We start from the raw sequence: 114252 nt of genomic DNA on the forward strand, positions 1-114252 counted from the left end.
GTTGCACACCGATCCTCGCTTGCTGGTGGCGTCCACCCTGGCGGCGGTGCCCTCGCTGATCCCGACCTCGATGTTTCCCGAATGGTTCGACAGCTCCGCCTGGCCGTGGGTCAACCGGCCGATCCGGATGGCGCCGTCGCCCGTCCTGGCGGTGACGCTGCCGTCGGCGCGGTCGATGTCGAAACCGCCGCTGCCGCTGCTGAGGTCGAGGTCGGACGAGGCGTGGCCGATCCAGATCTGCCCGCCCGAGTTCGACAGCTTGACGACGTCCTCGACCTCGCTGATCCGCATCGCGAACGCCGCGCCGTCGATGGTGGCGCGCTCGGCGATGTGGCCGATCGTGACCTCACCGGCCGAGATGTTCGCCTGGAGCGCGTCGATGCGGTCGAGCTGGACCCGACCCGACGCCATGTGCAGCTCGCACTCGCCGAACGAGCCGTCAGCGTGGACATCCGAGTACGCCAGGTACGAGATCAGGCTGGAGCCGGTGGGCAGGTCGATCGCGATGGCGACCGAGCCGTTCCTGTCCCCGGAGGTGGTGGTGTTGACCGACAGCTGACCGCCGGTGAAGTCGACCCTGGTCCGGTCGGCCACCCTGACGTCGGACTTGCTCGCCTTGTCGATCGGTTCGACCAGCACCACGGTGTCGGTCCGGTCGCTCGCGGTGACCCGTACCCGAGCACCGGCGACGACAACGGTGGCGACGATGGGTCCTGGCGTGGCGTAGGTAGGCATGCCATCTCTCCTTCAGTCTCGTACCTGGTCTGGTGGTCGGCGGCTCAGCGTGTGCCGCACCGGTCCGGACGCCTGCGGCGCGCGCTCGTTGGCGAGCGCGCGCCGGATCAGTTCGTCGTTGACGGCTCGGGGCAGCCCGATCAGGCTTTTCGGAAGGCCGTAGCCCGGGAGGTCAGGCGCGCTTCTGGAAGGTGGAACCCGCCCACAGGTACCCGACGAGGGCGATGCCGACGCACCAGGCGATGGCGGTGATCGCGGCGGTGGAGGACGGTGCGCCGTTGAGCAACCCGCGCAGGGTCTCGATGATCGGCGTGAAGGGCTGGTACTCCGCGAACTGCCGCAGGCCGGGTCCCATCTTCTCGGCCGGTACGATCGCGCTGCTGAAGAACGGCAGCATGACCAGCGGCACCGAGGCCAGACCCGCCGTCTCCGGAGACTTCGCCGCCAGCCCCAGGGCGACCGTGAACCAGCCGGTCGCGAAGCCGAGCAGCACGACGACGCCGACCACGCCGAGCCAGTCGAGGGAACTCGCCGACGGGCTGAATCCCAGCAGGAAGGCCACCCCGATCAGGGCCGCGATGGCGATCAGGTTGGTCAGCACACTGGCGACGACGTGACCGGCCAGCACCGCGCCACGGGAGACGTCCATGACCTTGAACCGGTTGATGATGCCCTTCGTCATGTCCGAGTTCACCGAGGTCGCGGTGGCCCCCAGCCCGTAACAGACCGCCAACAGCATCAGTCCCGGCGTCGCGTAGTCGATGTAGTCGACACCGACGTTGAAGGCGTCACCGAACATGTAGACGAACATCAACATGATCACGATCGGCATCAGGACCGCGTTGAACACCGAGGTCGGGTTCCGGGCGATGTGCTTGAAGTTGCGACGCAACATCACCATCGAGTGGGACTTGGCGCTCATTTCGCGTCCACCTCCGTGCTGTGGCCCGTCAGGGCGAGGAATACGTCGTCGAGGTCTGGGGTGTGCACGGAGAACTCCTCGGCACTGAGCGAGTGCTCATCGAGCCGGTCCAGCAGGGCCCGCAGGGTCTTCGTCCCACCGTCGCCGGGAACCCGCAGGGCCAGTGCCTCGTCGTCCCGGGTCGAGCCGGCCAGGACCCGCGCGGCCGCGTCGAGTTGGACGGCGTCGGTGAACCGGAGCCGGACATGGCTGCCGGGGACCTGGCGCTTGAGGTCGTCGGGAGTGCCCTGGGCAACCAGGCGGCCCTGGTTGAGCACCGCGACCCGGTCGGCTAGCTGGTCGGCTTCCTCGAGGTACTGGGTGGTGAGGAAGATGGTCACGCCATCGGCCACCAGCTCGCGGACGATCTCCCACATCGTGCGGCGGCTGCGCGGATCCAACCCTGTCGTCGGCTCGTCCAGGAAGATGATCCGTGGCTTGCCGACCAGCGTCATCGCCAGGTCCAGCTTCCGGCGCATACCCCCGGAGTACGTCGACGCCGACTTCTGCGCCGACTCCACCAGATCGAACCGCTCCAGCAGCTCCGTGACGACCCGCCTACCCTCGGCGGAACCCATCCGCTTCAGATCCGCCATCAGCTGCAGGTTCTCCTGCCCCGACAGCAGTTCGTCCACCGCCGCGAACTGACCGGTGACCCCGACCGCCGCGCGTACGGCCTTGGCCTCGGTCGCGACGTCATGCCCGGCGACGCGTACCGTCCCGCCGTCGGCCTTCATCAGCGTGGTCAGCACGTTCACCGTCGTCGTCTTGCCCGCCCCGTTCGGGCCGAGCAGGGAGAAGACCGTACCCGCGGGAACATCCAGATCGATGCCGTCGAGCACGATCTTGTTCCCGAAAGCCTTGCGTAGCCCGGAAACTTCAATCGCTGAACTTCTCATGCCGACTACGATCGGCGGCCGGCCTGACACCCCCCTGTCATGCCCCTGACACGCCCACTGTCACGGTGTTCGCCCTCGTCACACCTGCACACCACCCGGGCTCACACGGGACCGGCCGCCGTCCGTACGCCTCGGAGCGAGGCGACGGACGACGGCCGGGAAGCTGCCGGTTGGCTCTCTCAGTACGTGTCGCCGAGCTGGCCGCGGAGTTTGGTGAGGGCGCGGGTGAGGAGTCGGCTGATGTGCATCTGGGAGACGCCGATCTGCTCGGCGATCTGGGACTGGGTGAGGTTGCCGTAGAAGCGGAGGGTGAGGATCTTCTGCTCGCGCTCGTCGAGGGTGGCCAGGGCGGGGCCGAGGGCGACCCGGAGTTCGGCGAGTTCGTATTCGCCGTCCTCGCCGCCGAGCATGTCGCCGAGTTCGGTGGCGCGTTCGCCGTCGCCGGTCGGGGTGGACAGGGAGACGGCGTTGTAGGCGCGGGCGCCTTCGAGGCCTTCGAGGACCTCTTCCTCGGTGAGGTTGAGGTGGCGGGCGATGTCGGTGACGGTCGGGGAGCGGCCGAGGGTCTGGAGCAGGTTGCTGTTGGCTTCGCTGATGGCGAGGCGGAGTTCCTGGAGTCGGCGGGGTACGCGGATGTCCCAGGTGCGGTCGCGGAAGTGTCGTTTGAGTTCGCCGATGATGGTCGGGATGGCGTAGCCGGCGAAGTCGACGCCGCGGGTGGGGTCGAATTTGTCGATGGCTTTGATGAGTCCGACGGCGGCGGTCTGGATGAGGTCGTCGGTGGGTTCGCCGCGTCCGCTGTAGCGGTGGGCGAGGTGGTTGGCCAGGGGGATCCAGGCTTCGATGGCCTTGGCGCGCAGGGCGGGTCGGGAGGGGTGCTGCGCGGGTAGTGCGGTCATGGCCAGGAGCAGGTCGGTGGCGCTGTCGGCGAGGGCGCCGGACTTGGCGGGGAACCGGGTGCGGGTCTCGACGGCGACGGTGGCCGGAGCCTCGGACTCGGTGGTGGTGGCCCGGGTGGTGGTCGGTGCGGTCATGGTGGTCCTCCCTGCACCTCTCAGCGACCTGCGCCTGGTGGCGCTCAGTGGTGGTGGTCGTAGTGGTCCGCTGTGGTGGTGTTCGTGGTGGTGGTAATCCGTTCAGACATCACCTTAGCCCGATCGTCCTGCCGAAAGCTAGCCGAACGGCTGATGGATTAAAGGGGTAAAAGCCTCGACTTTCCCCCATAACAGCGACAGCTCCGCCAACTTCCGCCACCACCGGCCGCCGGATTTGTTGAATCACATCGCCGCGCCCCCCGCCACGAGATGATTACCGCCTGTGAACTGGCGGCGGAACGGCGCGGGTGACCGGGTACGCCCGGGCGACGACGGGGACGTGGCGTGATCCGGCTGCCCCGGATAACCACCCGCTGGGGGCTGGAGCCGTCCGCGCTGCCGGGTGACGAGGTCCGGCACGCCAGTTGGCTGGAACTCTTCTTCGACCTGGTGTTCGTGCTCGCCCTCGCCGCCGTACAGAACCGGCTCACCAATGAAGTGCCCAACGCGGGCGAGATCCTCCGCAGCGCCGGACTCTTCGTCATCGTCTACTGGGCCTGGGTCGGGCAGGCGTTCTACGACACCCGGTTCGACCCCGACGACTTCGCCCACCGGATCTCCGTACTCATCGGCATGCTCGGAGCCGGCGCCATGGCGGTCGGTGTCCGGGACGCCCCGGACACCATGCTTCTGCCGATCGGCTACCTCGTGGTCCGCGCGACGCTGCTGGCCCTCTACCTCCGGGTCCGGGGCACCAGCCCGACCGCACGGCGACTGACCGGCGTCTACCTCAGCGGCTTCAGCGTCGGATGGCTGGTCTGGGCCGCCTCGCTCGCCGTATCGGGGAACCTGAGGCCACTGCTGTGGCTCATCGGACTGGCCATCGAACTGCTGACGCCCTGGCTCGGCCGACGCTGGCTGAAACAGCATCCGGTCCACCCGTCCCACCTGCCCGAACGGATCGGACAGTTCACGATCATCCTGCTCGGGGTGAGCCTGTCCGACCTGATCGGCGCGGTGCCGACCCAGCCGTCGGTCGCGGTCAGCGTGACGGCGATCACGGCGTTCATCATCCCGACATCGGTCTGGTGGGTCTACACCACCTACGTGACCATGGGCCTGACCCAGTCCCGGCTCAGCGCCGGGCTCGGTTACGCCAACACGCAGGGGGTGCTGGGTGCCGCTCTGCTGCTGCTCGGCTGGTGCCTGGGGCAGACCGTCCGCGAGGTGGCCGCCGGTACGCCGGAGCTACCGGGAATGCTGCGCTTCCTCCTGGTGGTGTCGCTCGGCATCTGGATCCTCGGCGGCCTGGCCCTACAGTGGCTCGCCCTCGGCACCGTACCGCTGCCGAGGATCCTCTTCGCGCCCATCGCCATCGGGGTGATCGTCGCCGTCGCCCTCGTGCCGGAGGCGACCGTGATGGTGCCGCTGCTCGGCGTCGTACTGATCGGCTACGCCACCGTGGTCAGCCGGCTCATCATCCGGTTCAGTCCGGTACAGGGCGACAGCTGATGGTGGCTGGCCGCCCCGGTCAACCGGCGAACGGGACGACCGGTACGCCGCCCACCCCGGGCGTGGCCCGGAACAGCGCCCCGGCGGCGGGCTCCGGCTCGGACAGGCCCAGCCGGGAGGTGGTGATGTAGAGGTCGCGCAGGTCCTCCCCGCCGAAGGCGCAGGCGGTGACCTGCCCGACCGGCAGCGGTATCCGGACGTCGAGCCGGCCGGTCGGCGTGTAGCGGCGCACCTCGCCACCGCCCCAGAGCGCGACCCACACCCCGCCCTCCGCGTCCAGCGTCAGGCCGTCCGGAGCACCGTCCGCCGGGTCGATCCGGGCGAACGGGCGGCGGCCGGTCAGCGCGGCGGTGTCCGGGTCGTAGTCGAAGACGTCGACGCGCTGGGTCGGCGTGTCGACGTAGTACACCGACCCGCCATCGAGGGACCAGGCGATCCCGTTGGAGATGGTGACGTCGTCGAGCACCCGCCGGGGGACGAGGTCGGCGTCCAGCCGGTAGAGCTCGCCGGCACCGGGGCGCATGTCGTACGCCATCGACCCGCAGTAGAACCGGCCGGCCGGGTCGCAGCCACCCTCGTTCATCCGCCGCCCCGGGTCGGACCAGAGTTCGGCAAGGCGGCTCGTCGGACGCAACTCCGAATCGGTGAGGAGAAACCCGCGCTCGACCGCGACCAGGTAACCACCGGCCGCGCGGGGCCGGACCACCGCCGCGACGGTGTCGAGGTGGTGCCGGACCACCCGGTCCGGGCCGGGCGTCAATCCGAGTACGTCACCGGCGAGCATGTCCACCCAGAGCAGCCGACCGGCCCGTGCATCCCAGACCGGTCCCTCACCGTGCTCGCAGCATGGATCCGTCACCTGTACCGCGTCCAGCATGCCGCGCTCCTTCAGACCCGGCGGTACGCCAGCCCGCCCCGGCCGTCGAGCATCGCACGGGCACACCCTTCCCGGGTACGACGAAAGGGCCAGCCCCTGGATGGGGCTGGCCCTTCGTTGTCGTGTCCTGCTGGTGGCGTGTCGTGCTTACCGGTTATGCGGAGTAGCCACGTTCGGCGGCCCAGTTGGCGAGCGTGATGGTGCTCATCCAGTACTCGCTCTGGTTCGGGTTGGCCGGGTCGGCGATCTTGACCTTGCGGCCGTGGTCGTCGTACCCGACGACGGTCAGGTAGTGCCCACCCTCGTACGAGTGCGCCGTACCGGCCTCGTCGACCGCCGTGCCCCTGATGTTCATCACCACCGCACGCTTGGCGTCGATCGCGTGCACCACGTCGACCTGGAGCCGGTCCATCTGCTCCGGCTTGGCGGTCTCGTCCGGGATCGCCACGGTCCGGTAGTCCTTACCACCGGTGCTGTTCAGCACCCGGGTGGTGTCCTCGGCCGAGTTCGTACCGGCCTCGGTCGTACCCAGCCGCTTGGCCACGTCGTCCTGCGCCGGGGTGTGCCCCTGGGTCGACAGCGCGATCCGGGTCGCGGCCGGCGCACAGTAGTAGCCGTTCTCCTGCGCCTTGTACTGGTAGTCCAGAACCTTCGACGGCTGACCCTTGTCGACATCCCGGACACTGACCGCCGCGGCGGTCGGCGTCATCGCCGCCTGCGGGGCCGTCATGCTCAACGCCGGTCCGGCGAACGCACCGCCGACGACGGCGAGTCCCGCGATACCGAGCGCGGTCTTACGAATCGGGGTTTCGGTGATGGCCGGTAGCCACCGCTTGACTGTAGTCATGATGGTTGCCTTCCATTCCGGGGGTAAGACGACCGTGATCTCGGGCGACGCGCGGGGGGTGCGCGGCACCGTCAACGGCTCGTCAGAAAGGAAAAACAGCAACAGCGGAAGAATTCGCGCTGCGCGCCCGAGCGAAACAGCACTACTGTGCGTGCTCCAGGCGTACGGGGGATGTAACCGTGGGCCGGCGGCCGGCATTCCCGGGTACCCGGCCACCCGACCGTGTCTGACCACGGGCGGATCACCGGACCCGGGGCCCGAACCGGGCCCCAACCCGACAGACAGTCCCGAACCCCCGACCTGGGCCGAGGGGCGGGCTGCTGCGGACTTACGCTGGGTATAACCGCGGCCGGCCGCCGGATGTTCCCGCCAATCGGCCCAGCCGCCGATCTGATCATGCATAGATTCGGACACCAATCCCAAACCACGCAATCAACGCCGTACGTACGGCTCCAGCAGGCGCGCCACCGACGTCGGGTCCTCGACGTGGGCGTTGTGTCCCAGTCCGGGCATCGTCGTCCCCGGTACCCCGAGCCGGGCGAGATCGTCGTCGCTGACCAGCGCGTCCCGCTCTCCCCTGGCCAGCACCGTCCGAGCCGGTTCGGCGGCCGACAGCAGGCGGGCCATCTCCGGTGCCCCGACGCCGAAGGCCCGGGGATCCATGGCCAGCCGCCACCGCCCGTCCGCTGCCGCCACCAGCCCGGCGTCCACTTCGGAGTCGTCGACGTCGAGCAGACCGGTCAGCCCGGAAATCCGCAGGTACCGCTGCGCCGCCTCGGCCCGGGAGTCGTACCAGGCCACCGGCCGGCCGGCCAGCGCGTCGGCCCTGGCCAGCTCGTCCGGGGTCCAGGCGACCTTCACGCCGAGCCCGACGACGGCCTCCACCGACCAGCCGAGCCCGGGATCCGCTTCCACCGACCGGCCGAGCCCGGGGTCCGCCGTGGGCTGCGTGCCGACCATGGCGGCCAGGGCCAGCCCGACCGCACCGCCCAGCGACTGCCCCAGCACCACCACCCGGTCGCCGGGATCCAGCAACCCGGCGATCGCAGCGGCGAAGGACTCGAACGTGTACCGGTCGAGCCGTGCCGAGCCGCCGTGTCCGGGCAGGTCCGGCGCCAGCCACCGCCCCGGCCACTGCTTGCCGAGCAGGTCGTACCAGCCACGCCAGACGTCACCGGTCGCACCCATGCCGTGCAACAGCAGCAGTACGGGCTGCCCGGCACCGCCCTCGGCCACCCGTACGCCGTTCCGGGTCGCTGCGCCGTCGGTCATGCCGAGCAGTCTGCCACCGGGCGGCGTCGTACCGGCTCCGTAGCATGCCGGCATGCCGACCACGTACCCCGCCGAGATCCGGGCCGGCAGCGTTGCCGCGATACCCCTGCCGCTCGGCGGGTACGGCGCCTGCCAGGTCGTCAGCGTCGCGCCGGACAGTGTGCTGGTGCACCTGCTGGACTGGTATTCGGCGGAGGTTCCCACGTTGGCGCAGCTCGCCGGGGCCGGGCCGATGCGTCTCGACCACCACGCGCACAACGGGCGGCCGGACGGCGTCGGCGTGTTCGCGCACCACCCCGTGCCGCCCGACTTCGCCTGGCTGGGCGCTCAACCGCTGCGCCCCGAGGTGCCGCCGACGTCGAACGGGTACACCGGATGGTCGTACCTGCCGAACCAGGTCGTACTGCAGCGACGCTGGGCGCGACTGCCGGCGGCGACGAAGGCGGCGTACCGGGCGGGGGCCAGCCGTGGCCCGGTTCGGGTGGACCTCGGCGGGCAGCCGGCGGAGCTGGGTGCGGCCGTCGGGCGGCTCGACCTGACCAGGTCGCCCCTGGTGCCGGCATCGGGCGAGGTCCGGTGGGCCGGGCTGGACGCGCTGCCCCGGTGCACCACCCTCGTCTGGTCGGGACCGGACCGGGGCCTGTCCGATTTCCTCGCGACCCGACCGATGTTCTCCTGTCTGAGCTGGCGGAACGCGCCGCCCGAGGTGGACCTCGGCGACTCCGGGCTGACGGACCTGACGTTGTCCGGCTCCGATCTCCGAGCCGTACGGCTGCCACCCGGCCTGCTCGGTCTCACCCTGATCGGCGACCTCCCGGGCAGCGTGCTGGCGGCCGAGCAGGGTCACTGGCTCAACCTCACCGTCGAGGTTCCGCCGGTGCCGGTCCCGATGCCGGACGGACTGCGTGGGGTACGACGCCTCGTGCTGCGCGGCGACGGGGAGATCCTTGCGGCGCCCCTTGCGATGCTCAGCGCACTCGAAACGCTCAGCATCGGGTGGCAGAAGCCGCCGGGCCGGCTCGTCGAGCCGGACGCGTTGACATCGCTGCACCGGTTGCACAGTCTCCAGCTCGACGACGGGTACGGCTACGACGCGGCGACTCTGCCCGACCTGCCGGGGCTGCGCCGCCTGGAGGTCGACGGGCTTCCCCGCTCGGTCGTGGCCCCGCTCAAGGCCCGCTACCGGAACACCGAAGTCAGCCTCACCGTGCGCGGCGCGAAGTCCGACACATGGCTGGCCGCCAACATCGGCAACCCGTTCCGCGACTGGGTCGACGACGACCCGCGCGGCGGGGCCGCCGCCTGCAAGGCGTACGCCGCCGCGCTGCGCGCCGTCGACCGACTGCCCGCCGACGCCCCGGGCCGGTCCGAAACGGTTAAGCAGATCCTGAAGACCTTGATCGACGCGCTGAACCGGATCGACGAGAAATACGAATTCATCGACACCGTCGACCGGGAACAGGCCGGTGACGCCTTCGCCGACCTGGCCCGGAGGGCCGGCGTACCCGCCGACCAGGCCGAGAACTGGTTCGACAGGTGGCGGGACTTCTGAGCGACGGCGGTCGGCTCAGCGCAGTGCGACGGCCATCCGGCGTACGGCCTCGGTGACCAGTTCCTCGGAGGTGCCGAAGTTGAACCGGACGTGTCCGGTCCCGCCGGTGCCGAAGACCGCTCCCGGCACCACGGCGACCCGCCCACGTTGCAGGAACACCTCGGCCGGATCCGCGCGCCGATCGTCGGTCCGGTCGTCGGTCAGCTCCAACTCCCGGCAGTCCAGCCAGGCCAGATAGGTGCCGTCCGGAATCCGGTACCGGATCTGCGGCAGTTGATCGGCGAGCAGGGTGCCCAGCAGTCGACGGTTGTGGTCCAGGCCGGCCAGCAGGGCGTCGAGCCACGGCGTGCCGTACCGGAGCGCGGCCACGTGCGCGATCACGCCGAGGTGGCTCGCCCCGTCGCCGGCCACCGTCGGCATCCGGGCCAGGTCAGCCGCGGCCTCCGGGCCGGCGACCGCCACCGCGGCCTTCACCCCGGCCAGGTTCCACGCCTTCGACGCGGAGAGCAGCGCGAAGCCGCGTTCACTGCCGGGCAACGAGAGGTACGGCAGGAACGTCGCCCCGGGATGGACCAGCGGGGCGTGGATCTCGTCCACCACCACGCGTACGCCGTGCCGGTCGGCCAGCTCGGTCACCATCGCGAGTTCGTCGGCGGTGTGCACGGTGCCGGTCGGGTTGTGCGGGCTGCACAGCAGGAAGGCCGCCCGTCGACCGCCGGCGACGGCTTCGGTGAACGCCCGGTCCAGCGCCTCCGGGTCCAGCCGGTGCTCCGCACTCAGCGGCGCCTCGACGACCCGTCGGTCCATTCCGGCGATGAAGTCGAAGAACGGCGCGTACACCGGTGGGTTGATCACCACCGCGTCGCCGTACCCGGTGACCAGCTTCAGCACCTCGACGATGCCCAGCATCACGTCCGGCACAAGCGCGGTGTGCTCGGTGTTCGGCGTCCAGCCCCAACGCGTGGCGGCGAACTCGGCGAGCGCCTCGGCGTAGTCCGTACCCATCGGGTAGCCGGTGTCGCTGAGCGCGATCGCGTCGGTCAGCGCCTCGGCGACCGGCTCGGCGAGCGGTACGTCCATCTCGGCGACCCAGGCCGGAAGGACGTCCGGCGGGTACCGCCGCCACTTCTCACTCGTACGGCGGCGGAGGTCCTCCAACGACAGCATCTGCAAGGGGTTGCCCACACCATCACGCTATAACCGGTGTACGTCGGCGCCGGAACGGGCACCTTCGCCGTCCTGGAAGCGCCCGAACTGCTCGTCGACGACATCGGGCCCTTCCTCCGCCCGCCGCGTCAGCCGGTGCCGAAGACCCGGTCCCGGTCGAACGGACTGTCGGAGGCATCGTCGCCGAACAGCTCGGCGACGATGCCTCTGGCGCTCGGATCCCGGGTCGGCATCCGGTTCCCCCGACGCCACTCGGTGTCCCAGGCCCCGTCGCTGTGGATCGCGAAGCCGTCCGGAAGCAGCCGGTGGCAGCGGAGCAGGATCGCGGTCACCGCGAGATCGTACGGGTGCCGACCGGTCTTGCAGAACCCGACCACCCGACCGTCGCTGGTCAACTGTCGGTTGCCCGGCCAGCGCGGCGCCAACACCAGCGGCTCGCAGTACTCCTCGTCGTCCACGCTGCCGTTGACGGCGATCACCTCGTACTCGGGCGGCAGCGTCCCCTCGAACGGGTCCCGGCAGAGCCGTACGCCGGCCGCCTCCACCTGGTCGAGGATCAGCGCCGCGTCCGTCCGCATCCGGGGCCAGGCCTGACGGAACGGCGCGCTTTCCGGTGCGTACGAGAAGTAGTGGGTGTAGCCCATGCCAAGGATTGTCGCGCCGCGCGGCCCTGGAGTTTGCCCCTGGATGGAGGAGACTGATGCGATGGTCAAGACGCTGCATCCACGGAGCTACGACGATGTGACCCACGTCGGCCACTACTTCTGCCACGGTTTCGCAGTGGTGATGGACCTGACGGGCCTGACGGACGCGGACGCGATGCCACTGGTCGACTTCGCCGCCGGTCTGGTCGTCGGGCGCGACGGCGCCATGGAACGGGTGGCTCCGAAGGTGTTCCTGCTCCGGCCCCGGGAGACGTTCCGGTCGGTGGCGCAGCGTCCGGCCTAGCTCCCCGCCACGAGGAGTTCGCAGTGCAACGGCCAGAGTTGATCGCCGCCCTTCGGCGCGGAACGCTGCTCGTCGCGCCCCGCCCGGCCGTACAGCCGACCTGGCGCGCCTGGGTGTCCGTGGCCGGACCCGCCAGCAACGACACCGGACCCGGCTGGCGCAACCGCGACCTCACGCTCTACTGGCAGGTGCGCGAGTGGGATCCCCTCTACCTCGCCGAGGATCTGTGCTGGGCCGAGAACGACGGCATGCGCGCCCTCGAACGGCACACCTCGGACGGTGAGGAACAGCTCTGGGCGATGGTCGACCGGTTCGGTGGCAGCACCGCCTTCACCTACCCGTGGTACACGGACTTTCCCGGCTGACGAACGCCCGCCACGCCCCCGGAGCGAAGACCAGCACCGGACCGGACGGATCCTTGCTGTCCCGCACCCCCACCACACCAGGCACGTTGAGTACCACCTCCACACACGCCCCCTGGGCGTTGCTGCGAACGCTCTTGCGCCAGCAGGCACCAGTCAGATCCATCTCTTGGCCACCTCCGCTACAAACCTGTCAACACCGAATTTCCCGGCCCACGAAGGCCCGCCACGCCCCCGGAGCGAAAACGAGCACCGGGCCGGACGGATCCTTACTGTCCCGCACCCCCACCAACCCAGGCAGGTCGAGCGCCACCTCCACACACGCGGCCTGGTTGGATCCGCTACGGCTGCTCTTGCGCCAGCCGGCGCCAGTCAAATCCATGTCTTGGCCACCTTCGCTATCAACTCGGTCGGCACCGACTGTTCTGGGCCACGAACGCCCGCCACGCCCCCGGGGCGAAGACCAGCACCGGGCCGGACGGCTCCTTGCTGTCCCGCACCCCCACCACACCAGGCAGGTCGAGCGCCACCTCCACACACGCGCCCTGCGAACTGCTTCGGATGCTCTTGCGCCAGCGCGCGTCGCTCAGATCCATGTCTTGGCCACCTTCGCTATCAACTCGGTCGACTGCGGCAGGGTAAGGGCCTCGGCGAGGATGTCTTCCCAGTGCTCCCGTACCTCGGCCACATCGTCTGGTCGTGCTACCACCTGACCCCGGAGCCGGTCTTCGAGGTACAGGACCTCTTCACGCTCCGGCAGCGTCGCGATGATGAACGGCCCGGTAAGGCCAGCGTACGCACCGACGCTCGATGGAACGATGTGGATCCGTGTCCGGCAACGTTCCTCGTTGAGCCCTGCCAGGTGGAAGAGTTGCTCCCGCATCACCGCAGCTCCCCCGACAGCCCGATGCAGCACAGCCTCGTCCAGCACAACCATGAGCTGCGGCGAATCGTCACTCGACAGGCGCTTTTGTCGTTCCGCACGAGCCAGGACCCGGGCCTCGATCGCCTCGTCCGTCAGCCGACCATCGCTGCTGATGATTGCCCGGCCGTACGCCTCGGTCTGAAGTAGACCGGGCACGAAAGCCAGCTCGAACCAGCGCAGGAAGATTGCCCGCTGCTCGTTCGCAACCCATTCCGTGAGCCACGGTGGCGCAGTGTCGGACTTGATCACCTTTTTGAGCAGCCGGACGAAGATGCCGCCGGTGTTGAAGCGCTTGTCGATCGCGGCGAGATAGTCCTCCTTCGGGGACCGGTTGCCAAGTTCCACCGCGCTCACGTGTGAGCCCGAAAAGTTGATCAGTTTCCCGAAGTCGTCCTGGTTCAGTTTCGCGCTCAGCCGTACGTGCCGTAGTTCGTCGAGCAGAAACTCCGCCGCCGAGGTCCCCACGCTCCCCACACCCTTCCCCCAACTCGTCCAGCCCACGCCACAGCGCTTCTACCAGGCTAAACAGGCAGGCTCTCAGAAGGCTACGGCTGTCGATTCCAGCTATCGATCGTAGTGGTGTCCATAGCAGAGTGTCAGCAGCGGAACCGTTCGGATCCATACCGATCAAGGACGGGCGGAACCGCGCGGGGGCCGTACCGGAAATCGCCCTTCCGCCCGTACGCCCCCGCTTCCAATTCGGAGGGAGTCCGGATCGTGAAATGGCTACGACGTACCCCGAAAGAACATCGGCGGGACTGGCGCCGGTTGTGGCGCTACTGCCGTTGCGGCGGACGCCGGGGTTGCCGCAAGGCGAAATCCCCGCCGAACCCGGGCCACTTCCGCCCACCCACCGCACAACCCCGATGACCGCCCCGGGTGCCGGGCGGGCCCATGTGGCGCAGCGGCCGATCTGGCTCTGCCGGGCGTGTGGCGCGGAATGGCCGTGCCTGACCGCCCGCAGCCTGCTGCCGATCGACTACTACGCCGACCCGCTCGCGCTGCGCGTCCACCTCGCCACCCTGCTCCAAGATGCGGTCGAGGACCTTCGACGCCTCAACCCGGAGCCGGGACCGGACCTGGCCCGGATGTACGCCCGCTTCCTCGGCTGGATCGAACCACGCCGGCGCATCATCCGGGCCCGTCGGCTACGGCAACTGCACGGGATATGACCCGGGCCCGTACGGCATCGAGCTGGGCTGCACCGGGTAGGTCTCCCGGCGCTCGGCCTGGGCGAATCCGGCGGACCGGCTGTCCACCTGTGGCCAGCCACCGGCCTCGTGGAACAGCCGCATCGCGGTCGCCACGACCTCGGCCAGCGACTCGTTGGCCTCGATCTCGACGCTGGCGCCGGGGGTGTCGATCCGGACCTTGGTCGGGTGCGATGAACCGCCGCTGGCCGAGGCCGGCCGTTCCGACTTTCCCGGTTCCGGATCGGGCGTTGACGACGCCGAGTTCGAGGTCGCCGGTGCCGGGTGCGACGGATCGACGGCAGCCGGTGGGGCTGGAGGCTCGGGCAACGGTGGCGGTTCCGGCATGGTCTCTGGGGGCGGCGACGTCTCCGGGGGCGGCAGCTGCTCCGGCACGGACGGGGTCTCCGGCACGGGCGCGGTCTCCGGTGGCGACGGCTGGGCGGGAACCGACGCGCTGGGCGACGGCAGGGCGGGGAGCGACGCGGCAGGCGGCGGCTCGGAACGGGGTGGCTCACTCGTCACGGGGTCATTGTCCGGCCGAACCTCGCCGGCCCGCCACGGCGGTCCCGGTACCTTCCCGACTCGATCCTCGACCAGCTCAACCGGGCACCAGTTCGCTCCGGTCGGCGTCGACCCGGTCGCCCTGGTCGAACTGGGTCCGGTACAGCTCCTCGTACCGGCCACCGGTGGCGAGCAGTTCGTCGTGGGTGCCGCGTTCCAGGATCCGCCCGTCCTCGATCACCAGGATCTGGTCGGCGGCCCGTACGGTCGACAGCCGGTGCGCGATCACCAGGGCGGTACGGTCGGCCAGCGCCTCGCCGAGCGCCGCCTGCACCGCCGCCTCCGAGGTCGAGTCCAGGTGTGCGGTCGCCTCGTCCAGGATCACCACCCGGGGGCGGGCCAGCAGCAGCCGGGCGATGGTCAGCCGTTGCCGTTCGCCGCCGGAGAGCCGGTACCCGCGCTCGCCGACCACGGTGTCGAGTCCGTCCGGAAGCCCGGCGATCAGGTCGGCGAGCCGGGCCCGGCGCAGCGCGTCCCAGATCTCGTCATCGGTCGCCTCGGGCCGGGCCAGCAGCAGGTTCGCCCGGATCGACTCGTGGAACAGGTGCCCGTCCTGGGTGACCAGGCCGAGGGTGTCCCGGATCGAGTCGGCGGAGAGATCCCGGACGTCCTGCCCGGCGAGGCGTACGGCTCCGGAGTCGACGTCGTAGAGCCGGGGTACCAGCTGAGCGATGGTGGACTTGCCGGCACCGGAGGAGCCGACCAGCGCCACCAGTTGGCCCGGTTCGACCTTGAACGACACCTCGTGCAGTACGTCGACCCCGCCCCGGGTGTCCAGGTTCGCCACCTCCTCCAGCGAGGCCAGCGACACCTTGTCGGCGGACGGGTAGCCGAACCGCACCCCGTCCAGCTCGACCGAGACCGGCCCGTCCGGGACCTGCCCGGCGTCCGGCTTCTCGGTGATCAACGGCTTCAGGTCGAGCACCTCGAAGACCCGTTCGAAGCTCACGAGTGCGCTCATCACCTCGACCCGGGCGCTGGCCAGGGCGGTCAGCGGGGCGTAGAGGCGGGTGAGCAGCAGGGCGAGCGCGACGACGGCACCGGGCTCCAACTGCCCGCGCAGGGCGTAGAAGCCACCGAGGCCGTACACCAGGGCGAGCGCCAGCGCCGAGACCAGGGTGAGCGCGGTGATGAAGACCGACTGGACCATCGCGGTGCGTACCCCGATGTCCCGGACCCGGCGGGCGCGCTCGGCGAACTCGGCCGACTCGGCCGCCGGCCGGCCGAAAAGCTTGATCAGCGTCGCACCGGGTGCGGAGAACCGCTCGGTCATCTGGGTGCTCATCGTCGCGTTGTGGTTGGCCGCCTCCCGCTCCAACCGGGCCAGCCGGGTGCCCATCCGGCGGGCCGGCAGCACGAAGACCGGCAGCAGCACCAGCGCGAGCAGGGTGATCCGCCACGAGATCCCGATCATCACCACCAGGGTGAGGAGCAGCGTGACCAGGTTGCCGACCATGCCGGAGAGGGTGTCGCTGAACGCCCGCTGCGCGCCGATGACGTCGTTGTTCAGCCGACTCACCAGGGCCCCGGTACGGGTCCGGGTGAAGAACGCGACCGGCATCTTCTGCACGTGGTCGAAGACGGTGGTACGCAGGTCGAGGATCAGGCCCTCACCGATGCTCGCCGACATGAACCGGGTGAGCAGCCCGAGGCCGGCCTCGGCCAGCGCGACGACCGCGATCAGCACGGCGAGCCCGATCACCAGGTCGGTTTCGGCGCCGTTGACGATCGCGTCCACCACCCGGCCGGCGAGCACCGGGGTGGCCACCGCCAGCACCGCCATCACCACGCTGAGCAGCAGATAGTTCGTCAGTCGCCGACGATGTCGCTGGGCGAAGCCGCCGATGCGCCGCAGCGTCGCCATCGAGAACGGCCGCTTGTCCTGCTGGGCGTGCATCGAGTTGTACATCGACATCCACGCCGTGACTTCCATGTCCATCGCATGCCCCCCACCGGTCGGACACGCGAACCGTACCGACAGCCACCGACAGTAGGACCTCAAGCATCGTTCAGGTCAACGTATTTAGCCGGGAAGTCGGGAGCTGGACAGCCGGCGGCCGGGGGGATGGACAGCCCGAAGGGGCGCCCTCCGGATGGAGGACGCCCCTTCGGGTACCGCTTCGGCTCAGGCCGCGGCGAGCGCCGGGCCGTCGACGGTGCCGAGTACGCCCGGGTCCTCGGCCGGCCGCAGGGCCAGTGCGAGTACGTCGGCGACGTCGGCGAGGGTGTGCACGGTCAGTTGCTCCCGCACCTCGGTCGGCAGGTCGTCGAGGTCCGGCTCGTTCCGGGCCGGGATGATCACCTCGGTCAGACCGGCCCGGTGCGCGGCGAGCAGCTTCTGCTTCACCCCACCGATCGGCAGTACCCGACCGGAGAGGGTGACCTCACCGGTCATCCCGAACTCCGGGCGTACCGGCCGGCCGCTGGCCAGCGAGGCCAGCGCGGTGACCATCGTGATGCCCGCGCTCGGGCCGTCCTTGGGCACCGCACCCGCCGGAACGTGCAGGTGGATCCGCCGCCCGGCCAGCGCGTTCGGGTCCAGCCCCAGCGCCCGGCCGTTCGACCTGAGGTAGGAGAGCGCGATGTGCGCCGACTCCTTCATCACGTCGCCGAGCTGTCCGGTCAGGGTCAGCCCCGGCTCGCCCTCCATGCTGGTCGCCTCGATGAACAGCACGTCACCGCCGGCTCCGGTCACCGCCAGCCCGGTCGCCACCCCGGGCACCGCCGTACGCTCCGCCGACTCCGGCGTGAACTTCGGCCGTCCCAGGTAGCTGGCCAGGTTGTCGGTGTCGACCCGGACCGGTCCCTCGGCTCCGGCCAGTGCCACCGCGACCTTGCGGAGGATCTTCGCCAGCGCCCGTTCGAGCTGCCGTACCCCTGCCTCGCGGGTGTGCTCGGCCGCGATCCGGCCCAGCGCCTCGTCGGCGATGCTCACCTCGTCGGCGGTCAGTCCGGCCCGCTCCAACTGCCTCGGCAGCAGGTGGTCCCGGGCGATCGCAACCTTCTCGTCCTCGGTGTAGCCGTCGAGGGTGACCAGCTCCATCCGGTCCAGCAGCGGACCGGGGATCGCGTCCACCACGTTGGCGGTGGCCAGGAAGAGCACGTCCGACAGGTCGAGGTCGACCTCCAGGTAGTGGTCCCGGAACGTGTGGTTCTGCGCCGGGTCCAGCACCTCCAGCAGGGCGGCGGCCGGGTCACCGGCGTACCCCGCCGAGATCTTGTCGACCTCGTCGAGCAGCACGACCGGGTTCATCGAGCCCGCCTCGCGCAGCGCCCGGACGATCCGGCCGGGCAGCGCGCCGACGTACGTCCGGCGGTGGCCACGGATCTCGGCCTCGTCGCGGATGCCGCCGAGCGAGACCCGGACGAACTTCCGGCCGAGCGCCCGGGCGACCGACTCGCCGAGGCTGGTCTTGCCGACCCCGGGCGGGCCGCCGAGGGCCAGCACCGCGCCCGAGCCACGGCCGCCGACAACCTGGAGGTTGCGGGCCGCGCGCCGGTTGCGCACCGCCAGGTACTCCAGGATCCGGTCCTTCACGTCGGCCAGGCCGGCGTGGTCGGCGTCCAGCACCTCCCGGGCCTGGACCAGGTCGGTGTTGTCCTCGGTACGCGTGCTCCACGGCATCTCCAGCACCGTGTCCAGCCAGGTACGGATCCAGCCCGCCTCCGGAGACGCGTCGCTGGCCCGCTCCAGCTTGCCGACCTCGCGCAGTGCCGCCTCGCGTACCTTCTCGGGCAGTTCCGCGGCCTCGACCCGGGACCGGTAGTCGGCCGAGCCGTCCGGCTCGTCCTCGCCCAGCTCCTTGCGGATCGCGGCGAGCTGCTGACGGAGCAGGAACTCGCGCTGGGACTTCTCCAGCCCCTCCCGCACGTCAGAGTTGATCTGCTCGGTGACCTCCTGCTCGGCCAGGTAGTCCCGAACCCAGTTGACCAGCAGTTCGAGCCGGCTCGTCACGTCCGGGGCGGTGAGCAGTTCGATCTTCTGTTCCAGGGTGAGCCACGGCGCGTAGCCGGCCGAGTCGGCCAGCTCGGAGAGGTCGGTCATCCGCTCCACGGCGTCGATGACCTGCCATGCGCCACGGTCCTGGAGCAGTGACGTCACCAGTGCCCGGTACTCCCGGGCGAGTTCCTTGGCCCGGCCGGCGGGCGCGGGCTCGTCGATCTCGACCGTCCCGACCCAGAGCGCGGCACCGGGACCCGGCACGCCGGACCCGACCCGGGCCCGGGACAGGCCACGGACCACCGCGGCGGGTTCACCGCTGGGCAGCCGGCCGACCTTCTCGATCGCGGCGACGACGCCGACGGAGCCGTACTCGCCATCGACCCGGGGCACGGCCAGAAGCTTCTTGTCGCCCGTCGCCCGGGCGGCGTCGACGGCGGACTGGGTGGTCGCGTCGAGGGTCACCGGAATGACCATGCCGGGCAGAAGGACAGCGTCGGTCAGAGGAAGAACCGGAAGAGTTGCCATCAAACACCTGCCATCGATTAGTTGAGCTTGTACGACTCAAGTAACAAATGGTGCTCCGTGTTCCGGCATGTGACCCAGGCCACGTCCCGAGCTGGTCGACTGCGCCGAATGCCCAGTTCAGGACGCTCGACCCCGTCGACTGACAAGATCAGTCCGGGGTCCATTCCACGAAGAGCGCGGTCGCGTCGTCCTGGAGCCGGTCGTTCTGGTGCCGCAGGATGGCGCCGACCAGCCGGCGCATGCTCTCCGGCGTCGGCAGGCCGTCGGCGAGCGCCCGGGTGACCAGGTCGACCAGCCGATCAATGCCGAACATCTCGCCGGTCTCGGAGCGCGCCTCGATGACCCCGTCGGTGTAGAGCAGCAACTGGTCACCCGGATGCAGCATCTCCTCGACCACCCGGGGCCCGTCGGCGGACAGGTAGTTCAGCCCGAGCGGCAGCGCCGTCGGTGCCGGCAGTTCCCGAACCAACCGGCCGCCCCGGAGCAGCAGCGGCGCCGGGTGCCCGGCGACGACCAGCCCGAGCGCCCCGGTCGCGCAGTCCAGTTCGGCGAGTACCGCACTGGCGAAAGTGCCCGGTCGGTGCGCATGGATCAGCTTGTCCACGCTGCGCGCCGTGTCCCGGAGGTCGAGCCCGCAGCGCCGGGCGTTGCGGTACGCCGACAGGCAGAGCGTGGCCAGCAGACTGGCCTCCGTCCCGTGTCCGACGGCGTCGAAAAGCGCCACCGAGAGCAGGTCACCGTTGAGGGCGTAGTCGAACACGTCCCCGCCGATGTCGTAACAGGGCTCCAGGATGCCGGTGACCATCGCCCGACCGGCGGTGAAGCTGAGCGGCGGCAGCTGGCTCCAGACGATCTCGGCGGCGAGCTGCATCGGCTCGCGCCGCCGGATCCGCTCGATCTTGTCGCCGTACGCCCGGCGGCTGATCAGGAGCTGCGCCACCACGGCCGCCAACTCGTCCGCGACGTCCCGTAGCTCCCCGGGTGCCCCGGTCGTGGCGATCTCCAACACGCCGAGCCGATGGCAGCCGTCCACCAGCGGCACCCACAACCGACCCACCCGGCCGGCACGGCGGTGCGTACGGCCGGCGGTGAAGGCCCGCCCGGCCAGGCTCCCCTCCACCGGCAGCGGTCGGCGGCGCGGCACGCCGGGCTCGTCCAGGGGCACGAGGAACGTCTGGTTGTAGTCGATCACGTAGACGACGATCTCGGTGGCGCCCAGCGCCGGGGCGACCGCCATCACCGACCGGGGCAGGTCGTCCAGCCCGGCACACGGCACGTCGGCGAGCAGCCGGCGCAGCTCGGCGAACGGCTCCACGAAGCCACCTCCCCCGCGCCCGGGGTGGGCACGCGCCCGCCAACGGTACGGTGGTCACCGGCCGACCAGCAGCCCGGTGCCGATCGGGGCAGGTGCCGGGGTCAGGTCGATGGCGCGGTGTGATCAGGGCGACGGCGCGGCTTGGTCAGGGCGACGGCGCGGTGAGCCGGTGCGGAATGAACCATCCCCAGCGGGCCGCCCGCAGCAGCGCCGAGTGCAGGTCAGGCGCACCGAGCCGGGCGGTGATCCGGTCGGTCATCTCGGCGACGACCCGCGCCGGAAGATCCATGGCGACCGCGATCCGCTGGTCGAGCCAGCCGTCGAGCAGCATGCCCAGGATCCTCAGCTCGCTGCGGGACAGAACGGGCCGGTCGCCGGGCGGAGCGGACAGCACCACCACGGCGACCAGTTGCGACCGTCCCGGAGGGCAGTTCAGCACGGCAACCCGGACGAAGTCGTCCCGTTCGTCGGCCTCCGGGTACGGCCGGACCGGCCAGAGGAACGATCCGCAGCCATCGGTCAGGGCCTGCTGCCGGACGGCCACCGGCAGCAACGCCGAGTCCGGCGCGAGCAGGACATGCTCCGGCAGACCGGGTAGCGGCAGGGCCGCGCCGCCCCGGGTCAGCACGACACCGCCCACCGCGTCGCGGACGATCCGGGCCAGCACCGCCACCGACCGGATCGGATCGACCACGGTGGCGAGCCGGGGCGCCAGGGCGCCGATCAGATCCCGCTCGCCGTCGGTCGGATGGTCCCGGTCCTCGGTGTTGAGGACGAGCAACCCGAGATGCCGACGGTCCTGGGCGAACAGGCCTACCGCCAACCCGCCACGGAACCCGGCCGGCCGGTAGTACTCCGGCCACACCGGTAGTTCGTCGAGCGGTACCGGCGAGTCCCGGGCGGACTGCGGAGCGGGCGTCGTACTCAGCCCGCAGAGGTCGACCTGATCCGCGATCTCCGGGGTACCGAGGTAGCGACGGGTGCGGTCGTCGTACCCGGTGGTCGCGAGTCTGACGTACCGGCGACGTTCGTCGTCGAGCAGCCCGAGCCAGGCGGCCTGGAACGGGATCACCTGGCGGAGCAGGGCCAGCAACTCCTCCGGCTGGTCGCCGTGTACCGGAGCGGCGGCGATCTCCGCCACCGCACGGGTGACAGCCCGCACGGACCGGGGAAGACCGCTCATGACGTAACTCCGTAACGAGAAACACCGGTACGGGTCGCAGGGGTCATCGGCGGATCCGGGCCAGAGGCCGTGGGACGTACAGACCCAGGCGCAGCGCCCGGACGGCCGCGAGGGTACGACTCGGGGCGTTCAGCTTGATCAGGATGTGTTCGATGTGCGCGGCCACGGTGCGCTGGGCGATCACCAACCGGTTGGCCATCCGCTGGTTCGACCAACCGTCGACGAGGAGCCCGAGGATCTCCAACTCCCGCCGGGTCAATCCGCGCAGGTCGCCGACGGGAGAGGTCAGCACCACCGCACACAGGTGGGGCGGCGCCGAGGTGGGACAGGACAGTACGGTGATCCGGACGTGCCCCTCGACGCCGTCGGGCGGTCGGTACGGGCACAGGAACGCGCTGTGCACATCGCCCTCGGCCAGGCCCGACGCCGCCACCTCGAGCACCACCGACCCGGACCGCAGCAACGGATGCCCCGCCAGCCCGGGCAGCGGCAGCACGTTGCCGGCCCGGGTCAGCACGACTCCGGCATCCGCGTCGCCGACGATGTTCGACAGGGCCACGATGGAGCGCATCGGGTCCACGGCGTCGGAGATCAACGGCGCGAGCAGGCCCAGAAAGTCCCGGGCCTCGTCGGTCGGGTGCGCCGGATCGTCGGTGTGCAGGGTGAGAAGTCCGAGATGCCGGCCGTCCGGGCTGAACAGTGTGATGCCGACACCCTCGCGGAAGCCCGCCGGAGCCAGGTGCTCCGCCCAGGACGGCAGTTCCTCCGGCGGAAACGGAGTGTCGCGGACGCACATCGGCGGGCGATCCCGATCCATTCCGAGCAGCTCCATCTCGTGGTAGTGCTCCGAACTGCGCATGTACGCGAGGGTGGGCTCGGCGTAGCCGGACTCGCCCAGGAGCGCGAACTCCCGGAGTTCCGGATTGAGGACGTACATCATGGAGCCCGCGTACGGCACGAGCCGGTGCAGCACGGTCAGGAGTTCCGACGCCCGGTCGGCCGCCCCACCGGGCAGTGCCGTGATCCGTTCCACCTCGACGGCGATCTCTGCCGCACCGGGTGGCAGGTCAGCCATCCCCTGTTCCGGTACGCCGAAGATCCGACATTGCGATCCACTCCCTCGCCGTATCGGTAGTCCTGTCAATCGACAGAAACGCGCTGGTGCGGTTACCTAGGAGAACGGCGAGTGATGCCCCAGGACTCGGCGACCCGTACGAAAGGAACCCGGTTCCGACCGGTCGGGTGGCGGAGGGGCAGCCAACGTGGAGGGCGCGCACGCTCCGGCGCGCCCTCCGCCCCTTTCCGGGTCGTCGCCTCGAACAGAAGTCCGAGAAACCGGCTAACCGGCCTGGCACCTCCTGCTGTTCAGCCAGTAGTCGGTCGGCGTCACGGACATCGACGTGACGTAGCCGAGCGTGGCGGTGCCGCCCGGTCGGATCGTGGCGTTGTGCCGGGCGTTCTGCACCGTGATGGTGCCGTCGCCCCGGCCGATCAGCACCGCGCCCCGGAGGGCGTGCAACCGTTGCTCGGCCGGGAAGTTCCAGGTCAGCGTCCAACCATCGACCGCCGTCGTGGCGTGGTTCACGATCAGCAACTCGACCTGCGTACCGCCGGGCCACTGGCCGCCGACGCGGTACCGGACGGTGCAGATCGGGTCCGGCTCGCTCGCCGGCAAGGTGGTCACCGTGACCGGCTCGGAGAACGCCGAGTAGTTGTCGGCCTCGTCCCGGGCCCGCACCACGAAGGTGTACGTCGTAGCCGGGGTCAGACCGCCGACAACGGTTTCGCTCGGGCCCCTCGGAATCTGGTTCACGTCGCGGACGAGGGTGTTGCCGGCGTCGGTGACCTGGAAGATCTGGTAGATGTCGAGTTGGATGTTCTCGACCGAATGGACCCAGCTCAGCTTCACGGTCCGGTCGGTGATCTCCGAGGCGACCGGTCGGCCCGGAGTGGTCGGCGGCTGATCGTCGCCGGGCGGCATGGTCACCAGCCGAGCCGGCGGAGACGGGGACCGGTTGCCGGCCGCGTCGACCGCCGTGACCCTGAAGGTGTAGCTGCCCGAGGGCCGGAGGTTGTCGAACCGGATGCTGTTGGTGCTGGTGAACGCCGATCCTCCGGTGTCGAGGTAGAGGTACGAGACCGCGTACTGGACGACGCCGATGTTGTCGGTGGAGGCGGCCCAGGTGAGGACGACCGAGGTGTTGCTGATCTCGGCGATGGTGATCGGGCCGGGGGCGCTCGGTGGCTCGGTGTCCTCGACCCCGGCCGAGGCGGCGTACCCCGAGGCGGGTACGGAGGCGGACGCGGGTACGGAGGCGGACGCGGCGATCAGGGCGCCGGCAAGGACGGGCACGCTCAGGCACCGGGCCCACCAGCGGACCGGCCGGGACGGACGATTTCCCACGATGGATCCCTCGCTCTCGGCTGCTGCGCCGGGAGGCCCCCGACACCCAGGGATTCATGATGACCGATGGGTACGGAACCGACCACCGCGGATCGGACCAGCTCGCGGAAGCTGGCCCGATCGGAGTACGCGGCTGGCCGAGGTGACGTCGGGCGGGCGGCGGGCTATCCGGCCCGACAGGATTGACCGTTGAGGGCGAACGCGGTCGGCACGGCGGACCCGCGGGCGACGTATCCGATGGCCACCGTGCCGCCCGGTCGGATCGTCGCGTTGTGCCGGACGTCCCGGACCGTGACCGTGCCCTCGGTCTGGCTGACCAGCGCCGCTCCCCAGATCGAGACGATCCGCTGCGAGCTCGGGAAGGACCAGACCAGCGTCCAGCCGCTGATCGCCGCCGGGCCGGTGTTCGTGATCACCAGCTCGACCTGCGACCCACCGGGCCACTGCGAGACGGTCCGGTACCGAGCGGTGCAGGCGGGCGTCGGCTCGGGCGCCCGGCCGGTGGTCACCGTGACCGGATCGGACAACGCCGAGTAGTTGCCGGCCTCGTCGAGGGCACGCACCGCGAAGGTGTACGTGGTACCCGGGGTCAGCCCGGCGACCGACGCCGACGTCGAGGGGTAGGCGGGCGGAAGCAGCGGCACCCGGGCCACCACGGTGTTGCCGGCCGGGGCGATCGAGAGCACCTCGTACTGGGCGAGCAGGACGTTGTCGGTCGACGGGCTCCAGCCGAGGCTGACACTGGTCTCCCCGACCAGACGTACGGCCAGCGCGGCGGGTGCGGTCGGCGGCTGGCTGTCGCCCGGCGGCATGGTGAAGCGGAGCGACGGCGGCGCGGTCGAACGGTTACCGGCCGCGTCCACGGCCCACACACCGAAGGTGTACGTCCGGGACGGCAGCACTCCGGTGATCAGAATGCTGTTGGTGGGAGTGCTCCGCATGATGCCGATGTCCGTGAAGATCTGCGAGACCTGGTACGAGGCCACCGCGACGTTGTCGGTGGAGGCGGCCCAGGTGAGCAGCACCGAGTTGGCGGTGGTGTCGACGACGGTGATCGGACCGGGAGTGCTCGGCGGCTCGGTGTCCTCGGCCGCGGCGTACGCCGCAGTGCCGCTCCCGGCGATCAGGGCGGCGGCAACGACGGGCAGGATCAGGGTACGGGCCCACCATCGGGCCGGTCGGGACGGACGACTGTGCACAGTGGACCCCTCGCTCTCGACTGCCGGCGCAGGGGACACTCCCCCTGGGCGCCAAGACATTCATCGTGAACGATGGGCGATGGACCAGGAACCACCGCCCGGCCATTACTTCACCGAGCGGCACGCTAGACGCGGCGCAGTTCTCCGGTCTCGTCGAGTTCCCGTACCCCAGCTCGGCCGAACTCGGGCTCGACCGACTCCCGGAACACCTCCGGGATCGGCCGGCCGGTCGCCGCGTACAGGCGTTTGATCGCCGCGCCGGGTCGGCGGATGTCGTCCAGCATGCCCGGGTTGATCCGGTCGAACTCGGCCTCGATCAGCCGGGTGACCGTCTCCTCCGCGCTCTCGCTCCGGTTGACGGCGAGCATGACCAGCAGCTCGTGCAGTTCACCTTCGATCACCACAGCGCGCTCCGCTTCCATGGCATCACGCTAAGCCGGCCCGCCCGCGTCCGGGTCGGGATCACCCCAGCTAGCGACGCCCGGTGCCAGCGGTGTCGAAGCGACGGCTGATCAGGTTGCGGATCGGCGTGCTGCATGATGCTCGGGTGACGGCACGGCAGGCACCGACCGCGGAGCAGCGCCCCACCGACCGGCCCCCGGGAGCGGTGCTGGAGGCGGTGCTGGAGCGGATCACGTACGCCAACGAGGAGACCGGCTACACCATCGCCCGGTTCGCCACCGACCGGTCCGGCTCCGACCTGCTCACCGTGGTCGGATCGCTGCTCGGAGTGCAGCCCGGCGAGAGCGTACGGCTGGTCGGCCGGTGGGGATCACATCCGAAGTACGGGCGCCAGTTCGAGGTGCAGTCGTACACGACCGTGTTGCCGGCGACGATCCAGGGCATCGAGCGGTACCTCGGCTCGGGGCTGATCAAGGGGATCGGCCCGAAGATGGCCACCCGGATCGTCGAGCACTTCGGCGTCGACACCCTGCGGATCATCGAGGAGGAGTCCGGCCGGCTGATCGAGGTGCCGGGACTGGGACCGAAGCGTACGAAGATGATCGCCACCGCCTGGGCCGAGCAACAGTCCATCAAGGAGGTGATGGTCTTCCTCCAGGGCGTCGGGGTCTCCACCTCACTGGCCGTACGGATCTTCAAGAAGTACGGCGACGGCTCCATCTCGATCGTCCGGAACGAGCCGTACCGGCTGGCCGCCGACGTCTGGGGAATCGGCTTCAAGACCGCCGACACGATCGCCCAGGCGGTCGGCATCCCGCACGACAGCCCGCAGCGGGTCCAGGCCGGCATCCAGTACACCCTCTCCGAGGCGGCCGACGGCGGGCACTGCTACCTGCCCGAGCCGAACCTGGTGGCGGACGCCGCCGAGATCCTCGGGGTGCCGGTGGAGCTGGTCCGGAGCTGCCTGACCGACCTCGCCGCCGACGAGGGAGTGGTCTCCGAGCAGGTACCCAATCCGAGCACCGAGGGCGGCACGATCCCGGCGGTCTACCTGGTGCCGTTCCACCGGGCCGAGTCCGCGCTCGCGGCCAGCCTGCTCCGGCTGCTGCACCACAGGAGCGACCGGATGCCGGCGTTCGGCACGGTGGACTGGACGAAGGCGCTGGCCTGGCTGCGTACCCGGAGCGGAGCGGAACTCGCGCCCGAGCAGGAGGCGGCGGTCCGGCTCGCCCTGACCTCGAAGGTCGCGGTGCTCACCGGCGGCCCCGGCTGCGGCAAGTCGTTCACCGTCTCCTCGGTGATCCAGCTCGCCGCCGCCAAGGGGGCGAAGATCGTGCTCGCCGCGCCGACCGGGCGGGCGGCGAAGCGGTTGACGGAGCTCACCGGCCATCCGGCGGCAACCGTGCACCGGCTGCTGCAACTGCGTCCCGGTGGTGATCCGACCCATGACCGGGACAATCCGATCGACGCGGACCTGATCGTCGTCGACGAGGCGTCGATGCTCGACCTGATCCTGGCGAACAAGCTCATCAAGGCCGTGGCCCCCGGCGCCCACCTGCTGCTGGTCGGCGACGTCGACCAGCTTCCCTCGGTCGGTGCCGGCGAGGTGCTCCGGGACGTGCTGAACGCCGAGCCGGTTCCCCGGGTCCGGCTGACGAAGATCTTCCGGCAGGCCCAGGAGTCCGGGGTGGTGGTCAACGCGCACCGGATCAACGCCGGCCAGTCGCCGGTCCTCGGCGAGTTCCCCGACTTCTTCCTGTTTCCGGTGGACGAGCCGGAGGCGACCGCCGAACTCGTGGTGGACATCGTGGCCCGCCGGGTACCCCGGAAGTTCGGGCTGCGCTCGCAGGACATCCAGGTTCTCACCCCGATGCACCGGGGCCCGGCCGGCGCCGGCAACCTGAACACCGCGCTACAGCAGGCGCTCGCCCCGTACCGGGAGGGTCGACCGGAACGCCGGCACGGCGCCCGGGTCTTCCGGGTCGGCGACAAGGTGATCCAGATCAGGAACAACTACGACAAGGGCGCCGCCGGGGTCTTCAACGGCACCGTCGGGGTCGTCACCGACCTCTCCCTGGAGAACCGCCAACTCACCGTCCGCACCGACGAGGCCGAGGAGATCGGGTACGACTTCGACGAGCTCGACGAGCTCCAACACGCGTACGCCATCACCGTGCACCGGTCGCAGGGCAGCGAGTACCCGGCCGTCGTCATCCCGGTGACGATGGGGTCGTACACGATGCTGCAACGGAACCTGCTCTACACGGCGGTCACCCGGGCCAGGAAGCTCGTCGTGCTGGCCGGTTCCCGCAAGGCCCTGGCCATCGCGGTACGGACCGCCGGAACCGGTCGCCGACACACCGCCCTCACCCACCGACTGAGCACACCCGACCGCCGACAGTAGCGGGCGAGTGCCCGGTCCCGGGGACGGAACGGCGGGGAATATATCGATAAACGTTGCCGCCGATTGGCGGAAGGTGCGTACCGTGGCGCCATGAAGCAGCCCGGTGACCGTACGCCCGCACCCGGACAGCTCGCGCTCGTGCAGGATCTGTTGAACACCGTCGACATCGAGGCCGACCGCGACCGGCTGCGTACCATCGCCGAACTGGCCGCGTTCGCCGCCGCACACGGCTCGGCCGGACTCACCTTCACCGACTCCGACGTGACCGAGACCCGTCGGTTCCGGGAGGCGTTACGGGACGCCTGCCGGGGACACACCGGCAGCAGGGTGCCGGCCGCGTCGGCCGCCGTACTGCGCTACACGCTCGGCACCGCCCCGCTGGTGCTGACCATCGACGACGCCGGGGCGGCGCGAGCCGTACCGGCGGCCCGGCTCGACGGGTCGGCCGCGCTGATCGCCACGGTCGCGGCGGCGATCCTCGACGCCGTCGCCGCCGAGACCTGGCCGCGCCTGAAGTCCTGCGCGGCGCACCGCTGCCAGTGGGTGTACTACGACCACAGCCCGGCCGGGCGCGGTCGCTGGTGCACGATGAGCATCTGCGGCAGCCGGGCCAAGATGCGCGCCTACCGGGCCGGCCGGGCGGCACGAGGCTGACAGACCTGTTAGGAAGGGCCCCTTCTTCTACAAAAAGCGATAGGAAGGGGCCCTTCCTTACCCGAGGGCGAGCGCGCCGAGGGTGCCGAGGATCAGGAACGGGCCGAACGGAAGGTGGCCGCGCCAGCCGATCCGCCGGGTCACCAGCAGGACGGTCGCGTACAGCGCCGAGCCGGTGAAGGCCAGCAGCAGCCCGAGGACCACCGCCGGCCAGCCCAGCCAGCCGAGCAGCGCGACGGAACTCAGGGCCAGCTTGGCGTCGCCCAGCCCGAACCCGCGCTGCCCCAGCAGCAGGGTGCTCACCCCGAACGACAGGCCCGCGCCGAGCCCGGCGAGCAGGGCCCGCCACCAGGCCGAGGGATCGTCGGCGACCAGGGCCGCGATCCCGAGCAGGGTCAGGGTGCCACCGGCGGCGGCGAAGGTGAGCCGGTCCGGCAACCGGTGTACGGCCACGTCGACGAAGAGCAGCGGTACGGCGCAGCCGGCCCACCAGGCGAACGCGAGCGACTCGACCAGCGGCCGGCCCGCCAGGACCAGTACCGCCACCGCGAGGAGCAGGACGAACTCGACGGTCAGCGGCGGTGCACCGAGTCGGGATCCACAGGTGGCGCAGCGGCCCCGTGGCGAGAGTGTTCCGACCGGACCGGCCGGCCCGATCGGCGTACCGCAGCTGTCGCAGCCGGTTCGACGCGGCTGGCCGTACGGGACCGACTCGGTCGCGATCAGCCAGCGCAGTGCCGGGGCGATGGCGAGCGCGGCGAGCCCCCGGGCCGGCCAGGAGGCGACCGGCGCGGGTCCGGTCACCGGTTCGCGTCGCGAGGTGGTGATCCGCACCTCGACCTCCTGTCGCACGCCGGCGGGATGGGCCGGGATCGGGGCGGATTCCAGATACGTAGAGTAACTTCATGATCGCTAACAACTGATCTTCGCAGCGTACGGCGCACTCCGGGGTCGCCGTACCGGCGTGTCGGGATGGATCGCCGAACCCCGGTACGACGACCGGAGGCGCCCCGCAGTACCCGGGGTACGGAAGCTGTCAGATCATCGTCATTCGCCGCAATTCGCCCCGTCGGGCCGGCAGAATCTGACCAGAACGACCCGTCATCCATCCGGGACGGAAAACCATTGATCACATTCAACCCATCGATTGACACCATAGGACTCCGATGTTGATCGACCACAAAGATCGCTACCGTCCGTATTCTCTGAATTAGCCCCTGTTGCATCGTCGCCGGTCAGCCTATGCTCGCCCCTTGGACGACGCACAACTGTCGGCGAGCAGTGGACGGAATGATCAGCCGACAATAACGGCGCCGTAAAACTAGATCGACTAAACCAAATGTGGATGCAGCGGCGCCGGGCCCGGTCGAGGGCCTCCGGGGCGGAGCGGCCGTGCCCACGTCCCGCCGATCCGGCGGGGCACCCCGGGTGCTCGCAGTCACCCGGCGGCAAGCGGCGGAGCATGAGCCGGCAGGTGGCGGAGCAGTGCCGGCAAGCGGCGGAGCATGAGGAGGAGAGACCGTTGCGAACGCGGCAACTGGCCACCCTCTCGACCGCGCTGCTCGTCGTGGCCCTGATCGCCGCCGGGACCGGCTGCGGCAGCCGGACGGAGCCCGGCACGCCGGGCGGCGGTACCGGGGCCGAGGCGGCGGCCAGCGCCGACACGGATGCCGCGGCGGCGGAGAAGTCCGCACTGGCCGCCTATGCCGGCTATCTCAACGCTTCCCGAAAAGCGGAGTTGGCCGGCAATCCACTTGATCCGGAACTGCGGAAGTATCTTGCCGATCCGCTGCTGACCCGGGTCAGGCTCACCATTCGCGACGCGAAGGAGCACGGCGCGATGCGCACCGGAAAGCTCGTCTCCAACCCGGCGGTGATCGGAGTCGATCTCGACTCCGATCCCGCCACGGTCTCGATCCAGGACTGCATCGACACCACCGGCTATCGGCTGATCTACAAGAAGAACCGGGCCGTGGTGCCCGGCTCGGCCGGTGGGCGCCACCTCGCCACCGCCACCGCCACCCGGTACCCGGACGGACGATGGCTGATCAATACCGGTGCCGTACACGAGGACCAGCCGTGCTGACCCGGCGGGTGCTCGGTGCCGGGGCCGCCGGGGTGCTGGTCCTGGCCGCCACCATCGTGCTGACCGGCGGTCCCGCCGCCGCCCGCGATCCGGTGGCGGAATGCCCGCCCGGGCAGGGCAACTGCGACGTCTGGGAGCACCTGCCCGGCGAGCCGGGCGACGACGACAGCGGCGGCTCGGACGACGGCGATGGCGGCGGCTCCGGCGGCGGGGACCGGGTCTGCAAGAAGGACGACGGCACGGTCGTCCCCTGCTACGACGAGTTGCGCGGCTGGTTCAACAGCGCCGACGACTGCTACTACAAGCGGATGGAGCCCCAGTCGCCGGAAACGCCGGCCGGGATGACCAGCTATCTGAAGACCTGTGGCGGGCCGGCGACCGCCGAGCCGGTCTTCCTGGCCGACCCGCCGGCCGGCTTCGAACCGCCGGATCCCCGGGAGATGGCGCTCGATCTGCTCGCCGGGCTGGACCTGGCGGCGCCGCAGATCCGGACCGCCCCGAGCGGCACCGCCGGCCTGGTCGGCGTACCGGTCTGGCTGTACGACGCGTCGAGCTGGGCCCGGGTCGGAGCCGACGCCAGCGCGGGCGGCGTCACGGTCGAGATCGAGGCGATCCCGACGAAGGTCGTCTGGGACATGGGCAACGGCGACCCGCCGGTGACCTGCACCTCCGCCGGCATCCCGTTCAAGGCCGGCCAGCACGACCCGCGCCGACCACCTGCCGGAGCCTGCACCTACGACGGCTACCCACGGTCCAGCCAGGGGCTGCGCGACGGGAAGTACCAGATCACCGCCACCAAGCACTGGACCGTGCCGTGGAGCAGCAGCACCGGCGACGACGAGCCGCCGCTCGCCGCCCAACTGACCACCGAGGGCTCGATCCAGATCGACGAACTCCAGGTGGTGACCAGGTGACCGTGGCGACCAGCCCCACGCTGGGCGGGCCGATCGACGCGCCGATCACCCCGCCCCGGATCGTCCGGCAGCGCCGGATGCGACCCGGTCTGCTCGGCCTCGCCGTACTGCTGATCGCGCTCGGCGGGCTCGGCTCGGCGTTCGCGATCACCTCGGTACGCGCCACCGGCAGCTATTTGGCGGTCGCCCGGGCCGTACCGGTCGGCACCGTACTCAGCGCGGACGACGTGGTCGCCGTGCAGGTCGCCGGTGGACAGGGGCTCGACCCGGTGTCGTCCGACCGGGTCGCCGAGGTGCTCGGCAAGCGGGCGGCCGTGACGCTGACCCCCGGCACCCTGCTGACCATGGCGCAGCTCACCGACAAGCCGCTGCTGGCCGCCGGGCAGCAGCAGGTCTCGGTGGGCCTCAAGCCGAGCGAGGTGCCGGCGAAACGGCTCCGTCCGGGCGACAAGGTGCTGCTGTTCAGCACCCGGGGCGAGAACGACAGCGCCGGGGCACCCGCCACCCGGTTCCAGGCCACCGTCATCGACATGGCCACCCCGGCCGCCAATTCCGTGGTCCTCTACCTCGCGTTGGCGGCCAGGGACGTCCCGGCGGTGGTGGCGCTGGCCGCCGGCGACCGGATCGCGGTCGTACTGAGTGCGGCAGCCTGACCGTGGCCATCATCGCCCTCGTCTCGGCCAAGGGATCGCCCGGAGTCACCACGGCCGCGCTCGCCTGCACGCTGTCCTGGCACCACCGGACGGTGCTCGCCGAGTGTGACCCGTCAGGCGGCTCGGTGCTGGCCGGCTACCTGTCGGGGGCGCTGCCCGGCCCTCGCGGCATCGGTGAACTGGCGGTCGGCGAGCTGCGGGACGGCAACCTGGAGCAGGCGTTCTGGTCCCAGTTGGTCGATCTTGACGCCCCCGCCCGGGAGCGGCTGCTGCTGCCGGGCGTGGTCGACCCGGCGCAGGCGGGCAGCGTGATTCCGCTGTGGCAGCGGTTCGCGGACTTCTTCGGCGGACTGGACAAGAGCCGACCGGCGTACGACGTGATCGTCGACTGTGGACGCCTGCACGTGATCGGGCCGCCCTGGCCGATCCTGCGGGCGGCGGACATCGTCCTGATCGTCACCGCGGCCCGGCTGCCCGACCTGTCCAGCACCCAGGCCACGATCCGGACCATCGAGCGGGACTTCGCCGAGCACCGCGTACCGGCCGGCTCGCTGCGACTGCTGCTGGTCGGCGCCGGACACGGCCAGAGCGAGGTCAGCAAGGCCCTCCGGCTGCCGGTGATCGCGCAGCTGCCGCACGACCCGCGTACCGCCGAGGTGCTCAGCCAGGGCGGGACCGTACGCGGCAACCGGCCGCTGATGCGCGCGGCCAGCGGCCTGGAGGTGCCGATCCGGGCGACCCTCGACCGCCGACGCGCCCGGGTGAGCTGGCCGGCGATCGAGGGGGTACCGGATGCGGTTTGAGCCGGTCTACCACGACCCGCGACACGGTGACCCGGCGACGGCGCCGGCCTGGCAGGTCATCCCGCACAACGGACACCAGCAGCCGGCCCTGCCGATGGCCAACGGCTCCGCCCCGCCGTACGTCCTTCCGCCGCACCCGGCACCGCCACCGCCGGCCGGCCCGACCCGGCCCCGGGTCGACTTCGCGGTGGTCCGGGAACTTCGTCGACAGCTGAGCGAACGGCTCACCCTGTGGCAGCGGGGGCGGGAGTTCAGCACCGACGAGGAGGACGCGGAGCGGGCCCGGCTCGCCGTCGCCGTGGTGGCCGAGTACGCCGACTCCACCCGCCGGGCCGGTACGCCGATGTCGGCCGTCGAGGAGCGGATGCTGCTCGACCAGGTCAACGCCGAACTGGTCGGGCTGGGCCGGCTACAGACCCTGCTGGTGGACAACACGATCGAAGAGGTGCACATCCTCGGCTGTGACCTGGTCCGGATCAGCCGGCGCGGCGGTGGTGTCGACTGGGCCGAACCGATCGCGGACAGCGACGAGGAGATGGTGGAGATCCTCCAGGCGGCCGCCCGCCGGGCCGGTGCCACCGAACGGTCGCTCTCCACCTCGAAGCCGACCCTCGACCTCCAGCTTCCCGACGGCAGCCGGCTCGCCGCGGTCTTCCTGGTCAGCCACCGGCCGTACGCGGTGATCCGGAAGCACAACACCATCGAGGTGAGCCTCGACGACATCACCGGCGCCCGGGCCGACCTGGACGAGATGCTCGACGTGCTGATCCGGGACTTCCTCCGGGCGGCGATGCGGGCCGGGCTCAACATCATGGTCGCCGGGCTGGCCGGAGCGGGCAAGACCACCGTGATCCGGGCCCTGATGGACGAGATCCCGGCCGACGAGCCGTACGTGCTGCTGGAGGAGAGCCGGGAACTGCTGCCCACCCGGCGTGGACGCAAGCACCGGGCGGTGATGAGTTTCGAGTCCCGGGAGGGGCACGGCGACCGGGGCATGGACGGTCGACCGGCCGGCGAGGTCACGATCGCCGATCTGATCCCGGTCGCGCTCCGGATGGGCGTACTCCGGATCATCGTCGGCGAGGTCCGGTCCCGGGAGATCGTTCCGATGCTCCAGGCGATGACCACCAGCCGGGGTTCGATGTGCACGATCCACGCCCGTACCCCGGCCGGGGTCAGCGAGCGGATCATCGAACTGGCCCTCTCGCACGGCCGGGAGATGACCGTCGAGCAGGCCCGCCGGATGGCCGGCAACGCGCTGGACCTGATCGTCTACGTCACCATCGAGGACGAGACCGCGATCGGCGGCCGGAAGCACCGGTTCGTCTCGCACGTCGAGGAGGTCATCGGGGTCGGCGAGGGCAACCGGATCACCACGACCACGGTCTTCGGCCCCGGCCAGGACGGCCGGGCGGTCCCCCGCCATCTGCCGGAACGGGTCCGCGACCAGTTGCTCCGGGTCGGGTACGACGTCCGCCTGCTGACCCGGTACATCGAGGCGGGCGCCGGTGCCTGGCGCCGCCCCCGGCACAGCCGACTCGGCCCACCGGCATGAGAACGCCGCCATGAACCTGCCCTCGAACATCGAGCTGATCGCCGTACTCTCCGGAATCGCCTGCGCCACCGGCCTGGTACTGGCGGCCGTCGCGCTGATCGGCACGACCCGGCCGGCCCGGACCCGGGCCGGGTCCGGGCTGCGCCGACTCTGGGTCGGCGGCGGCACCACCGCCCGGGAACGGCGGGCCCACCAGACGCTGGTGGTCGGCGCGGTACTGGCCGGAGCGGTGGCGTTCCTGCTCACCGGCCTGCCCGTGGTCGGCCTGCTGGTGGTGCTCGCGGTGCCGGGCGCACCGTGGCTGTTCACCGCTGGCCGCGCCGAACGTCGGGCGATCAACCGGATCGAGGCGATCGGCGAGTGGACCCGCCGGCTCAAGGACGTCTCCAGCACCGGACAGGGTCTCCAGCAGGCCATCATCGGTACGGTCGCGACCGCGCCGGACCGGATCGACGAGGAGGTACGCCTGCTCGCCGCCCGTCTGACGGCCGGCTGGCAGGCCCGGGCCGCACTCCTCGCGTTCGCCGACGACATCGCCGACCCGGTCGGCGACCAGGTGGTGGCCGCGCTGATCCTGCACCTCACCGACCGGGGCGAGCGGCTCGGCGAGGTACTCGGGGCGATTGCCTCCGCCGCGGCGGCCGAGGTCGTCACCCGGCGCGAGGTGGAGGCGAAGCGGGCCCAGCCCCGGTTCGCGGTCCGCTTCCTCACCGGGATGACCCTGCTCGTCCTGGCGTACGGGCTGGTCAACCCGGACTACATGCGGCCGTACGGGACGCCGGACGGGCAACTCGTGATGGTGCTGCTCGGCGCCGCCTTCGTCGCCCTGCTGGCCTGGGTCCGGTCGATGAGCCTGCCGCCCCGGCCGGCGCGGTTCCTCGCCCCACCGGACACCGACGAGGTGCTGGCGTGATCCTCAACTGGCCCCTGACCATCGGTGTACTCGCCGGTGCCGCCGTCGGGTTGGGACTCTTCCTCCTGGTCCGGGAGGCACTTCCGGCCACCCCGGCGCTCGGTCCGGCACTACGCCGGCTGCACCAGCCCCCCGGGCTGAGCCGGCCGGCCCGAACCGCCGGTCGCGACCTCGACTGGCTCAGCGGGCTGTCCCGCTGGCTGCGCCCGCCGCACCGGCAACTCGCGCTGCTCGGCCAGACGCCCGAGCAGTACACCCTGTCGCTGGTGCTCTCCGGCCTGATCGGCCTCGCCACCCCGGCGGTGTCGACCGCGATCCTCTTCCTCGCCGGGATCCGACCACCGATCGTGCTACCCACCGTCGGCGCGCTGGGCTTCGCGCTCGTCTGCGTACTGCTGGCGCACCGGAGCGTACTGGTAAAGGCGGAACGGGCCCGGCGCGAGTTCAGCCAGGCCGTCTGCGCGTACCTCGATCTCGTCGCCCTGCAACTGTCCGCCGCGCACGGTCCGGTGCAGGCCCTGGAGCGGGCGGCCGAGGTCTGCGACGGCTGGGTCTTCGAGCGGATCCGGGAAGCGCTCCGGATGGCCCAGCTCCAGATGCACTCGCCCTGGGACGAACTCCGCGACCTGGCGGAGAAGATCGGCATTCCGGAACTCGGCGACGTCGGCGCCATCATGCAGTCCTCCGGCACCGAGGGCGCCCAGGTGCACGACTCGCTGCGCGGGCGGGCCGACTCGCTGCGCGACCAGATCCGCACCGACAACCTGGCCCGCGCGGAGGCGGTGACCAGCCGACTCGACGTACCCGGCGCGCTGCTGGTCTTCGTACTCGTCGGCTTCGTCCTCTATCCGTTCGTGGCCCGCATCTGACCTCGACAGACCCGATTTCACGAGAAGGGAGTAGCCGCAATGTCAGTCATCGCATACCTGCACACCACGTTGCTGATCCGGCTGGCCGAGTTGCGTCGCGACGGCGCGGGAGACCGGGGCGACAGCCCGGTGCCGACCGCGGTCATCATCTTCGGCCTGGTGGCGGCGGCCCTGGCGGTCACGGTCGCCGTGTCCCGAAGCGTCTCGGACTGGATGGACGCGATCCCCGAGCCGGGCGGCGGCGGCGCGGACCCCGCGCCCCTCGACTGAAGTCATGCCACCACCGCGCGGTCGTCCGTGCCGGCAGCTGTCCGTGGGCACCGCCGTGCCCCGGCACCGCCGGACCGGGTGCCCTGACGCCCGACCCGGCGTCCGGCGAGCCGGGCGAGTGCGGCCGGGCCGGCCCGCCGGGGTCGACCGGGTCCGGCGGCGGACGACCGGGGCGCGGCGGGACCGGGGCGCGAACCCGGTCGAGTTGGCCGTGCTGATGCCGGCCATCCTGCTCCTGCTGCTCGCCTCGATCCAGGCCGCGGCCTGGTTCATCGCCCGGTCCACCGCGCTGAACGCCGCCCAGTCGGCGGTCAGCGCGCAGCGTGCGTACCAGGCCGAGCCCGGGGTGGGCGAGGATCGGGCGGAGGACTTCCTCGACCGGGCGGGTGACTGGCTGGTCGGCTGGGAGGTCACGGTGACCGCCCCGGAGCCGGACGACACCCAGGTGAGCGCCACCGTCACCGGCGAGCCACTCCGGATCATGCCGTTCATCTCGCTACCGGGCATCAGTGAGACCGCCTTCGGCACGGTGGAACGGTTCGTCGACGAGGACCAGCCGTGACCGGCCGGGACCGGGGCTCGGTCTCGGTGGAGACGGCGATCCTCGCGCCGGCCTTCCTGGCGCTGGTGGCGCTGGCCGGGGTCGCCGGCCGGACCGCCGTCGCCCACGAGGCGATCGAGGTCGCCGCGCACGATGCCGCCCGGGCCGCCTCGATCTCGCGTACCGCCCCGGACGGTCGGGACGCGGCGCGGGCGGCGGTGGCGGACCGGCTGGCGGCGGAGGGGCTCTCCTGCTCCGGGGAGCCGACCCTGGTCCTCGCGGGCTCGATGAACGGCGAGGACGCCGACTTCGAGGACGTGTACGCCAGCGGCCTCGGCACCGACGCGTCGGTCGTGGTGACGGTCACCTGCGACGTACCGGTACGGGACCTGCGGATGCCGCTGCTGTCAGGGATGCGGACGTTCACCACCGTCGAGGCGACGTTCGCCTCCCCGCTGGACCGCTACCGTGGCCGGAGCCTCCGGTGACCGGGCGGACCGCCGACGGGGCCCCGGTCGGGCGGGACTCCGGACGGGTGAGCCTCTTCCTCGCGGTCGCGCTGATCGGGGTACTGGCGATCATCGGGCTGGCGTACGACGGCGCCGGCCAGCTCCGCTCCATGCAGCGTGCCGACAACCTCGCGGCCGAGGCGGCCCGAGCCGGCGGCCAGGCGATCGACCTGGGCCAACTGCTCGAGGACGGCACCACCGTGCTGGACCAGGCCGCGGCGGAGGACGCGGTCGACAACTACCTCGCGAGCGTGGACGGGGTCACGCTCACGCAGGTGCGATTCGACGCCGCCGGCGACAACTCCGCGCTGACGGTCAGCCTCGAACTCGACTACGACACCGTTTTCCTCGACCTCTTCGGCTTCGCCGACAACATCACGGTGCCCGGTACGGCCACCGCGACACTCCTCACCACGACGAACCGCTGAATAGGGGGCATTGCCATGCCTGCATCGCGGACGGCCCGGCGGGCCGGTCAGTTCTGCACCGGTCTCGGGGCGTTGATCGTCCTGATCGGGCTCCTGGTCGGGGCACCGCTGGCCCTGCTGACCCTCGCCGGCAACCCGCTACCCGACCACGTACCGAGCGTCGACGAGATCAGCTCCGCGCTGACCAGTCGGGACGACGGACGGCTCTTCCTCCGGACTTTGGCCGTCGTCGGATGGGCCGGCTGGGCGACGTTCGCCCTCTCCGTACTGGTCGAGGTGCCCGCCCGGATCCTCCGCCGGCCGGCGATCCGGCTGCCCGGACTCGGCCGCCAGCAGCGGTGGGCGGCGACGCTGATCGGTTCGGTGGCGCTGGTCATCGCCGTCAGCCCCGCCGCCACCGCGGCGAGCGCGGTGGCCACGACGACGGTGTCGGCACCGGCGCTGCCCGCCGCGCCCGTCGTGGCGGCCGCCCCCTTCCTGACCGGTCAACCGGCCGCCGCCGGTCTGCCCGTGGCGGCGGAGCCCGCCTCCGGACCGGCCCCGCACTGGCTGGTGGCGCCGTCGAAGGACCCCGCTGCCGAACCCGTACCCGTGTACCGGGTGGAGAAGGGCGACTACCTCGGCCACATCGCCGGCCGCTATCTCGGCGACTTCGACCGCTATCCCGAGTTGGCCCGGCTCAACAAGATCCGTGATCCCGACCGGATCCGGCCGGGCCAGTTCCTGCACCTGCCGCCGGCCGCCGAGGACGGCGGCGTACGCCAGCACGCCACCGGTCTGGTCGCGGTGCCACCGCCGCCGGGCGGCTGGCCGCAGGTCGCGCCCGACGGCTCCGTACCGCAGGTCGAGCAGCCGGACGGGGCGGCGCCGCCGCAGAACGCCGTACCCCGGTCGACCGGTCCGACGGCGGGCCCGCAGCAGCCGGTCGCTCCGCGTCAGTCGGTCGCGCCGCAACAGTCGGAGACACCGCTGCGGTCCGCCGCTCCCGAGCGGACGGTCGCGCCGCAGGGATCCGCCACGCCGGGGCGGCCGGTGGCGCCGCAAGCGTCCGCTACGCCGCAGCGGCCGGCCGGCTCGCCAGAGCCGGCGGTGCCGGTACCGGCGCAGCCGGGCAACGGCGCCGACGACGACGACGCCACGTACACGATCAGCGCCTCGCGGGCCGGACCGGTGGACGACCTCAACCGGCCACTCGCGGTCTCCGCCGTCATCGCGGTGGCCAGCATCGTGGGGGCGCAGATCGGCGCGGTCTTCGGTCTCCGGGGCCGGTCCGGCCGGCGTCCCCCGATCGGCAACGGCCGGCACCGGCTACGCGGCTGAGCGGGGAACTCGCCCGGGAGGTGCCAAAGTCGATCACGGGTGGAGATCGCGGGGCGGGGCACGCCACGTGGTCGGTCCCGCCCGGACGACCCCGGTGACGACGCGGGGCGGTCAGGGCAGGCGGGTCTGGAGGACGCCGCCCACCACCCGGGTGGGTAGGACCTGCTGGTCGGTGCCGGCCGGGCCGTGCACCACCTCGCCACCGTTCAGCGCGAACGTACTGCCGTGCCAGGGGCACTTGACACAGGTACGGCCGTCAACCCTCGTCACCTCGCCCGCGCCGAGCGGACCGCTCTGGTGGGCGCACCGCTCCAGCATCACGGTGATCTCGTCGCCGTCCCGGTAGACCACGACGGCGATCTCGTCGATCCGACGGGTCAGCAGGGTGTGTTCCGGCAGGTTGTCCAGGTCCGCCACCGGATGCCAGCCCTCCTCGATCCGGCGCAGGTCGGGAACGCCCTGGTTGACCCCGGCCGCCTGCTTGTAGGCGAGATGCCCGCCGAGGAAGGCGCCGCTGCTGACCGCCGCCAGGCCGGCGAATCCGAGGGTACGACCGATGCCGTGCCGCCCGCTCAGCCGGGCGGCCAGCGAGCCGGCGTACAGCAGGATGGCCACGCCGTTCGCGGCGGCGTGCACCAGGCCCACCCGTTGCTGCTCCCGGGACAGCGACCCCCAGTCGTTCCAGCCGGCGATGGCGGCGGGCAGCGCGGACGCCGTACCGATCGCCACCAGGGTGGTGGCGGCGCGGCGCTGGCCGGGTAGCAGGTCGAGGATCGCCGTGCAGGTCCAGGCGCCGGTCGGCACCTGCACCAGCACCGGATGCAGCGGATGTCCCAGCCACACCCCGTGTAGAAGGTCCCGGGCCCACTGCGGCCGGATCGCCGAGGCGACCACGCGCTGCATCCGGTCCGCCGTCCGGTCGAGTCCGGCAGCCTGCTCAAGTCTGGTCAAAAGGGCTCGCACCGGCCGGGGCTTCCCGAAGTCGGGCACGGCAAACCCTCGGCACCCCGATACTCCCCGGACGGATTACGGCATGCCCCGACCGGTGCGGGGTAGACCGGCCGACATGCGGATCGCGATCACCGGGGCCACCGGGAACGTCGGCACCGCGCTGCTGCGCCGGCTGGCCACCGAGCCGGACATCGAGGTGATCGGCATCGCCCGCCGCTGCCCACGGCCGGACGCGGGTGCGCCGTACGACCGGGTGGAGTGGCACGCCGCCGACCTCGGTGACCCGGCCTGTCTGCAACCGCTGGCCGACCGGCTGGCCGGTGTCGACGCGGTGGTGCACCTGGCCTGGCAGATCCAGCCCAGCCACCAGCGGGCCCAGCTCCGCCGGACCAATCTCAACGGCAGCCGGCACGTTCTCAACGCGATGCTCGCCGCCGACGTGTCGAAGCTGGTCCACGCCTCCTCCGTCGGGACGTACGCCCCCGGCCCGAAGGACCAGCGGATCGACGAGAGCTGGCCGGTCACCGGCGTCGGACGATCCGGCTACAGCGTGGACAAGGCGGCGGTGGAGGCGATGCTCGACGGGGCCGAGCGGGACTATCCGGTACTGCGGGTGACCCGGCTCCGGAAGGGGCTGGTCCTCCAGCGCGACGCCGGTGCCGAGATCACCCGGTACTTCCTGGGCCGGTTCGTTCCGGTCTCCCTGCTGCGCTCGGGTCGGCTGCCGGTGGTGCCCCGGCACCGGCGGCTACGGGTCCAGGTGGTGCACGCCGACGACGTCGCCGACGCGTACCTGCGGGCCCTGCGCAGTGACCTGACCGGCGCGTTCAACATCGCCGCCGAACCGGTGCTCGACGGACCGCTGGTCGCGGCGGAGTGGGGCGGCTGGGCCGCGCCGCTGCCGCTGACCCTGCTGCGGATGCTGACCCGGGCCGCGTGGCGGAGCCGGCTGGTCCCCGCCGACGAGGGCTGGTTCGAGGTGAGCACGGCGGTCCCGCTGATGGACTGCTCCCGGGCCGAGCGGGAGTTGGGCTGGCGGCCCCGGCGCGATGCCCGCGACGCCCTGCGCGACCTGCTCTCCGGCATCGCCACCGGTGCCGGCACCGACAGCCCGCCGATGCGCCCCAAGGGACGGCCCACCGGCCACCGGGCGGCGTGACCGGAGGCCGGCCGGTCCGAGGGGCTCCGAACTGATCCGGCTGTCGTCGACGGGGTGCCGTGGCACAGTGGACCTCCATGGACATCGCGCGGGTACGGGACTGGATCGCGGGCTACGAGCGAGCCTGGCGTACGCCGGGCGTCGAGCCGCTGGCCGAACTCTTCTCCGTCGACGCGAGCTACCTCCAGGGGCCGTACCGTGATCCGGTGGTCGGCCTGTCGGCGATCGCCCGGATGTGGGAGGCGGAACGCGACGGCCCGGGCGAGGTGTTCACGATGACCAGCGAGGTCGTCGCGGTGGACGGCGACGTCGGGGTGGCCCGGATCGAGGTCCACTACGGCGAGCCGCCGGGCCGGGCGGAGTTCCGCGACCTGTGGATCATGCGGTTCGACGCGGACGGCCGGTGTACGTCGTTCGAGGAGTGGCCGTTCGCGCCGCCCCGCTGATTCCCCGCCCCGCTGATCCCCCGCCCCGCTGATCTGACCAGCCGTGATCGGTCGAGCGGTCAGCGCATGCCCAGCGCCGCCGCGATGATCCTCTGGGTGATCAACGGCTGCTCCTCGCCCTTCGCGTCGGTCGAGTTCACCGAGTAGGCCGCCCGGAGGCTGCCGTCCCGACTGGCGGCGACGGCGGCGGAGTAGCCGTACCGGGCGCCGGACTTGCCCCAGAGAACCTCGCCGGTCGGCAGCGGGAACGCGGTCAGACCGACGCTGTAGAGCGCCGGCCCGCCGCCCACGTCCGACACCTTCGGCAGGGTGAACATCTCGTCGAGCTGGGCGGCAGGGAGCAGCCGGCCGGCGAACAGCTCCCGCAGGAAGGTGTCCAGGTCGGCGAGAGTGGAGATCATGTCACCGGCGGCCGGCGTCATCGTCTGGCTCCAGTTCGTCACGTCGACCAGCGCGGTCCGGCCGCCACGGGTGACGGTCTGGTAGCCGTGTGCGTGCGGGCCACGGATCGTCGGATCCGAGCCGGGTACGTAGGTGTCGCGCAACCCGAGCGGCTCGAAGATCCGTTCCCGCATCTCGTGGCCGTACGACCGGCCGGTGACCCGCTCGATCAGCATCCCGGCGACGATGTAGCCCATGTTCGTGTAGTGCTGCATGTCGCCCGGCTCGAACGCCCGCTCGTTGCGCAGCCCGGCCCGGACGATCTGCTCGGGCGTCCACCGGTCGAACCGGTGTGCGAGCTGCCATTCGATGCTCTCCGGCAGGGTCGGGCTCGGCAGGCCGTTGGTGTGGTCCAGCAGCTCGCGGACGGTCACGGCCGGATAGTCGGCGGGCAGCAGTCGGGGCAGGTAACGCTGCACCGGAACGTCGAGGCCGATCCGACCCTCGGCGACGAGTTGCAGTACCACCGTCGCGGTGAAGGCCTTGGTCACGCTGCCGATCCGGAATCGCGCGTCGGCCGGTACCGGCGCCTCGCTACGAAGGTCCAGCACGCCGGACCGGCCGGTCCAGCAGCCGGCGCCGGTGCTCACCCGTACCTGGGCGGCGGTCGCCTCCGCGCTGGGCAGGCCCTGGATCGCCGCCACCATCGCGGCCGGGTCGACACCCGTACCGGTGCACGCGGCCGGTCTCTGCCGGCCGGTCGCATCGCTGCCGGCAACGGGCGTGCCGGCCAGGGCCGGCGAGACGAGGGTGCCGGCGAGCGCGACGCCGACCAGGGCGGCACCGACACGGGTACGTCCATTGCTGATCTTCATACGGTCAGTCTCTGGCTGTCCCCGCAACCGGGCATCAGGGACGTGTCCCCCGACAAACCCGGAACCGGGTACCTAGGGGGTTCTTTCGACCGTGGCGTGTCGACGGGCTACGACGGTGGCGTGTCGACGGGCTACGGCTGTGGCGGCAGCGCCCGGTGGAGTGCGTCCAGTGCCGCCCGGTACGCGTGGTCCGGCGGGGTGGCGTAGCCGACGACCAGGGCGTCCTCGGCCGGCGTCGTGGCCTGCGGGTGCCGGAAGGTGGCGAGGCCGTCGACGGCGATGCCCAGCCAGGCGGCCGCGTTGACCGTGGACCGTTCGGTTCCGGGCGGCAGCCGCAGGACCGAGTGCAGGCCGGCGGCGATACCGGTGGCCGTGACGTGTGGCGCGTGTTCGGCGAGGGTGTCGACGAGCAGGTTGCGCCGCTGGCGGTAGCGCTGCCGCATCCGGCGGATGTGCCGGTCGTAGCGGCCGGAGGCGATGAAGTCGGCGAGCGTGAGCTGATCGAGGGCACTCGCCCAGGCCTCCCGCTCGCCCTTGACGGCCAGCACCGGATCGACGAGGTGCCCGGGCAGGACCATCCAGCCGAGCCGGAGGGCCGGGGACAGGCTCTTGCTGACCGAGCCGACGTACACGACGTGGTCCGGATCCAACCCCTGGAGGGCGCCGACCGGTTCGCGGTCGTACCGGAACTCCCCGTCGTAGTCGTCCTCCAGGATCAGCCCGTCGCGGACTCCGGCCCAGTCGACCACGGCCGTACGCCGGACGGGGTGCAGCGGTCCACCGGTCGGGAACTGGTGGGCCGGGGTGAGCAGCACCGCCCGGACGCCCTTGGTGTGGGCCAGTTCCTCGGTCCTGGAGCCGCGTTCGTCGAGTCCGAGCGGGATCGTCCGGACCGACGCCGCGTCCAGGATCGCGCGGTGGAAGGCGAGCCCGTAGGACTCCACCGCCAGTGGTCCACGCAACACCCGACCGCCGAACAGCAGCCGCAGGGCGTGGGCGAAGCCGGAGCAGATCACGATCCGGTCGGCTGTGCTGCGTACCCCCCTGACCCGGGCCAGGTAGTCGGCCAGGGCGTGCCGGAGTTCGATCCGGCCCTGGGGGTCACCGGGGCCGAAGGCGTCGTTGGGGGCGGCGGTCAGGGCGCGGCGGCTGGCGGCGAGCCAGGCGGCGCGGGGAAAGGCGGAGGCGTCCGGCTGCCCCTGCCGCAGGTTGTGTTCGGGGGCGGCGGACCGCGGGACCCTCTTCGGCACGCGGGCGGGTCTGGGTGGTTCGGCCCGGCTGGCGACGCGGGTGCCGGAGCCCTGGCGGGCGGTCAGCCAGCCCTCGGCGATCAGTTCGGCGTAGGCGTCGGCGACGGTGTTGCGGGCCAGGCCGAGATCGGCGGCGAGTGACCGGTAGGGCGGCAGCCGGGTGCCGGGGGCGAGCCTGCCGGCCCGGACGGCCTCGCGCAGTGCCCGGGCGAGGACGGTACGGCGGCTGCCGGCCCCGGACAGCTCAAGATGCAGGTCGGCGCCGATCCGCTCGGCCAGATTGACCCACGATTCCACCATCAGTTCGCACCCTACCAGCGGTCAAGGGCACCACCGGCCGACCTCCGGGCATCGTCTCCGCACCCGCCGGGCGATAACCTCGGCTCCGGCAGACGGCGTCTCCGGTCGAGATGCAGAGAACGAGAACCGGCAGACGGCGTCTCCGGTCGAGATGCAGAGAACGAGAACCGGCAGGCGGCGTCTCCGGTCGAGGTGCAGAGGACGAGAACCGGCAGGCGGCCGGCGGAGAACCGGAAGGCGGGCGGTACGGCGTGACGCAGCAGGGCAGCGGCGGGACCCTCACGGCGGGCAACACGGTCACGGTGCGGTTGGTCAAGGCGCCGCGCCCGGACAAGTCGTACCCGGCGTCGGTGCTCTCCGACGACGGCACCCACGTGGTGGTCCGGGCACCCTGGTCCGACCCGGTGGTCCGGGACATGGGCTTCGTCCGGTTCGAGCCGGGTGACATCTTCACCGAGCACTACTGGCGGGACCGGTGGTACTCGGTGAAGGAGGTGCACGACTCGGCCGGCGGGTTCAAGGGCTGGTACTGCGACGTGACCCGGCCGGCCGAGGTGTGCGACGGCGTACTCGTGGTACCGGACCTGGACCTCGACCTGTGGGCGTCGGCCGACCGGAGCCAGGTGCTGCGGCTCGACGAGGACGAGTTCCTGGCCAGCGGGCTGACCGAGCGCGACCCGGAGGCGGCGACCCAGGCCCGCCGGGCCCTCGACGAGCTGGCCGACCTCGCCGCCGAGGGTTTCCGCACGATCTGACGGCCCGACCCGGTGCGGTGCTATTGGGGGGTGCGGGAGTGGGGTGCCGGCGGGCATCCTGGTCCGATGGGCGTACGAGTCGAGGAATCCGGTCCGGTGCAGACGGTCGTACTGTCCAGGCCGGAGACCCGCAACGCGGTGGACGGGCCGACCGCGCGGGCCCTGGCCGACGCGTTCCGGAACTTCGACGGTGACGACCGGGCGGCGGTGGCCGTGCTCTGGGGCGAGGGCGGGACCTTCTGCTCCGGCGCCGATCTGAAGGCCATCACCACGTCCAGCAGCAACCGGGTCGAGCCGGAGGGTGACGGCCCGATGGGTCCGACCCGGATGCGCCTGAGCAAGCCGGTGATCGCCGCCATCTCCGGGTACGCCGTCGCGGGCGGGCTGGAACTGGCCCTCTGGTGCGATCTGCGGGTCGCCGAGTCCGACGCCGTGTTCGGGGTCTTCAGCCGCCGTTGGGGTGTCCCGTTGATCGACGGCGGAACGGTACGGCTGGCCCGGCTGATCGGCGAGAGCCGGGCCCTGGACCTGATCCTGACCGGCCGCCCGGTGCCGGCTGCCGAGGCGTACGAGATGGGGTTGGTCAACCGGCTCGTGGCACCGGGAGAGGCGCGCGCGGCAGCCGAGGCGCTTGCCACCGAGATCGCCGGATTCCCGCAGACCTGCCTCCGCAACGACCGGCTGGCGGTACTCGCCTCCGCTGGGCGACCGGAGGACGAGGCGATGCGCACCGAACTGGCGTACGGGATGAACTCCCTGGCCATCGACGCGTCGGACGGGGTGGCCCGGTTCACGTCCGGCGAGGGCCGGCACGGCGCCTACACCCCCTCGGCCTGACCACCGACCCGGCCCGACCCGACTCGGCCCGACTCGGCCCGACCCGATCCGGCCCGACCGGAGCCGGTCAGACGGGCGCTCGACCGGAGCTGGTAAGACGGGCGCTCGACCGGAGTCGGTCAGGCGGGCAGTGGCGGCAGCGGAAGCGGAAGCGCGGGCAGCCCGTCGAGGCTGACGCCGACGTGGTCCTTCTTCTCGCAGTACGCGGCGAACTCCTCGTCCGTCTTGCGGCCGAAGTAGTCGGAGTGCAGGGTCCGCTCCTCGCGGTACTCCATGAACGGCACCGAGTATCCGCAGCTGTCGCTGATCCGTTCGGCGGCGACCACGATGATCGCCCGCGGCCCCGGCGCGTCGGCCTGCTCCGGGAAGTGCCCGATCAGGTCGAGCCATCGGGGGTCGTCCCGGAAGATCGGCTCGCCCCGGCCGTGCACCCGGACGATGTTCGGCGGACCGTCGAAGGCACACCACATGAGGGTGATCCGGCCGTTCTCCCGTACGTGCGCCACGGTCTCCGCACCGCTGCCGCCGAAGTCGAGGTACGCCACGGTCTGCTCGTCGAGCACCGCCAGCGAGCCGGCGAGGCCCTTCGGCGAGAGGTTCACATGCCCGTCGCCGGACAGCGGCGCGGTCGCCACGAAGAAGACCTTCTGCGCCTCGATGAACGATCGCAGCCGACCGTCGATCCGTTCGTGAATTTTCCCCACCCTCGTATCCTCCACCCCTGCCCCGGGGTGCAAGGAAGGGCCCCTTCTTATCGCTTTTTGTATAAGAAGGGGCCCTTCCTAACAACTCAAGTCGTGTAGATCTCGAACTCGGACAGCTGGGCGGCGGGCCAGCCGGTGTTGCCGGTGACGGTGAGGCGCAGGTAGCGCTGGGAGGTGGCCGGGAAGGTCAGCGTGGCGGTGTTACCCGACGCCGGATCGAACTGGTGACCGGCCGAGGGTCGGAGGGTGGCGTAGTTGGCGTTGTCGGTGGAGCCGAGCACCGACAGGGTCTGGGTACGGGTGCCCCAGGCCGCCGACGGCGGCAGCTTCAACACGACCCGGGACACCGACCGGGCCGAGCCGAGGTCCACCGTGATCGACTGTGGGAAGGCGTTGCTTCCGCTCTCCCAGTACGTGTTGGCGTTGCCGTCGACCACGTTGCCGCCGACGTACCCCTGGGTGCTGCTGGTCGTCACCGACGGGCGACCGGCGGCGAGGTTCCCGCTGGCCGGGGGTGCGGTGGTCGGCGGAGGGGTGGTCGGCGGCGGGGTGGTCGGCGGTGGAGTGGTACCCGCGTACACCTCGAACTCCGAGACCTGGCCCGCCGGCCAGCCGGTGTTGCCGGTGAAGGCCAGCCGGACGTACCGGCGGTTGCCCGCCGGCAGGGTGATGGTCGCGCTGTTTCCGGTGGCCGGGTTGAAGGTGTACCCGGCCGGGCCGGCCAGGGTCGAGTACGCCGAGCCGTCCACCGAACCCGACACCGAGAGCGTCTGGGTACGGGTCTCCCAGCCCGGCGGCAGTTTCAGCACGACCCGACCGGCGTTCACCGCTGCGCCGAGGTCCACGGTCAACTGCTGCGGGAAGGCGTTGTTGGCACTCTCCCAGTACGTCGCGGCGTTGCCGTCGTTGGCGTTCGCCGACCCGTACGGCCCGGAAACGCTCGATGCCGTGATGCTCCGGCCCTGCGCCAGGTTGCCGCCCGGCGGAGTGGTCGGAGGTGTCGTGGTCGGCGGCGGGGTGGTCGGAGGTGGGGTGGTCGGCGGGGTCGTCGGCGGTGGGCCGGTACTCGGCGGGGTGGTCGGACCGCCGCCCCACTGCGGATCCGGCCAGGGACCGCAGAACGGGGGCGAGGCGTACCAGCCCGAGTTGCCGGCGCCCTGGTTGATCTGGAAACCGGAGCCGACGCAGTTGTGGATCGGGTTCGACTGGGCGATCCCGGTGGCCCGGACGTTCGTGAAGCTCGCCGAGCCCGGCGACTGCACCTGGAGGGCGTACGTCCCCGCCCCGTCGATCCGGACGTTGGAGAAGTTGACCCCGTGGGTGGCGCCCTCGATCCAGTGCAGGGCCGCGTAGGAGCTGTCCAGGATGTCGGTGTCGGTCACGTTGATGGTGGCACCCTGGATCGGCTCGTTCAGGCCGCTGAACCACATCGCCCCGACGCCGAACCGCCAGTTGTAGTCGTTGTTGCCGTTGCGGATCAGGGTGTTCCGGGCCACCGTCCAGGTGCCGGCGACCGCCGTACCCTGCCCGGAGTTGACTCCGGGATAGCGGTTGGCGACGTGGATTCCGCCACCGTTGGTCACCGAGTCGGCGGTCACGTTGTCGCTGATGGTGATGTTCCGGCCGCCGTACGACACGATGTTGTTGGCCAGGATCGTCACGCCGACGGTGTTGAAGGTGAACGAGTTGTTGACGTTCGGCGTGTTCTCGGCCCACATCGCCAGGCCGTCGTCGCCGGTGTTCCGGACGAAGGTGTTGGTCACGGTCGAGTTGGTGACCCCGTAGTGGAAGTTCACCCCGTCCGCGGTCTGGTCCAGGATCCGGCTGTTCCGGATGGTCAGGTTGTTCATCGGGCCGTCCATCCAGGCGCCGCACTTGGTGTGCTGCATCCAGACGTTGTCGACGACCGAGTCCGACAGCGCACCCCCGATCGCGTTCACCTGGTCGTTGTCGACCCGCTCCCGGATGTCGCCGATGATGGCGAAGTCGCGCAGCGTCACGTTCCGGCTGCCGCCCTGGTTGGCCCATTTGCCGTAGATCCCGACCGCCTTGGACCGGTCGGTCGGGTGCCGGCCGCCGAGTACCGAGTACCACGGCCCGGCGCCGCGCAGCGTCACCTGGTCGACGATCACGTGGTCCCAGAGCGTGAAGTTGCCCTGCGGAATCCAGACCGGCCGGCCCTGGGTACGCCCGGCGTCGACCGCCTGTTGGAACCGGGCCGTCGAGTCGGTGCCACCGCTCGGATCGGCGCCGAAGTCGGTCACCACGTCGATCGCGTTCGCCGGCTTGGCGATCGGGGCCGCGACCTGCTCGAAGTCGGCGAGGTCGATGGTGAAGCTGGGTGACTGGGCGGTCGAGGTCACCTGCAACCGGATCTTCGTACCGGTGGCCAGGGTGGACCCGAACATGGTGCGGGTCTCGTCGTAGAAGTGGTGCGGGTTGGTGTCGCCCGGGTTGTTGTTGAACGGGTAACCGCCGTAGTACCAGCCGTACTTCGAGGTGACCGGCACGGACTTCAGCACCGCCCCGTTCACCCGTACGTCGATCGTGGCGTCCCGGCCCGTGCCGGCGGCGTTGTCCGGCAGGCTGTACCGGAACGTCATGGCGTTCGCCGGCCGGGTGAGGGTGAACTCGACGTACTCGCCGACGGCGTCGAGGGTGACCGCTTCCCGGCCGGAGGCCTCGGAAGGCAGCGTGCCGTAGAGGCGGTTGGGTCCGATCTTCGTACCGTTGTGCGCGACCTCCTCCGCCTCGTGCTCGACGAACGGCACGGTGGCGCCCCGGCCGACGATGTCGAACGGGGAGAGTCCGGCGGCCTCGGCCGGGGTGGCCGTGGTCAGGGTGACCACCGAGACGGCGGTGGCGGCGAGCGCGGTACTGGCGAGGACGGCCAGACCGGCTCTGGTTCGGCTGCGGCGGGATGGGGTGGCGGCACCGGGCGGGGACGCGCCGGTGCGGTGCTGGTGGTTGGCCATGAGCGGTGCTCTCCCTCGGATCGAGTCGGCCAGGTCCCCCCGTGCTTGTGCCTGAGGTGTTAGGAAGGGCCCCTTCTTATACAAAAAGCGATAAGAAGGGGCCCTTCCTTACATGCGGAGCCAGACGGCGGTGTCCGGCGGGAGCAGATCGCCGTCGACCGGGCGGCTGGCCAGCAGCTTGTCCTGGTGCGGCGGGATCGGGACGGGTGTATCGGAGAGGTTCACCACGCAGGCGAACCCGGGATCACGGGCGAAGGCCAGTACGCCGTCCGGGGCCGGCAGCCAGTGCAGCGTGCCGTTGCCGAGCGCCGGCAGCTCCCGGCGGAGCCGGATCGCCTGCCGGTACAGCTCCAGCATCGAGTGCGGGTCGCTGGTCTGGGCCTGTACGGTCTGGTCCTTCCAGGCGGCCGGCTGCGGCAGCCACGGCACCGTCGTCGCGTCGTCCGGGCTGAATCCGAACGGCGCCGCGTCACCGGTCCAGGGCAGCGGCACCCGGCACCCGTCCCGGCCCGGGTCGACGAATCCGGAGCGGGGGAACATCGGGTCCTGGCGCAGCGCGGGTGGGATGTCCTCGACCTCCCATAGGCCGAGTTCCTCGCCCTGGTAGACGTAGGCGGCGCCGGGCAGTGACAGCGAGAGCAGCGCGGCGGCCCGGGCCCGGACGGTGCCGAGTTCCAGATCGGTGTACGTCCCCTCGCGCTTGCTGGCGAAGCTGAACGTCGTGTCGGCCCGGCCGTACCGGGTGACGACCCGGGTCACGTCGTGGTTGGAGAGCACCCAGGTGGCCGGCGCGTCGATCGTGGCGTGTTCGGCCAGCGTCCCGTCGATGCTCTCCCGCAGCGCCGCCGCGTCCCAGGCACAGCTGAGGAAGTCGAAGTTGAAGGCGGTGTGCAGTTCGTCCGGGCGCAGGTAGTTGGTGAACCGTTGCCGGTCCGGCAGCCACACCTCGCCGATCAGTGCACGCGGCTCCGGGTAGCCGTCGGCGATCCGTCGCCAGCTCCGGTAGATGTCGTGTACGCCGTCCAGGTCGTGGAACGGGTGTGCCGCACCGGCGACAACCTCGGGCAGGGTGGCGTCCTTGAGCAGCAGCGCCGCCGAGTCGATCCGGATGCCGTCGACGCCCCGGTCGAGCCAGAACCGCAGGATGTCCTCGAACTCGGCGCGTACCCGGGGGTGGTCCCAGTTGAAGTCCGGCTGCTGGGCGGCGAAGAGGTGCAGGTACCAGTCGCCGGCCGTACCGTCCGGGTTGGTGGTCCGGGTCCAGGTTCCGCCGCCGAACTCGCCGATCCAGTCGGTCGGTGGCTGGTCGCCGTCCGGGCCGCGTCCCGGCCGGAACCAGAACAGGTCCCGCTCCGGTGCGTCCGGCCCGCCGGCCAGGGCGGCCTGGAACCAGGGGTGCTGGTCCGAGCAGTGGTTGGGCACCAGGTCGGCAATGATCCGCAGGCCCTGTCCGTGTGCTTCGGTGATCAGCTCCTCGACCTCGGCGAGCGACCCGAAGACCGGTTCGATGGCCCGGAAGTCGGCGACGTCGTAGCCGGCGTCGGCCATCGGCGACGGATACCAGGGACCGAACCAGATGGCGTCGACACCGAGCTCGGACAGGTAGCCCAGCCGCTTCCGGATGCCGGCGATGTCGCCGATGCCGTCGCCGTTGGCGTCGGCGAAGCTGCGGGGGTAGACCTGGTAGATCACCGCGTCTCGCCACCACCGGGGGCGCTCTGATGTGGACACGAGTACCTGCTCTCTGGATCGGTCCGGTGTCGATGACACCGGCACCTGCGCGCTGGGGTCCGAGCGGTCGTCGTCGACCACCGATCGGGTGAGGAACCTGACCCCCACGGATGTGAGGCTCTATCGGCCGGATACGGCCATGATCGGCTCAGCCCTTCATGCTGCCCACCGGCCGTCCGCCGGCCCGGCCGTCAGCTGTGCCGGCGGCAGCCGCAGCGCGCTGCCCAGCCTCGATCGCTTCATGACGACACCCTTTCTGGGGTGGCGCGCGGGAGTGTGAAGTGGGATCCCCTCGCGTGTCTTGTTTCGTGCCGATGACGATACAAACCCGAGTGGAAGACTGCAATAACCCGACAGCACTCTGAAAGATAACGACTGGAGTCGTCCAGACTTTGGGCAGGGCCATGGTGACCGTCGAACGGGGCAACCGGGGACCGAGGCGTACCGCCCGGACGCGCGGAAGTGGCCGGTCAGCCGGCGACCGCGAGCCGGATGAGCTGGCCAGTCGCCGGCGAGGGGGCCGGGAGCGACGGACCGGGGCGCGGGTCAGCGCGGCCGGACGAGCCGAGCCGACGGACCTGACCGGACCGGACCGGGAAGCGCGCGGCCGGACGGACCGGTCAGGGCGCCACCGGACGGACCGGGGTCGGGCGGCGTCGGGTGGACCGGACCTGACCGGGGAGCGCGGCCGGGCGGCGTGGGCCGGTGGGAGGTCCTGGTCAGTGGCCGGGTGCCGGCGCGGTCGAGCCGCGTACCACGAGCTCGGGTTCGAAGAGCAGTTCGTCGTTGAGTACCCCGACGCCCTCGATCTGATTGACCAGCAGGTCCACCGCAGCCTGCCCCATCATCTCGATCGGCTGCCGGACGGTGGTCAGCGGCGGATCGGTGCAGGTCATCAGGGCCGAATCGTCGTAACCGACCACCGAGACGTCCGCCGGCACCGACCGGCCCAGCCGGCGGGCGGCCCGGATCGTACCCAGCGCCATGACGTCGCTGGCGCAGATCACCCCGGTCACACCGCGCTCGATCAGCTTGCTCGCCGCGACCCGGGCGCCCTCCATCGAGAAGCTGGAGCGCTCGACACACTCCTCGCCCTCGCTCCAACCGGCGATGTTCGCCATCGCGGCCAGCTTCCGCCGCGACGGCACGTGGTCGGCCGGACCCAGCACCAGACCGATCCGCTCGTGTCCGAGCGACCGCAGATGCCCGTACGCCTGCTCGACCGCCACCGCGTCGTCGCTCGACACGCAGGGAAAGCCCAGCTCGTCGACACCGGCGTTGACCAGTACGACGGGCAGGCCCCGGTCGGTCAGCCGCCGGTAGTGGTCGTGCTGGGCGTCGGCCAGCGCGTACGAGCCACCGGCGAAGATCACTCCGGAGACCTGGTGGTCCAGCAGCATCTCCACGTAGTCCATTTCGGAGATACCGCCGATGGTCCGGGCACAGAGCGCCGGGATGAAGCCGCGTTGGGCCAGCGAACCGGTGACCACCTCGGCCAGGGCGGGGAAGATCGGGTTCTGTAGCTCCGGAAGCACCAGCCCGACCAGCCGGGCCCGTTCGCCGCGCAGCTTGCTGGGTCGCTCGTAGCCGAGCACGTCCAGCGCGGTGAGCACGGCCACCCGGGTGCTCTCGGAGACGCCGCCCCGGCCGTTGAGCACCCGGCTCACCGTGGCCTCGCTGACCCCGGCCTTCCGGGCCACCTCGGTGAGTCTTCTGGTCACGGCCGCGATCGTACGACAGGGACTTGCAAAAACCGAACCAAAGTTCGCCGCGCTACTGCAACAAACCGCGCACCGCCGTCTCAATCGCCCGATGGAAGGTCGGATAGGCGTAGATCATGCTAGCCAGGGTGGTCACCGGGACCTCGGCGTGCACCGCCACGACCAGTGCGCTCAGCACCTCACCGCCGACCGGGCCGGCCGACGTCGCGCCGACCAGCACCCCACGGTCGGCGTCGGCGACCAGTTTGATGAAGCCCGCGTCGCCCACCTCGTGGATCCAGCCCCGGGTCGAGTCGGAGAGCGGGGTGAAGCCGACCCGGACGTTCAGTCCCCGCTCCCGGGCCTGCCGTTCGGTCAGCCCGACCGCGCCCACCTCGGGATCGGTGAAGGTGACCCGGGGCAGGGCACGGTAGTCGGCCCGCCGGCCACCGCCGTCGCCGTCGCCGTCCACGCCGGCACCGGCCGGACCGGTCCCGACGCCCGCCCGGCGCAGGATGTCGTCGATCGCGATCCCGGCCTGGTACATCGCCACGTGCGTGAAGGCGCCGTGCCCGGTCAGGTCGCCGACCGCCCAGATCCCGTCGGCCGCCCGCATCCGGTCGTCCGTCTCCAGGAACCGTTTCGTCGGATCGAGCCCGACGGTCTCCAGCCCGAGCGTGTCCAGTACGGCCCGCCGGCCCGTCGCCACCAGCAGCCGCTCGCCACGGAGCTGGTCCCCACCGGCCAGGTGGACGGTGAACCCGGTGCCGTCGTGCTCGACCCGCTCGGCACCGGCCCCGGTGTGCACCGTGACCCCGTCCGCGCGCAACGCGGCGGCGACCCGCTCCGACGACTCCGGCTCCTCCAGGGCCAGCACCCGCGCGCCGGCCTCGATCACGCTGACCCGTACGCCGAACCGGGCGAAGACCTGTGCGAGTTCCACGCCGATCGCCCCGCCGCCCAGTACCACCAGCGATTCGGGCAGCTCGGCGACCTCGATCGCCTCCCGGTTGGTCCAGTACGGGGTGCCGGCCAGTCCCGGTACCGGCGGGATGACCGGAGTGGTCCCCGTACCCAGGACAACACCGACCCGGGCCCGGTAGACCTCCTCGCCGACCTGGACCAGGCCGGGACCGGCCAGCGTGCCAGTACCACGGACGAGTCGGCCGCCCTTGGAGGTCAACCGCTCGGCCCCGGCGTCGTCGGTCCAACCGGCGGTGGCCTCCTCGCGGATCCGCTTGGCCACGGTGGTCCAGTCCGACTCGACCTGAGCCCGGCCGGCCAGCTGGTCGACCCGGTGCGCTTCGGCCAGGGCGTTGCCGGCCCGGATCATGATCTTGCTCGGTACGCACCCCCAGAACGGACACTCCCCGCCGACCAGGCGATGTTCGATGCCCACGACCGACAGGCCGGCCTCGGCGAGCCGGTTCGCCGTCTCCTCGCCACCCACACCCAACCCGACCACCACGACGTCCACGTCCGCGGTCACGTCCGCGCCCACCGTTCCGTCGACGTCCACGTGCATCTGTTCCGGTTCAGCCATGACGCCAGCTTTCCTCATCCGTCGCCGGCCGACCAGGCGGATCGAATCCCCGGCGTACGGCGTTTCGGAGCCACGCCCCGCCGCCTACGCTGGTCGGGCGGGCCGGTTCGACGCCGTGGACGCCGACCGGCGAACGGCCACGGGGAGGCACCTGCCGATGACCGACGTCGATGTACTGATCGCCGGGTACGGGCCGGTCGGCGCCACCCTGGCCGCACTGCTGGGCCGACGGGGTGTCGCCACGATGGTGGTCGACCCCGGCGGGGAGCCCTATCCACTGCCCCGGGCCGCCGTGCTCGACGCCGAGGTGCTGCGGGTCCTGGTCGGCCTGCCGGGCGCCGCCGACCTGGGCCGGTGGGCGGTCGAGGTGCACCACTCCCGGTTCCTGGCGCCCGACCGTACGGTGCTGATCAGCATGTCGCCGGTGGCCAGCGGGTTCGGGCTGCCCGCCGCCGCGCTGATCGATCAGCCGGAGCTGGAGGCGGCGCTGCGGGAGGGCATCGACACGCTGCCCGGCGTCACGGTGCGGCTCGGCCGCTCGGTGGCCGCCCTCGAACCGGCCGGCGATCACGTCCGGGTGGGACTCGACGACGGTACGACGGTGCGGGCCCGCTGGGTCGTCGGCTGCGACGGGGCCTCCAGCACCGTACGACGCCTGGCCGACCTGCCCTTCCACGGCCAGTCGTACGCCGTGCCGTGGCTGGTCGTCGACGCCGAGACCGACGAGACCGACGTCGAGGCGTCCACCTCGATGGTGCTCGATCCGCGCCGGCCGCTCGTCACGATGGCCAGTGCAGGCCGACGCCGCTGGGAGTGGATGCTGCATCCGGGCGAGGACCCGGCCGAACTCGGCGCCCCGGAGTCCGTCCGCCGACTGGTCGCCGGCTGGATCGACCCGGACACGATCCGGATCCGCCGGGTGACCGTCTTCACCTTCCACTCCCGGCAGGCGACGCACTGGCGCCGGGGCCGGATCCTGCTCGCCGGTGACGCGGCGCACCTGATGCCGCCGTTCGCCGGACAGGGCCTGGCCAGTGGCATCCGGGATGTCCAGAGCCTCGCCTGGCGGCTCGCCGACGTGCTCGGTGGGCTCGCCGACGACGGGCTGCTCGCCGGGTACGAACGGGAGCGGCGGCCACACGTCGCCGAGTTGGTCCGGGTGAGCCTCGGGGTCGGCCGGGTGCTCCAGACCGGCAACCGGGGGCTGTCGGCCGTACTCCGGTTGCTGATCCGGGCCGTGGCCGCGATCCCCGGGATGCCGGCCCGGGCCGCCCGACAGGGCCGACCCCGGCCGGCGCTGCCGAAGGGCACCGGAGGCGTGCTGCCCGGCGCCGGTCGGATGCTGCCCAATCCACTGGTGGGAACCGTCGACGGCGGACCTGCCCGAGCGGCTGCTCCGGTGGGAACCGTCGACGGCGGACCTGCCCCGGCGGCTGCTCCGGGTGGGCCGGACGGACCGGTCCGGCTCGACGAACTGCTCGGGCCCGGCTGGGCGGTGATCGGGCTCGGCTGCGATCCGCTGGCCGGCGCCGACGCCGCGGCACTGGCCTGGGTCGACGCCCGGGCCGCGGTGACGCTGACCACCGGTCGGGCGGACGACCCGCGCCGGCCGGACAGCCGCTGGATCGAGGACGGCACCGGCGCGCTCGGTGCCGGTCCGGCCGTTCTGGTGGTACGCCCGGACCGCTTCCTGCTCGGCAGCCTCCCGCCGCCGCTGTACGGCCGGGACCTCGACCGCGCGATCCGCAGCCTCGGCGGAACCGGCGAGGGTTAGGGAGTCGTCGCGGTGGTGCGGCGATCGCGGTTCGGCGCCCCGGCCCGGGACATCCGGCGCCACGGCTCGCCCGGCGACCCGGGTACGGCCACCGGGGTGCCGGTCGGGGTGAGCAGGGCTCGGGCCACGACCGCCGCCCGGCGTCGCCGGGGCACCACGGCCCGGCGGGCGAAGACGTCGTACCCGGCGGCGATCACCTCGTCGAGAATGCCGCCGTACAGCACGTAGGCGGTGCGGATGCAGGACTGCGACGCGGGGGCGAGCAGGGTGACGCCGGGCGCCGCCGCCCGGTAGTGGGCCCGGGCGCGGGTCACCTCGTACTCGATCAGTTGCCGGATCCGGGGCGTGACGGCCCGCCGCCCGGCGGCGGCGACCAGGTCGGCGTGGGTGACGCCGAACGCCGCCAGGTCCTCGGCCGGCAGGTAGACCCGGCCCCGGTCGAGGTCCTCGGCGACGTCCCGGATGAAGTTGGTCAACTGGAAGGCGAAGCCGAGTTGCCGGGCCGGCTCGCGGGCGGCGGCCGGATCGACGCTGCCCAGGATCGGCAGCATCATCGTGCCGATCGCGGCGGCCGAGCCGTCCATGTAGTCGAGCAGGTCGGCGTAGCGGGGGTAGCTGGCGACGGTCAGGTCCATCGCCATGCTGCGCAGGAACGCCGCGAAGTCGGCCCGGTCGAGGTCGAAGACCGCGATGGTGTGCAGGACCGCCGGCAGCAGCGGGTCGTCCACCCGTTCGCCGCCCAGTCCGGCGAGGAACCGGTCGGACCAGTCGGCGAGCCGGGCGGCGCGCATCTCCGGCGACAGCTCGCCGGTCTGGTCCACGATCTCGTCGGCATAGCGGGTGAAGCCGTAGAGGGCGTGCACATGTCGCCGTTTCCAGGCGGGCAGCAGCCGGGTCGCGAGATAGTAGGTCCGGCCGTGCCGCCTGTGCAGCTGGCGGCAGCACTCGTAGGACCTGCCGAGACTGGTGTCCACCGACCCCCCTGGACTGATCGACGCATCAATCGACGCAACTCGTGGTCCTAGGGTACGCTCGACCCCGGGTCCGAGGAAGTGGTTCCCGGCCCGCCACATCCATCCGGCGCGGCGGTTGCCCAGGTCAGGGTCACCGTGAGCGCATGATGTGGACGGCGTGGAGGAGGTGGCGGGTGCGGACCGTTCCTGGACGGACCGATCGGGTGGTGGTCGTCGGTGCCGGGCTCGGCGGGCTCGCCTGCGCGCTGCACCTGGCCGGCGCCGGCCGGCAGGTGACCGTCCTCGAACGCGAGTCCGGGCCCGGGGGCCGGGCCGGACGGCTCCGCCTCGACGGGTACGAGTTCGACACCGGCCCGACCGTGCTGACCATGCCCGACCTCATCGCCGAGGCGCTGGCCGCGGTCGGCGAGGAGCTGACCGACTGGCTCGACCTCGTTCCGCTGGACCCGGCCTACCGGGCGCACTATCCGGACGGGTCCACCCTGGACGTGCAGACCGACACGACCCGGATGGCCGGGGAGATCTCCCGGGTCTGCGGCCCCCGGGAGGCCGACGGATACCTGCGGTTCGTCGACTACGCCCGCCGGCTCTGGCAGCTCGAACGCACCGACTTCATCGACCGCAACCTGGACAGCCCGACCGACCTGCTGACCACGAACCTCCTCCGGCTGATGGCGGCCGGTGCTTTCCGGCGGTTGCAGACGAAGATCGACCAGTTCTTCGCCGACCCCCGTACCCGCCGGATCTTCTCCTTCCAGGCCATGTACGCCGGCCTCGCCCCGCACGACGCGCTCGCCATCTACACCGTGATCGCCTACCTCGACTCGGTGGCCGGGGTCTACTTCCCACGTGGCGGTATCCACGCGGTGTCCCGGGCGATGGCCGACGCCGCCGAGAAGCACGGCGTCCGGATCGAGTACGACACCACCGTGACCCGGGTGGAGACCTCGGCGGGCCGGGCCACCGGGGTGCACACCGCCGACGGCACGCGGGTGCCGGCCGACGTGGTGGTGCTCAATCCCGACCTGCCGATCGCCTACCGGGACCTGCTGCCACCCGCCGGGCGCCCGCGTCGACTCCGCTACTCGCCGTCCTGCGTGGTGCTGCACCTCGGCTCCCGGCAGGAGTACCGGGGGATCGCCCACCACAACATCCACTTCGGGCGGGCCTGGCGGGGCACCTTCGACGAGGTGATCCGGCAGGGCCGGCTGATGTCGGATCCGTCGCTGCTGGTCACCAACCCCAGTCGTACCGACCCGTCCGTCGCACCGGAGCACCGGCACAGCTACTACGTCCTCGCTCCGGTACCCAACCTCGACCGTGGCGCCGGGCTCGACTGGCGGGGCGGGCTCGCGCAGCGGTACGCGGACGAGTTGCTGGCCACCCTGGAGCAGCGCGGCTACCTCGGCCTGGCCGACAGCGTGGAGGTCGCCCGGATCGTCACCCCGGCCGACTGGGCCGACTCCGGGCTGGCCGCCGGTACGCCGTTCGCCGCCGCGCACAACCTGACCCAGACCGGCCCGTTCCGGCCGGGGAACCTGCACCGCACACTGTCCAATGTGGTCTTCGTCGGCTCTGGTACGCAGCCAGGGGTGGGGGTACCGATGGTGTTGATCTCCGGAAAGCTCGCCGCCGCCCGGGTGACTGGAGGTGGCCGATGACGTCGGACCGCGACACCGCGGACCGGGAGACCTCGGATCGCGAGGCGCACCTGGTCGAACTGGTCGACGAGGCGGGGAAGCCGATCGGCGCCCGGACGGTCGACGAGGCGCACCAGCTCCCGGGTCTGCTGCACCGGGCGTTCTCCGTGTTCCTGGTCGACCCGGCGGGACGGGTACTGCTCCAGCAGCGGGCCGCCACCAAGACGCGCTTTCCGTTGCGCTGGGCCAACAGCTGTTGCGGGCACCCGGCCCCCGGCCAGTCGCTCGACACCGCCGCCGGCCGGCGCCTGCACGAGGAACTCGGCGTCAGCGGGGTGCCACTGACCGAGATCGGGGTCTACCTCTACCGGGCGGAGGATCCCGAGACCGGCCGGGTCGAATTCGAGTACGACCACGTGCTGCGCGGGGACTTCGCTCCCGACCGGTCGGTGCTGCCCGACCCCGACGAGGTTGCCGACCTGCGCTGGATGCACCCGGACGAGCTGCGCGCCCAACTGGACGCCGATCCGACCGCGTACGCACCCTGGCTCGGCGGCGTACTCAGCCGACTCCGCCACCCCGAGGCGGTCCCACCGGCCCCCGAGCCCGCACCACCCGCCGCCGTACCACCCGCCGCCGGGCCGTCCGCCACACCGTCGCGGAAGCCCGGAAACGACGGACGGTGGCACATCCGGAGCGCCACCGGTTCGGAGGAGGACAACCCGGCGGAGCGGTCGGGTGGCCGATGACGGGCTGAGCGCCGGAGCCGTCGCCCGACGGCTGGGCGTCGCCGTCACGACCCTGCGAAGCTGGCACCAGCGGTACGGGCTGGGGCCGAGCCGCCACGTGCCGGGGCAGCACCGTCGCTACACCGCCGAGGACCTGCTCCGGCTGGAGGTCATGCGCCAACTCACCACCGACGGGGTCACCCCCGCCGAGGCGGCCCGCTGGGCGCGCGGGACTCCGGTCGTACCGGGGACTCCGGTCGTACCGGGGGCTCCGGTCGTACCGGGGGCTCCGGCGGGCCCGGTCGTGGCCGGCGGGGAGCCGGGGTGGGAACGGCCGCCCCGGGCCCGTGACGGCGGAGGTGCGGTCATTCCGGTGGGTCGGGCGGGTCCGGCCGCCCGAGGACTGGCCCGCGCGGCCGTCCGGCTCGACGCGGAGGCGATGCGGGCGAGCATCGCCACGGCGGTCGACGCCCGAGGTGTCATCGCCACCTGGGAGAGCATCGTCCTACCGGTCCTGGTCGGCGTCGGCGAACGGCACGCCGCCAGCGCCCGATTCATCGAGGTGGAACACCTGCTCTCCCGGTGCGTGTCGGAGGTCCTCGCCGCGGTGCCCCGGCCACCCCGTACGCACGCCCCGACGCGGATCCTGCTCTCCTGCGCCGACGAGGAACAGCACACCCTTCCGTTGGAGGCCCTCGCCGCCGCGCTCGCCGAGGCCGGCCTGCACTGCCGGCTGCTCGGCGCCCGGGTGCCGGTGACCGCACTGGTCGAGGCGGTCGGCCGGACCGCTCCCGAGGCGGTCGTCCTGTGGTCACACGCCCGGCACACCGCAGACCCGAACCAGCTGACGACACTGCTCTCCACGCCCCGGCGCCCGGTACTGCTGCTCGCCGCCGGGCCGGGCTGGTCCGCCGGGGCGCTTCCGACCGGCGTACGCGTGCCGGCGACGCTGGCCGAAGCGGTCGCGCTGTTGAGGGACGTACCCGGGTCTTCGGGACGGTAAGCAGAAACTACGGAGCAATCGGTACACCATTGCCGCCCGCGCTCCGCTAACGTGGGGCAGCCGTAACCCGAAACCCCCTCGGGAGCCGCCCCATGATCAGACGTGCGGCCCTGGCAGCCGGTCTCGCCCTGCTGGTGCTGGTCACCGGCGGTTGCGCGGGCGACGAGCCGCCGCCCAGGAGAGTGCTGGACTATCCACCGATCCCGGTCGAGACCACCGTGACCCCGTCGGCCTCGCCGACCCCGCCGAAGACCGGCAAACCGACCAAGAAACCCGCCACGCGCGGCACCGTCGGGCCGCTGAACACCGTGCGGCTGACCGGGGCACGAGGCGTCGCGCTGACCTTCGACGACGGACCGCACCCGGAGTGGACGCCGAAGGTGCTCGACATACTCCGCCGGGCCAAGGTACGGGCCACGTTCTGTGTGGTGGGAGTCAAGGCCCGCAAGTACCCCGCGCTGATGGCCCGGATCGTCCGCGAGGGCCACACCGTGTGCAACCACAGTTGGAATCACGATCTCCAGCTCGGAAAGAAGACCAACGCGCAGATCCGGGAAGACCTCCTGCGGACCAACCGGGAGATCCGGCGGGCGGTGCCGGGCGTACGGGTCCCGCACTATCGTCAGCCCGGCGGCAAGTGGACCCCCGGCATCGTGGCGGTGGTCCGGGACATGGGCATGCAGCCGCTGCACTGGGACGTCGACCCGGCCGACTGGGACGACACCAGCACACCGGAGATCAAGAAGCGGATCGCCCAGCAGGCGCGGCCCGGTTCGATCGTGCTGATGCACGACGGCGGCGGTGACCGGAGTCGCACCGTCGGCGCCTGCCCCCAGATACTGACCTTCCTGCGGCAGAAGTACGGCATCGTACGGCTGCGGTGAGGTTGTTTGGGGTTGTTTGTCCCACTGGCAATACCGGTTTGGTCCGTCGGCAGGGCATCACGTATGCTTTCGAAGCCTCCGGCGGGGCCGGATGGGAGCACAACCGCTGAAGTTGTCATGTGCAATGATGGCGGGGCCGCCCTCATCGTCTAGCGGCCCAGGACGCCGCCCTTTCAAGGCGGTAGCACGGGTTCGAATCCCGTTGGGGGCACGACCCCGGTTTCGACCGGGTAGCAGTTGCAGTTGGTAAGAGCAAGGTCCTGTGGAGCAGTTGGAGTGCTCGCCGCCCTGTCAAGGCGGAGGTCGCGGGTTCAAGTCCCGTCAGGACCGCCAGCGCCGGCCGCCGCGCGTACGTACGCGCGGCGTTCTGCGTTTCGGAGCAGGTTACCCAGTCGGCGCCGGGTGCGTCGGACAGGTAACATGAGCCGAGCAACCCGGGCCAGGTAGCTCAGTTGGTACGAGCGTCCGACTGAAAATCGGAAGGTCGGCGGTTCGACCCCGCCCCTGGCCACATAGCCTTTCGCCGGGCTATCAGAGCGCCTACCAGCGGAAACGCAGGTGGGCGTTCTTCTTTTCCGGGTGACAGACATAGATCATTCATCGTTGTCCGGCCCCGTCTAAGGCGCGATTGCTAGGAAGTTGCTAGGGATCTTGCTTTGGTCAAGCTGAGACCGAGTGGCGAGGTACCAAGGCCGCAGCCTTCTCCGAGACGCCCTGCTGGGCAACCTCGAACAACGAACCGTAGATGTCCGAAGTGACTCCGATCGAGGCATGCCCCATCATCTTCGACACCACGGAGATGTCTGCCCCGGTCGAGATCAGCGCGGCAGCCCGGAAGTGCCGCAACGTGTGCAGCGTGGCTGGCATGCCAGCGCGCCGACACATCCGGCCGACGATCTTCGTCACGGCGTCGGGGTGAAGTGGCTCCCCGTTCTCCCTTGTGAAGACGTAGCCGCCGTCAGCGTATGCAGGACCCCAGGCAAGCCGTTCCTTGCGTTGTGTCGTGCGCCACGTCTTCAGTGCTCCGGTCGCGCCGCCATCGAGATAGACGACCCGGTCCTGCCCGGCGTCGCTCTTGGCCTCGCGTTCGCTGACCTGGTAGCCCACTGAGACTCGTTGGCGGTTCACCTGCAACCGACCAGTGTCGAGGTTGACGTCGGTCCACTTGAGCCCGCATAACTCGCCACGACGAAGCCCGGAGTAACCACACAGCAAGACCAGCGGGTACAGCTCATTTTCCATCGCATCCAGGAAGGCGCCGTACATCTCGGGGGACGGCGGCTTGACCTTCCTCCGCTCGACCTTGGGCAACTTGGCGTCACCTGCCACATTGCGGGGTACGAGATCGGGCACAGCATCGCCGAGCGCACCCGAGATGCAAGCATGGATCCGAGCGATGCTCGACGGGGCCAGGGGGCGTGGTACCGCAACCCGCTTCGGTGGGACCATCCGCACTTTGCCGGCCGCTCGCCTACGTGCGTTGGCGTTGTCCGCCTCAGCTCGGTAGGCGAGGTTCCTCGCCGTGGCTGCCTCAATCTCGGCTGCGCGTTCTTTCACGATCTCTTCGTAGAACCGCGTCAGGTCGAGTCCGCGTAGCTCCAGTGCGCTCCGGCCGCCGACGTGGCCGAGAAGCAAACGGCCAACCTGCCGGCGAATCTTGCCGGCCCGATCCGGGACCTGATCGCCGAGTTCGAGGCGAAGGAGACACCGGAGGCGCGGTGCGCGAAGGATGCGGACAAGATCGAGTGTTTGTTGCAGGCTCGGGAGTACCAGGCGCAGGGGTATCGGCTGACGCAGCCGTGGGTGGACACGATGGTCGCCGCGGTGAAGACCGAGTCCGGCCGTCGGCTGGCCGAGGCGGCGGTGCGGGTACCGGTCGACGAGTGGTGGCGCGACATCGTGTCGTCCTATGGAACTCGGCCAGCGTCATGAGTCCGGCGGATGCTCCGGCGTCGACCAGGCGCGGCGGTCGACGCGTTCGAGGAAGTCTGGCGGGAGGGATCATGAACGAGCCCCCGAACCGGCGGCCTCGGGGCTACGGGAGCGGGTCGCCAAGGAAGACCAAACGCACCCGGGGCAGCCCGGACTTGCGTCTAGGCTGCCCCGCTGACGCTTCTGGCAGATATGGCTACTGACGACGTTGCGGCGCCGTACGAACACGGCGACGGAGGGCGACACCGGCAGTGCTCAGGGCGGCCACTGTGATCGTACTAATGGCGACGATGGCGGCCTGCCCAATGTGCTCGGTTGCGCCAACAGTCAGGCCCACGATCGCCAGTACGGCAATAATCGCCACGGTGACCATCGCGACCAGCCAGCGCACCACAGGCACGTCTGGCGTGCGCTGGCTCGGTCTCTTACGCCGGGCTAGGGTAGACATTTGTCCTGGCCTTTCTGACGGAGGCTGGATCCTGTGGCTCTCCGGTGACGGCCGGAGAGCCACGTTCTTTGAACGGTAGGTAGGGAATCAAATGTGCTTGCGGGCGGGGGTAGTCGCTACCCGAGCAGGATTGATGCCCAAGAATCACGATGTTCGAATACGGACAAAAAAGTGTGTCCGGATCGAGGGTCAGTCGTTTCTTCGATGAACCCCTATGTCTTAGTCCAGGTTCTCGACTAATTGCCCGGATGGGACGCGAATTGTCCGGGCGATTAGTGAGTCGCATCACACCCAGACTCAAGGATTTCCTGCACCTGCACCTGCACCCGACTCTCCGCCCTTGCCTCGACGCTCATCGCTTCCCTGATAACTGTTGTACCAGGCGGTGAACCCGTATCGCGTTGATTGCCGGATCGACCCAGGTAAGCGCATACCGTCCGAAATCCTGGATCAACGCGCCGTGCAGCAACGGGTCCCGCATCGCCCGGTCGACCTTGGCCAGTTCCTCGACCATCCGCGGCGTCGACAGCAGCCAGGTCGGGCTACGCGGCGCTGAGGCCATCGCTTCCCCGGGTGGTGAAGTGATCCGCGCGGACGACCTTCTCAACCGTGGTCGAGACTGCCACGGTTGCCCCAGCAGATTGGGGAGCAACCATCTCCGAGAAGGAGACGGTTGCCGGCGCCGGTAGGCAGCGTGACCAGGCCATTTCGCGGAGGTGGGAACTGGGCCGTCACTGTGGCGTCTGCCGTAGTGACCGGTTCGCCCGAGTTCCCGGCGCCGGGAAGCTTGCAGGTTGACCTGCGGATATTTGCAACCCTCTTTGAGAGGCGCAAACCCCGGGCCCAGCGCGCCACCAGCGAAAACGGATGGTGCCACCAGCGGTTTCCGCCCGGACCGGGCCCGCCTTCTCTCGGAAGAACGCCGAAAGAGGCGACCGATGCGGCGCGCCGCGCCGCCGACCTCTCCGGCGACGTCACCGCGATGGTCGGCGGGAAATTCGTGGCGGCAACCACTCGCGTTACGCCAGTGGTACCCACTCGCCGCGCACCCGTCCGACCAGGCTCTTTGCCGGTGGCGGCAAGAACTCCGACCAGTTCCCGGCGCCTAGCAAGTGGTCACGGGGTTGTCGGGTAGGCGACTGCGGGCCGGTCGTTGATGGGCTCCGCCGGAAACGGAAGGATGCATCCATGACCTCTTCGGGCCTCCCAGCAGACTTCTACGACAACAAGGTTGCCCCCCGGCCCTGCTCCCGGCCACCAACATCGTCCGACACACACCCAAACCATGCGCGACCAGTCGGCGCCGACCTCGAAATGATCCAGACCTACGCGTCCGATTACGACGTGGCCAGGGACAGCAGCGGACGCATGCAGACGATGAACATGCGCCCCTTCCTCGACGCGATCGCGGCCAAGCATGACGAATGTCTTCCCTGCCAGGAACACCACATCGGACTGATCGCCGCCGACCCGGCACTCACCACCCACGTCGTGGGCGTGGGTCTGCTCAACCTCGGCATTCACGAGGCGTCTGCCCGACAACTCCTGCAACACATGGACCCGGATGGGTGTGCGATCGCGCTGGTGATCCGAAACCGCGGTCTGCTGCCGGCGGTGGAGTTGACTCGGTCGAAAACAGTGCAGCAGCGGCAGTCGCTTGCGCGCATTGTGCTGAACAACGCGATCGTCGCCACCCAGTGGTTTGACATGCCGGTATCAAATCTGTGTCCGCCCGGGGTGGTCCGCCCGACAGGTCACCTAGGCGACGAGGAACTAACCTCTGGCTTGAGAAGCGAGGGGCATCTGTGATCCATCATCAACGGTGGCCCGCCCGAACGATGCCCGTACCTCGCCGAGGTGAGCGGTTGTACCGGATAACCTCGTCCAGTTCACGCGCCTCGCGTTCGGCTGCGGTCTCCCGTTCGGGGGAGCCGGCAACCGTGTAACGGGCGATCAGTGCGTCGAGTTGAGGACGCGTGAAGCTGTATGAGCCCTTGCGGCAGACATGATCGATGACGCCCGCGCGACAGTCGTCGAGGAGCGACCGTTCCGACCAGCCGGTGCGCTTGGCAACCTCGGCGAGCGGGATGAGCAGGCGATCATCGTCTACCGGAGCATCTAGCTTGTTCCTTGAACGGGGCGGCCGGCTCATGGGCGACTTATCACGGACCTCGAAGACCCGACTGACGGTCGAGTAGACCGCCTCGGCATGTGTGCAGCCGCCGTCGAGTCGCGCTCGTTGACGTAGTCGTCAAGGGCTGACTCTCGAATCCGCAGCCGTGCACGCTGGCCCGTCTTCGCGAGGTTCACGTACGGCAGCACGCCGTCCCAGACGAGCCGGTAAACGGTCATCTTGTGGTTCGACAGTCGCTCGGCAGCTTCGGCGACGGTGAGGAGCCGGACACTCATGCGGCTCGCCCGCCCGGGTCAGCATCCCCTGGTGCAGGCGGCGGCGATGGCGGGTTCAACAGCACGGACAGGCGGGCAAGCATCTCGTCGTCGACCGGCCAGTTCGCAGCGGTCTCGGCGGCGATCCGCTTCATCTCCTCTTGAAGGCGCGGGTCGTCCGACGCGTAGTGAGTCATCCTCAGGACCGCTGGCCAGCCGTCGAGCGCCCGGAGTAGCGGGCCAGCCGCCTCCGGGTTGCAGCTTTCGCCTCGGCCAGGTCGTCGAGGGGCTCTAGTTCAGGCTGCGCGGGGGAGGCTACCTTCACCGTCCGCTGCGCGAGCAGTTTCTCGACTTGAACTCCGGTCATGCCCCGCCGGATGCGTATGGTGCCGGCGCCCCTCGCGGTGTGTTCGATGCGTCCGTGACGACAGCCGTTCTGGATCGACCTCAGTGACAGGCCGGTCATCTGGGCGACCTCAAACAGGGTGTGGATCATGGATTCCTGCTGCCCGGCGCCGGTGCGCTATGAACGCCCGTGCGATCTTGATCACGTGAAGGACGTCCTAGCCACTTCTGGCGAAGTATCCGATTAATGGACCTCAGAGTGTTGCCGCCGTAAGTACAGCCATGCCGTCTGACATCCCTGACTTGACCACTCCGCTGGAACTCGTTACGTCAGTTGAAGGCTCCGACGTCCGTGTCCGGCTGGCGGGCCGAACGGTCAACCATGGTGTCCTAGCAGTAGGGCATCACGACCCGTACAAGGTGCAAGAGCGTCTGCACAATCAGGCGCTCGATGCGCTGGCAGAGGCAATCAAGCATGCAATGCACCCCGAACTTTGGGAGCACAACCGCCAACTGATGAAGCGACAACAGTCGAGGTGACGAGACAACCGGGTGAGGCGCCCACATGGCGAGGTCAGGTCCAGCCCACGTGAGATGTCCGCTCGGTCGGGCCACTACCCGCCGAGTTGGACTCTCCGCCAGTGCATCCGGCAGGACACTCGGATCCGGCCGTGGGAAGAAGTCGCCGGCCGGGGAACCACCGAGCGGGCGCGGACGCGAGCCCGCCGGCAGCTCCGACGCTGGGGATCCGGCGCCTGACGGACACGGCTGAACAACGCAGCGAGAAACAACCGCTAGGGATCTTGCTAGGGAACAACGCCGTACCGGGGTCAACTGACCCCACTGAGGCCGGATGGAGTGCCCACCAAGCCGCATGGTGGCGTGCGCCAACCAACAGGGCCAGACCAAGCCGGATGATCTTCGTGACACTGAAAATCGGAAGGTCGGCGGTTCGACCCCGCCCCTGGCCACATAGCCTTTCGCCGGGCTATCAGAGTCGCCCCCACCAGTGGAAACGCTGAATGGGGGCGACTCTATTTCTGCATCTGATCCAGGCCGATGCACATCCACCGGCCGCGCTTGACCTCCATCGCCACATCCACGTACCCGCCGGTCGTCGTGACTCTGGCGTGCCCGCCCCAGGCCCTCCTGCACGATCAGGTGCGTCGCCGCACGATGGCGAGCCGCGTGCAACCACAGCCGTTCGACGCCTGCCGGGAGCCGGTTGACGAGCTCGCCCTGCGCCTCGACCCGCACCAGCGGCCCCGGACCGTCAGTCGGTCCCGGGCCGCCGACCGCGAATCGCCGGCAGTGGCAGCACGAGCAAATCCATGGCAGGCCCCCACGGCAGCCGCGAGGCGCCGACCTTCCGCCATCCGGCCCGCTCGTAAAGGCGCCGGGCAAGGGATCGCGGGTCGGATGCGAGAGTTGCCCACGCCTCGGGTCGACTGGCGAGAAGCCGCCGCATCATCTGGGCGCCGATGCCCTGCTGACGGTGGCCCGGGTGCACGATCCACTCCATCACCGCGAACTTCGCCACTGCGAGCACTTCCGGATCGGGGCCGGCGTCGGCGCGGGACCACCACTCGCCAGCCGGCATCGTCCACCCGTACGCCCCGCCCACCAAGTCTCGGTCTCGGTGGGCGGCGACGACACTGAACCCGGGCCGCGTGGTCTCCTCGGGCAGCTTCTCCGCAAACACGGCCACCTGCTCCGGCCCCTCTTCGTAGGGCGGTTCGGCGTAGACCGTCGCATATAGATTGACGAGGGCAGGAATGAGCGGCGCTGCGGCGACACCGGTCAACGTGGTGTGATCGACGGTCACCGGGGGATGCTAGCCGTCGAACCGGGCCGTCAGCTCCCCGAACACCGGCTGCCGCCGCTCCGGCGCTGGCACGACGGCCGCGACCTGCCGCGCCACCGCGTAGACCACCTGGTTGTGTTGCTCCGACGGCAGACCGTCGATCACGTCTGCCGCATACCGCAGCCCGTCCGAGACGCACCCGCCCTTGATCAGGCACGTGGCCCGGTGCAGTTGCACCTGGGTGCGGAGACGAACCTGGCTGGCCGGATACAGTTCCAACACCCGATCCTGCGCTGCCTCCGCCTTGGCCAGGGCCCCGGTGTGGGTGTGAACGTACGACTCGGTGTGCCGTAGCCGATGTTCCGGCCACCCCCACAAGGACTCGACCTCGCCGACAACCGCTGCGGGCAAGCCCTCGGTGACGTCGGCCAGTCGTTCGACGGTGGCGGTCGCCTCGGTGTGTCTGCCCGCCCGGGCGAGGGCTTGCGCCCGTCCGGCGAGCAGGCCGCATGTAGCGGCGGTCGGTCGATCATTGGCCAGCGGCAGCGCCTGGTCCGACACGGCGATTGCCTGGTCGAGGGGCCGCCCGTCGTAGCACCCGTTGACCACGTTCCACGCCCATGTCAGTACCCGCGCATCTGGGTCCCCGGATTCATCGGCCAGCCGGTCCGCAGTCGCCCACCACCTACGCGCCAGGTAGGGCTGCCCGGACGACACCAGCCCGAGCGCGACGATCACGGAAAGCTGCCCGGCGACCCGCAGCAGCGCCGGCCGCCGGGCCGTGGTGTCGGCGGCGAGCACGGTTTGCAGCACCGCCAGATCAGCGGTGACCTGCTCCATCAGCTCGTCCGCCGCGGTCGTGTAGAAGGCGTACCCGTAGTCGGTGACGATCTGCTCCCACTCGTCGACATGGTTGCGGACCGCCGCGCTGAGTCCGTGCCGCAGTGCTTCGAGGGTTACCGCTGCCGGCCCAGTGCTCAGGGCCATCGCGCCGAGTGCCCTGAGGACGCTTCGCCTCCGCATGTCTGCCTCGCCCGATTCCCGCTCGAATGCAGCTACCAGGATGCCACCGGCGTCGAGGGCCCGATCGCAGGCGGCGGCGAGGTTGGCGGACGCCTGACGTGCGCCTCGTTCGATCTGTCCGAGGTATCCAAAGTCCCAGTTGACCAGCGCAGACATGGCACGGAGGGACAGTCCACGGCTGACTCTCGCGTCGCGCAAGGCGGACCCAAAGGCGGACATTTCTGCATCCCATCAGGGTGTGGGCCGTCATGTGGGCCCACTGCTCACGACTGTCTGTGCGTAACGGTAGCGGTGACGCTACGTCTGTGTCGCCGATCGATCGGATGACACGCAGAGATGGACGCGGTGACACGGCCGAGGGCCTGTCGATGTACGTAGGGTCCGCGTCCTGGCCGGTCCGGGGTTGCTCCCCCGTGCAGCCCCGGACCGGCGCCGGCTCAGGTTGAGAGTGGCGCTCCGTGACTGGATCTCCGGGGCGCCACGTACCGGAAGGGGTGGCGCACCGATGGACCCGTGGACCCGATGGCAGGAAGACCAGTCGATTGAGCGGCAGCATCGTGGCGGCGGACGCTGCACCGAGTGCGGTCGCCGAGGCGGGTGCCTGGCGCTGCTCGGCGTCGTGCGCCGCCGCATCGCCCGGTCCGGGCGATGAGCATGGCGTCGGACCACCCGGACGGGTACGTCAGCGACACCGCACACCGGGTCATCGGCGAGCACGTCACCGGGCCCTGCCTTCAGTGCCAGCACCGCCGGTGCCGGCTGCTGGAGTGGGCCGTGAAGACCGTGGTGACGTCGCTTCAGCCCGACCAGCAGGTGCCGCTCGACCAGCGCCATCCGCTGACGTTGGCGGCCCGCCGGGTCGCCGAGGTCCACTGGCCCGGTGGGGACGGGCGGTGCACTCCCTGCCGTCGTGCGGACTGTGAGCCGGGCGGCCTCGCGTTGACGTGGCTCAATGCGATCAACGACCCGTGGTCGCCGACACTGGCCTCGGCGCCGTCCGTGGTGACGCTGCGCCAGATCACCGGCATGGACTGATCCGGCGATGATCCTGCCGAGCGCCGGGGACCTGGTGCTGATCGACGGCCGCGCCAGCGTGCAGTTCGCCGGGGACCGGGCGCTGCGGATGCGGGTCCAGTCGGTCGACCGCCGGCCGACGTACTACGGCTGGTGCTGGATCACCGGCTACGTCCTCGACCAGTACGGCGACGCCGTGGACCGGCGCGAGGTGTATGTGCAGATCGCCGGGCTGCGGCGCCTGGTGCCACGGACAGCTACCCGTGCGTGGGTGGGTGGTCCGCCCCGGCCGGATGTACGGCCGGCCGGGGCGGGCGCTACCACACCGCCGCAGGATCAGGCGGCTGTCCACAGGGCGACGACTTATCCACAGCGCGGCAGTCTGGTGTAGCGGTCGCGGCAACGACCGGGCAGGCTTCCGGCTGTCGGCGATGCCGCCTCAACGAGCGGTGATCAGCGGAAACGCGGTCACCGCTCCTTGTTTGGCGCCCCGTGTCATGGCTGCCAACCACACTGGGCGGTCCCCAGCTTCAGATGCGGAACGTCACGACGGTAATGCCAGGATCTCGATCAGCGCGGTGGTGGCAGGAGGGTCCGGCGGCTCGCCGTACGTGGCGGCATAGATCTGGCGGGCGTTGTCGGTGAGCCGTGTGGCGTGGACCCCCGGCGATTGGTGCGCACGTAGCGCGAGTCCGTTGACGATCGCGACACCCATTCCGGCTGCGACCAGCGCTTGGGTGATGACCGTGTCGTCGCAGAAGTAGGCGATGCGTGGCGAGAAGCCGGCGCGCTCGCACGCGGTGATCGTGGCGGCTCGACAGCGGTCGCAGCCGCCGACCCAGGCGGAGTTCCGGTGGTCTTCGAGACGCTGATCGGGTCGGTCGCTGACGAGGTAGAGCGGATCGTCCAGCAGGTGGGTGAGTCGGAATCCGTCCGCCTCGTCCGGAGGAGTATCGGCGTTCCGGAAGATCAAGGCGATGTCGACGTCTCCCGCACGCAGCATCCGCAGGCCATCGGCCGGATGGGCGTCGACGATGTTCAACTCGATTCCGGGGTACGACCGGGACAGCGCGGCGGCGGCCTTCGGTACCAGGGTGCTGAGGACCGTCTGGAAGCCGGCGAGTCGTACTCGTCCGGCCCGAAGTCCCATGTGGGCGGCCAGCTCGACGGACGCGGCGTTCAGTCGTCCCAGGATCTCCGTCGCCCGCTGCGCCAGCAGATTCCCTTCGGGGGTGAGCCGGATCCCGCGCCCCACCCGTTGGACGAGTTTGGCTCCGGTGGCGGCTTCCAGTCGCCCCAGATGGTGGCTCACCGATGGCTGGGAGTAACGCAGTTCCTTCGCGGCTGCGGTCACCGATCCATGCCGGGCGACCGCCTCCAGCACCTTGAGCTGGGTCAGATTCAGCACGTATCAAGTTTATCTATGGGATCTGAGCAGAGTTGGCATTAGACGTCATGACATTGCGGCTGCCAACATCGCTGCATGACCGGGTCGATGCCGTGATCAATCCCGGTGTCCGCTCCACCTGAGAAGACGGCCCCGACATTCCAGGAGGCACCAACATGTCGCTCGTCCGCGTCCAGAACTTCTCCATCTCGCTCGACGGCTTCGGCACCGGCGAAGGTCAGAGCCGCGAGGCACATTTTGGGCACGCCGGGGACAGGCTGCACGAATGGATGTTCGGCACCCGGTGGTGGAAGCCCGGCGGCAGCGGCGGCATCGACAACTCCTTCGCGCAGCAGTTCGATGCCGGGATCGGCGCGGAGATCATGGGTGCCGGAAAGTTCGGCCACCCCGGGTGGCACGAGGACCCGGAGTGGAAGGGCGCGTGGGGCTCCAACCCGCCCTTCCACACCCCGGTCTTCATCCTCACCCACCACCCGCGCCCGTCGATCGAGATGGACGGCGGCACGACGTTCCACTTCGTCGACGCGTCGCCCGCCGAGGCGCTGAAGGCCGCCCGCGAGGCTGCCGGCGACCAGGACATCCGCCTCGGCGGAGGGCCTACCATGATCCGCGACTTCCTTGCCGCCGGGCTCGTCGACCACATGCATCTCGCGGTGGTCCCGATCCTGCTCGGCCGGGGCGTACGGCTCTGGGACGGGCTGGAGGGCATCGAGAAGGACTACCAGGTGGAGGCCACCGCCTCGCCCAGCGGAGTCACCCACCTGACGTTCACCCGTACCGGGGTCTGAGAACCGTTTTGCCACTGATGCGCCGGTATCCGACTCCACCTGGCCGGCGGCGCGACGCTCCGCACAGTCGACTGTGCGCACCCGTGCGGCCCGGCGTCCGACCAGGACGTCTCAGGACCACCGACGCAAGGCTGGCCGAGGTGGCCGACCCTCGGCCAGGTGACCGACGGTCAGTGGCCCCTCACGACTGATCAAGCGGTGTTCGGAGCGTACGCACAACGCCACACTGCGACAATGTCGTATCCACCACCGCAGGACCCCTGGGCACAGCGACCGCCCGTCGCCCCGGGCCAGCATGCCGGCCGCCCGCCACACCAGCCCCGGCCGCAGCAGCGGTCGGGACACTGGTTCACCCGGCTCGGCCTCCCCCAACAGCTCGGCATCAGTGTGCTCGGCATCGTCGTCATCGCCTGCTGCGGCGTCTCCACTCTCGCCGTACTCAGCCCCGGCGACGGCGACAAGGAGCCGGCGGCGGCACCGGCCACCACCACACCGAGCCGGACCACACCGCCCGCCGTGACGGCCACCGCGCCGGACCCGACCCCGGTGACGACGACCGCCAGCCCACGGCCGACGAAGACCGCCAGCAAGGCCGCCCCGAAACCGGTCTACTACGGCTCCTGTACGGCCGTACGGAACGCGGGAAAGGCGCCGCTGCGAAAGGGGCAGCCCGGTTACCGGTCCGCCCTGGACCGGGACGGCGACGGCCGGGCCTGCGAGTCGTCGGAGGGACCGGCACCCGGCACCGGCGACGAGGACGAGGACGACGGCGGGTCGTCGAGTGTGTACTACAAGAACTGTGCCGCCGTCCGGGCCGCCGGTGCGGACCCGATCCGGCGTGGTGACCCCGGGTACGGCCGCCACCTGGACCGCGACGGCGACGGCGTGGCCTGCGAATAGGTCAGCGGCTGAGCACGTGAGGTCCGGCCGCCTATGACCGGCCGGACTTCACCTGCTGCCGAAGTTGGGTCAGGTCGTTCGCCAGCAGGGCGAAGACGGCGAGCAGGGCGGCGAGCCCGGTACTTGTGGCGATGGCGAAGGCGCGCTCCTCGCCAGCGGGGGCCAGCAGCACACCGAGCACCGCCGCGACGACCGCCGCCGCCAGCATCAGGATCCGGCCGATCCGGGCCAGCACGACCGCGCGGGCCAGCGGAAGTGGGTCGGGCCGACCCGGGTGCAGCCGGCGGCGGGCGTACAGGGCGGCGGCCGCGACCAGGGCTCCGCCGAGGACCCCGCCCAGTCCGACGACCATCCAGGGCACCCCGATCGGATCGGCGCCGGTGTGTCCCGCCGAGATCCCGGCCCGGAGCACCAGGCCGGCCACCAGCACCGCCAACAGGTACGACGACACGATCACGAGCAGTCGACGCCGGACGACGCGACCCTGGGACGGAGAACGTGCCATGGCGAACCTCCTGCCGACGGTCGAGCACTGTCGGCGCCCGGCCGGGCCGGCACGCGCGAACCAGAGTCTCCGGTCGATGGTAGTCCCGATGGGGTTCCGACCCTGCTGGTCTGACCGGCACTCAGCCGGGGTACAGGGCAGTTCCGAGGCACGCGACGCGGGCGAGGCGGAGGATCGGCATGGCTGGGTGGACGGACTGGGTACTCCGGCACCGCCGGACGGTGGTGCTGTTCTGGCTGGTCCTGACCGCGCTCGGCGGCGCCCTGGCCGGCCGTACCGTCGACGCGCTCGGCTTCGAGTTCGCGCTGCCGGGACAGCCCGGCTACGAGGCCAACCGGGAGATCCTCCAGCGGTACGGCACCGGCGGCCCGTACGACCCGCTGGTGCTCACCGTGACGGTGCCGCCGGACCGGTCGTTGCGGGAACCGCAGGTCCAGCAGGAGTTCTCGGCCGTGGTCGAGCGGGTCAGGGGCGCGCTGCCCGGTGCCCGGGTGCTGGCGTACCCCGGCACCGACGATCCGGCGCTGCTGGCCGACGGTGGGCGGACCACCCTGGCGCTGATCTACCCGAGGCCGGTTCCCGGACCCGAGCCGTACGCCCAGGCACTGCCCGTACTGGAGTCGGTTGCCGGTGGCGCCACCGTCGCGGGTGCGCCGGCCCAGGTGACCGGGATCGAGGCGCTCAAGAGCGCGACCGGTGAGGGCGACCGGGGCGTACTCGTCGAGGTTCTGCTCGGGGCCGGCGGCGCGCTCGTCGTCCTGGCGCTGGTCTTCGGGTCGCTGCTGGCCGGTGTACCGCTGCTGGTCGCGACGGTGTCGATCCTGACCTCCTTCCTCTGCCTGCTCGGCCTCACCGCCGTCACCGACGTGTCGTTCGTCGTGCAGTACCTGGTCGCCCTGATCGGGCTGGGTGTGGCGATCGACTACGCGTTGCTGATCGTGATGCGCTGGCGGGAGGAACGCTCGCACGGGGTCGACAACGTCGACGCGGTCCGCACCGCGATGCTCACCGCCGGCAGGTCGGTGGTGTTCAGCGGGGTCACCGTCGCGGTCTCGCTGGCCGCGCTGATCGTGGTGCCGGTGCCGTTCATGCGGGGCATCGGGTACGGCGGCCTGCTCATTCCGCTGCTCAGCGTCGCCGTGGCCACCACCCTGCTGCCGGTGCTCCTCGCCCGGTTCGGTCCCCGGCTGGAATGGCCGCGGCACGCGCCACGCGACCCGCGCAGCGCCCGCTGGGCCCGGATCGCCACCGCGGTGACCCGCCGGCCGGTGCTGGCCGCCACCGCCGCCACGATCCTGCTGCTCGCGCTCGCGGCGCCGGTGCTGACCCTGCGGCTCGGCTCCCCCGCCGTCGGCTCGTACCCGACGGCTGACGCGGCCGGGCAGGCCAACGCGACACTGGCCGACGCGGGCGTACCGCCGGGTGCGCTGCGCCCGGTCGAGGTGCTGAGCACCGATCCCGACGCAGTGGTCGAGCGGCTGCGGGACCTGCCCGGGGTTGCCGCGGTGCTGACGCCGACCGGCCCCGGCTGGCAGGTGGCGGACACCGCGCTCGTACAGGTCTGGACGGCCGGGGACCCGGCGGGCAGTGCCGGCGCCGCCACCGTCGACCGGATCCGCTCCGCAGTGGACGGTGTCCCGGGTACCCGGGTCGGCGGCAGCGCGGCGGAGGACGTCGACCTCGTCTCCGCCCTGTACGACAACACCCCGGTCGTACTGTCGGTGATCGTCGTACTGACCCTGCTCCTGCTGGCCCGGGCCCTGCGCTCGGTGGTACTGCCGATCAAGGCGCTGCTGCTCAACGTGGTGTCGATCGGGGCGGCGTACGGGGTCACCGTGCTGATCTGGCAGCACGGCTGGCTCACCCAGGCCCTGTTCGGTACCGAGCCCAGTGGCGCGATCACCGCCTGGGTGCCGATCGCGGTCTTCGCCTTCCTCTTCGGACTGTCGATGGACTACGAGTTGTTCATCCTGGCCCGGATCCGCGAGGAGTACGACCGGCACCAGTCCACGAACCGGGCCGTCGTGGACGGCATCTCGTACACCGGTCGACTGGTCACCTCCGCGAGCCTGATCCTCTTCCTGGCGTTCGTCGCCCTCTCCACGGTGCCGACGGTCGAGGTCCGGATCCTCGCCACCGCACTGGCCCTGGGCATCGCGATCGATGCGGTGGTGGTCCGGAGTGTGCTGGCTCCGGCCCTGGTGACGTTGCTCGACCGGGCGAACTGGTGGCTGCCGGCACCGCTGGCAAAGCTGCTGCGTACCGCACCTGAGCAGGGTACGGAGCCGGAGCCGGTGTCGACGGTCCATCGATGATCTACCGCTCGGCGCAGGGATCGACCGCCCGTCGATCCAAAGATGCACAGCTCTATAGCAGCCGGTATCGTCCGGGCCTATGGGACAGGAGACCACGAACGCCTCCGATGTCCGGCAGGACTCGACCAAGTACTCCGTGCGCAGCACCCTGCGCGTCCCGGGCCCGGTCGACCGGGCCTTCGCCGTGTTCACGGACCGCCTCGCGGACTGGTGGGTGAAGGAGTACACCTGGTCCGGGCCGCAGAATCTGGCGAAGATCGGCTTCGAGCCCGGTGTCGGCGGCATGGCGTACGAGATCGGGCCGCACGGCTTCCGCGCCGACTGGGGACGGGTGCTGGACTGGCAGCCACCCCGACGGTTGGTCTTCAACTGGCAGATCGGGCCGGACCGCGCCCCGGTACCGGACCCGGCGCAGAGCAGCGTCGTCGAGGCCCGGTTCGCGCCGCAGGCCGACGGCACCACCCTGGTCGAGGTGGAACACCGCGACTTCGACCGGCACGGCGAGGCCGCCGAGGGCTACCGCGAGGCGCTCACCGCCGGCTGGCACGAACTGCTCTCCCGGTACGCGGCGACGGTCGAAAGCGGCGACGACGAGGACTGAACGACCCACGTCAGGCGGGTCGACCAGCCGTTGGGCCGTTCAGCCGTAGAACCGCTCAGCAGGTCAGTCTGTTCGCCGGGCCGGTTGGATCAGGTCGAGGCTGTCGCCGGCGCTGGTCAGCCACACCTCCACGTCGACCAGGTTCAACGCCGCCGCGCGGGACTCACCGCCATCCAGGGCCGCCCTCAGCCGGTCGGGGAAGTCGTCCGGCGGCGGTGGTGGTGCTGCCCGCTGGTCGAGTCGGCCGGCCCGCAACTGGCGGGCGAGGTCGCCGTACCGCTGCCGTAGCCGTCCGGTGTACTCGTCGAGCGGTCCGGCGGCGTCCGCGACCCGGGGCAGTCTGGCCCGCGCGCCACGGTGCAGCCGGGACTCGGCGCCGAGGTACAGCCGATTTCCGGCGGTCAGCGCGGCCTGCCAGTTCACCGGCGGCAGCTTCGGGTCGTGACGCTCCATCTGGTACTGGAAGAACGAGGCGTCCGCGAGCACCGACGCCTGGCGCGCCTCGGTCAGGGCGTCCTGGCGGGACTCCCGTCCGGTCAGCAGCCGGGTCGCCTCCTGCGCCGCGGCGGCGCTCACCTCCAGGTACCGGGCCATGGCCAGGCGCAACTCGCCACTGCCGCCCTTGGGCCAGAGCAGCAGGCCGGCGAGCACCCCGACGGTGGCGCCGATCGCGACGTCCAGCAGCCGGGCCCCGGCGAGCTGCAGGCTGGCCGGGCCGGCCTGGGCGAACACCAGGATGAACAGCACCGTGAAGAGGGACTGTCCCCAGATCGGCGCAAGGAGTGGACTGACCGTGAACGTCAGCACGATGAACACCGGCAGGGCCACCAGCAGGACCTGCGGGGTCCGGGCCGCCGTCAGCAGCAGGCTGCCGACGGCGGCGCCCAGCAGCGTGCCCAGCAGTACGGGACGCAGGGCGGTCCGGGTGTCGACGGCCGAGGTCCGCATCAGGGTGAGGATCGCGAGCAGTACCCAGAACCCGTGGTTGAGGTTCAGGAAGCCGGCGATCACCCGGGCGGCGCCGAGGGCCAGGGCGACCCGGACCGCTCCCTGGAGATAGACCGAGCGGGTCGTCAGGTGGTACCTGAACTGCCACCAGTAGAGGGCGAACGGGGACCGCCGGGCGTACCAGAACTCGTCCCGGTCCAGCACCTTCGGTGATCGGCCCGGCGGTGGCAGTCCGACGGCGAGCCGGGCGGCGATCCCGAACGCCACGGTGGTGTCGGCGACGTGCAGGACCACGGCGTCCAGCCGTAGCCGGGGAATCGCGCTGCCGTCCTCCCCGGCCGGTGCCGCCGTCGGTCGCTCGTAGGTCTCCCTGATCCGGGTCTCCAGCCCGGCCAGCTGCTCCAGGCCGATCGGTGCCGCCCCGCCCCGCAAGGTCCGACCGGCGTCCCGGACGATGTCGGCCACCTGGCGCAGCAGGCGGGCCAGTTCGTCGTCCTGGAGACCTCCGATGACGCCACACACCCGGTTCGTCTGGTCCAGCACCTGGCGAAGCAGCATGTCACCGTGGCGCAGCGCCCGGTCCCGGGCGGCGGCCGACGCGGGCCGCCCGGCCGGGGGAAGATTCGGCAGCCAGATCCCTTCCAGGGCCCGGGTCGCGTCCGCCCGCCGCCGGGCCAGCTCGGCATGATCCACCGAACCTCCCGCCGGCAGCTCGGCCGCCAGCTCCAGGTACCGACCCAGTACGGCGGCCACCCCGGCGAGCCGCTCCCGGTAGCCGGGCGGCGCCCGGTCCGGCCAGAGCACCAGTTCCGCCACGATGAGCAGCGCGATGCCCAGCGTCACACCGGCGAGTCGGGACGGCAGCGTCCCCGGTGCGTACGGCGGAAAGGAGGCCGCGATGTAGAACAGTTGGAGCCCGGTGGCGAGCCCGAGCGCCCGTGGACCGGCGACCCCGGCGAACGGAACGACGAACCCGACCAGGAGCATGCCGGCCACCGCCGTCCAGGTGTCGACGGCCAGGAACGAACCGACGGCGACCAGGACCCAGGCTGCGGGTAGCGCCATGAGCAGCGCTCGGGCCTGCTGCACCGGGCTGCCGGGAAGTTGCGAGATGAAGCCGGTGGCGATCGCGCCGAACAGTGTGTAGAGCCCCAGCAGGGGGTCGTCCAGGCCGTACCTGCCGCCGAAGAGTCCGGCGGCGGCGACCAGCGACAGCCGGGCGCCACGGCGGAGGACCCGATATCCCGGGTCCCGCCGACGCAGCCAGTTCACGAACCCAACCCTGGTCATGGGTGCCTTCCGCCGCTGCACACCGAGATTGGCCTCTGACCGAGCCAACGGAGATCAGTACGGCGGCGTTACGCGCCACGCCTGGGCTGGCTCAGCGCGGTTCGCGTACGGAGTGCACCAGGCTGAGGTCGGCGGGCGGCCACACCTGCGGCGTCGCCTCCCAGGCGGTACGGACGGCAACCGGATCGGCGTACGCGATCGAGGCCAGCCGGTCGACGAGGTCGAGGTCGATCGCCTCGTCGCGCAGGCCCCAGTCGCGCATCGCCGCCCAGAAGTCCCAGGGCAGCATCTCGACCTTGTTGAGGGCGGCGAGGTCCCTCACCACGCTGGCGGCGATGAACCAGGCCCCGGAAGCCCCGTCGATGCCGAACCGGGCCGGATCGACCCGACCGGCGCGGTACGCCCGCCAGGCATGGGCGGCGGGCCAGAAGTCCGCCTCCGGTACGTCGTCCGGATCGATCGCCACCTGGCCGAGCTGGACCCGGTCGAGTTGGGCGTCGACCCGGACCCAGCGTCGACCGGTCCACCGTTCGGTGATCCAGTGGTCGTCCCAGAAGCCCTCGTCCGGGCTCGAACGCCGGAAGTAGGCGGCGAATCCGCACCGTACCCGGGAGGGAATGTGCCGGGCCCGGAGCAGGGCGCAATAGAGCACGGCGAAATGTCGACAGACGCCGACCATCCGCTGCTCCGGCCGACGATTTCCGGCAATATCCGCCGACCGGCCCAGGACGACGTCCAGGATTTCGTCGGCCGGACGGATATTCAGTTCGGCCTCCCGCGCCGCCCCGGCCGGAACGGGAGGCGTGGCGTCGTACGCCCCGCTCCAGCCGACGTGCTGGATCAGTTCGGCGGTGATGGCACGCAGCTCGCGGGGGTCTGCGGGCAGTCCGGTCAGCACTTTCGCGTGTCGCTCCACATTGGTGAGATCGCCGGGAGCGGCATAGAAATCCAGTTCCATGCGAAGCAGGCTAGGAAAATCAGCCCCTAATTCGCAACATTTACCACGGATGATTGTTTTGCCGGCCGGAGCGAGCAGAAATTCAATTCGTTCGTCGGGTCGGCGGGGACAGTGGCGCGGACCGGGCCGAACGCAGGCCGGTGCCGCCGAGATCGGCCCGCTGGCCCGCCGCCGCACCCTGGTCCAGACCGCCACCGAGCAGGCGCCGCCGTGCCGCCGTACGGAGTCGGGGATAGGTCTCGGCGAGCCGCCGCTCCACCCGCGCCGACCGGTCGGCCAGCACCAGCGCCAGGGATGGCACCGATCCCGAGGACGGGGTCGAGGCGGCCGCCTCCTCCGCCCTGCGCAGCCGATCGGCGACCGTTCCGGCGAAGCCCGCCAGCCAGGAGCGACGGAACGCCGCCGGATGCTCGCCCGACGGCACCCGCGCGGCCGACAGCCCGTGCGCGGCCTGGACCAGCAGTGAGGTGAACAACACCTCCACCCGTTCCAGGTCACTGCTGAAGCCGAACAGGTGCATGACGAAACCATCGTCCCCGCGTCGGCGCACCGTCCGGCAGCGCAACGCGTCCGCGACTCCGGCCAGCAGACCCGCCTTGTCCAGGGCGTACGGCGCGGGCACGTCGACGACCCGGTCGCCGACCGGATCGGTGGCCGGATCGCGGGCGGCCAGCAGAGCACGGTCCACGCCGTACCGGGCGATCAACTCGGTCGCCTTGGCGGTGAACGCCTCTGCCTCGGCCGCCGTACAGGCCCGGTCCTCCGCCTTGGCCAGCAGTTTCCGGATCTTGCTGAGCATCGCGTCGGACATGCACCACAGCTATCACAACGGACCGACCGGTGCCCGCTGGACAAACCGGATGAGGGTCATGCAAAGATGGTCATCGATGAGCAGGGGAACCGGGGGCGCCCACCACCGTACGGTCCGCGATCGAGACCGCGCCGTCGAATCGAACGGCGCCCCGCCGCCATGCCACCGCCACGGTCGATCGTCCGGCGCGGTGCCGGAGCGTGGCGACCGCCGGAGGCTATCCGGCGCGGTGCCGGATGGTGGCGACGGCGGAGCCGGCGAGGGTCAGCAGGCAGTCCGGCAGTTGCCCGTCGGCGATCGCGGCTCCGAAGAGCGCGGCACCGGTGTCGCCGTCGGAGTTCGCGTACGCGCTGACGAACCGGGCCACCCAACGGGCGTCGTAGCCGGCCTCGTCGATACCCGGGAAGTCGAGCGTCCACGCCCCTCGCGGTACGCCGTCACCGACCATCGTCGCGGCCAGGCACCAGGCGACCTCGTAGGCCCCGGCGACGCCGGACCGGTCGACCACCGCATCGAACGTGCCGACCACGGCGTCGCTGTCACCGGCCAGCGCGGAAGTCAGCACCGCGGTGGCGTCATCGAGCGTCTCCTGCGGAACGTCCGTCACGAGCGGAAGGGTATGCCGCCAGGTCAAGCTGTGTCCGACAAACCGCCCGACCAGTACCTATCTCGGATGATATTGCCCGCCCTCGACAGGTTGGCATTCGCCCGCAGGCACGGTTCCGGAGCCAGGCACGCTAATGTGCGCAGCGGATCTCCGGGGAGGAAGGACGACCCAATGCTCGTATCACGCGGCCCACGCCGCGCCGCTCTGACCGCCGCCGCCTGTGCCGCGCTGCTGCTTGCCGGCTGCGGTTCGGATGGCGAGGGCGAGGCCGCGCAGCCTCAGCCGACCCAGGTGCGCCTGTACGGCACCGACGGCAACATGCAGAACTCCTTCGCCGCGGAGTTCGACCAGCAGACCGGTCTACTCAAGGGAATGAAGGGCACGACGCCGCTCACCCCGCTGTCCGATGACTTCAAGGAGCGGCTGCGGAAGCTGAACTCGAAGCTCTCCGACTACCTCTACTCCGCCGAGTCGTACGACGCCGTCGCGATCAGCGCGCTCGCCGCCCAGCTCGCCGGCTCGACCGACTCCGCCGAGATCGCGAAGCAGATCATCGGGGTCACCACGGGCGGGGAGCGGTGCGACTCGATCGCGGCCTGTCTGCGGCTCGCCCGCAACGGCACGGACATCGCCTATCGGGGCGTCTCGCTCAGCCGGGGCGGGTTCACCGACATCGGTGAGCCGTCGACCGCGAGCTACGCGACCCTGCACTTCGGCAGCGACGAGCAGCTCGACGACGGCAAGACCGAGTTCCTCGGTGCCGGCGACGAGTCCTCCGCCAGCGTGAAGCGGCCGCCGGCCGGCAAAAAGCAGACCAAGGCCATCGAGGAGAGCAGCGGTGCGCCACTGAAGCTCGGCGGCCTGCTGCCCCGTACCGGTGACCTGGCGCTGGCCTACCCGCCGATGGCCGCGGGCGTCGCACTGGCGATCAGCGAGCTCAACGGTGCCGGTGGCGTACTCGGCGAGGACGTGGCCTGGGTCGACGGCGACGACGGGACGAACCCGAACACCGCCAAGGCGACCGTGGCGAAGCACGTCGACGCGGGTGTGCACGTCATCATCGGCGCGGGCGCGTCCGGCATCTCCCGGGCGGTACTCCCCGACGTGGTGGCCGCCGGTCTGGTGCTGTTCTCCCCGAGCAACACCGACGCCGGGCTGAGCACCATCGACGACAAGGGGCTGTACTTCCGTACCGCGCCGTCGGACATCCTCCAGGGCCGGGCACTCGCGGACATGATCCTCCGGGACGGACCGCGCCGGATCGCCCTGGTCGCCCGGAAGGACTCGTACGGCGAGGGCCTGCAGGGCAACGTCCGTGCCGAGTTGGAACGCGCCGGACACGGCTCGGAACAGGTCCGCCTGTTCAGCTACGACCCACCACCCAACCCCGACTCGCCGCCGGTCAACTTCGCCGCCGGGGCGCAGGAGATCAAGCAGTTCGGCGCGGACGCGGTTCTGATCATCGGTTTCGGTGAGTCGTCGAAGGTCATCGAGGCGCTCGCCACCGCCGGGGTCAGCCTGCGGGAGTGACCGGCCGCCCCGGCCCGGGGCGGCAGAGTGGCACACTTCCGGGAGTCGCCGGACGGTGTCGTACCCCTAGCGTTGCTGGCATGCCGGCGGGTTCGCCGGACACAGCGGCATCCGGGGAGGTACGACATGAGTTACGACGGTGATCCCAGTCTGCTGGGCGACGATCTTCCCGAGCAGGAGGCGCCCGGGGTCGACGAGCAGCACGGCCTCGGGCCGGCGTTGGACCTCGGTGCGGATCCGCTCTCGTCCGAGCGGGTCGGGGCGTACGAGCCGCCGCCGGTCACGTCCGTCGTCACGACCTACGCCGACGGTACGACCGAGGTGGCCAACGACATCGACGGCGACGGCTACGCCGACATGCTGCAGTTCGACGTGAACGGTGACGGTACGGCCGACGTCACCTACCAGGACACCGACTGGGACGGCCGGCTGGACACCGTCGAGCAGGACTCCAACCTGGACGGTCGGGTCGACCAGGTGATCGAGGACGCGAACTCGGACGGCCGGATCGACTCGATCGTCACCGACACGAACCACGACGGCACCGTGGACCGGGTGGTCTCCGACGCCGACTTCGACGGCCGGCCGGACACCTGGCTGACCGACACCGACCACGACGGGCGCCCGGACCAGATCCGGACGGACCTCGACGAGGACGGCAAGGCGGACCGGCTGCTGGTGGACACCGACCACGACGGCACCGTGGACCAGGTCAACTACCACGACCGGGACACCAATCCGTACGTCACGAACTGATCCGACATTCCGCCCCAGTGGCGACGTTGTTCGGTCCGTCCGCCCCCTGGCCCTGGCATGTTCGGGGCCACGCCGGGGTAGTGGGTGATGGCACAGTCAGGTATGCGGATCCGGGAAGCTCCCGTGGGCGTCCGGGGCGGCACGGAGATCGAGTGTTCCGACGTGGCCAGTACTTCAGCTGACGGAAGGGCAACAGATGAGCGAGTCGCAGGAGACCGTCGACACGCGCGGTGACGAACGGATCGAACTGCTCCGGGCGGACACCAACCAGGACGGCAAGACCGATGTCTGGGTGGTGGACACCGACGGTGACGGCAAGGCCGACCTCTTCCAGTTCGACACCGATGGCGACGGCAAGGTCGACATCACGATGGTCGACTCCAACGAGGATGGCACGCCGGACGAGGTCGTGGACGGCGACGGCGGGCATCCGCCCCTCGCCTGACCCGCGTCGCCGGGCCGACCCTGGAATGCTCGGCGGTCATCCTGGCGGCCGGTCGAACGCCGCAGCGGCGGCTTTTCGGGTACGACACCCGGGAAGCCGCCGCTGCGGCGTTCAGCTGGGTCGGCCCCCGCGCCGATGGGACAGTGAGCCACTTCTCCGGACCGGCGGCGCCCCTCGGACAACAAATTGATCTCGATCGGATCAGCAACAGGTCACGAAGTCGTCTGTCTGACATTTCACAGCCCGGTACGCCAACCTTTCGCTCCCCCTCGGGCGCTTCGCCAGCCAGAAGGGGCGACGACCGACGCCGCCCTTCTCGCCATGGGGGAGACGCAGAACGATGAGGCTGGTGTTTCGGCGCGCCCGAGGGGCGAAGAGTCTGCTCCTCGCGGCGACCGGGGCGACCCTGATCGCCACCGCCCTGCTCACCGGTCTCGCCGGCTACAGCCGGGAAGTGGTCGACTCCGGTGCGCAGAGTGCGGTCGCGTCCGCCTCCCCGGAGGAGCGGTCACTCCTGGTACGCGGCACCGCCGGCGGTTCAGCGGACGAGCTCACCAAGCGGGACGGGGCGGTACGGGCCCGGTTCGTCGACGGCTTCGAGGAGGTTCCCGCCACCGTCGCCGGAGCCGGGTACGCCGCCGGCCGCCAGCTCTCCGGCCGGACCGGGGACGCGGTTCCGGACGCCCAGGGCGTGGTCTTCGCCTCGGTGGTGTTCCTCGACGAGCTCGCCGACCACGCCCAGCTCACCTCCGGCGACTGGCCGCGTCCGGGTGGCCGGCCGACCCAGACCGCACTCGCCGAGCCGGTCGCGAAGATCCTCGGCGTACGGGTCGGCGACCGGATCCCGATCACCGACCGGGTCACCGAGCGGGTCACCGAGGTGACGGTGGCGGGCGTCTGGAAACCCCGCGACGTGCGGGACGCGTACTGGCGGCTCGTTCCCGACGTACTGACCGGGGTCGGCTCGGGGTCCGCCACCTACGGCCCGCTGGTGGTCGACCGGGCCGACTTCCTGAAGGGTTTCGTCGCCAACTCCTCCGCCGCCTGGCTGGTGGAGCCCGACCTGGCCGGGGCGTCCATGTCCGCGTTGGCCCGGTTGGGCGGGGCGGCCGGCGTGGCCAGCACCACCCTGCCGGCGGAGACCGGCCTCGGCAGATCCGGCCTGGTCACCACAGAGCTCGACGAGTTGGTGCAGCGGCTCGAACGCGCCGATCTGGTCGGGCGGTCGGCCCTGGTCACCCCGATGCTGCTCGTCGTGGTGCTCGGCGGGTACGCGCTGCTGCTGGTCGCGCTGCTGCTCACCGAGCAGCGCCGGGGTGAGACGGCGCTGCTCCGGGCCCGGGGCGCCGGACGGGGACAGGTGGCCGGGCTGGCCGCCCGGGAGGCGCTGCTCGTCGTCCTGCCGGCCGCGGTGATATCGCCGGTACTCGCCACCGAAGTGGTAAAGCTCGCCGGCCGTACGCCGATGCTGGCCGCCGCCGCGCTGCACCTGAGCCCCCGGGTCGACACGCTGAGCTGGCTGGTCGCCGTGCTGGCGGCGGCGGGCTGCGCGCTGGCGATGCTCGGCCCGGCACTTCGGCAGGGCGACAGCTACGTCAGTGAGATGGCCAGCCGGTCCCGCCCGAGCCGCCGGACGATCGCCCAGCGGGCCGGCCTCGACCTGGCGCTGATCGCCCTGGCGGTACTGGGCTGGCTGCAACTGCGGCAGTACTCCTCGCCGCTGGTCGGCGCCGGCACCAACACCCTCGGGATCGACCCGCTGCTGGCGGCGACCCCGACGGTCGGCGTACTGGCCGGTGCGGTGCTCGCGCTGCGCGGGCTGCCGCCGATGGCCCGGCTGGCCGAGCGGTACGTCGACCGCCGGTCCTGGACCGGCACCACGCTCGGAATGTGGCAGGCCGGCCGCCGGCCGCACGCCGGTCCGGTACTCCTGCTCGCCCTGGCGGTCGCGGTGAGCACCCTCGCCTGGTGCCTGGCCGCCACCTCGGAGCGGTCCCTGACCGACCAGGCCAACCACCAGGTCGGCGCCGACCTGCGGCTGGTCGAGGCCGCCGGTGCCGCACCACCGGGCCGGGCGGCGCAGCTCGCCGGGCTGCCGGGGGCGCCCCAGGTCCTGCCGGCCTGGCGGGACAGCCCTCGGCTCGGCGTCGAGGGCGTGCCGGGATCGATGGTCGCCCTGGACGCCGCCGCGGCGAACCAGGTCGTCCAGCTCCGCGACGACCTGGTCGACGGCGCCCCGGCCGCGCTCTTCGACGGTATGACGGCGGACCGGATCACCGCCCCGTTGACCGAACTGCCGGCCGGAACCCGCCGACTCACCGGGCAGATCACCACCGCCAACTTCGGGGAGTACGCGCCGTCCCAGGTACGTACCGCCGCCGTCTTCGTCGAACCGAACGGCGGCCACCGCCGGGTCGCCCTCGGCGCCAGCGCGGACGGTAAGGCGCTGCGGTTCGACGTGGAACTGCCCGAAGGCACCGCACCCGTCCGGCTGGCCGGCTTCCTGGTAGACACCCTGGGACCGCAGGGGTACGGCGTCACCTGGCGCCTGGCCGACCTGCGTGCCGCACCCGCCCAGGGTGCCGGTACGGCGGTGCCCCTCACCGACGGCGGACCGTGGCGGACGGCCGACCGGACCCGACCCGGACCGGACGTACCGCCGCGCGACGGCGTACTGACGGTCCACTACCAGCTCCCCGACAGAGCCGGCCAGTTCTTCGGAAGCAGCTCCCCGATCCAGTTCGTCGTCTCCCGGAAGCCGGCGAATGGTGCGGTGCCGATCGTGGCGACCCCCGAGGCGTTGTCGGCGCTCCGGCTGCGGGTCGGCGAGAGCACCCGACTGGTGCTCGCCGGCGCCAGCGTTGACGTCACCATCACCGGCACCGTCGCCGCGGTACCCGGCGTTCCGGAGGCCGCGGCGCTGCTGGTCGACCTACCCTCGCTGAGCACCGAACTGTTCCACGAGTACGGCATCGTCCCGGTCGCCCAGGAGTGGTGGCTGGGCACCAGCACCGGCGGGCACCAGGCGACGGCCCAGGCCGCGACGGCACTCGGTGGGCTGGAGGTCGCCGACCGGAAGGAGGTCGCGGGCCGATCGGGCAGCGACCCGTACGGGGTCGGCGCCCGTGCCGCCCTGTTCGCGGCGGCCCTCGGTGCGCTCCTGCTCGCCGCGGTCGGCATCACGGTGGACGTCCGGGCGACCGCCCGGCGCCGGGTCACCGAACTGGCCGTACTGCACACGCTCGGCGCCGGGCCCCGGCTGTTGGCCCGGTCCCTGATCGTCGAGCAGGGATTCCTCGCCGGCATCGGCGTACTCGTCGGGCTGGGCGTGGGTATCGCCGTCGCCGCGACCATGGCGCCGCTGGTCATCCTCACCCCGTCGGCGGAGCGGCCGGTTCCGGCACCACTGCTGGACATCACCTGGCTGCCGGTCGGCGGGACCGCCGTACTGCTGCTCCTGGTCGCCCTCGGCCTGAGCGGCCTGACCGCCGCCACCATGCGGCAACGTCTGACAGCGGCCCAACTCCGAATCGGGGAGGACCGGTGAGCGCGAGGAGTGAGCCGGTCTTGCGAGCCCCGCAGTCGCGAACGAAAGCCAGACCGGTGAGCGCGAGGAGTGAGCCGGGGGCAGGAAGTGAGCAGGGCGCGGGAAATGAGCAGAGGGGAAGGGTGGACCGGTGACGGAACGGGGTGGCGGGTTCTCGGCACGGCTGCCCGGGCCAGTGCGCCGGGCCCGGGTGTTCGCCGGGTACCTCGGCCTGCTGGGCCTGCTCGGCCTGGTCGCCGCGCTGCTGGTGACCGGTGCGCCCCGGCTGGCCAACGAGTTCGCCGACGACGGGCTGCGGCACGACGCCGCCGCACTGCCGTATCAGGTGCGGGACCTCAGCTATGTCGTACGGCCGGACAGCCTCGACAACCCGGACGCCGCGACGGGCGCGGCGGCGCTCGACCCGTACCGGAAGAAGTTGCCCGCGCCGCTGCCGACGCTGATCGACCAGCAGTGGTTCGCCGCCCAGGTCGGCCCGGAGGCGGTGAGCGTCTCGGGCGACAAGCGGCCGCTCAACGGCAGCTGCCGTCCGGTTCTGTCGCTACGGACACAGCCGGGCGCCGAGCGCGAGGCCAGGATGGTGCAGGGGCGGTGGCCCGCGTCCAAGGGTGACACGGTCGAGGCGGCGATCTCGTCGGAGGCGTCGTCCGTGATCGGACTGCCGGTCGACACCGTCTTCCGGATGCTCGGCACCACCGGCGCCGCCGACAGCAGGGGATGGGTCACCGTCCGGATCGTCGGGGTGTACGAGCCGGTCGATCCGACCGCACCGACCTGGGACGCGATCCGACTCGGCGAGGCGGTCTGCCCGAACCCGGACGACGGCCTCACCGACAAGACCTCGCTGCTGACCGACGTCGCCGGGCTGAACACCGCCGGTGCGCAGGTCGGGGCGCTGACCTTCGAGTGGCGCTACCGGGTCGGCACCGAGCAGTTGACGTCCTCGACCATCGCCCCGCTGATGACCGCGATCGCGGCCACCCGCCGTACGCCTCCGGAGGCCGGGCTGGTCCTGACCACCGGGTTGGACAGTTCGCTGGCCCGGTTCGACGCGCAACTCCGCGCCGTGCAGGCCCTGCTGGCGGTGGTGCAGGCCGGCATCCTGGCCACCCTGCTCGGGCTGGTCACGCTCGCCGCCGGGCTCGCCGTGGAACGCCGCCGGGAGGAGTTCACGCTGCTCCGGGCACGCGGCGCCACCATCTCGGAGATCGGCGCCCGGTCCCTACGCGAGGCCATCGTCGTCCTGCCGGTCGCGGTCCTGGCCGGGTGGCTGCTCGGCACGCTGTTGCCCGGCCGGCCGGCCGGGGCCGAACCGCTGGGCGTGGCACTGGTGGTCGTCGGCACCACGCTGGCCATTCCGCTGCTGGCGATGGTCCGGCAGCGCCGGACGACCTTCATCAGCCAGCGTCGGGACCTGGTCCGGCATCGCTCGTCGATCCGTCGGCTCACCGCCGAGCTGCTCCTGCTGCTCCTCGCGGTGCTCGGCGTCGTACTGCTGCAACGGCGTGGGCTGAGCCAGACCAGCGGGGTCGACCCGTACCTGGTCTCCGTACCGGTGCTGCTGGCCGTCGGCGCCGCCTTGATCGCCCTGCGGCTCGTTCCGTGGCCGCTGCGTCAGATCGGCCGCCTCGCCGCCCGGGCCCGGGCCGCCGTACCGTTCATCGGCCTGGCCCGTGCCGGGCGCGGCGCACCGGTCACCGTCGGCCCGCTCGCCGTACTCGTCATCGCGATCGCGACCGGCGTCTTCACCAGCGTCGTGACCAGCACCATCGCCGAGACCCGGGACCGGGTCAGCGACCAGGAGGTCGCCGCCGACGCCCGGGTGACCAGTTCCTACACCAGTGTGGCGACCACCGAGCGGATCGCCGGGCTCCCCGGGGTCACCTCGGTCAGCCCGCTCGCGGTCGGCGTCGGGGAACCGCTGCTCTCCCGTACCCCCACCGGGATCGGGGGCCGGAATCTCGGTCAGGCCCAGATCGTGGTCGTCGACGGTCCGACCTTCGCCCGGGTGCTCGCCGAGAGCGGTGTCGAGTACACCCTCCCGGCCGCGCTGACCCGGTCGGGTCGGATCGACGGCCCCGTACCGGCGGTCGTCTCGCCGGAGGTCGCCGAGGCCGTCGGCACCGAGGCCGTCACCGAGGTCCAGGGCCGCCGGTACCAGTTCACCGTGGGTACGGTCGCGGCGCGCTTCCCCGGGTTGGACGTCAACGCCCGCCGGTTCGTCGTACTGCCCTGGCAGGCCCTGCCGATACCGGACTTCCAACCGATCGCCCCCAACCAGTTCCTCGTCGCCGGGAAGAACCTGCCCCTCGACGCGCTGCGCGACACCGCCACCGCCGGCGCCAGGGAGTACGTGGCGAAGATCCTCGGGAAACCGGCCGACTCGGTACGGCCGCAGTCGCCGACCGTGGTGACCACCTGGCAGGCGCACCGGCAGGCGCTGGAGCAGAGCGGGGTGAACCGGCTGCTCAGTTTCACCTTCTCCACCGGAGTCGCCGGGGCGACCACTCTGGCGCTGCTCGCGGTCGGGTTCGCCGTACTCGCCGAGGCGCCGGGTCGGGGTCGGATGCTCTCCCGGTTGCGCACCATGGGCCTGTCCGGCGGGCAGGGGCGTGGACTGCTGGTCTACGAACTGGTGCCGCTGCTCGGCGTCGCCGTGGTCGCCGGTGGACTCGTCGGGGTCGCGTTGCCCCGACTGCTCGGACCCGCGCTCGGGCTGTCCGGCTTCACGGGCGGAATACCGGCGCAGACCCACCTCGATCCGTACCTGATCCTCGGCGTGCCGGTACTCGTGCTGGTCGCCCTGGCCGCCGCCCTGGGCATCGAAAACGTGATCAATCGTCGGATGCGCCTCGGCGAGGTACTCCGACTCGGAGAGGAGAGCTGATGGCCAGCCCGACAACCAGCGCCGCCGTACCCGATCTCGCCGTACTCCAGCGGCGGGCCGCGGAGCGGGCGGCGGCCCGGGCCGGCGGCGAGGACCGGCTCCGTGGACACATCGTCTGCGACGGCCTGGTCCGGATCTTCAAGACCGAGGGCGTCGAGGTGGTCGCCCTACAGGGACTTGACCTGGTGGTCGACCGGGGCGAACTGCTCGCCATCGTCGGCGCCTCCGGATCCGGCAAGTCAACCGTGCTCAACATCCTCTCCGGGCTGGACGTGCCGACCGCCGGCATCGCCCGGGTCGGCGACTTCGACCTGCTCTCGATGTCGCCGAAGCGCCGCCTCCAGTACCGTCGGCGCACGGTTGGCTTCGTCTGGCAGCAGACCGCCCGCAACCTGCTGCCGTACCTGACCGCCCGGGAGAACGTGGAGCTGCCGATGCGGCTGGCGCACGGCCCGCGCGGCCGGGCGGCTGCGCGCCGGGCCCTGGAGCTGCTGGAGATGGTCGGCGTCGGCTACTGCGCCGACCGTCGCCCGGACCAGATGAGCGGCGGCGAGCAGCAGCGCTGCGCGGTGGCGGTCGCGGTCGCCAACGACCCCGAGGTGCTCTTCGCCGACGAGCCGACCGGCGAACTGGACGAGGCGACCGCCGCCGAGGTCTTCGGTGCGTTGCGCACCATCAACGCCGAACTGGGCGTCACCATCGTGGTGGTGACCCACGACCACGCCGTGGCGTCGCAGGTCCGCCGGACGGTCGCGATCCGCGACGGCCGGACCTCGTCGGAGGTACGCCGCTCCACCCGGCTCGGCGCGGACGGGGTCGAGGAGCTGGTCACCGAGGAGTACGCCCTGCTCGACCGGTCGGGCCGGATGCAGCTTCCAGCCGCGTTCGTGGACGCGTTGAGCCTTCGTGACCGGGTCAAACTGAACCTGGAACCCGATCACGTCGAGGTCCGCCCCGGCACCGGTACGGAGCCGGGCGAGTGACCGGCGAGCAGGATCGACACCGGCGGGGGTCCCTGCCGGACGGGGAGGGACGGAGCATGGCCGAGGAGGAACGTCCGGTGGATGCGCAGGAGTGGTCGTCGAGCAACGGCGGGCGGCCGGTCGGCGAGGAGCTGCTCCGGGTCGAGGGGGTCGGGCGGGACTACCGCGCCGGGGACCGGGTGGTGCACGCGGTCCGGGACGTCTCCTTCACCGCCCGCCGGGGCGAGCTGGTCGCGGTGCGGGGTCGGTCCGGGGCCGGCAAGACCACCCTGCTGAACCTGATCGGCGGGCTGGACCGGCCGACCAGCGGACGGATCCAGGTGGCGGGTCACGAGATCACCGCCGCCGGTGCCCGGGAGCTGCTGGAACTTCGCCGGTCCACCATCGGGTTCGTCTTCCAGTCGTTCGGACTGATCCCGATCCTCTCGGCGGCCGAGAACGTCGGCGTACCGCTGCGGCTGGCCAAGCGGCCCCGGGCCGAGCGGGAGGAGCGGGTGACCATGCTGCTGGAGATGGTCGGGCTGGGCGCCCAGACGGCGCAGCGGCCGTACGAGTTGTCCGGTGGTCAGCAGCAGCGGGTCGCGGTGGCCCGGGCGCTGGCGAACGATCCGGCGCTGCTCATCGCCGACGAGCCCACGGGGCAGCTGGATTCGGAGACCGGGCGTTCGATCATGGATCTGCTCCGCGCCCTGGTGCATGCCCGGGGCATGACCGCCCTGGTCGCGACCCATGATCCGACCCTGATCGACCTGGCCGACCGGGTGTTGACCCTGCGGGACGGCCGGTTGGTGGACGGGGCCGGACAGGACGGGACGGCGCTGACGGCCGCACTGGGCTGACCGGAGGGCCGCCTGGGCTGACCGGAGGGCCGCCACCAATTCCGGACTGGTCCGTTAGTCCGTTACATGGTTCAGGGGTGGGGTTCGTACGATCGTACGAACCCCACCCCTGAGCCGACGTTCGAGTTGCGAGTCGTGCCTCAGTCGCCCTGGCGCTGCTGGGGTATCTGCCCCTGCAGCAGGGCGCGAACCTCCGACTCGCGATAACGGCGGTGCCCGCCCAACGTCCGAATAGCGCTGAGCTTCCCCGCCTTCGCCCACCGGGTCACGGTCTTCGGGTCGACACGGAACATCGACGCGACCTCTGCCGGCGTGAGTAGCGGCTCAGGTTCATGCGTACGCGATGCCATCGGTCACTCCTCCACAGGTGCCTATAGACATCGGCCGGGGTCCCGCCGGCCGACGCGTCTCCCATGGTCCGGCTAGTCCCCGATGTCCGACATGGGCCGAACGGCCGAAGGTCCTTGGATGGACGGATGAACAATGACCGATATATGGTCTTTTTTTATGCCAGAAAAAGACTTAACCGGACGGCCGATTGCCCCTCGTGACGCTGATGTTACGAGGGGCACTCACCTGTTCGCGCTCCCAATGGGCTTTGAGCCGCAATGTTCGCTAATTGCAACGCTCCAGTAACTGAACCGCCCGCCAGCGCGCAACGAGCTTCTCGTACGCCTCGGTCGCGGCCTCGGTGTCGCCCCGGGACAGCCCGGCGAGTCCGGCGGCGACCAGTTCCGGCGAGTCGTCCCCGGTCAGTGCGTCGTCCGAGAGCAGGTGGACCAGGCCTCCGTAGTCGAGTTCCACCACCGAACGCGGATGGAACTCCTCCAACCACCGGGCCCCCTCCTCGACGGCCTCGGTGATCGGCGCGTCCCCCACCGACTTGCGCAACACCGACAGGCCCCGGGACGCCCGCCGCCGGGCCTTGGAGATCTCGGTGCGGTAGCGCAGCACCCGCCGGTCCGGCCGGGTGGTCAGGTCCCGCTCCTCGGGGTCGACGAAGACGAACCACCGCAGCGGTACACCCCAGGTGGCGATCTGCTCGTGCAGCCGGGGTACGCCGTGCTCCAGCACCCGGGCGCCGCTGCGCCAGTCCTCCACCACGGCCTTCGCCTGTCCGGCGAGGACCGGCGGCACGAACGCGTCGGCCAACACCGGAGGTACGCCGTCCCGGGCGCTCAGCGCCGCCTCCGCGACCCGGACCCGCAGATTCCAGGGGCAGACCAGCAACGTGTCGTCCGCCTCCAGGACGTACGCCTCCTCGGGCAGGTCCGGCAGCCTGGTCCAGCCCGCGCCCAGCGCCTCGATCACCGCCGATCGCTGTCGTACCGGCCCCTCCAACGGGGCCACTGCCCTGCCCTCCTTGACGTATCGGCGCCAGAAAATCTGCCGATCACGGTCGAAGGCGGTCAACGGCTCGTACACGCGCAGGTAGGAAGCGAAGAGCGACGGCACGGCGCGATCCTCCCACGAAACGGAACTCCGCCGCCCCGCGCATCTGCAATCGGACTTCCGCGCACCGGGCCCGATCCACCACGGTTGCGATCACGATTAGGCTCGCAGCAGGCCGGCAACATCCCCCGCTGGCACACCGGGAGGCCCCCCTCCCCACACATCCCACGAGGATGTCCACCTTCATCGGGAGCGACCATGGACGTATTCGCCAGTACCGAAGGACCGGAATCCGACGGCCACGAGCAGGTCGTGTTCTGCCAGGACAAGCAGACCGGGCTCAAGGCGATCATCGCCATCTACTCGACCGCGCTGGGCCCCGCCCTCGGCGGCACCCGTTTCTACCCGTACGCCACCGAGGCCGAGGCGCTGCACGACGTGCTCGACCTGTCCCGCGGGATGGCGTACAAGAACGCGCTGGCCGGCCTCGACCTCGGCGGCGGCAAGGCGGTCATCTGGGGCGACCCGGACCGGATCAAGAGCGAGCCCCTGCTGCGGGCGTACGGCCGCTTCGTCGAGTCGCTGGCCGGCCGGTACTACACCGCCTGCGATGTCGGCACCTATGTCGCCGACATGGACCTCGTCGCCCGGGAGACCCGTTACGTGACCGGCCGCAGCGTCGAGCACGGCGGTGCCGGGGACTCGTCCGTGCTGACCGCCTGGGGCGTGTTCCAGGGCATGCGGGCCGCAGCCGAGCACGCCTGGGGCTCGCCGACGCTCGCCGGACGGCGGGTCGGGGTCGCCGGGCTGGGCAAGGTCGGCAAGCACCTGACCGGCCACCTGGTCGACGACGGCGCCTCGGTGGTGGCCACCGACGTGAACGAGGCCGCGCTGGCCTGGGTACGGCAGGCCTACCCGCAGGTCGACGTGGTCTCCGACGCCACCGCCCTGATCAGCTCCGACATCGACGTGTACGCGCCCTGCGCCCTCGGCGGCGCCCTGGACGACACCACGGTGCCCGCGCTGCGCGCCTCGGTCGTCGTCGGCGCGGCGAACAACCAGCTCGCCCACCCCGGCATCGAGAAGGTGCTGGCCGACCGGGGCATCCTCTACGCACCCGACTACGTGGTGAACGCCGGCGGTGTGATCCAGGTCGCGGACGAGATCGAGGGCTTCAACTTCGAGCGGGCCAAGCTGCGGGCGACCCGGATCTACGACACCACCCGGCAGATCCTCCAGCTGGCCGACGCCGAGGGTGTCCCACCGGCGGTCGCCGCCGACCGGCTCGCCGAGCGCCGGATGGCCGAGGTCGGCCGGCTCCGCAGCATCCACCTCCGCTGAGGTGCAAGGAAGGGCCCCTTGTTATCGCTTTTGGTAGAAGAAGGGGCCCTTCCTAGCCGAACGTCCTGCTAGAGGTCACGGCCAGGCTGGGTGAGCGCTCCTTACTGAGTAGTATGGGAGCTCTGGTCGATGTCCGCGCGACGCGCGGGCACGGACGGTGGTAACCCGAGGTGCCGAACCAGGGCATCCCCATGTACCGTAAGAGCCACGAGAGATGCCTGACGTCATCGGGGCCCGCCTTCGGGCTGCCCCGAATTCTGTGCGAGGGGGTCGAGCCATGGGGCGCGGCCGTGCTAAGGCCAAGCAGACAAAGGTGGCCCGGGAGTTGAAGTACCACTCCCCGAACACCGACCTCGCCGCCTTGCAGCGAGAACTCGGCGGCGGCCGGAAGTCGGACTACGTCGTCGACGACGACCACAAAGAGTTTGTCGACGACGATGACGAGGATCACGACGTGGACGACGACCCGGGCAACTGGGCGCCGACCCGCTGACCTCTGGTCACATCTGAGCACGCGGTAACGCCGCGTGCTCACGCGTGTCCGAGTGAGTGCGGAAGCCGTACCGCCGATCGAACGTACTGGTAAGGACCTGCCACTCCTCGGAGCCCGTCTCCGATGCCCCGGTGGCAGGTCCTTTACCGCCGATCGGTCGGTTGGACGCCCCGGGGACGCCGGACCCGATCGGGGACGCCGACCTCAGCGGGGTCGGTTGTTCCAGTTGTAGAAGGTCGGGATGTTCTCGAAGTGGTTCCAGGCGCAGACGGCGCTCGTGCCGTCCCCGGCGCTGGCCACCTCGGCTCGGAGGCGTCGCGCCTCCGCCGCCTCCTGGAGCAGCGTGGCGAGTCCCGCCCGAGCACCCTGGACCCGTACGGCCACCAGGTCGTCCGGGCCCGCCTCGACGTGCTCAGGCGGGCGTTGGCTCGTGATCTCGGGCATGGTCCAACACTCCCTCTAGTAGACGGATCTTGCTGTTGCGGCAGTGGTTGGTCTCCGTACCGTCGAACCGCCCGTGCTCGAAGTAGCGGTTGGCGGCGTGTCCACCCCCGCAGAACCCGAAATACGGGCACCGGGAACGGCAGGCCTCCACCCCGGCCAGGAACTCGGCCACCCACGGCGTTCCCGTGGTGGCGCCGGCCAGGATGTCCGGTAGCCGGGTCTCCAGGACGTTTCCGCTGGTGAAGTCCCCGTATTCCGAATCGGAGAAGCCGGCCAGCTCCGGGGAGAGCAGGACCACCGAGCCGTCGTACCCGACGGTCGGGATGGGATCGAGGTGCCGGGGCAGTACGTCGTCCTCGGCGCCGTCCAGCACGGCCGCGGCGTACCGCAGCGACCACTCGATCTCGCGCAGGTGGATCCGGGGATCGCGGCGCCAGGCGGCGACCAGCTCGGCCCAGAAACCGCTGACCACTTCGGCGGGGTGGGCGTTGAGTCGGGTGTTGACCCCCTCCGTCTCCTCGATGTTGATCCCCAGCACGTCGCATCCGAGATCGAGGAAGTAGTCGTAGAGCTCGGTGGCGAGCCCCGGCTCCGGTCGGCTCACCACGCACAGGGCCGAGAAGGCGACGTCGTTGCGGCGCAGCGCCTCGACCCCGGCCATGATCCGGTCGTACGACGGCCGGCCGCCCCGGGTCACCCGCTCCCCGTTGCGCTCCCGGGGACCGTCGACGCTGACGCTGACCCGCATCTGGTGCTCGGCGAAGAAATCGCACCAGGCGTCGTCGATCAGCGTCGCGTTGGTCTGCACATGGTGCTCGACCCGGTCGTCGAACGGCGCCAACAGGGCCGCCAGGTGCTCCCGTCCGGCCGCCAGCGGCTCACCGCCGTGCCAGACCACCGAGAACCGCCCGTGCCGGGACCAGTCGTTCACCGGACCGGCCACCGCCGCCGCCACCGACACCGGCATCCGGCGGTCCGCCGAGCGCAGCGGGAGATAGCAGTACGCGCAGTCGAGGTTGCACAGCGTCGTCGGCTGCATGACCACGTAGCTCGGGACCGGGGCGATCCCCCGCATTCCGGAGAACTCCTGTCGCCGGACAGCCATCGGCCCCTCCTCCCCGCGTCTGAGGTGCCCCTCAGGCTAGGTGGCGGTGGCCACTCTGGTGAAGTCCTGACCAGGTATGCCGTGAATCACGGGCATAGATCGCGGATGCGGGTATTGGCATTCTTGTGGCGGTCGGCCCGGAATTCTCCCGGCCGGCCCTGGATCGCTCGCCGGTTCAGCCCCGGGTGTGCTGCCCGATCATGTGCACCTCGCCGGTGCCCTCGATGATCTCGCCAGCCTGCCAGGCCTCCACGCCACGCCCGGTCAGGCAGGCCAGGGCACGATCGGCGTCCTCGGCGGAGACGATGGCGAACATCCCGACACCCATGTTGAAGGTCGACTCCATGTCCGGGTCCTCGATCCGGCCCTTCGACTGCACCAGATCGAAGATCGGCGCAGGCTTCCAGCTGGCCCGGTCCACCACCGCGTCCACGGTCTCGGGCAGCACCCGGACCAGGTTCCCGGGGATACCCCCGCCGGTGACGTGCGCCAGGGCGCGGACGTCGGCCTCGGCGATCAGCTTGAGGCAGTCCTGCGCGTAGATCTTGGTCGGGGTCAGCAGCTCCTCACCCAGGGTCCGCTGCCGACCGAAGTCCTCGATCACCGTGTCCAGCCGCATCCGACCCGCCCCGAGCAGCACGTGCCGAACCAGGGAGTACCCGTTCGAGTGCAGACCGGACGAGCCCATCGCGATCACGACGTCGCCGATCTCGACCCGCTCCGGCCGGAGGATCTCGCTCTCCTCCACCACGCCGACGCCGGTCGCCGAGACGTCGTACTCGTCCGGACGCAGCACGCCCGGGTGCTCGGCCGTCTCGCCGCCGAGCAGCGCGCAGCCGGCGTACCGGCAGCCGTCGGCGATGCCGGCGCCGATCTCGGCCACCTTGTCCGGGACAACCTCGCCGCAGGCGATGTAGTCGAGCAGGAACAGCGGCTCCGCGCCACAGGCGACCAGGTCGTCGACGACCATGGCGACCAGGTCGATCCCGACCGTGTCGTGGATGTCCATCTGCTGCGCGATGACGAGCTTGGTGCCGACCCCGTCGGTCGAGGAGGCCAGGATCGGGTTCTTGTACTTCTGCACGTCGAGCCGGAACAGGCCGGCGAAGCCGCCGATGTCGCCCATCACCTCGGGACGCCGGGTGCTCTTGACCTTGGGGCGGAGCAGTTCGACCGCGCGGTCACCGGCGTGGATCGAGACGCCCGCGTCCGCGTACGACACGGTGCGCTTGCGGCCGGACCGGCCCATTCCCGCCGTCCAGGGCTGATGGGTCCCACCCGGGCCGCTTCCTGCACCACTGCGCTCGGTCACGTGCGTCACGGTTCTCCCCTTAGTGGTTCTCGCGGCTGGCCGCGTCGGTAGCGGTCGAGGATCACTCGACTGTCGTACTGCCTGGCCGGATGTTCCCAGCCAGGCCGGTCCTGGTCGCCGGCCGGAACACATGAGCCGGGGCCGGCCTGGTGCCTACGCGTGCGACGGCACCTCACCGCCGCTCGAACTGCTCACGAACGGTTGACCACCCGGACCACGGGACGCGGACGCGGCCGCACGGTCACGATCCACCTCCCCCGGGCCGGCGGCAACCCGACGGTCCACTCCTTCGAGTACGTGCTTGCCGATCAGGTTCCCGGCGGGCAGGTCGATCGGGTACTCGCCGTCGAAACAGGCCCGGCAGAGTCGGGTCTTCGGCTGCTCGGTGGCCGCGATGAGGCCGGCCAGGGAGACGTACCCGAGACTGTCGGCTCCGATCGAACGCCGGATGCCCTCGTTGTCCAGCCCGTTGGCGAGCAGTTCCGCCCTGGTGGCGAAGTCGATGCCGTAGAAACAGGGCCAGTTGACCGGCGGCGAGGAGATGCGTACGTGCACCTCCAGCGCACCGGCCTCACGCAGCATCCGGACGATCGCCCGCTGCGTGTTGCCCCGCACGATGGAGTCGTCGACCACGACCACCCGCTTGCCCCGGACGTTCTCCCGGAGCGGGTTGAGCTTGAGTCGGATACCGAGCTGACGGAGGGTCTGCGACGGCTGGATGAAGGTGCGCCCGACGTACGGGTTCTTCATCAGGCCGGCGCCGTAGGTGATGCCGGACTCCTCCGCGTAGCCGATCGCGGCGGGAGTGCCGGACTCCGGAACCGGGATCACCAGGTCAGCCTCGACCGGGTGTTCACGGGCGAGCTTCCGGCCGATGCCGACCCGGGCGGCGTAGACGTTGCGGCCCGCGATCGTGGTGTCCGGCCGGGCTATGTAGACGTACTCGAAGAGGCAGCCCTTGGGCTCCGGCGCGGCGAACCGGGCCGAGCGGAGCCCGTGCTCGTCGATGGCGATCAGCTCACCGGGCTCGACCTCCCGGACCACGCTCGCGCCGACGATGTCCAGGGCGGCGGTCTCGCTGGCCACCACCCAGCCGCGCTCCAGCCGGCCGAGCACGAGCGGCCGGACGCCGTGCGCGTCCCGGGCGGCGTAGAGGGTGGTCTCGTCCATGAAGACGAAGCTGAACGCGCCGCGCAGGGTCGGAAGCACCTCGAGCGCCGCCGCCTCGACCGACAGGTCGGGCCGGCTGGCCAGCAGCGTGGTCACCAGGGCCGTGTCCGAGGTCGAGCCGTCGGAGTCCATCCCGCGCTCGACCGCGTCCCGGGCGAGTTCGGCGGTGTTCACCAGGTTGCCGTTGTGCGCCAGGGCGATCGTGGTGCCCGCCGAGGTGGCCCGAATGGTCGGCTGGGCGTTTTCCCAGGTCGATCCGCCGGTCGTGGAGTACCGGGTGTGCCCGATCGCCAGGTGCCCCCGCAGGCTCGCCAGCGTCGGCTCGTCGAAGACCTGGGCGACCAGGCCAAGATCCTTGTACACGACCACGCCCGAACCGTCGCTGACGGCGATGCCGGCAGCCTCCTGGCCACGGTGCTGAAGTGCGTAGAGACCGAAGTAGGTGAGCTTCGCCACCTCTTCGCCCGGGGCCCAGACCCCGAACACGCCGCACGCGTCCTGTGGACCGGGTCGTTGGGGGTCGAGGTCATGGCTCAACCGGCCGTCGCCTCGGGGCACCTGCCGCTCCCTTTGCTGATCTGCTCGGACTCGCCTGTCGCCCGGGTGGTACGAAGTTCCGTCGACTCAGAGTGTACGCGAACCGCAGCCGATACAGAGAGCCACGTTATGACCCCCGTAAGTGACAGATGGTGATTGGTTAATGGGGCGAAATCGGCAGATAAGCGGAGATATCCGAGCGATTGCCACTCGTCTGCACCAGGCCCTGTTCCACCGCCTCCGACCACCGCATCCGCCCGGTGGCGAGCCGGATCCAGACGACCGGAGCCATCTCGACCACGTTGGCCGGCGTACCACGGGTGTGTCGCGGTCCGGCGCAGCACTGGACCGCGCCATAGGGTGGGACACGGACCTCCACCGCATGGCCGGGCGCGCGCTCCACCAGACCACTCAACAGGGTACGAACCGCGTCCCGCAGGGTCGCTCGATCGGGCGTACGCCCAGCGTCGAGCTCTGCCAGCGCGACCACTATCGGTGAGGACTTATTGTGCGGAGAGGACACGTCGGGACGATACGACCCAGCTTTATGGCATTTCTCGGCGCCCCTGGGTCGCGCTCATCCGGTCAGACAAGGCATAGTTGCCGACGGTGTACTCGTATGGGTTGATCCTCAGCCGGCGACGGGTCGGCGGTGGTAACCGGAAGGCGGTGGACGTGACAGCACACCGACGAGCCTGGATCTCCCGGGCCGGTGTGGTAGTAGCGCTGGCAGCCAGCGCACTATTCGCTCTCCCCTCCACACCAGCCATGGCCGATCCCGACCTGCGAACAGTCTCCGCCTCGCCGAATTCGGTCGACGTCAACGGCACCGTGACGGTGAGGTTCACGCTCGCATTCGTCGATGGCGGCGACGAGAAGGCAGACATCACGGTCAGCAGTTCCAACGAGTCCCGACTGGATTGCCTCACCGGCTGCGGCGTCAATGACGCCGTCGCCGGCAGCTACACCGCGCAGCTCAAGCGAAGCGGTGCGACCTTCGACTCGAATCAGAGCGTGACCGTCACCGTCAAAGCCGAGCAGGATGTCCTCCTCAACGGCACCAAGACGGACACCGCGACGGTGAGGGTCACCCTGATCGCCAAGGCCGCGCCACCGGCGGTGCAGACCGTCGCCGAGGTCTCCGGACGGGTCACCAACGAGACCACCGACGACCCGGTCTCCGGCGCCACCGTCCGACTCACGGACGGGCAGGGGCGGGACCGCAGCACCAACACGAACAGCAGCGGTAGCTACAAGTTCACCGGCTCGGAAAGCTCGCCCATCGCGCCCGGACAGCTCACGATCCGGGCCACCAAGGGCGGCATCAACGACACCGTACGAGTGAACGCGAGCGCCAACCAGCGGCTGAACAACCAGGGCATCGAACTCGCCATCGCCGCGTCGCCGACCGCCACTCCGGAGCCCACCGAAGGCGCCGACGAGGAAGTTCCGGTCGACGAGGAAGAAACGGAAGCGGCGGACGAGAGCGGTGCGCCGGCTGCCGACAACGCGGCCAGCGAGGACTCGGGTTCGGGTCCCTGGCTGCTGATCCTCGCCGGCGGCCTGCTGGTCGCGCTCGGCGTCGGCGCCATCGTGCTGCTGGTGATGCGGCGCAAGGAAGGCGACGGCGACGACGAGGACGAGGACGACGCGGACGGACCGCGAGGCGGCGGGCCGACCGGTCGTGGCGGCGGTTACCGGGGCGGTGACGACGCGACCCGGGTCGCGACCCGAGCCGGAGCCGACCCGACCATGGTGAACCGGCAGAACCTGGCGGATGCGCCGACGATGATGCACAACACCCCGCTGGTCGAGGAGTTCCCGGACCCGTACGGCGCGCCGCTGCCAGGGCCGCAGACGCCGGGGTACGGCGGCGGACAGCAGGGCTGGGGTGCGAACGGCTACGACGACGCTCCGGGTTCGGGTGCCGGCGGCTACGGCAACGCCCCCGGCTCGGGTGCCGGCGGGTACGGCAACGCTCCGGGCTCCGGTGCCGGCGGGTACGGCAACGCCCCCGGCTCAGGTGCCGGCTACGGCGCTCCCGTCTCGGGCGCGGCGCCGGGCTACCGGGACCCGGCGGGCGGCTACGGCGAGCAGTTCGACGAGCCGACCGGGCGGTACACCGGCGCTCGTGGTGCCGAGGAGTACGGTCCGGCGGCCGACCCGTACGAGACCGGTTCCTACCGGCCGTCGTCGGGCGCGGCACAGGGCGGTTACGAGGCCGAGCAGCCGTACGGCCAGGAGAACGGTTACGACGCCGGGGCGTACGGCAGCGGCGGAGGCGGCTACGACGAGCCGAGGACCGGTGCCGGCTACGACCGGGGCGACGACGGGTACGGCGCCGGCAACGACGGCTACGAGACCCGCGCCGACGCCTACGGCCAGCCCGGGTACGAGGCCGATCGCGGCGGGTACGACCAGCCGGCGACCGGCGGCGGCTACGACCACCAGCAGCAGCGTGGCGGCTACGACGCCACGAGCAGCTACGACGAGCGCGACTACGAGCAGCAGCAGGGCGGTGGCGGATACTACGACGATTCGCCCCGGGCCGGTGGTGGTGGCCACAGCCGGTCCGGCGCCCCGCAGCAGCCGAGCCGCTCGGAGCGGCGGTCGCTCGACTGGCTGGACGACTGAGGTAACCGGCGCGGGAATGCGCTGAGGAGGGGCCCGGTTCGCGATGGCGAGCCGGGCCTCTTCGCGTCGACCCGGCAGTGAGGTCGATCCGACGGTAGGTGTCGATCCGACAGTAGATCGGCCCGCGACAGTAGAGGGCCCCGGCAGTGGATCGACCCGCAGAATGGGTGGGCCCACAGTGGCCGGTGGCGTCAGGGCGCCGAGAAGATTCCGTTGCGGAGTACCGGGACGACGTCGGAGACGCCGACCTGGACGGCGACCTCGACGTCCTGCCCGAAACCCCTGGTCGTCAGCTCCCGTCCCGACACGCAGCCCCGGACCGCAGCCGGGATGTCGTGCACGCTGTTCAGCGTCGCCAGCGCCAGTGCCGCCTCCACGGAGAGGCCACCGGGCACCGTGGAGAGCACGTCCAGGACCGCCGCCGCGCCGAGTTGGTCCTCGACACTGGGTCGCAGAGTGTCGTCCGGCCAGCGCTCACCAGCGGCGATCACGCCGATCGGCGCCTGGGTCGAGCCGTACCCCTGGTCGAGGAGCCAGCGCCCGACGGCGCCCGCGTTGCGCAGGCAGGCCGCCAGCACCGGCAGCCCCGTGGCGCTCGCGGCGGCGCTGATGGCGGAGCCGTTCGGAGATGGCAGGACCAGGTCCGACACCACGGGTGCGGTGGAGAGTGCGGCCGGCGACAGCGACCAGGGGTGTTCCGGAGACACCGCACGCCGGCCGACGGCGGCCACCGCACCGACCCGGGTCGCGTACTCGCCAGCCTGGGCGCCCCAGGGGAACGGATGTACCCGCATTCCCCGGGCGACCGCCACCTCCACCGAGGTGGTGAAGGAGAGCACGTCGATCACCACCAGTACGGCACAGACCCGGCTCAACTCGGCCGCACCGGCCAGACCCCAGTCCAGCCGGACCCCGCTACCGGGTTGTGCGTAGACCGATTCGGTCGTCGGCTCGATCCATCCCGTCACGATGCGGCCCCCGTTGTCCGTGCTCGACCGCCCACCATTCGACCGCCCCCCGGCGGTCGAATCAGCTCGCTGGGCGGCTCCCGGCGTCCGGTCCCGTCCCGGGCGCCGGCTCGCTTTCCGCCGAACCGGCCGGCTCGGTACCGGCCGGGGTAGCGGCCTCGACCGAGCGCTCGGCGGCGCCGGCCTCGGCCGAAGCGTCGTCGTCGACCGGAGTTCCGGTCGCAGCGGCGCCGGCCGGGTTCACCGGTACGTCGTCGGAACTCCTCGGCGCTGCCGTGGCTGCTGCCTCGTCGACCGGAGCCGACCCTGCCTCGACCGGCGTCGTGGGCGCAGCCGCCTCGACCGGAGCCGTGGCCGAAGTACCGTCGATCGGAGCCGTGGCCGAGGTCGCCTCGACCGGAGCCGTGTCGACCGGAGTCGTGGCCGGAGCGGCGTCGACCGGAGTCGGCGTCGTACCGGGGTCGGTTTCGCCGGCAGCGGCCGGGCCTGCCTCGGTCGCGGTGCCGACGGAGGCGGCGTTGTCGCCGAAGAGGCTCGGCAGGGTCGACGTGAACGCCGCCCGCAGCTCCTCCAGGCCGATGGTGAAGTGGTCCCGCACCTCGATCTCGCCACCGTTGGTGTCGGTGACGCCGATCAGGGTCCACGGCACACCCCGCTCGGCGCAGAGCGCGGTGAACGCCTTCTCGTGCCCACGGGGAACGGCCACCATCGCGCGGCCGGCGGACTCGCTGAACAGGAAGGCGAACGGCATCGAGCCGGTGGTGAAGCCCTCCGGCATCGCGATCCGGGCGCCGACACCGTGCCGCAGGGACGACTCGACCAGCGCCTGGGCCAGGCCGCCGTCCGACAGGTCGTGCGCGGACCGGAGGTGTCCGACCCGGGCCGCCTCGGCGACCAGCTCGGCAAGGGTGCGCTCGCCCGTGAGGTCGACCCTCGGCGGCACGCCACCGAGGTGCTCATGGGTTACCCACGCCCACTCGGATCCGGACAGCTCGACCCGGGTCTCACCGAGCACGAAGATCAGATCGTGGTCGGCACCGGTGGTCCGGGCGAAGCCCATCGGCACCCGCTGCGCGACGTCGTCGAGCACGCCCAGCACGCCGACGACCGGGGTGGGGTGGATCGCCGCCGCGCCCGTCTGGTTGTAGAAGCTGACGTTGCCGCCGGTCACCGGGATGCCCAGTTCGGCGCAGCCGTCCGCGAGCCCGCGTACGGCCTCGGCGAACTGCCACATCACGCCCGGGTCCTCCGGCGAGCCGAAGTTCAGGCAGTCCGTCACCGCCACCGGCTTGGCGCCGGTCACGGCCACGTTCCGGTACGCCTCGGCGAGCGCGAGCTTGGCCCCGTTGTACGGATCGAGTCGCGCGTACCGGCCGTTGCCGTCGACCGACATCGCGACGCCCAGCCCGCTCTGCTCGTCGATCCGGATGATCCCGGCGTCCTCGGGCTGGGCGAGCACGGTGTTGCCGAGCACGTAGCGGTCGTACTGCTCGGTGATCCAGCTCTTGTCGCAGAGGTTCGGCGAGCCGATCATCCGCAGCAGCGTCTCGCGGAGCGCCTCCGGAGTCGACGGTCGGGGCAGCGTCTCGGCCCGGTCGGCCTGCAACAGGATGAGGTCGGCCGGCTCGCGCATCGGTCGGGCGTAGACCGGACCCTCGTCCACAAGCGACCCCGGCGGCACGTCGACCACGGTGTGCCCCTGCCAGGTGATCAGCAGCCGGCCCGGCTCGGCGGGCGTACCCTCGGTCACCTCGCCGATCGCGCTGGCCGGTACGCCCCACTTCTCGGAGATCTTCAGTACCGCGTCGAGCTTCTCCGGGGCGACGATCAGCAGCATCCGCTCCTGCGACTCGCTGGCCAGAATCTCGTGCGGCTGCATCGACGCCTCGCGCAACACCACCCGCTCCAGCCAGACCCGCATGCCGGTGCCGGCCGCGGCGGCGGTTTCGGTCAGCGCGCAGGTCAGCCCGGCGCCACCGAGGTCCTGGATGCCCACGATGAGTTGGGCGTCGTACAGCTCCAGGCACGCCTCGATCAGCAGCTTCTCCATGAACGGGTCGCCGACCTGCACCGACGGGCGACGCTGCTCGCTGCCGTCGTCGAAGGTGGCGCTGGCGAGTACGGAGACCCCGCCGATGCCGTCCCGTCCGGTCTTGGCACCCATCAGTACGACGATGTTGCCGGGCCCGACGGCGGCCTTGTTCTGCAACCGGTCCACCGGCAGTACGCCGAGGCAGAGCGCGTTGACCAGCGGGTTGCCCTGGTAGCAGGGGTCGAAGACGACCTCGCCACCGATGTTGGGCAGGCCGAGCGAGTTGCCGTACGTGCCGATTCCGGCGATCACGCCGGGAAGCACCCGGGCGGTGTCGGGGTGGTCGGCGGCACCGAAGCGCAGCGGGTCCATCACCGCGACCGGCCGGGCACCCATCGCGAGGATGTCCCGGACGATCCCGCCGACGCCGGTGGCGGCGCCCTGGTGCGGCTCGACGAAGCTCGGGTGGTTGTGCGACTCCACCTTGAAGGTCACGGCGAGCCGGTCGGAGACCTGGATCACGCCGGCGTTCTCGCCGATCCCGGCCAGCATCCGGTCGTTCGGTGGCGCCTTCTCGGTGAACTGTCGCAGGTGGACCTTGCTCGACTTGTAGGAGCAGTGCTCGCTCCACATGATCGAGTACATCGCCAGTTCGGACTGGGTGGGTCGACGGCCGAGGATCTGCCGGATCCGGTCGTACTCGTCGTCGCGGAGGCCCAGTTCGGCGTACGGCTGCAGGTCGCCCACGGTCGCCGTCGCGTGCGGGACGGTGTCCAGGCCGTTGGGGTAGCCGTTCACCGGCAGTTCCGCCGCGCTGCTCGCCGATCCCGTGCGGTCGGCGTCCGAGGTGGTCTGTCCGGGCCCGGGTTGACCGGGTACGGACGACTCCGGCCGGGCCGCCTGGCCCACCGGGTCGACGGCGGGGCCGGTTGCCGAGGGGTGGTCGGCGAGGGTGGGCTCGGGCTGGCCCATGACCTCACTCCGTTCGATCATGCGGGCGCTCCCGCCAGGTGCTTGAGGATCGACGTGAAGAAGCCGAGCCCGTCGAGGGACGGACCGGTCAGCGCCTCCACGGCGTGCTCCGGATGCGGCATCAGGCCGACCACGTTGCCGGCCTCGTTGGTGATGCCGGCGATGTCGCGCTGCGACCCGTTCGGGTTGCCGCGCAAGTAACGCGCCACGACCCGGCCGGTCGCCTCCAGCTCGTCGAGCGTGCGCTCGTCGGCGACGTAGCAGCCCTCGCCGTTCTTGACCGGAACGAGCACCTCCTGCCCCGACTGGAAGGCGTTGGTCCAGGCGGTGCCGGCCGACTCCACCCGCAGCCACTGGTCGCGGTTGCGGAAGTGCAGGTGCTGGTTGCGGGTCAGCGCGCCGGGCAGCAGGTGCGCCTCGCAGAGGATCTGGAACCCGTTGCAGATACCGAGCACGGGCAGGCCGTCCCGGGCTCCGGCGGCGATCGTCTCCATCACGGGCGCGAACCGGGCGATGGCGCCGCAGCGCAGGTAGTCGCCGTAGGAGAAGCCGCCGGGCAGCACCACGGCGTCGACGCCGTGCAGGTCCGCGTCGTCGTGCCAGAGCGACACCGCCTCGGCGCCGGCGATCCGTACCGCCCGGGCCGCGTCGCGGTCGTCCAGCGAACCGGGGAACGTCACCACGCCGATCCGGGCGGTCATGGATGGCTCTCCTGGGCATCCGCGGCATCCACCACGGTGATCGAAAAGTCCTCGATCACGGGGTTGGCCAGCAGTTTGTCGGCGATTTCCCGAGCCCGGTCCAGATCCGGCTGACCGGCGAACTCGATCTCGATCCGCCGGCCGATCCGCACGGAGGACACGTCTGTGACTCCGAGCCTCGGCAGCGCATTCGCGACGGCCTGGCCCTGAGGATCGAGAATCTCCGGCTTGAGCATGACGTCGACGACGACGCGAGGCACTGGGCACTCCTGACTGTGTACGCAGTTGGGTGCCGGCCCACGAAAGGGGCGAGCGGAGCCAGCGTACCCGGCGGACCAGCGAGTTGACGCACGGGCCAGCCCTGGAGGCAACCCTGTGGACACCCGACGGCCAGCGGAACCGTCCACGGACCCGGTCACCCGCCGACGGGGGTCGAAAACCGGCCTGAGAGGTTCACTCTTGTGAATAGGTGACGAACGGCTTAGCGTGTGGCGTCAAACGTCCGGTTCTCCACACCGAACGTTGACTGTCCAGATCCGTACGGCGGACATCCCCCCGCCTACGGCGGCTCACCCGACCCGGTGACCCCGGGTAAACCCCCCGGAAGGAGCCCTGTCCATGCGTCTTCGCCGAACCCTGGTGATGCTCGCCACCACCCTCGTCGGCGCGCTCGTCGCGCCCGCCGCAGCCTCGGCCGGTCCGGTCACGCCGTTCATCATCGGCGGCGGAACCGTCTCGTCGGCCCCCTGGGCCGCGGCAGTGTTCAGCAACGGCTCGTTCACCTGCTCCGGCACCATCATCGCCGCGCGCTGGGTCCTCACGGCCCGGCACTGCGTCAGCGGCACGATGTCGGTACGGGTCGGCAGCGTGAACCGGTCCTCGGGCGGCGTCACCAGCAACGTGACGTCCTCCGCGAGCCGGTACGACCTGGCGCTGCTCCAGCTGTCCACCTCGATCAACACCTCGTACGTCACGCTGTCCAGCGCCTACCCGCCGGTCAACTCGACGAACTCGATCTACGGCTGGGGCATGACCTGCTACAGCGGTTGCTCGGCGTCGGCTCAGCTCAAGACCGCCAACGTGCGGGTGACCAGCACCAACGTCACCGACGCGTACGGAGGTCGGGCGATCCGGAGCACCCGGATCAACGGCAACGCCTGGCGGGGTGACTCCGGCGGTCCGGAGTTCTACAACGGCGCCCAGGTGGGCGTCGCCTCGACCGCCGACGGCGCGAACATCCAGAACTACGGCAGTGTCGCGTACAACCGCTCCTGGATCACCTCGGTGGCCGGGGTCTAGGCCCTACTGAACACCCTCCTCAGGGGTACGGCGCGGACGTTCCAGATGGGTTGGGGCGTCCGCGCCGCGCCGTTTCACGGCCGCCGTGCCCGTTCAGGAGGTCGGCACCTTCTTCGGGCCGTGGACGGCGTTTCACGGTGGCCGCGCCGTTTTGCAGAATGAGGCGATGTGAACACGCCTCGCAAATTGGCCGGCCCCGTCTCTGCCAGCATCAACGTGTGCTGGTCGTGACGACGGATCACCTACCGGGGTACGAGATCCGCGCAGTACTCGGTGAGGTCGTATCTTCCCAGGCCCGAACCCGGAATCCGTACCGGGAAGGCGTCAAGAACCTCCGAGGTGGTGCCTATGACCCCAAGGCGCCCGAGAACCTGACCCGCTGGCGTACCGACGCCGTGCAGAAGTTGGGTGAGGAGGCCACCCGGCTCGGCGCCAACGCCGTGATCGGGATGCGGTTCGACCACCGCGAGGTCGGCGAGATGTGGATGGAACTCTGCGCCTACGGTACGGCCGTGGTGGTCGTCCGGCGGCCCGTCGAGAATCCGCCCACCGACCAGCCGAAGGTCGCCGCCGAAACCGCGCACCTGGCGGAGCCCCTCGACTCCGGGGCGATCGCGGAGGCACCCAGCGCGCCGGACCTCGGCAGCGCCGCCGGCACCCCCACCCCCCGCAACTGACCTGCAAGGAAGGGCCCCTTCTTATCGTTTTCTGTAGAAGAAGGGCCCCTTCCTAACACCTCCGGCTTAGCGGGGGACGCAGCTGAGCAGGATGCTGCGCATCGAGCCCATGCCGTAGTGGTCGACGTCGCCGGAGATCTCCGCGACCTCGCGCAGGATCGGCCCGATCTCCACGCCGGCCCCGGTCGCCTCCCGACAGAGGTCGGTGAGGGTCAGCAACTCGTCCCGGGTGTCGGCGCCCTGGTCCCGGGCGGAGAGCAGCAGCAGCCAGCGCCGGAACCGGTCCGGAGTGTCCGCCGGGTCCGGTGGGTGAACCGCCGACCGGAACGACCGGTAACGGGCGAAGAGGTCCCGAATCGCCGTACGGGTCGACTCGTCACCTTCGCCGTACCGGCTGAGCAGGGTGGCCAGGGCGGTTTCCGCCTGGTCCGCGACACCGGCCTGTACGACCGCTGGCGGCGCCTGACGCATCCGCTCCACCCAGTTCGGCTCGTCGAGGTCCACCGGGGCGTTGGCGATCGGTGCGAGGGCCTGGTCGAGCCGGGACACCGTCGCTTCCAGGTCGTCGGACACCGCCTCAGTCTGGTACCGGTGCGCCAACGCGCCGGATCCGCGAGCCGAACCGGATCCTCCGCGAGCCGGACCGGGGCGCCGAACCGGACCGGGGCGCCGAACCGGACCGGGGCGCCGAACCGGACCGGGGCGCCGAGCCGAACCGGGGCGCCGAACCGAACCGGATCCTCCGCGAGTTGGACGGGGGCGCCGAACCGGACGAGGTTCGGCGGGCGGGGCTCAGAGGATCGGGGCCGGGTCGTACGCGGCGGCCTCGGGGTGTGCGGCGACCACCTCGGCCACCCGCTCGGCCACGGCCCGGACCTGCGCGGACGCCGCCCCGGTGAAGCCGGCCCGATCGGCGACCAGTTCGTCGATCTCGGCCCGGGTCAGCTCCAGCCGGCCGTCGGCGGCGAGCCGGTCGAAGAGGTCGTTCTCGGCTGCGCCCTTCTCCCGCATGCCCAGTGCCACGGCGACGGCGTGCTCCTTGATCACCTCGTGTGCGGTCTCCCGGCCGACCCCGCGCCGTACGGCCGCGACCAGGATCTTGGTGGTGGCCAGGAACGGCAGGTAGCGGTCCAGCTCGCGGGCGATCACCGCCGGGTACGCGCCGAACTCGTCGAGCACGGTGAGGAAGGTCTGGAACAGCCCGTCGGCGGCGAAGAAGGCGTCCGGCAGCGCGACCCGGCGGACCACCGAGCAGGAGACGTCGCCCTCGTTCCACTGATCGCCCGCCAGCTCGCCGACCATCGACAGGTAGCCACGGATGATCACCGCGAACCCGTTGACCCGCTCGCTGGACCGGGTGTTCATCTTGTGCGGCATCGCGCTGGAGCCGACCTGGCCCGGCTTGAACCCCTCGGTGGCCAGTTCCTGGCCGACCATCAGCCGGATCGTGGTGGCCAGCGAGGACGGCGCCGCGGCCGTCTGGGCGAGCGCCGAGATGACGTCGAAGTCCAGCGAACGCGGGTAGACCTGGCCGACGCTGTCGAACACCCGCTGGAAGCCGAGGTGCTCGGCGACCCGGCGCTCCAGCTCGGCGAGCCGCTCGGCGTCACCGTCGAGCAGGTCGAGCTGGTCGGCGGCGGTGCCGACCGGCCCCTTGATGCCGCGCAGCGGATAGCGCTCGATCAGGTCGGTCAGCCGCTCGTACCCGATCAGCAGTTCCTCGGCGGCCGAGGCGAACCGCTTGCCCAGCGTGGTCGCCTGGGCGGCGACGTTGTGCGAGCGGCCGGTCATCACCAGGTCGGCATGTTCCACCGCGAGCCGGGCCAGCCGGGCCAGGGTGGCGACCACCCGGTCCCGGATCAGCTCCAGCGAGGCGCGGACCTGCAACTGCTCGACGTTCTCGGTGAGATCCCGGGAGGTCATCCCCTTGTGCACGTGCTCGTACCCGGCCAGCGCGCTGAACTCCTCGATCCGCGCCTTCACGTCGTGTCGGGTGACCCGCTCCCGGGCCGCGATCGAGGCCAGGTCGACCTGGTCGAGCACCCCCTCGTACGCCTCGACCACGCCGTCCGGCACCGAGACGCCAAGATCACGCTGTGCCTGGAGTACGGCCAGCCAGAGCCGCCGCTCCAGCCGGATCTTCTCCTCCGGGGACCAGAGCACGGCGAGCTCGGCCGAGGCGTAGCGGTTGGCGAGGACGTTGGGAATGCTGGTCACCCCGCCATTCTTGACCATCCCGCCCCGAGCCGACCTATCGGGCACCGGGCCCGGTGGTCTTCGGCACCGAGCCCAGCGGTCCCCAGTACGGCGGGCCGCGCTAAGTCGGGGGCGGAGGACGACGACGCACGACGACGGACCGGACGGCGCACGACGGATGCCCGCCGTGCGCCGTCCAGGCGACGAAGACCGTCACCGAAACGGGTCCCGGTCACGGATCAGTTCCAGGGGTTTCCCGCCTGGTCGTTGATGTGCGCCCAGAACCGGGTATTTCCGGGCAGAGTGCCGTGCGCCCAGAGGTTCCACCCGCTGCGGAGCATGAGGGGCGGGAGGGGCCGGGGGAACGGGCGCGTGTAGTAGTAGTACCCGTCGTGGAACTCGGCCATCCGCCAGCCGCCGCCGAAGGTCGTCGCGCAGATCCGGTTCGCCTCGGCCGCGCTGCTCAGTCGGGTGCCGGGCACCGGCGGGGTGAGCTGCACCGAACCCCCGGCCCAGCCGTTGTACTGGTCAGGTGTGATCCCGGCCGGGATAGCGGCACCGGTCTCCAACAGGCAGAGGATCGGCAGACTGGCACTGGCCGGCGTGTCCCCCTGGTAGGGGTTGGTCTGCTCGTCGGAACCGACCAGCACGACATTGTCGGCGCGCTGCTCCTTCACCCGCCAGGTCATCGCGGTGTGCGTACCGGGACTCTGGGCGAAGAGCAGGAGGTTCGGCGAGCCCTGGACGTCGGAGAGCACGCCCGGGGTCGCGCTGCCGGTGAGCCACCCGGCGACCTCGGCCGGAGGCGCGGCCGGAAACGCCTCCAGGTACAGGGCTGCGGCGCCGGCCACGTGCGGGCTGGCCATCGAGGTGCCACTGCCCAGCTGGACGGCGTTGTCCGAGGCGATTCCGGTGGAGTGGATGTTCTCGCCCGGGGCGAAGAGCGCGACGCAGTCGCCGAAGTTGGAGAACCAGGCCCGGCTGTCCCCGGAGGTGCTGGCCGCGACGGTGACCACGTTCGGCAGGTACGCCGGGGACTGGCCGCACGCGTTGGAGTTGGCGTTGCCGGCCGCGACGACGTACGTCACCCCGGCGTTGATCGAGTTGACGACCGCGGCGTCGAGCACCGGGTCCGGCGGCCCGCCCAGGCTCATGTTCGCCACCGATGGGCCGGTCCGGTTGGCGGTGATCCAGTCGACCCCGGCGACGACCAGGGACGTGGCGGTGTTCGGCGAGCAGCCGAACACCCGGACGGGAACCAGCCGTACCCCCTTGGCCACCCCGTACGCGGCGGAGCCGACCGTACCGGCGACGTGCGTACCGTGCCCGTGGCAGTCGCCGGTGCCGTTGCCGTCGTTGATCGCGGTGAACCCGCCGGCCACCCGTCCACCGAACTCCGCGTGGGTGGACCGGATGCCGCTGTCGACGACGTAGACCGTGACGCCGGCACCGGTACGGCTGTAGTCGTAGACGTTGTTCAGCGGCAGGTCGCGCTGGTCCACCCGGTCCAGGCCCCAGGTGACCGGGGTCTGCACGGTGTCGAGGGTGATCTGCTGGTCGGG

The 114252-nt window shown here is 70.9% G+C and carries 108 protein-coding genes, 3 tRNA genes and 1 pseudogene (2 of these 112 cut by a window edge); 52 read left to right on the forward strand and 60 right to left on the reverse strand.

What is annotated here, in order from left to right:
* The 4 genes from H4W31_RS07105 to H4W31_RS07120 all read right to left on the reverse strand — a co-directional run.
* Positions 1-735 carry the 5' portion of a DUF4097 family beta strand repeat-containing protein gene (locus tag H4W31_RS07105; RefSeq protein ID WP_192765928.1) on the reverse strand. It extends 102 nt beyond the left edge of the window, so the window shows 735 of its 837 coding nt (coding positions 1-735); its start codon is at positions 733-735; its stop codon lies beyond the left edge, outside the window.
* A 172-nt stretch (positions 736-907) separates the two neighbouring features.
* A complete protein-coding gene (locus H4W31_RS07110) occupies positions 908-1657 on the reverse strand; it encodes an ABC transporter permease (RefSeq protein ID WP_192765929.1) in 750 nt (249 codons plus the stop codon).
* Positions 1654-2595 carry an ATP-binding cassette domain-containing protein gene (locus H4W31_RS07115; RefSeq protein WP_192765930.1) on the reverse strand — a complete coding sequence of 314 codons (942 nt, stop codon included), beginning with the start codon at positions 2593-2595 and terminating at the stop codon, positions 1654-1656. Before H4W31_RS07115 ends, H4W31_RS07110 begins: the two co-directional genes overlap by 4 nt.
* Before the next feature lie 179 nt (positions 2596-2774).
* On the reverse strand, positions 2775-3629 hold the full coding sequence (locus H4W31_RS07120) for a SigB/SigF/SigG family RNA polymerase sigma factor (protein ID WP_192765931.1): 855 nt from the start codon (positions 3627-3629) through the stop codon (positions 2775-2777).
* Positions 3630-3974: 345 nt separating this feature from the next.
* On the opposite strand from H4W31_RS07120, the gene H4W31_RS07125 reads away from it, so the two are divergent.
* Positions 3975-5141 carry a low temperature requirement protein A gene (locus H4W31_RS07125; protein WP_192765932.1) on the forward strand — a complete coding sequence of 389 codons (1167 nt, stop codon included), beginning with the start codon at positions 3975-3977 and terminating at the stop codon, positions 5139-5141.
* Between the two features lie 19 nt (positions 5142-5160).
* Here the strand turns inward: H4W31_RS07125 and H4W31_RS07130 are convergent, their stop codons facing one another.
* The 3 genes from H4W31_RS07130 to H4W31_RS07140 all read right to left on the reverse strand — a co-directional run bounded on the left by H4W31_RS07130 (position 5161) and on the right by H4W31_RS07140 (position 8137).
* Positions 5161-6018 carry an SMP-30/gluconolactonase/LRE family protein gene (locus H4W31_RS07130; RefSeq protein WP_192765933.1) on the reverse strand — a complete coding sequence of 286 codons (858 nt, stop codon included), beginning with the start codon at positions 6016-6018 and terminating at the stop codon, positions 5161-5163.
* A gap of 154 nt (positions 6019-6172) precedes the next feature.
* Positions 6173-6865 (reverse strand): C39 family peptidase, encoded by a 693-nt coding sequence (locus H4W31_RS07135; RefSeq protein ID WP_192765934.1) that lies wholly within the window; start codon positions 6863-6865, stop codon positions 6173-6175.
* Between the two features lie 432 nt (positions 6866-7297).
* A complete protein-coding gene (locus H4W31_RS07140; RefSeq protein WP_192765935.1) occupies positions 7298-8137 on the reverse strand; it encodes an alpha/beta fold hydrolase in 840 nt (279 codons plus the stop codon).
* 52 nt (positions 8138-8189) lie between these two features.
* Here H4W31_RS07140 and H4W31_RS07145 point away from each other — a divergent pair, with 52 nt between their 5' ends.
* The gene (locus H4W31_RS07145; protein WP_192765936.1) at positions 8190-9689 is read left to right on the forward strand and encodes a hypothetical protein; all 1500 of its coding nucleotides are present in this window, start codon (positions 8190-8192) and stop codon (positions 9687-9689) included.
* 15 nt (positions 9690-9704) lie between these two features.
* Here the strand turns inward: H4W31_RS07145 and H4W31_RS07150 are convergent, their stop codons facing one another.
* Both H4W31_RS07150 and H4W31_RS07155 read right to left on the reverse strand, forming a co-directional pair.
* Entirely contained in the window at positions 9705-10856 is a 1152-nt protein-coding gene (locus H4W31_RS07150; RefSeq protein WP_192771902.1) for a MalY/PatB family protein, read from the reverse strand.
* A gap of 128 nt (positions 10857-10984) precedes the next feature.
* Positions 10985-11500: a hypothetical protein gene (locus H4W31_RS07155; protein WP_192765937.1), complete on the reverse strand. Its 516-nt coding sequence runs from the start codon at positions 11498-11500 to the stop codon at positions 10985-10987.
* 43 nt (positions 11501-11543) lie between these two features.
* Between H4W31_RS07155 and H4W31_RS07160 the strand changes: the two genes are divergently transcribed.
* The gene (locus H4W31_RS07160) at positions 11544-11804 is read left to right on the forward strand and encodes a cell division protein SepF (RefSeq protein ID WP_192765938.1); all 261 of its coding nucleotides are present in this window, start codon (positions 11544-11546) and stop codon (positions 11802-11804) included.
* Between the two features lie 23 nt (positions 11805-11827).
* Positions 11828-12169 carry a hypothetical protein gene (locus tag H4W31_RS07165; protein ID WP_192765939.1) on the forward strand — a complete coding sequence of 114 codons (342 nt, stop codon included), beginning with the start codon at positions 11828-11830 and terminating at the stop codon, positions 12167-12169.
* Here H4W31_RS07165 and H4W31_RS07170 read toward each other — a convergent pair.
* Genes H4W31_RS07170 through H4W31_RS07185 form a run of 4 tightly spaced genes read right to left on the reverse strand, consistent with a single transcriptional unit; the run spans position 12135 to position 13556 of the window.
* Complete coding sequence (locus H4W31_RS07170) at positions 12135-12332, reverse strand: DUF397 domain-containing protein (RefSeq protein WP_192765940.1); 198 nt, start codon at positions 12330-12332, stop codon at positions 12135-12137. The genes H4W31_RS07165 and H4W31_RS07170 overlap by 35 nt on opposite strands.
* Positions 12333-12359: 27 nt before the next feature.
* A complete protein-coding gene (locus tag H4W31_RS07175) occupies positions 12360-12548 on the reverse strand; it encodes a DUF397 domain-containing protein (RefSeq protein ID WP_192765941.1) in 189 nt (62 codons plus the stop codon).
* 19 nt (positions 12549-12567) lie between these two features.
* A complete protein-coding gene (locus H4W31_RS07180) occupies positions 12568-12762 on the reverse strand; it encodes a DUF397 domain-containing protein (RefSeq protein ID WP_192765942.1) in 195 nt (64 codons plus the stop codon).
* On the reverse strand, positions 12753-13556 hold the full coding sequence (locus tag H4W31_RS07185) for a helix-turn-helix domain-containing protein (protein ID WP_318783062.1): 804 nt from the start codon (positions 13554-13556) through the stop codon (positions 12753-12755). The genes H4W31_RS07180 and H4W31_RS07185 overlap by 10 nt, the downstream gene beginning before the upstream one ends.
* Before the next feature lie 401 nt (positions 13557-13957).
* Between H4W31_RS07185 and H4W31_RS07190 the strand changes: the two genes are divergently transcribed.
* Positions 13958-14263: a hypothetical protein gene (locus tag H4W31_RS07190; protein ID WP_192765943.1), complete on the forward strand. Its 306-nt coding sequence runs from the start codon at positions 13958-13960 to the stop codon at positions 14261-14263.
* On the opposite strand, the gene H4W31_RS07195 is transcribed toward H4W31_RS07190, so the two are convergent.
* From H4W31_RS07195 to H4W31_RS07235, 9 genes are all read right to left on the reverse strand, one after another.
* Positions 14240-14806: a hypothetical protein gene (locus H4W31_RS07195; protein WP_192765944.1), complete on the reverse strand. Its 567-nt coding sequence runs from the start codon at positions 14804-14806 to the stop codon at positions 14240-14242. The two genes, H4W31_RS07190 and H4W31_RS07195, sit on opposite strands and share 24 nt — an antisense overlap.
* Positions 14807-14882: 76 nt before the next feature.
* Positions 14883-16784 (reverse strand): ABC transporter ATP-binding protein, encoded by a 1902-nt coding sequence (locus H4W31_RS07200; RefSeq protein WP_192765945.1) that lies wholly within the window; start codon positions 16782-16784, stop codon positions 14883-14885.
* Between the two features lie 186 nt (positions 16785-16970).
* Positions 16971-19313 (reverse strand): endopeptidase La, encoded by a 2343-nt coding sequence (gene lon, locus H4W31_RS07205; RefSeq protein ID WP_192765946.1) that lies wholly within the window; start codon positions 19311-19313, stop codon positions 16971-16973.
* 148 nt (positions 19314-19461) lie between these two features.
* Positions 19462-20628, reverse strand: a complete 1167-nt coding sequence (locus H4W31_RS07210; protein WP_318783063.1) for a PP2C family protein-serine/threonine phosphatase — start codon at positions 20626-20628, stop codon at positions 19462-19464.
* A 145-nt stretch (positions 20629-20773) separates the two neighbouring features.
* Complete coding sequence (locus tag H4W31_RS07215) at positions 20774-21811, reverse strand: GAF domain-containing protein (protein WP_192765947.1); 1038 nt, start codon at positions 21809-21811, stop codon at positions 20774-20776.
* A 43-nt stretch (positions 21812-21854) separates the two neighbouring features.
* Entirely contained in the window at positions 21855-22886 is a 1032-nt protein-coding gene (locus tag H4W31_RS07220; protein ID WP_192765948.1) for a LuxR C-terminal-related transcriptional regulator, read from the reverse strand.
* 264 nt (positions 22887-23150) lie between these two features.
* Entirely contained in the window at positions 23151-24215 is a 1065-nt protein-coding gene (locus tag H4W31_RS07225) for a fibronectin type III domain-containing protein (RefSeq protein WP_192765949.1), read from the reverse strand.
* A 164-nt stretch (positions 24216-24379) separates the two neighbouring features.
* Complete coding sequence (locus H4W31_RS44155; protein ID WP_192765950.1) at positions 24380-25414, reverse strand: cellulose binding domain-containing protein; 1035 nt, start codon at positions 25412-25414, stop codon at positions 24380-24382.
* Positions 25415-25539: 125 nt separating this feature from the next.
* Positions 25540-25836: a hypothetical protein gene (locus H4W31_RS07235; RefSeq protein WP_192765951.1), complete on the reverse strand. Its 297-nt coding sequence runs from the start codon at positions 25834-25836 to the stop codon at positions 25540-25542.
* 125 nt (positions 25837-25961) lie between these two features.
* On the opposite strand from H4W31_RS07235, the gene recD2 reads away from it, so the two are divergent.
* Both recD2 and H4W31_RS07245 read left to right on the forward strand, forming a co-directional pair.
* Positions 25962-28220, forward strand: coding sequence for an SF1B family DNA helicase RecD2 (gene recD2 / locus H4W31_RS07240; protein WP_192765952.1), 2259 nt, complete (start codon positions 25962-25964; stop codon positions 28218-28220).
* Positions 28221-28310: 90 nt separating this feature from the next.
* Complete coding sequence (locus tag H4W31_RS07245) at positions 28311-28874, forward strand: CGNR zinc finger domain-containing protein (protein ID WP_192765953.1); 564 nt, start codon at positions 28311-28313, stop codon at positions 28872-28874.
* 57 nt (positions 28875-28931) lie between these two features.
* Here the strand turns inward: H4W31_RS07245 and H4W31_RS07250 are convergent, their stop codons facing one another.
* Positions 28932-29678 carry a prepilin peptidase gene (locus tag H4W31_RS07250; protein WP_192771905.1) on the reverse strand — a complete coding sequence of 249 codons (747 nt, stop codon included), beginning with the start codon at positions 29676-29678 and terminating at the stop codon, positions 28932-28934.
* A gap of 718 nt (positions 29679-30396) precedes the next feature.
* Between H4W31_RS07250 and H4W31_RS07255 the strand changes: the two genes are divergently transcribed.
* From H4W31_RS07255 to H4W31_RS07310, 12 genes are all read left to right on the forward strand, one after another.
* Complete coding sequence (locus tag H4W31_RS07255) at positions 30397-30960, forward strand: hypothetical protein (RefSeq protein WP_192765954.1); 564 nt, start codon at positions 30397-30399, stop codon at positions 30958-30960.
* Positions 30954-31874 carry a hypothetical protein gene (locus H4W31_RS07260; protein ID WP_192765955.1) on the forward strand — a complete coding sequence of 307 codons (921 nt, stop codon included), beginning with the start codon at positions 30954-30956 and terminating at the stop codon, positions 31872-31874. Before H4W31_RS07255 ends, H4W31_RS07260 begins: the two co-directional genes overlap by 7 nt.
* On the forward strand, positions 31871-32527 hold the full coding sequence (locus tag H4W31_RS07265; RefSeq protein ID WP_404825563.1) for an SAF domain-containing protein: 657 nt from the start codon (positions 31871-31873) through the stop codon (positions 32525-32527). The genes H4W31_RS07260 and H4W31_RS07265 overlap by 4 nt, the downstream gene beginning before the upstream one ends.
* Positions 32528-32529: 2 nt before the next feature.
* A complete protein-coding gene (locus H4W31_RS07270; RefSeq protein ID WP_192765956.1) occupies positions 32530-33330 on the forward strand; it encodes a ParA family protein in 801 nt (266 codons plus the stop codon).
* Positions 33320-34885 carry a CpaF family protein gene (locus H4W31_RS07275; RefSeq protein WP_192765957.1) on the forward strand — a complete coding sequence of 522 codons (1566 nt, stop codon included), beginning with the start codon at positions 33320-33322 and terminating at the stop codon, positions 34883-34885. Before H4W31_RS07270 ends, H4W31_RS07275 begins: the two co-directional genes overlap by 11 nt.
* 10 nt (positions 34886-34895) lie before the next feature.
* Positions 34896-35798 carry a type II secretion system F family protein gene (locus H4W31_RS07280; protein WP_192765958.1) on the forward strand — a complete coding sequence of 301 codons (903 nt, stop codon included), beginning with the start codon at positions 34896-34898 and terminating at the stop codon, positions 35796-35798.
* Positions 35798-36667, forward strand: coding sequence for a type II secretion system F family protein (locus H4W31_RS07285; protein WP_192771907.1), 870 nt, complete (start codon positions 35798-35800; stop codon positions 36665-36667). Before H4W31_RS07280 ends, H4W31_RS07285 begins: the two co-directional genes overlap by 1 nt.
* 39 nt (positions 36668-36706) lie before the next feature.
* Positions 36707-36937 (forward strand): hypothetical protein, encoded by a 231-nt coding sequence (locus H4W31_RS07290; RefSeq protein WP_192765959.1) that lies wholly within the window; start codon positions 36707-36709, stop codon positions 36935-36937.
* A 118-nt stretch (positions 36938-37055) separates the two neighbouring features.
* Entirely contained in the window at positions 37056-37499 is a 444-nt protein-coding gene (locus H4W31_RS42565; RefSeq protein ID WP_318783065.1) for a TadE/TadG family type IV pilus assembly protein, read from the forward strand.
* Positions 37496-37966: a TadE/TadG family type IV pilus assembly protein gene (locus tag H4W31_RS07300; RefSeq protein WP_192765961.1), complete on the forward strand. Its 471-nt coding sequence runs from the start codon at positions 37496-37498 to the stop codon at positions 37964-37966. The genes H4W31_RS42565 and H4W31_RS07300 overlap by 4 nt, the downstream gene beginning before the upstream one ends.
* Positions 37963-38415 (forward strand): pilus assembly protein TadG-related protein, encoded by a 453-nt coding sequence (locus H4W31_RS07305; RefSeq protein WP_192765962.1) that lies wholly within the window; start codon positions 37963-37965, stop codon positions 38413-38415. Before H4W31_RS07300 ends, H4W31_RS07305 begins: the two co-directional genes overlap by 4 nt.
* Positions 38416-38430: 15 nt before the next feature.
* Positions 38431-39735: a LysM peptidoglycan-binding domain-containing protein gene (locus H4W31_RS07310; RefSeq protein WP_192765963.1), complete on the forward strand. Its 1305-nt coding sequence runs from the start codon at positions 38431-38433 to the stop codon at positions 39733-39735.
* Positions 39736-39846: 111 nt separating this feature from the next.
* On the opposite strand, the gene H4W31_RS07315 is transcribed toward H4W31_RS07310, so the two are convergent.
* On the reverse strand, positions 39847-40698 hold the full coding sequence (locus H4W31_RS07315; protein ID WP_192765964.1) for a Rieske 2Fe-2S domain-containing protein: 852 nt from the start codon (positions 40696-40698) through the stop codon (positions 39847-39849).
* A gap of 103 nt (positions 40699-40801) precedes the next feature.
* Here H4W31_RS07315 and H4W31_RS07320 point away from each other — a divergent pair, with 103 nt between their 5' ends.
* Positions 40802-41845, forward strand: a complete 1044-nt coding sequence (locus tag H4W31_RS07320; RefSeq protein ID WP_192765965.1) for an NAD-dependent epimerase/dehydratase family protein — start codon at positions 40802-40804, stop codon at positions 41843-41845.
* Positions 41846-41922: 77 nt separating this feature from the next.
* Complete coding sequence (locus tag H4W31_RS07325) at positions 41923-42291, forward strand: nuclear transport factor 2 family protein (RefSeq protein WP_192765966.1); 369 nt, start codon at positions 41923-41925, stop codon at positions 42289-42291.
* 59 nt (positions 42292-42350) lie between these two features.
* Here H4W31_RS07325 and H4W31_RS07330 read toward each other — a convergent pair whose 3' ends face one another.
* Together H4W31_RS07330 and pdxR are read right to left on the reverse strand one after the other, a co-directional pair.
* Complete coding sequence (locus H4W31_RS07330) at positions 42351-43547, reverse strand: serine hydrolase domain-containing protein (protein ID WP_192765967.1); 1197 nt, start codon at positions 43545-43547, stop codon at positions 42351-42353.
* 131 nt (positions 43548-43678) lie between these two features.
* Positions 43679-45097, reverse strand: coding sequence for a MocR-like pyridoxine biosynthesis transcription factor PdxR (gene pdxR, locus H4W31_RS07335; RefSeq protein WP_192765968.1), 1419 nt, complete (start codon positions 45095-45097; stop codon positions 43679-43681).
* A gap of 251 nt (positions 45098-45348) precedes the next feature.
* On the opposite strand from pdxR, the gene H4W31_RS42570 reads away from it, so the two are divergent.
* Positions 45349-45852 carry a DUF402 domain-containing protein gene (locus tag H4W31_RS42570; RefSeq protein ID WP_318783067.1) on the forward strand — a complete coding sequence of 168 codons (504 nt, stop codon included), beginning with the start codon at positions 45349-45351 and terminating at the stop codon, positions 45850-45852.
* A 66-nt stretch (positions 45853-45918) separates the two neighbouring features.
* Positions 45919-46689 carry a crotonase/enoyl-CoA hydratase family protein gene (locus H4W31_RS07345; protein WP_192765970.1) on the forward strand — a complete coding sequence of 257 codons (771 nt, stop codon included), beginning with the start codon at positions 45919-45921 and terminating at the stop codon, positions 46687-46689.
* A 119-nt stretch (positions 46690-46808) separates the two neighbouring features.
* Here the strand turns inward: H4W31_RS07345 and H4W31_RS07350 are convergent, their stop codons facing one another.
* The 5 genes from H4W31_RS07350 to H4W31_RS07370 form a co-directional block, all read right to left on the reverse strand.
* Entirely contained in the window at positions 46809-47393 is a 585-nt protein-coding gene (locus H4W31_RS07350) for a pyridoxamine 5'-phosphate oxidase family protein (RefSeq protein WP_192765971.1), read from the reverse strand.
* Between the two features lie 86 nt (positions 47394-47479).
* A complete protein-coding gene (locus tag H4W31_RS07355) occupies positions 47480-50368 on the reverse strand; it encodes a discoidin domain-containing protein (protein ID WP_192765972.1) in 2889 nt (962 codons plus the stop codon).
* Positions 50369-50476: 108 nt separating this feature from the next.
* A complete protein-coding gene (locus H4W31_RS07360) occupies positions 50477-52099 on the reverse strand; it encodes a glycoside hydrolase family 13 protein (protein WP_318783068.1) in 1623 nt (540 codons plus the stop codon).
* A 719-nt stretch (positions 52100-52818) separates the two neighbouring features.
* Entirely contained in the window at positions 52819-53820 is a 1002-nt protein-coding gene (locus H4W31_RS07365) for a LacI family DNA-binding transcriptional regulator (RefSeq protein WP_404825564.1), read from the reverse strand.
* A gap of 52 nt (positions 53821-53872) precedes the next feature.
* Positions 53873-55324, reverse strand: coding sequence for a dihydrolipoyl dehydrogenase family protein (locus tag H4W31_RS07370; protein WP_192771909.1), 1452 nt, complete (start codon positions 55322-55324; stop codon positions 53873-53875).
* 175 nt (positions 55325-55499) lie between these two features.
* On the opposite strand from H4W31_RS07370, the gene H4W31_RS07375 reads away from it, so the two are divergent.
* Positions 55500-57116 carry a bifunctional 3-(3-hydroxy-phenyl)propionate/3-hydroxycinnamic acid hydroxylase gene (locus H4W31_RS07375; RefSeq protein ID WP_192765974.1) on the forward strand — a complete coding sequence of 539 codons (1617 nt, stop codon included), beginning with the start codon at positions 55500-55502 and terminating at the stop codon, positions 57114-57116.
* Here H4W31_RS07375 and H4W31_RS07380 read toward each other — a convergent pair.
* The gene (locus H4W31_RS07380; protein ID WP_192765975.1) at positions 57113-58090 is read right to left on the reverse strand and encodes a phytoene/squalene synthase family protein; all 978 of its coding nucleotides are present in this window, start codon (positions 58088-58090) and stop codon (positions 57113-57115) included. The genes H4W31_RS07375 and H4W31_RS07380 overlap by 4 nt on opposite strands.
* A 41-nt stretch (positions 58091-58131) precedes the next feature.
* On the opposite strand from H4W31_RS07380, the gene crtI reads away from it, so the two are divergent.
* From crtI to H4W31_RS07415, 7 genes are all read left to right on the forward strand, one after another.
* Positions 58132-59751 carry a phytoene desaturase family protein gene (crtI, locus tag H4W31_RS07385; RefSeq protein ID WP_404825565.1) on the forward strand — a complete coding sequence of 540 codons (1620 nt, stop codon included), beginning with the start codon at positions 58132-58134 and terminating at the stop codon, positions 59749-59751.
* Positions 59748-60479, forward strand: a complete 732-nt coding sequence (gene idi, locus H4W31_RS07390) for an isopentenyl-diphosphate Delta-isomerase (protein ID WP_192765977.1) — start codon at positions 59748-59750, stop codon at positions 60477-60479. The genes crtI and idi overlap by 4 nt, the downstream gene beginning before the upstream one ends.
* Positions 60469-61461, forward strand: a complete 993-nt coding sequence (locus H4W31_RS07395) for a MerR family transcriptional regulator (protein WP_192765978.1) — start codon at positions 60469-60471, stop codon at positions 61459-61461. The genes idi and H4W31_RS07395 overlap by 11 nt, the downstream gene beginning before the upstream one ends.
* A gap of 92 nt (positions 61462-61553) precedes the next feature.
* The gene (locus H4W31_RS07400) at positions 61554-62345 is read left to right on the forward strand and encodes a polysaccharide deacetylase family protein (protein WP_192765979.1); all 792 of its coding nucleotides are present in this window, start codon (positions 61554-61556) and stop codon (positions 62343-62345) included.
* Between the two features lie 138 nt (positions 62346-62483).
* Positions 62484-62556: transfer RNA gene (locus H4W31_RS07405), tRNA-Glu, on the forward strand.
* Positions 62557-62601: 45 nt separating this feature from the next.
* Positions 62602-62678: transfer RNA gene (locus H4W31_RS07410), tRNA-Asp, on the forward strand.
* Positions 62679-62782: 104 nt separating this feature from the next.
* Positions 62783-62856, forward strand: a tRNA-Phe gene (locus H4W31_RS07415).
* Positions 62857-63005: 149 nt separating this feature from the next.
* Here H4W31_RS07415 and H4W31_RS07420 read toward each other — a convergent pair.
* A complete protein-coding gene (locus tag H4W31_RS07420; RefSeq protein ID WP_192765980.1) occupies positions 63006-63656 on the reverse strand; it encodes a tyrosine-type recombinase/integrase in 651 nt (216 codons plus the stop codon).
* 309 nt (positions 63657-63965) lie between these two features.
* On the opposite strand from H4W31_RS07420, the gene H4W31_RS07425 reads away from it, so the two are divergent.
* Entirely contained in the window at positions 63966-64277 is a 312-nt protein-coding gene (locus tag H4W31_RS07425) for an HD domain-containing protein (RefSeq protein ID WP_192765981.1), read from the forward strand.
* 196 nt (positions 64278-64473) lie between these two features.
* On the opposite strand, the gene H4W31_RS07430 is transcribed toward H4W31_RS07425, so the two are convergent.
* Both H4W31_RS07430 and H4W31_RS07435 read right to left on the reverse strand, forming a co-directional pair.
* Positions 64474-64668 carry a hypothetical protein gene (locus H4W31_RS07430; RefSeq protein WP_192765982.1) on the reverse strand — a complete coding sequence of 65 codons (195 nt, stop codon included), beginning with the start codon at positions 64666-64668 and terminating at the stop codon, positions 64474-64476.
* 409 nt (positions 64669-65077) lie between these two features.
* Positions 65078-65239: a hypothetical protein gene (locus H4W31_RS07435; RefSeq protein WP_192765983.1), complete on the reverse strand. Its 162-nt coding sequence runs from the start codon at positions 65237-65239 to the stop codon at positions 65078-65080.
* An 800-nt stretch (positions 65240-66039) separates the two neighbouring features.
* On the opposite strand from H4W31_RS07435, the gene H4W31_RS07440 reads away from it, so the two are divergent.
* Positions 66040-66534: a hypothetical protein gene (locus H4W31_RS07440; protein ID WP_192765984.1), complete on the forward strand. Its 495-nt coding sequence runs from the start codon at positions 66040-66042 to the stop codon at positions 66532-66534.
* A gap of 7 nt (positions 66535-66541) precedes the next feature.
* Here H4W31_RS07440 and H4W31_RS07445 read toward each other — a convergent pair whose 3' ends face one another.
* From H4W31_RS07445 to H4W31_RS07455, 3 genes are all read right to left on the reverse strand, one after another.
* Positions 66542-66877, reverse strand: a complete 336-nt coding sequence (locus H4W31_RS07445) for a hypothetical protein (RefSeq protein ID WP_192765985.1) — start codon at positions 66875-66877, stop codon at positions 66542-66544.
* The gene (locus H4W31_RS44700; RefSeq protein WP_192765986.1) at positions 66874-67134 is read right to left on the reverse strand and encodes a helix-turn-helix domain-containing protein; all 261 of its coding nucleotides are present in this window, start codon (positions 67132-67134) and stop codon (positions 66874-66876) included. The genes H4W31_RS07445 and H4W31_RS44700 overlap by 4 nt, the downstream gene beginning before the upstream one ends.
* A gap of 178 nt (positions 67135-67312) precedes the next feature.
* Positions 67313-67609, reverse strand: coding sequence for a hypothetical protein (locus tag H4W31_RS07455; RefSeq protein WP_192765987.1), 297 nt, complete (start codon positions 67607-67609; stop codon positions 67313-67315).
* A gap of 152 nt (positions 67610-67761) precedes the next feature.
* Here H4W31_RS07455 and H4W31_RS07460 point away from each other — a divergent pair, with 152 nt between their 5' ends.
* Entirely contained in the window at positions 67762-67998 is a 237-nt protein-coding gene (locus tag H4W31_RS07460) for a hypothetical protein (RefSeq protein WP_192765988.1), read from the forward strand.
* A 733-nt stretch (positions 67999-68731) separates the two neighbouring features.
* Here H4W31_RS07460 and H4W31_RS07465 read toward each other — a convergent pair.
* Together H4W31_RS07465 and H4W31_RS07470 are read right to left on the reverse strand one after the other, a co-directional pair.
* Positions 68732-69283, reverse strand: a complete 552-nt coding sequence (locus tag H4W31_RS07465) for a GNAT family N-acetyltransferase (RefSeq protein WP_318783069.1) — start codon at positions 69281-69283, stop codon at positions 68732-68734.
* Positions 69284-69292: 9 nt separating this feature from the next.
* Positions 69293-70504: a helix-turn-helix domain-containing protein gene (locus H4W31_RS07470; RefSeq protein ID WP_192765989.1), complete on the reverse strand. Its 1212-nt coding sequence runs from the start codon at positions 70502-70504 to the stop codon at positions 69293-69295.
* A 429-nt stretch (positions 70505-70933) separates the two neighbouring features.
* On the opposite strand from H4W31_RS07470, the gene H4W31_RS07475 reads away from it, so the two are divergent.
* Together H4W31_RS07475 and H4W31_RS42575 are read left to right on the forward strand one after the other, a co-directional pair.
* A complete protein-coding gene (locus H4W31_RS07475) occupies positions 70934-71320 on the forward strand; it encodes a hypothetical protein (protein WP_192765990.1) in 387 nt (128 codons plus the stop codon).
* A gap of 7 nt (positions 71321-71327) precedes the next feature.
* The gene (locus H4W31_RS42575) at positions 71328-71690 is read left to right on the forward strand and encodes a hypothetical protein (protein WP_225945425.1); all 363 of its coding nucleotides are present in this window, start codon (positions 71328-71330) and stop codon (positions 71688-71690) included.
* A 153-nt stretch (positions 71691-71843) separates the two neighbouring features.
* Here the strand turns inward: H4W31_RS42575 and H4W31_RS07485 are convergent, their stop codons facing one another.
* A complete protein-coding gene (locus H4W31_RS07485; RefSeq protein ID WP_192765991.1) occupies positions 71844-72707 on the reverse strand; it encodes a LysR family transcriptional regulator in 864 nt (287 codons plus the stop codon).
* A gap of 155 nt (positions 72708-72862) precedes the next feature.
* Here H4W31_RS07485 and H4W31_RS07490 point away from each other — a divergent pair, with 155 nt between their 5' ends.
* Together H4W31_RS07490 and H4W31_RS07495 are read left to right on the forward strand one after the other, a co-directional pair.
* Positions 72863-73495 (forward strand): dihydrofolate reductase family protein, encoded by a 633-nt coding sequence (locus H4W31_RS07490; RefSeq protein WP_192765992.1) that lies wholly within the window; start codon positions 72863-72865, stop codon positions 73493-73495.
* Positions 73496-73729: 234 nt separating this feature from the next.
* Positions 73730-74395, forward strand: a complete 666-nt coding sequence (locus H4W31_RS07495) for an excalibur calcium-binding domain-containing protein (RefSeq protein WP_225945426.1) — start codon at positions 73730-73732, stop codon at positions 74393-74395.
* Positions 74396-74426: 31 nt separating this feature from the next.
* Here the strand turns inward: H4W31_RS07495 and H4W31_RS07500 are convergent, their stop codons facing one another.
* Entirely contained in the window at positions 74427-74900 is a 474-nt protein-coding gene (locus tag H4W31_RS07500; protein WP_192765993.1) for a hypothetical protein, read from the reverse strand.
* 179 nt (positions 74901-75079) lie between these two features.
* Here H4W31_RS07500 and H4W31_RS07505 point away from each other — a divergent pair, with 179 nt between their 5' ends.
* Positions 75080-77215, forward strand: a complete 2136-nt coding sequence (locus tag H4W31_RS07505; RefSeq protein WP_192765994.1) for an MMPL family transporter — start codon at positions 75080-75082, stop codon at positions 77213-77215.
* Between the two features lie 79 nt (positions 77216-77294).
* On the forward strand, positions 77295-77816 hold the full coding sequence (locus tag H4W31_RS07510) for an SRPBCC family protein (RefSeq protein WP_192765995.1): 522 nt from the start codon (positions 77295-77297) through the stop codon (positions 77814-77816).
* 63 nt (positions 77817-77879) lie between these two features.
* Here H4W31_RS07510 and H4W31_RS07515 read toward each other — a convergent pair whose 3' ends face one another.
* The 4 genes from H4W31_RS07515 to H4W31_RS07530 all read right to left on the reverse strand — a co-directional run bounded on the left by H4W31_RS07515 (position 77880) and on the right by H4W31_RS07530 (position 82430).
* Positions 77880-80054: an FUSC family protein gene (locus H4W31_RS07515; RefSeq protein WP_192765996.1), complete on the reverse strand. Its 2175-nt coding sequence runs from the start codon at positions 80052-80054 to the stop codon at positions 77880-77882.
* Positions 80055-80145: 91 nt separating this feature from the next.
* Positions 80146-81012, reverse strand: coding sequence for a transglutaminase domain-containing protein (locus H4W31_RS07520; protein WP_192765997.1), 867 nt, complete (start codon positions 81010-81012; stop codon positions 80146-80148).
* 82 nt (positions 81013-81094) lie between these two features.
* The gene (locus tag H4W31_RS07525) at positions 81095-81823 is read right to left on the reverse strand and encodes a DUF2786 domain-containing protein (protein WP_192765998.1); all 729 of its coding nucleotides are present in this window, start codon (positions 81821-81823) and stop codon (positions 81095-81097) included.
* A 217-nt stretch (positions 81824-82040) separates the two neighbouring features.
* Complete coding sequence (locus H4W31_RS07530) at positions 82041-82430, reverse strand: hypothetical protein (protein WP_192765999.1); 390 nt, start codon at positions 82428-82430, stop codon at positions 82041-82043.
* A gap of 171 nt (positions 82431-82601) precedes the next feature.
* Here H4W31_RS07530 and H4W31_RS07535 point away from each other — a divergent pair, with 171 nt between their 5' ends.
* From H4W31_RS07535 to H4W31_RS07565, 7 genes are all read left to right on the forward strand, one after another.
* Positions 82602-83960, forward strand: coding sequence for an ABC transporter substrate-binding protein (locus H4W31_RS07535; protein ID WP_192766000.1), 1359 nt, complete (start codon positions 82602-82604; stop codon positions 83958-83960).
* Positions 83961-84086: 126 nt separating this feature from the next.
* Positions 84087-84716, forward strand: a complete 630-nt coding sequence (locus tag H4W31_RS07540; protein WP_192766001.1) for a hypothetical protein — start codon at positions 84087-84089, stop codon at positions 84714-84716.
* 196 nt (positions 84717-84912) lie between these two features.
* On the forward strand, positions 84913-85161 hold the full coding sequence (locus H4W31_RS07545; protein ID WP_192766002.1) for a hypothetical protein: 249 nt from the start codon (positions 84913-84915) through the stop codon (positions 85159-85161).
* 340 nt (positions 85162-85501) lie between these two features.
* Positions 85502-88708 carry an ABC transporter permease gene (locus tag H4W31_RS07550; protein ID WP_192766003.1) on the forward strand — a complete coding sequence of 1069 codons (3207 nt, stop codon included), beginning with the start codon at positions 85502-85504 and terminating at the stop codon, positions 88706-88708.
* Positions 88709-88838: 130 nt separating this feature from the next.
* Positions 88839-91595 (forward strand): ABC transporter permease, encoded by a 2757-nt coding sequence (locus H4W31_RS07555; protein ID WP_192766004.1) that lies wholly within the window; start codon positions 88839-88841, stop codon positions 91593-91595.
* Positions 91595-92578, forward strand: a complete 984-nt coding sequence (locus tag H4W31_RS07560; RefSeq protein WP_192766005.1) for an ATP-binding cassette domain-containing protein — start codon at positions 91595-91597, stop codon at positions 92576-92578. The genes H4W31_RS07555 and H4W31_RS07560 overlap by 1 nt, the downstream gene beginning before the upstream one ends.
* Before the next feature lie 56 nt (positions 92579-92634).
* The gene (locus H4W31_RS07565) at positions 92635-93417 is read left to right on the forward strand and encodes an ABC transporter ATP-binding protein (RefSeq protein ID WP_192766006.1); all 783 of its coding nucleotides are present in this window, start codon (positions 92635-92637) and stop codon (positions 93415-93417) included.
* A gap of 140 nt (positions 93418-93557) precedes the next feature.
* On the opposite strand, the gene H4W31_RS07570 is transcribed toward H4W31_RS07565, so the two are convergent.
* Positions 93558-93767, reverse strand: a complete 210-nt coding sequence (locus tag H4W31_RS07570; protein ID WP_007073996.1) for a BldC family transcriptional regulator — start codon at positions 93765-93767, stop codon at positions 93558-93560.
* Positions 93768-94032: 265 nt separating this feature from the next.
* Positions 94033-94872 carry a hypothetical protein gene (locus tag H4W31_RS07575; RefSeq protein ID WP_192766007.1) on the reverse strand — a complete coding sequence of 280 codons (840 nt, stop codon included), beginning with the start codon at positions 94870-94872 and terminating at the stop codon, positions 94033-94035.
* A gap of 195 nt (positions 94873-95067) precedes the next feature.
* Between H4W31_RS07575 and H4W31_RS07580 the strand changes: the two genes are divergently transcribed.
* Positions 95068-96150, forward strand: a complete 1083-nt coding sequence (locus tag H4W31_RS07580; RefSeq protein ID WP_192766008.1) for a Glu/Leu/Phe/Val family dehydrogenase — start codon at positions 95068-95070, stop codon at positions 96148-96150.
* 277 nt (positions 96151-96427) lie between these two features.
* Positions 96428-96643, forward strand: coding sequence for a DUF3073 domain-containing protein (locus H4W31_RS07585; RefSeq protein ID WP_192766009.1), 216 nt, complete (start codon positions 96428-96430; stop codon positions 96641-96643).
* Between the two features lie 204 nt (positions 96644-96847).
* Here the strand turns inward: H4W31_RS07585 and amcA are convergent, their stop codons facing one another.
* The 5 genes from amcA to H4W31_RS07610 form a co-directional block, all read right to left on the reverse strand.
* Positions 96848-97087 (reverse strand): multiple cyclophane-containing RiPP AmcA, encoded by a 240-nt coding sequence (gene amcA / locus H4W31_RS07590; protein ID WP_192766010.1) that lies wholly within the window; start codon positions 97085-97087, stop codon positions 96848-96850.
* On the reverse strand, positions 97056-98162 hold the full coding sequence (amcB, locus tag H4W31_RS07595; protein WP_318783716.1) for a cyclophane-forming radical SAM peptide maturase AmcB: 1107 nt from the start codon (positions 98160-98162) through the stop codon (positions 97056-97058). The genes amcA and amcB overlap by 32 nt, the downstream gene beginning before the upstream one ends.
* Positions 98163-98367: 205 nt before the next feature.
* Positions 98368-99513: a phosphoribosylformylglycinamidine cyclo-ligase gene (gene purM, locus H4W31_RS07600; RefSeq protein WP_192766012.1), complete on the reverse strand. Its 1146-nt coding sequence runs from the start codon at positions 99511-99513 to the stop codon at positions 98368-98370.
* 144 nt (positions 99514-99657) lie between these two features.
* The gene (purF, locus tag H4W31_RS07605) at positions 99658-101232 is read right to left on the reverse strand and encodes an amidophosphoribosyltransferase (RefSeq protein WP_318783071.1); all 1575 of its coding nucleotides are present in this window, start codon (positions 101230-101232) and stop codon (positions 99658-99660) included.
* Between the two features lie 139 nt (positions 101233-101371).
* Positions 101372-101704 carry a sterol carrier family protein gene (locus H4W31_RS07610; RefSeq protein WP_192771912.1) on the reverse strand — a complete coding sequence of 111 codons (333 nt, stop codon included), beginning with the start codon at positions 101702-101704 and terminating at the stop codon, positions 101372-101374.
* 275 nt (positions 101705-101979) lie between these two features.
* On the opposite strand from H4W31_RS07610, the gene H4W31_RS07615 reads away from it, so the two are divergent.
* Positions 101980-103845 carry a carboxypeptidase regulatory-like domain-containing protein gene (locus H4W31_RS07615; RefSeq protein ID WP_225945428.1) on the forward strand — a complete coding sequence of 622 codons (1866 nt, stop codon included), beginning with the start codon at positions 101980-101982 and terminating at the stop codon, positions 103843-103845.
* Between the two features lie 191 nt (positions 103846-104036).
* On the opposite strand, the gene H4W31_RS07620 is transcribed toward H4W31_RS07615, so the two are convergent.
* From H4W31_RS07620 to purS, 4 genes and pseudogenes are all read right to left on the reverse strand, one after another.
* Positions 104037-104813: a 2-phosphosulfolactate phosphatase gene (locus tag H4W31_RS07620; protein WP_318783072.1), complete on the reverse strand. Its 777-nt coding sequence runs from the start codon at positions 104811-104813 to the stop codon at positions 104037-104039.
* 397 nt (positions 104814-105210) lie between these two features.
* Positions 105211-107838, reverse strand: a pseudogene (gene purL / locus H4W31_RS07625) (phosphoribosylformylglycinamidine synthase subunit PurL); the annotation flags it as partial.
* Positions 107835-108518, reverse strand: a complete 684-nt coding sequence (gene purQ, locus H4W31_RS07630) for a phosphoribosylformylglycinamidine synthase subunit PurQ (protein WP_192766013.1) — start codon at positions 108516-108518, stop codon at positions 107835-107837. The pseudogene purL and the gene purQ, both read right to left, overlap by 4 nt.
* Entirely contained in the window at positions 108515-108778 is a 264-nt protein-coding gene (gene purS / locus H4W31_RS07635) for a phosphoribosylformylglycinamidine synthase subunit PurS (protein ID WP_192766014.1), read from the reverse strand. The genes purQ and purS overlap by 4 nt, the downstream gene beginning before the upstream one ends.
* Positions 108779-109136: 358 nt before the next feature.
* Here purS and H4W31_RS07640 point away from each other — a divergent pair, with 358 nt between their 5' ends.
* Together H4W31_RS07640 and H4W31_RS07645 are read left to right on the forward strand one after the other, a co-directional pair.
* Entirely contained in the window at positions 109137-109817 is a 681-nt protein-coding gene (locus tag H4W31_RS07640) for a S1 family peptidase (RefSeq protein WP_192766015.1), read from the forward strand.
* A gap of 158 nt (positions 109818-109975) precedes the next feature.
* Positions 109976-110494, forward strand: a complete 519-nt coding sequence (locus tag H4W31_RS07645) for a YbjQ family protein (RefSeq protein ID WP_192766016.1) — start codon at positions 109976-109978, stop codon at positions 110492-110494.
* A gap of 66 nt (positions 110495-110560) precedes the next feature.
* Here the strand turns inward: H4W31_RS07645 and H4W31_RS07650 are convergent, their stop codons facing one another.
* The 3 genes from H4W31_RS07650 to H4W31_RS07660 all read right to left on the reverse strand — a co-directional run.
* Entirely contained in the window at positions 110561-111067 is a 507-nt protein-coding gene (locus H4W31_RS07650; RefSeq protein WP_192766017.1) for a hypothetical protein, read from the reverse strand.
* Positions 111068-111286: 219 nt separating this feature from the next.
* Positions 111287-112711 (reverse strand): adenylosuccinate lyase, encoded by a 1425-nt coding sequence (gene purB / locus H4W31_RS07655; protein WP_192766018.1) that lies wholly within the window; start codon positions 112709-112711, stop codon positions 111287-111289.
* Positions 112712-112929: 218 nt separating this feature from the next.
* A protein-coding gene (locus H4W31_RS07660) for a S8 family peptidase (protein ID WP_192766019.1) crosses the window boundary here: on the reverse strand, positions 112930-114252 show its 3' portion. Its footprint extends 399 nt past the window's final position; the window shows 1323 of its 1722 coding nt (coding positions 400-1722); its start codon lies off the right edge, out of view; the stop codon is at positions 112930-112932.

The organism is Plantactinospora soyae (assembly GCF_014874095.1).
GTDB classification, from domain to species: domain Bacteria; phylum Actinomycetota; class Actinomycetes; order Mycobacteriales; family Micromonosporaceae; genus Plantactinospora; species Plantactinospora soyae.

Bases quoted from the DNA above. Each gene is read 5' to 3' on its own strand.
- H4W31_RS07110 (WP_192765929.1), bottom strand. From the start codon at position 1,657: ATGAGCGCCAAGTCCCACTCGATGGTGATGTTGCGTCGCAACTTCAAG.
- H4W31_RS07115 (WP_192765930.1), bottom strand. From the start codon at position 2,595: ATGAGAAGTTCAGCGATTGAAGTTTCCGGGCTACGCAAGGCTTTCGGG.
- H4W31_RS07120 (WP_192765931.1), bottom strand. From the start codon at position 3,629: ATGACCGCACCGACCACCACCCGGGCCACCACCACCGAGTCCGAGGCT.
- H4W31_RS07130 (WP_192765933.1), bottom strand. From the start codon at position 6,018: ATGCTGGACGCGGTACAGGTGACGGATCCATGCTGCGAGCACGGTGAG.
- H4W31_RS07135 (WP_192765934.1), bottom strand. From the start codon at position 6,865: ATGACTACAGTCAAGCGGTGGCTACCGGCCATCACCGAAACCCCGATT.
- H4W31_RS07140 (WP_192765935.1), bottom strand. From the start codon at position 8,137: ATGACCGACGGCGCAGCGACCCGGAACGGCGTACGGGTGGCCGAGGGC.
- H4W31_RS07145 (WP_192765936.1), top strand. From the start codon at position 8,190: ATGCCGACCACGTACCCCGCCGAGATCCGGGCCGGCAGCGTTGCCGCG.
- H4W31_RS07150 (WP_192771902.1), bottom strand. From the start codon at position 10,856: ATGCTGTCGTTGGAGGACCTCCGCCGCCGTACGAGTGAGAAGTGGCGG.
- H4W31_RS07155 (WP_192765937.1), bottom strand. From the start codon at position 11,500: ATGGGCTACACCCACTACTTCTCGTACGCACCGGAAAGCGCGCCGTTC.
- H4W31_RS07160 (WP_192765938.1), top strand. From the start codon at position 11,544: ATGGAGGAGACTGATGCGATGGTCAAGACGCTGCATCCACGGAGCTAC.
- H4W31_RS07170 (WP_192765940.1), bottom strand. From the start codon at position 12,332: ATGGATCTGACTGGTGCCTGCTGGCGCAAGAGCGTTCGCAGCAACGCC.
- H4W31_RS07175 (WP_192765941.1), bottom strand. From the start codon at position 12,548: ATGGATTTGACTGGCGCCGGCTGGCGCAAGAGCAGCCGTAGCGGATCC.
- H4W31_RS07180 (WP_192765942.1), bottom strand. From the start codon at position 12,762: ATGGATCTGAGCGACGCGCGCTGGCGCAAGAGCATCCGAAGCAGTTCG.
- H4W31_RS07190 (WP_192765943.1), top strand. From the start codon at position 13,958: ATGACCGCCCCGGGTGCCGGGCGGGCCCATGTGGCGCAGCGGCCGATC.
- H4W31_RS07200 (WP_192765945.1), bottom strand. From the start codon at position 16,784: ATGGACATGGAAGTCACGGCGTGGATGTCGATGTACAACTCGATGCAC.
- lon (WP_192765946.1), bottom strand. From the start codon at position 19,313: ATGGCAACTCTTCCGGTTCTTCCTCTGACCGACGCTGTCCTTCTGCCC.
- H4W31_RS07215 (WP_192765947.1), bottom strand. From the start codon at position 21,811: ATGAGCGGTCTTCCCCGGTCCGTGCGGGCTGTCACCCGTGCGGTGGCG.
- H4W31_RS07220 (WP_192765948.1), bottom strand. From the start codon at position 22,886: ATGGCTGACCTGCCACCCGGTGCGGCAGAGATCGCCGTCGAGGTGGAA.
- H4W31_RS07235 (WP_192765951.1), bottom strand. From the start codon at position 25,836: ATGGAAGCGGAGCGCGCTGTGGTGATCGAAGGTGAACTGCACGAGCTG.
- H4W31_RS07245 (WP_192765953.1), top strand. From the start codon at position 28,311: ATGAAGCAGCCCGGTGACCGTACGCCCGCACCCGGACAGCTCGCGCTC.
- H4W31_RS07275 (WP_192765957.1), top strand. From the start codon at position 33,320: ATGCGGTTTGAGCCGGTCTACCACGACCCGCGACACGGTGACCCGGCG.
- H4W31_RS07280 (WP_192765958.1), top strand. From the start codon at position 34,896: ATGAACCTGCCCTCGAACATCGAGCTGATCGCCGTACTCTCCGGAATC.
- H4W31_RS07290 (WP_192765959.1), top strand. From the start codon at position 36,707: ATGTCAGTCATCGCATACCTGCACACCACGTTGCTGATCCGGCTGGCC.
- H4W31_RS07310 (WP_192765963.1), top strand. From the start codon at position 38,431: ATGCCTGCATCGCGGACGGCCCGGCGGGCCGGTCAGTTCTGCACCGGT.
- H4W31_RS07320 (WP_192765965.1), top strand. From the start codon at position 40,802: ATGCGGATCGCGATCACCGGGGCCACCGGGAACGTCGGCACCGCGCTG.
- H4W31_RS07325 (WP_192765966.1), top strand. From the start codon at position 41,923: ATGGACATCGCGCGGGTACGGGACTGGATCGCGGGCTACGAGCGAGCC.
- H4W31_RS07330 (WP_192765967.1), bottom strand. From the start codon at position 43,547: ATGAAGATCAGCAATGGACGTACCCGTGTCGGTGCCGCCCTGGTCGGC.
- pdxR (WP_192765968.1), bottom strand. From the start codon at position 45,097: ATGGTGGAATCGTGGGTCAATCTGGCCGAGCGGATCGGCGCCGACCTG.
- H4W31_RS07345 (WP_192765970.1), top strand. From the start codon at position 45,919: ATGGGCGTACGAGTCGAGGAATCCGGTCCGGTGCAGACGGTCGTACTG.
- H4W31_RS07355 (WP_192765972.1), bottom strand. From the start codon at position 50,368: ATGGCCAACCACCAGCACCGCACCGGCGCGTCCCCGCCCGGTGCCGCC.
- H4W31_RS07370 (WP_192771909.1), bottom strand. From the start codon at position 55,324: ATGCACGTGGACGTCGACGGAACGGTGGGCGCGGACGTGACCGCGGAC.
- H4W31_RS07375 (WP_192765974.1), top strand. From the start codon at position 55,500: ATGACCGACGTCGATGTACTGATCGCCGGGTACGGGCCGGTCGGCGCC.
- idi (WP_192765977.1), top strand. From the start codon at position 59,748: ATGACGTCGGACCGCGACACCGCGGACCGGGAGACCTCGGATCGCGAG.
- H4W31_RS07400 (WP_192765979.1), top strand. From the start codon at position 61,554: ATGATCAGACGTGCGGCCCTGGCAGCCGGTCTCGCCCTGCTGGTGCTG.
- H4W31_RS07435 (WP_192765983.1), bottom strand. From the start codon at position 65,239: ATGGTCGAGGAACTGGCCAAGGTCGACCGGGCGATGCGGGACCCGTTG.
- H4W31_RS07440 (WP_192765984.1), top strand. From the start codon at position 66,040: ATGATCCAGACCTACGCGTCCGATTACGACGTGGCCAGGGACAGCAGC.
- H4W31_RS07445 (WP_192765985.1), bottom strand. From the start codon at position 66,877: ATGAGCCGGCCGCCCCGTTCAAGGAACAAGCTAGATGCTCCGGTAGAC.
- H4W31_RS44700 (WP_192765986.1), bottom strand. From the start codon at position 67,134: ATGAGTGTCCGGCTCCTCACCGTCGCCGAAGCTGCCGAGCGACTGTCG.
- H4W31_RS07455 (WP_192765987.1), bottom strand. From the start codon at position 67,609: ATGATCCACACCCTGTTTGAGGTCGCCCAGATGACCGGCCTGTCACTG.
- H4W31_RS07470 (WP_192765989.1), bottom strand. From the start codon at position 70,504: ATGTCCGCCTTTGGGTCCGCCTTGCGCGACGCGAGAGTCAGCCGTGGA.
- H4W31_RS07475 (WP_192765990.1), top strand. From the start codon at position 70,934: ATGAGCATGGCGTCGGACCACCCGGACGGGTACGTCAGCGACACCGCA.
- H4W31_RS42575 (WP_225945425.1), top strand. From the start codon at position 71,328: ATGATCCTGCCGAGCGCCGGGGACCTGGTGCTGATCGACGGCCGCGCC.
- H4W31_RS07490 (WP_192765992.1), top strand. From the start codon at position 72,863: ATGTCGCTCGTCCGCGTCCAGAACTTCTCCATCTCGCTCGACGGCTTC.
- H4W31_RS07495 (WP_225945426.1), top strand. From the start codon at position 73,730: ATGTCGTATCCACCACCGCAGGACCCCTGGGCACAGCGACCGCCCGTC.
- H4W31_RS07500 (WP_192765993.1), bottom strand. From the start codon at position 74,900: ATGGCACGTTCTCCGTCCCAGGGTCGCGTCGTCCGGCGTCGACTGCTC.
- H4W31_RS07505 (WP_192765994.1), top strand. From the start codon at position 75,080: ATGGCTGGGTGGACGGACTGGGTACTCCGGCACCGCCGGACGGTGGTG.
- H4W31_RS07510 (WP_192765995.1), top strand. From the start codon at position 77,295: ATGGGACAGGAGACCACGAACGCCTCCGATGTCCGGCAGGACTCGACC.
- H4W31_RS07515 (WP_192765996.1), bottom strand. From the start codon at position 80,054: ATGACCAGGGTTGGGTTCGTGAACTGGCTGCGTCGGCGGGACCCGGGA.
- H4W31_RS07520 (WP_192765997.1), bottom strand. From the start codon at position 81,012: ATGGAACTGGATTTCTATGCCGCTCCCGGCGATCTCACCAATGTGGAG.
- H4W31_RS07525 (WP_192765998.1), bottom strand. From the start codon at position 81,823: ATGTCCGACGCGATGCTCAGCAAGATCCGGAAACTGCTGGCCAAGGCG.
- H4W31_RS07535 (WP_192766000.1), top strand. From the start codon at position 82,602: ATGCTCGTATCACGCGGCCCACGCCGCGCCGCTCTGACCGCCGCCGCC.
- H4W31_RS07540 (WP_192766001.1), top strand. From the start codon at position 84,087: ATGAGTTACGACGGTGATCCCAGTCTGCTGGGCGACGATCTTCCCGAG.
- H4W31_RS07545 (WP_192766002.1), top strand. From the start codon at position 84,913: ATGAGCGAGTCGCAGGAGACCGTCGACACGCGCGGTGACGAACGGATC.
- H4W31_RS07550 (WP_192766003.1), top strand. From the start codon at position 85,502: ATGAGGCTGGTGTTTCGGCGCGCCCGAGGGGCGAAGAGTCTGCTCCTC.
- H4W31_RS07560 (WP_192766005.1), top strand. From the start codon at position 91,595: ATGGCCAGCCCGACAACCAGCGCCGCCGTACCCGATCTCGCCGTACTC.
- H4W31_RS07565 (WP_192766006.1), top strand. From the start codon at position 92,635: ATGGCCGAGGAGGAACGTCCGGTGGATGCGCAGGAGTGGTCGTCGAGC.
- H4W31_RS07570 (WP_007073996.1), bottom strand. From the start codon at position 93,767: ATGGCATCGCGTACGCATGAACCTGAGCCGCTACTCACGCCGGCAGAG.
- H4W31_RS07580 (WP_192766008.1), top strand. From the start codon at position 95,068: ATGGACGTATTCGCCAGTACCGAAGGACCGGAATCCGACGGCCACGAG.
- H4W31_RS07585 (WP_192766009.1), top strand. From the start codon at position 96,428: ATGGGGCGCGGCCGTGCTAAGGCCAAGCAGACAAAGGTGGCCCGGGAG.
- amcA (WP_192766010.1), bottom strand. From the start codon at position 97,087: ATGCCCGAGATCACGAGCCAACGCCCGCCTGAGCACGTCGAGGCGGGC.
- amcB (WP_318783716.1), bottom strand. From the start codon at position 98,162: ATGCGGGGGATCGCCCCGGTCCCGAGCTACGTGGTCATGCAGCCGACG.
- H4W31_RS07615 (WP_225945428.1), top strand. From the start codon at position 101,980: ATGGCCGATCCCGACCTGCGAACAGTCTCCGCCTCGCCGAATTCGGTC.
- purQ (WP_192766013.1), bottom strand. From the start codon at position 108,518: ATGACCGCCCGGATCGGCGTGGTGACGTTCCCCGGTTCGCTGGACGAC.
- H4W31_RS07640 (WP_192766015.1), top strand. From the start codon at position 109,137: ATGCGTCTTCGCCGAACCCTGGTGATGCTCGCCACCACCCTCGTCGGC.
- H4W31_RS07645 (WP_192766016.1), top strand. From the start codon at position 109,976: ATGAGGCGATGTGAACACGCCTCGCAAATTGGCCGGCCCCGTCTCTGC.